Source organism: Nocardia fodinahabitans (genome assembly GCF_052983615.1).
In genome coordinates this window covers 4,284,192-4,399,534 of sequence record NZ_JBRJJC010000001.1, presented here as the reverse complement: position 1 = coordinate 4,399,534, position 115,343 = coordinate 4,284,192, and the positions used below count along the sequence as shown (strand labels likewise).

General features: G+C 69.9%; 77 protein-coding genes, 1 tRNA gene and 3 pseudogenes (1 of these 81 only partly in view). 31 read left to right on the top strand and 50 right to left on the bottom strand.

The window, feature by feature from the left end; translation table 11 throughout:
- From NV348_RS20420 to NV348_RS20390, 7 genes are all read right to left on the bottom strand, one after another.
- Positions 1-578: the 5' portion of a TetR/AcrR family transcriptional regulator gene (locus tag NV348_RS20420; protein ID WP_447148336.1), read on the bottom strand. 670 nt of this gene lie to the left of the window's left edge; the window shows 578 of its 1,248 coding nt (coding positions 1-578); its start codon is at positions 576-578; its stop codon lies beyond the left edge, outside the window.
- Between the two features lie 172 nt (positions 579-750).
- Positions 751-1,773, bottom strand: a complete 1,023-nt coding sequence (locus NV348_RS20415) for an alpha/beta hydrolase (RefSeq protein WP_447151104.1) — start codon at positions 1,771-1,773, stop codon at positions 751-753.
- Between the two features lie 173 nt (positions 1,774-1,946).
- Positions 1,947-18,668: a non-ribosomal peptide synthetase gene (locus NV348_RS20410; RefSeq protein ID WP_447148335.1), complete on the bottom strand. Its 16,722-nt coding sequence runs from the start codon at positions 18,666-18,668 to the stop codon at positions 1,947-1,949.
- A gap of 50 nt (positions 18,669-18,718) precedes the next feature.
- Positions 18,719-26,113, bottom strand: a complete 7,395-nt coding sequence (locus tag NV348_RS20405; protein ID WP_447148334.1) for a non-ribosomal peptide synthetase — start codon at positions 26,111-26,113, stop codon at positions 18,719-18,721.
- Between the two features lie 140 nt (positions 26,114-26,253).
- Complete coding sequence (locus NV348_RS20400; protein WP_447151103.1) at positions 26,254-32,274, bottom strand: non-ribosomal peptide synthetase; 6,021 nt, start codon at positions 32,272-32,274, stop codon at positions 26,254-26,256.
- 83 nt (positions 32,275-32,357) lie between these two features.
- Positions 32,358-39,716 (bottom strand): non-ribosomal peptide synthetase, encoded by a 7,359-nt coding sequence (locus NV348_RS20395; protein ID WP_447148333.1) that lies wholly within the window; start codon positions 39,714-39,716, stop codon positions 32,358-32,360.
- 258 nt (positions 39,717-39,974) lie between these two features.
- Positions 39,975-40,841: a M23 family metallopeptidase gene (locus NV348_RS20390; RefSeq protein ID WP_447148332.1), complete on the bottom strand. Its 867-nt coding sequence runs from the start codon at positions 40,839-40,841 to the stop codon at positions 39,975-39,977.
- Between the two features lie 266 nt (positions 40,842-41,107).
- Here NV348_RS20390 and NV348_RS20385 point away from each other — a divergent pair, with 266 nt between their 5' ends.
- Positions 41,108-42,139 (top strand): nitronate monooxygenase, encoded by a 1,032-nt coding sequence (locus NV348_RS20385; RefSeq protein ID WP_447148331.1) that lies wholly within the window; start codon positions 41,108-41,110, stop codon positions 42,137-42,139.
- An 85-nt stretch (positions 42,140-42,224) separates the two neighbouring features.
- On the top strand, positions 42,225-42,617 hold the full coding sequence (locus NV348_RS20380) for an SCO5389 family protein (RefSeq protein ID WP_447148330.1): 393 nt from the start codon (positions 42,225-42,227) through the stop codon (positions 42,615-42,617).
- A 294-nt stretch (positions 42,618-42,911) separates the two neighbouring features.
- Here the strand turns inward: NV348_RS20380 and NV348_RS20375 are convergent, their stop codons facing one another.
- The 3 genes from NV348_RS20375 to NV348_RS20365 all read right to left on the bottom strand — a co-directional run bounded on the left by NV348_RS20375 (position 42,912) and on the right by NV348_RS20365 (position 45,672).
- Positions 42,912-44,546, bottom strand: coding sequence for a long-chain fatty acid--CoA ligase (locus NV348_RS20375; RefSeq protein ID WP_447148329.1), 1,635 nt, complete (start codon positions 44,544-44,546; stop codon positions 42,912-42,914).
- 119 nt (positions 44,547-44,665) lie between these two features.
- The gene (locus tag NV348_RS20370; RefSeq protein ID WP_447148328.1) at positions 44,666-45,049 is read right to left on the bottom strand and encodes an ArsR/SmtB family transcription factor; all 384 of its coding nucleotides are present in this window, start codon (positions 45,047-45,049) and stop codon (positions 44,666-44,668) included.
- Between the two features lie 23 nt (positions 45,050-45,072).
- Positions 45,073-45,672, bottom strand: a complete 600-nt coding sequence (locus NV348_RS20365; protein ID WP_218720753.1) for a TetR/AcrR family transcriptional regulator — start codon at positions 45,670-45,672, stop codon at positions 45,073-45,075.
- Between the two features lie 72 nt (positions 45,673-45,744).
- On the opposite strand from NV348_RS20365, the gene NV348_RS20360 reads away from it, so the two are divergent.
- Both NV348_RS20360 and NV348_RS20355 read left to right on the top strand, forming a co-directional pair.
- Positions 45,745-46,884, top strand: coding sequence for an acyl-CoA dehydrogenase family protein (locus NV348_RS20360; protein WP_447148327.1), 1,140 nt, complete (start codon positions 45,745-45,747; stop codon positions 46,882-46,884).
- A gap of 99 nt (positions 46,885-46,983) precedes the next feature.
- Positions 46,984-47,772, top strand: a complete 789-nt coding sequence (locus NV348_RS20355) for a DUF1542 domain-containing protein (RefSeq protein WP_447148326.1) — start codon at positions 46,984-46,986, stop codon at positions 47,770-47,772.
- Here NV348_RS20355 and NV348_RS20350 read toward each other — a convergent pair.
- Together NV348_RS20350 and NV348_RS20345 are read right to left on the bottom strand one after the other, a co-directional pair.
- Positions 47,683-48,726 (bottom strand): hypothetical protein, encoded by a 1,044-nt coding sequence (locus tag NV348_RS20350; protein ID WP_447148325.1) that lies wholly within the window; start codon positions 48,724-48,726, stop codon positions 47,683-47,685. The two genes, NV348_RS20355 and NV348_RS20350, sit on opposite strands and share 90 nt — an antisense overlap.
- Before the next feature lie 59 nt (positions 48,727-48,785).
- On the bottom strand, positions 48,786-49,415 hold the full coding sequence (locus tag NV348_RS20345; protein ID WP_447148324.1) for a hypothetical protein: 630 nt from the start codon (positions 49,413-49,415) through the stop codon (positions 48,786-48,788).
- 358 nt (positions 49,416-49,773) lie between these two features.
- On the opposite strand from NV348_RS20345, the gene NV348_RS20340 reads away from it, so the two are divergent.
- Positions 49,774-49,849: transfer RNA gene (locus NV348_RS20340), tRNA-Arg, on the top strand.
- 373 nt (positions 49,850-50,222) lie between these two features.
- On the opposite strand, the gene NV348_RS20335 is transcribed toward NV348_RS20340, so the two are convergent.
- From NV348_RS20335 to NV348_RS20320, 4 genes are all read right to left on the bottom strand, one after another.
- Complete coding sequence (locus tag NV348_RS20335) at positions 50,223-51,128, bottom strand: alpha/beta fold hydrolase (protein WP_447148323.1); 906 nt, start codon at positions 51,126-51,128, stop codon at positions 50,223-50,225.
- 64 nt (positions 51,129-51,192) lie between these two features.
- Entirely contained in the window at positions 51,193-52,047 is an 855-nt protein-coding gene (locus NV348_RS20330; protein ID WP_447148322.1) for a PucR family transcriptional regulator, read from the bottom strand.
- Positions 52,048-52,183: 136 nt separating this feature from the next.
- A complete protein-coding gene (locus tag NV348_RS20325) occupies positions 52,184-53,854 on the bottom strand; it encodes an FAD-binding dehydrogenase (protein WP_447148321.1) in 1,671 nt (556 codons plus the stop codon).
- Complete coding sequence (locus NV348_RS20320) at positions 53,854-54,495, bottom strand: TetR/AcrR family transcriptional regulator (protein ID WP_447148320.1); 642 nt, start codon at positions 54,493-54,495, stop codon at positions 53,854-53,856. Before NV348_RS20320 ends, NV348_RS20325 begins: the two co-directional genes overlap by 1 nt.
- 187 nt (positions 54,496-54,682) lie before the next feature.
- Between NV348_RS20320 and NV348_RS20315 the strand changes: the two genes are divergently transcribed.
- The 3 genes from NV348_RS20315 to NV348_RS20305 all read left to right on the top strand — a co-directional run bounded on the left by NV348_RS20315 (position 54,683) and on the right by NV348_RS20305 (position 57,728).
- Positions 54,683-55,576: an MBL fold metallo-hydrolase gene (locus NV348_RS20315; protein ID WP_447148319.1), complete on the top strand. Its 894-nt coding sequence runs from the start codon at positions 54,683-54,685 to the stop codon at positions 55,574-55,576.
- 143 nt (positions 55,577-55,719) lie between these two features.
- The gene (locus NV348_RS20310) at positions 55,720-56,628 is read left to right on the top strand and encodes a bile acid:sodium symporter family protein (protein WP_447148318.1); all 909 of its coding nucleotides are present in this window, start codon (positions 55,720-55,722) and stop codon (positions 56,626-56,628) included.
- 59 nt (positions 56,629-56,687) lie between these two features.
- Positions 56,688-57,728, top strand: a complete 1,041-nt coding sequence (locus tag NV348_RS20305; protein WP_447148317.1) for an MBL fold metallo-hydrolase — start codon at positions 56,688-56,690, stop codon at positions 57,726-57,728.
- A gap of 136 nt (positions 57,729-57,864) precedes the next feature.
- On the opposite strand, the gene NV348_RS20300 is transcribed toward NV348_RS20305, so the two are convergent.
- Positions 57,865-58,086, bottom strand: a complete 222-nt coding sequence (locus NV348_RS20300; RefSeq protein WP_447148316.1) for a hypothetical protein — start codon at positions 58,084-58,086, stop codon at positions 57,865-57,867.
- A 50-nt stretch (positions 58,087-58,136) separates the two neighbouring features.
- Between NV348_RS20300 and NV348_RS20295 the strand changes: the two genes are divergently transcribed.
- Together NV348_RS20295 and NV348_RS20290 are read left to right on the top strand one after the other, a co-directional pair.
- Entirely contained in the window at positions 58,137-58,487 is a 351-nt protein-coding gene (locus tag NV348_RS20295) for a hypothetical protein (RefSeq protein WP_447148315.1), read from the top strand.
- Between the two features lie 27 nt (positions 58,488-58,514).
- A pseudogene (locus NV348_RS20290) lies at positions 58,515-59,195 on the top strand (alpha/beta fold hydrolase); the annotation flags it as partial.
- A gap of 406 nt (positions 59,196-59,601) precedes the next feature.
- Here the strand turns inward: NV348_RS20290 and NV348_RS20285 are convergent.
- Positions 59,602-60,264 carry a TetR/AcrR family transcriptional regulator gene (locus NV348_RS20285; protein WP_357915575.1) on the bottom strand — a complete coding sequence of 221 codons (663 nt, stop codon included), beginning with the start codon at positions 60,262-60,264 and terminating at the stop codon, positions 59,602-59,604.
- A gap of 113 nt (positions 60,265-60,377) precedes the next feature.
- Between NV348_RS20285 and NV348_RS20280 the strand changes: the two genes are divergently transcribed.
- The 3 genes from NV348_RS20280 to NV348_RS20270 all read left to right on the top strand — a co-directional run bounded on the left by NV348_RS20280 (position 60,378) and on the right by NV348_RS20270 (position 63,465).
- Positions 60,378-61,226 carry an SDR family oxidoreductase gene (locus tag NV348_RS20280; protein ID WP_447148314.1) on the top strand — a complete coding sequence of 283 codons (849 nt, stop codon included), beginning with the start codon at positions 60,378-60,380 and terminating at the stop codon, positions 61,224-61,226.
- Entirely contained in the window at positions 61,226-62,323 is a 1,098-nt protein-coding gene (locus NV348_RS20275; RefSeq protein WP_447148313.1) for an MBL fold metallo-hydrolase, read from the top strand. Before NV348_RS20280 ends, NV348_RS20275 begins: the two co-directional genes overlap by 1 nt.
- Before the next feature lie 101 nt (positions 62,324-62,424).
- The gene (locus tag NV348_RS20270) at positions 62,425-63,465 is read left to right on the top strand and encodes an alpha/beta hydrolase (RefSeq protein ID WP_447148312.1); all 1,041 of its coding nucleotides are present in this window, start codon (positions 62,425-62,427) and stop codon (positions 63,463-63,465) included.
- A gap of 428 nt (positions 63,466-63,893) precedes the next feature.
- Here NV348_RS20270 and NV348_RS20265 read toward each other — a convergent pair whose 3' ends face one another.
- From NV348_RS20265 to NV348_RS20255, 3 genes are all read right to left on the bottom strand, one after another.
- Positions 63,894-64,661, bottom strand: coding sequence for a hypothetical protein (locus NV348_RS20265; RefSeq protein WP_447148311.1), 768 nt, complete (start codon positions 64,659-64,661; stop codon positions 63,894-63,896).
- A 166-nt stretch (positions 64,662-64,827) separates the two neighbouring features.
- Positions 64,828-65,313 carry an acyl-CoA dehydrogenase family protein gene (locus tag NV348_RS20260; RefSeq protein ID WP_447148310.1) on the bottom strand — a complete coding sequence of 162 codons (486 nt, stop codon included), beginning with the start codon at positions 65,311-65,313 and terminating at the stop codon, positions 64,828-64,830.
- A 104-nt stretch (positions 65,314-65,417) separates the two neighbouring features.
- The gene (locus tag NV348_RS20255; RefSeq protein ID WP_447148309.1) at positions 65,418-66,614 is read right to left on the bottom strand and encodes an acyl-CoA dehydrogenase family protein; all 1,197 of its coding nucleotides are present in this window, start codon (positions 66,612-66,614) and stop codon (positions 65,418-65,420) included.
- A gap of 57 nt (positions 66,615-66,671) precedes the next feature.
- Here NV348_RS20255 and NV348_RS20250 point away from each other — a divergent pair, with 57 nt between their 5' ends.
- Positions 66,672-67,646, top strand: a complete 975-nt coding sequence (locus NV348_RS20250; RefSeq protein WP_447148308.1) for a hypothetical protein — start codon at positions 66,672-66,674, stop codon at positions 67,644-67,646.
- Between the two features lie 35 nt (positions 67,647-67,681).
- On the opposite strand, the pseudogene NV348_RS20245 reads toward NV348_RS20250, so the two are convergent.
- The 5 genes and pseudogenes from NV348_RS20245 to NV348_RS20225 form a co-directional block, all read right to left on the bottom strand.
- Positions 67,682-68,865, bottom strand: a pseudogene (locus NV348_RS20245) (acyl-CoA dehydrogenase family protein).
- Between the two features lie 84 nt (positions 68,866-68,949).
- A pseudogene (locus NV348_RS20240) lies at positions 68,950-69,966 on the bottom strand (acyl-CoA dehydrogenase family protein); the annotation flags it as partial.
- Positions 69,967-70,205: 239 nt separating this feature from the next.
- Positions 70,206-71,858, bottom strand: coding sequence for an AMP-binding protein (locus tag NV348_RS20235; RefSeq protein ID WP_447148307.1), 1,653 nt, complete (start codon positions 71,856-71,858; stop codon positions 70,206-70,208).
- On the bottom strand, positions 71,848-72,849 hold the full coding sequence (locus NV348_RS20230; protein WP_447148306.1) for an SDR family NAD(P)-dependent oxidoreductase: 1,002 nt from the start codon (positions 72,847-72,849) through the stop codon (positions 71,848-71,850). The genes NV348_RS20235 and NV348_RS20230 overlap by 11 nt, the downstream gene beginning before the upstream one ends.
- A 6-nt stretch (positions 72,850-72,855) precedes the next feature.
- On the bottom strand, positions 72,856-73,527 hold the full coding sequence (locus tag NV348_RS20225; protein WP_447148305.1) for a TetR/AcrR family transcriptional regulator: 672 nt from the start codon (positions 73,525-73,527) through the stop codon (positions 72,856-72,858).
- A 337-nt stretch (positions 73,528-73,864) separates the two neighbouring features.
- On the opposite strand from NV348_RS20225, the gene NV348_RS20220 reads away from it, so the two are divergent.
- Complete coding sequence (locus tag NV348_RS20220) at positions 73,865-75,190, top strand: cytochrome P450 (RefSeq protein ID WP_447148304.1); 1,326 nt, start codon at positions 73,865-73,867, stop codon at positions 75,188-75,190.
- An 8-nt stretch (positions 75,191-75,198) separates the two neighbouring features.
- Here the strand turns inward: NV348_RS20220 and NV348_RS20215 are convergent, their stop codons facing one another.
- From NV348_RS20215 to NV348_RS20200, 4 genes are all read right to left on the bottom strand, one after another.
- Entirely contained in the window at positions 75,199-75,792 is a 594-nt protein-coding gene (locus NV348_RS20215; protein ID WP_447148303.1) for a hypothetical protein, read from the bottom strand.
- A 111-nt stretch (positions 75,793-75,903) separates the two neighbouring features.
- A complete protein-coding gene (locus NV348_RS20210) occupies positions 75,904-76,350 on the bottom strand; it encodes an iron chaperone (RefSeq protein ID WP_447148302.1) in 447 nt (148 codons plus the stop codon).
- Positions 76,350-76,625 (bottom strand): hypothetical protein, encoded by a 276-nt coding sequence (locus NV348_RS20205; protein WP_447148301.1) that lies wholly within the window; start codon positions 76,623-76,625, stop codon positions 76,350-76,352. The genes NV348_RS20210 and NV348_RS20205 overlap by 1 nt, the downstream gene beginning before the upstream one ends.
- A 203-nt stretch (positions 76,626-76,828) precedes the next feature.
- Positions 76,829-77,269, bottom strand: coding sequence for a DUF6194 family protein (locus NV348_RS20200; RefSeq protein WP_447148300.1), 441 nt, complete (start codon positions 77,267-77,269; stop codon positions 76,829-76,831).
- A gap of 61 nt (positions 77,270-77,330) precedes the next feature.
- Between NV348_RS20200 and NV348_RS20195 the strand changes: the two genes are divergently transcribed.
- Complete coding sequence (locus tag NV348_RS20195) at positions 77,331-78,029, top strand: MerR family transcriptional regulator (RefSeq protein WP_447148299.1); 699 nt, start codon at positions 77,331-77,333, stop codon at positions 78,027-78,029.
- On the opposite strand, the gene NV348_RS20190 is transcribed toward NV348_RS20195, so the two are convergent.
- Positions 78,030-78,533, bottom strand: coding sequence for a pyridoxamine 5'-phosphate oxidase family protein (locus NV348_RS20190; protein ID WP_447151102.1), 504 nt, complete (start codon positions 78,531-78,533; stop codon positions 78,030-78,032).
- 157 nt (positions 78,534-78,690) lie between these two features.
- Between NV348_RS20190 and NV348_RS20185 the strand changes: the two genes are divergently transcribed.
- The gene (locus NV348_RS20185) at positions 78,691-79,809 is read left to right on the top strand and encodes a Fic family protein (RefSeq protein WP_447148298.1); all 1,119 of its coding nucleotides are present in this window, start codon (positions 78,691-78,693) and stop codon (positions 79,807-79,809) included.
- Between the two features lie 58 nt (positions 79,810-79,867).
- On the opposite strand, the gene NV348_RS20180 is transcribed toward NV348_RS20185, so the two are convergent.
- The 3 genes from NV348_RS20180 to NV348_RS20170 all read right to left on the bottom strand — a co-directional run bounded on the left by NV348_RS20180 (position 79,868) and on the right by NV348_RS20170 (position 83,195).
- Complete coding sequence (locus tag NV348_RS20180; protein ID WP_447148297.1) at positions 79,868-81,559, bottom strand: SulP family inorganic anion transporter; 1,692 nt, start codon at positions 81,557-81,559, stop codon at positions 79,868-79,870.
- A 16-nt stretch (positions 81,560-81,575) separates the two neighbouring features.
- Positions 81,576-82,235 carry a GAP family protein gene (locus tag NV348_RS20175; protein ID WP_447148296.1) on the bottom strand — a complete coding sequence of 220 codons (660 nt, stop codon included), beginning with the start codon at positions 82,233-82,235 and terminating at the stop codon, positions 81,576-81,578.
- 84 nt (positions 82,236-82,319) lie between these two features.
- Complete coding sequence (locus NV348_RS20170) at positions 82,320-83,195, bottom strand: NAD(P)-dependent oxidoreductase (RefSeq protein WP_447148295.1); 876 nt, start codon at positions 83,193-83,195, stop codon at positions 82,320-82,322.
- 272 nt (positions 83,196-83,467) lie between these two features.
- Here NV348_RS20170 and NV348_RS20165 point away from each other — a divergent pair, with 272 nt between their 5' ends.
- Together NV348_RS20165 and NV348_RS20160 are read left to right on the top strand one after the other, a co-directional pair.
- A complete protein-coding gene (locus tag NV348_RS20165) occupies positions 83,468-84,460 on the top strand; it encodes an adenylate/guanylate cyclase domain-containing protein (protein WP_447148294.1) in 993 nt (330 codons plus the stop codon).
- Positions 84,461-84,501: 41 nt separating this feature from the next.
- On the top strand, positions 84,502-85,272 hold the full coding sequence (locus tag NV348_RS20160; protein ID WP_447151101.1) for an RluA family pseudouridine synthase: 771 nt from the start codon (positions 84,502-84,504) through the stop codon (positions 85,270-85,272).
- A gap of 42 nt (positions 85,273-85,314) precedes the next feature.
- Here NV348_RS20160 and NV348_RS20155 read toward each other — a convergent pair whose 3' ends face one another.
- The 4 genes from NV348_RS20155 to NV348_RS20140 all read right to left on the bottom strand — a co-directional run bounded on the left by NV348_RS20155 (position 85,315) and on the right by NV348_RS20140 (position 88,207).
- Positions 85,315-86,493 carry an NAD(P)/FAD-dependent oxidoreductase gene (locus tag NV348_RS20155; RefSeq protein ID WP_447148293.1) on the bottom strand — a complete coding sequence of 393 codons (1,179 nt, stop codon included), beginning with the start codon at positions 86,491-86,493 and terminating at the stop codon, positions 85,315-85,317.
- An 80-nt stretch (positions 86,494-86,573) separates the two neighbouring features.
- A complete protein-coding gene (gene sigJ / locus NV348_RS20150) occupies positions 86,574-87,515 on the bottom strand; it encodes an RNA polymerase sigma factor SigJ (RefSeq protein ID WP_447148292.1) in 942 nt (313 codons plus the stop codon).
- A 77-nt stretch (positions 87,516-87,592) separates the two neighbouring features.
- Positions 87,593-88,072 (bottom strand): TIGR03086 family metal-binding protein, encoded by a 480-nt coding sequence (locus tag NV348_RS20145; RefSeq protein WP_447151100.1) that lies wholly within the window; start codon positions 88,070-88,072, stop codon positions 87,593-87,595.
- A gap of 12 nt (positions 88,073-88,084) precedes the next feature.
- On the bottom strand, positions 88,085-88,207 hold the full coding sequence (locus NV348_RS20140; RefSeq protein ID WP_447148291.1) for a hypothetical protein: 123 nt from the start codon (positions 88,205-88,207) through the stop codon (positions 88,085-88,087).
- A 61-nt stretch (positions 88,208-88,268) separates the two neighbouring features.
- On the opposite strand from NV348_RS20140, the gene NV348_RS20135 reads away from it, so the two are divergent.
- The 6 genes from NV348_RS20135 (at position 88,269) to NV348_RS20110 (ending at position 94,218) form a co-directional block, all read left to right on the top strand.
- Positions 88,269-88,712: a MarR family winged helix-turn-helix transcriptional regulator gene (locus NV348_RS20135; RefSeq protein ID WP_447148290.1), complete on the top strand. Its 444-nt coding sequence runs from the start codon at positions 88,269-88,271 to the stop codon at positions 88,710-88,712.
- 151 nt (positions 88,713-88,863) lie between these two features.
- Positions 88,864-89,643, top strand: coding sequence for a metallophosphoesterase (locus NV348_RS20130; protein WP_447148289.1), 780 nt, complete (start codon positions 88,864-88,866; stop codon positions 89,641-89,643).
- Positions 89,644-89,764: 121 nt separating this feature from the next.
- On the top strand, positions 89,765-91,882 hold the full coding sequence (locus NV348_RS20125; protein WP_447148288.1) for an ABC transporter ATP-binding protein: 2,118 nt from the start codon (positions 89,765-89,767) through the stop codon (positions 91,880-91,882).
- A complete protein-coding gene (locus NV348_RS20120) occupies positions 91,879-92,619 on the top strand; it encodes an energy-coupling factor transporter transmembrane component T family protein (protein ID WP_447148287.1) in 741 nt (246 codons plus the stop codon). The genes NV348_RS20125 and NV348_RS20120 overlap by 4 nt, the downstream gene beginning before the upstream one ends.
- 262 nt (positions 92,620-92,881) lie before the next feature.
- The gene (locus tag NV348_RS20115) at positions 92,882-93,520 is read left to right on the top strand and encodes a DUF8020 domain-containing protein (protein ID WP_447148286.1); all 639 of its coding nucleotides are present in this window, start codon (positions 92,882-92,884) and stop codon (positions 93,518-93,520) included.
- A gap of 50 nt (positions 93,521-93,570) precedes the next feature.
- Positions 93,571-94,218 (top strand): cysteine hydrolase family protein, encoded by a 648-nt coding sequence (locus tag NV348_RS20110; RefSeq protein ID WP_447148285.1) that lies wholly within the window; start codon positions 93,571-93,573, stop codon positions 94,216-94,218.
- A 123-nt stretch (positions 94,219-94,341) separates the two neighbouring features.
- Here the strand turns inward: NV348_RS20110 and NV348_RS20105 are convergent, their stop codons facing one another.
- The 5 genes from NV348_RS20105 to NV348_RS20085 all read right to left on the bottom strand — a co-directional run bounded on the left by NV348_RS20105 (position 94,342) and on the right by NV348_RS20085 (position 99,043).
- A complete protein-coding gene (locus NV348_RS20105; RefSeq protein ID WP_447148284.1) occupies positions 94,342-94,515 on the bottom strand; it encodes an antitoxin in 174 nt (57 codons plus the stop codon).
- A 71-nt stretch (positions 94,516-94,586) separates the two neighbouring features.
- A complete protein-coding gene (locus tag NV348_RS20100) occupies positions 94,587-96,854 on the bottom strand; it encodes an ATP-dependent DNA ligase (protein ID WP_447148283.1) in 2,268 nt (755 codons plus the stop codon).
- 51 nt (positions 96,855-96,905) lie between these two features.
- On the bottom strand, positions 96,906-97,151 hold the full coding sequence (locus tag NV348_RS20095) for an antitoxin (protein WP_447148282.1): 246 nt from the start codon (positions 97,149-97,151) through the stop codon (positions 96,906-96,908).
- Positions 97,152-97,181: 30 nt separating this feature from the next.
- Positions 97,182-98,315, bottom strand: a complete 1,134-nt coding sequence (locus NV348_RS20090; RefSeq protein ID WP_447148281.1) for an MBL fold metallo-hydrolase — start codon at positions 98,313-98,315, stop codon at positions 97,182-97,184.
- A complete protein-coding gene (locus tag NV348_RS20085; RefSeq protein ID WP_447148280.1) occupies positions 98,315-99,043 on the bottom strand; it encodes an enoyl-CoA hydratase in 729 nt (242 codons plus the stop codon). The genes NV348_RS20090 and NV348_RS20085 overlap by 1 nt, the downstream gene beginning before the upstream one ends.
- 90 nt (positions 99,044-99,133) lie before the next feature.
- On the opposite strand from NV348_RS20085, the gene NV348_RS20080 reads away from it, so the two are divergent.
- Positions 99,134-100,252 carry an NAD(P)-binding domain-containing protein gene (locus NV348_RS20080; protein ID WP_447148279.1) on the top strand — a complete coding sequence of 373 codons (1,119 nt, stop codon included), beginning with the start codon at positions 99,134-99,136 and terminating at the stop codon, positions 100,250-100,252.
- Here the strand turns inward: NV348_RS20080 and NV348_RS20075 are convergent.
- Together NV348_RS20075 and NV348_RS20070 are read right to left on the bottom strand one after the other, a co-directional pair.
- Positions 100,233-101,087 carry an aldo/keto reductase gene (locus tag NV348_RS20075; RefSeq protein WP_447148278.1) on the bottom strand — a complete coding sequence of 285 codons (855 nt, stop codon included), beginning with the start codon at positions 101,085-101,087 and terminating at the stop codon, positions 100,233-100,235. The two genes, NV348_RS20080 and NV348_RS20075, sit on opposite strands and share 20 nt — an antisense overlap.
- Positions 101,088-101,180: 93 nt before the next feature.
- On the bottom strand, positions 101,181-102,692 hold the full coding sequence (locus tag NV348_RS20070; protein WP_447148277.1) for a carboxyl transferase domain-containing protein: 1,512 nt from the start codon (positions 102,690-102,692) through the stop codon (positions 101,181-101,183).
- 42 nt (positions 102,693-102,734) lie between these two features.
- Here NV348_RS20070 and NV348_RS20065 point away from each other — a divergent pair, with 42 nt between their 5' ends.
- A complete protein-coding gene (locus NV348_RS20065) occupies positions 102,735-103,319 on the top strand; it encodes a DUF6000 family protein (RefSeq protein WP_447148276.1) in 585 nt (194 codons plus the stop codon).
- A 48-nt stretch (positions 103,320-103,367) separates the two neighbouring features.
- Here the strand turns inward: NV348_RS20065 and NV348_RS20060 are convergent, their stop codons facing one another.
- Genes NV348_RS20060 through NV348_RS20045 form a run of 4 tightly spaced genes read right to left on the bottom strand, consistent with a single transcriptional unit; the run spans position 103,368 to position 108,567 of the window.
- On the bottom strand, positions 103,368-103,970 hold the full coding sequence (locus tag NV348_RS20060; protein WP_019044951.1) for a GTP-binding protein: 603 nt from the start codon (positions 103,968-103,970) through the stop codon (positions 103,368-103,370).
- Entirely contained in the window at positions 103,951-104,325 is a 375-nt protein-coding gene (locus NV348_RS20055; RefSeq protein WP_019044950.1) for a DUF742 domain-containing protein, read from the bottom strand. Before NV348_RS20055 ends, NV348_RS20060 begins: the two co-directional genes overlap by 20 nt.
- 7 nt (positions 104,326-104,332) lie before the next feature.
- Positions 104,333-104,746, bottom strand: coding sequence for a roadblock/LC7 domain-containing protein (locus NV348_RS20050; RefSeq protein ID WP_011207200.1), 414 nt, complete (start codon positions 104,744-104,746; stop codon positions 104,333-104,335).
- Positions 104,743-108,567, bottom strand: coding sequence for a sensor histidine kinase (locus NV348_RS20045; protein ID WP_447148275.1), 3,825 nt, complete (start codon positions 108,565-108,567; stop codon positions 104,743-104,745). Before NV348_RS20045 ends, NV348_RS20050 begins: the two co-directional genes overlap by 4 nt.
- A gap of 319 nt (positions 108,568-108,886) precedes the next feature.
- On the opposite strand from NV348_RS20045, the gene NV348_RS20040 reads away from it, so the two are divergent.
- The 3 genes from NV348_RS20040 to NV348_RS20030 are packed head-to-tail and all read left to right on the top strand — an operon-like array spanning position 108,887 to position 113,054.
- The gene (locus tag NV348_RS20040) at positions 108,887-110,944 is read left to right on the top strand and encodes an AMP-binding protein (RefSeq protein WP_447148274.1); all 2,058 of its coding nucleotides are present in this window, start codon (positions 108,887-108,889) and stop codon (positions 110,942-110,944) included.
- A gap of 41 nt (positions 110,945-110,985) precedes the next feature.
- Positions 110,986-111,690 carry a response regulator transcription factor gene (locus NV348_RS20035; RefSeq protein ID WP_447148273.1) on the top strand — a complete coding sequence of 235 codons (705 nt, stop codon included), beginning with the start codon at positions 110,986-110,988 and terminating at the stop codon, positions 111,688-111,690.
- The gene (locus NV348_RS20030; RefSeq protein WP_447148272.1) at positions 111,687-113,054 is read left to right on the top strand and encodes a sensor histidine kinase; all 1,368 of its coding nucleotides are present in this window, start codon (positions 111,687-111,689) and stop codon (positions 113,052-113,054) included. Before NV348_RS20035 ends, NV348_RS20030 begins: the two co-directional genes overlap by 4 nt.
- 77 nt (positions 113,055-113,131) lie before the next feature.
- Here NV348_RS20030 and NV348_RS20025 read toward each other — a convergent pair whose 3' ends face one another.
- The gene (locus tag NV348_RS20025; RefSeq protein WP_447148271.1) at positions 113,132-113,788 is read right to left on the bottom strand and encodes a DUF8020 domain-containing protein; all 657 of its coding nucleotides are present in this window, start codon (positions 113,786-113,788) and stop codon (positions 113,132-113,134) included.
- 287 nt (positions 113,789-114,075) lie between these two features.
- Between NV348_RS20025 and NV348_RS20020 the strand changes: the two genes are divergently transcribed.
- On the top strand, positions 114,076-115,236 hold the full coding sequence (locus tag NV348_RS20020; RefSeq protein WP_447148270.1) for a YhgE/Pip domain-containing protein: 1,161 nt from the start codon (positions 114,076-114,078) through the stop codon (positions 115,234-115,236).
- Positions 115,237-115,343 lie beyond the last annotated feature (107 nt).

The window sequence follows — 115,343 nt, the reverse complement described above, 5'->3', positions numbered from 1 at the left end:
CGGGAGTGCGAGAGCGTGGTGCGGTGCGCGGCGATGCTGGCCAGCGAGCTCAACGCACCGACCGCCCGCAGGGTGACGTTGTCGGGGCTCTCCTCGGGATGCAGGTCGGCGATCGGCGCCGCGACCATGGCCTCGAGTTCGCGATAGAACGCGCGGATGCGCACGCGATCCTCGCGCTCGAGGTAGCGGCGTTCCCAGCGGTAGAGACCGGCCTCGCGCCGGAAGTCGATGTTCTGCTCGGCGACGGCCGTGAGCAGCGCGTCCAGCCGGGCCTGCGGGGGCAGCGACGGATCGTCGGCGGCCGCCGCGCAATCGCGCAACCCGCGGGCGCCCTCTTCCGCGGCGGCGACGAGCAGGGCGTATTTGTTGGCGAAGTGGCGGTACAGGGCGGGCCCGGAGATCCCGACCTCGGCGGCGATCTCGTCCACGCCGACCGGGTAGTAGCCGCGGGCGCTGAACGCGCGGGCGGCGGCCCGCATGATCTGGATCTTGCGGTCCTTGGGCCTGCGGCGCACGACCCGCGCCGGTGCGGTGGTCGGCTCGCAGGCGCGTTCGGCCTCACTGCGATCGGCGACCATGCACTCACTTTCCGTTCCGCGAACCGGGCTCCTGGCAATTGGCTGCGCGCCCACCGGGCGGCGCCGGACCAGTCAACCTAAGTTAACCACAATTCGCAAACGTCGAGAGGCAGACCGGGAAACGGAAACCGCCCCGGCGATACCGGGGCGGCCTCCATCGAACGCGTCGGCCTTACAGGCCGAGACCGCGGGCAAGCACCGGCCAGGACAGCTTCAGCTCGTCCTTCCAGTAGCCCCACGAGTGGGTGCCGTTGGGACGGAAGTTGAAGGTCGCCGGGATACCCAGCTCGTTCAGCCGGTTCGCCAGGTTGTGCGTGCAGTAGTTGGTGCCCGCCTCGATGACGCCGCCGATGACGATCTGGTTGGCGAGGCCGTAGGCGCCGGGCAGAGCGTACGGACCGTCGAGGGTCTCGTACGGGCCGGGCAGGCCGTTGCCGGTGGAGATGTAGAGATCCAGCCCGCGCAGCCCCTCGGCGTGGACATACGGGTCGTTCGCCACCCACTCCGCCGAGCCCTGCGGGCCCCACATGTTCATGGTGTCACCGCCGCCCCAGGTCTCGACCGTGAGCTTGACGAACTCCGAGCCGACCGGGTCGGAGGTCTGCGCGCAACCGGAGTAGGCCGCGGCCGCCTTGTACAGGCCGGGCTTGGCGATCGGCAGCGCGAGCACGGTGGTGCCCGAGGTGGACAGACCCGCGATGGCGTTCACCCCGTTGGTGCCCAGCGCGCCGTCGATCAGCGGGGGCAGCTCCTCGGTGAAGAAGGTCTTCCACTTGTTACGGCCGACCACCGGGTCGTCGGCGATCCAGTCGGTGTAGTAGCTCCAGGCGCCACCGATCGGCTGGATGACGTTGACATTCTTGTCGCCGAGGAACTCCAGCGCGTCGGTCTTGGCGACCCAGGACGCCGAGTCCTCGCCGCCACCGGCACCGTTGAGCAGGTACAGCGTCGGGCGCGGCACGGAGGCGTCGGCGGGGCGCTGGACATCGACGATGATGTTGGTGTCCATGGCCGCGGAGTACACGTGCAGCCGCAGGCTGCGCGAGTCCTTCACCTCGGCCTTGACGATCTTGGAGCCGTCCTCGGAAACGGGGTTGGCGAGCAGGCTCTTGGAATCGATGATCGGATCAGCCGAGGCCGGGCTCGCGCCGATGCCGGACAGCAGTCCGGCGGCCACTGCGGTCGCCGCGATCATCGCCGCGGCGCGGGAGCCACGACGCCGGGTGTGCCGACGAATCAATTTCGCACCTTCGCTTCGTTTCGAATGGGTTGCGCCACGCGGAGAACCCTACGGGTCAGCCAGGCGGTACAACAGTAGGAATCGTTACAACAGCGCGGTCACATCATGCCTCACCGGCATCACCGATGTCATCGCACCCCGGACTCCCGGTCGCGGGCATCCAGCAACTCCGCCAGGCGCGGGCCGATCTCGGCGAGCGCCTCCGGTGAGGTCATCTGATCATGCACCACCGCGACCGGCCGATCGCGGACCTCGCCCTCGACATACGGCGCCCAATTCCGCGACGCCGTCTCGTGTCCGAGCGCGCTGAAGTACTCCAGTCTGCCCCGGAACACCGCGGGCTGATGCTCGGCGATCAACTCGGCCGAGCGCACCGCGCTGCGGTAGATCCGGCGCAACCGCTCGGGGGTGAGCACGGCCATGTTGGCCGGGACGATCGCGTGCAGCGCGGCCAGCCCGTCCTCGCTGAGTTCGCGCACCCCCGTGGCGGGCAGCGCCGCGCTCAGGTCGACGCCGAGTTCGGCGAGCGCGTCCCGGACCGCGGTGTGGAAATCGGGGACATCGATATCGGGGTGCGAGTCCAGCATCACCAGCAGCGACACCTGCTCCCCCGCCGCCTGCAACTGGGTGGCGACGTCGTGGGCGAGCACACCGCCCAGCGACCAGCCCATCAGCCGGTACGGACCGTGCGGCTGCTGGGCCTTGATCTCGGTGACATAGCGCCGGGCCATCTCACTGAGCGTGCCGGGCAGGTAGCCCGCCTGGCTCAGCGCCGGCGACTGCAGGCCGAAGATCGGCCGCCGTGCCGGGATGTACTGGGTCAGGCCCGCGTAGCACCAGGCCAGGCCGTACATCGGATGGATGCAGAACAGCGGGCCACTCGCCTCGGTGCCGTGCGGCACCCGGTTGCGGATGGGCAGCAGCACGCCGAGCGCGTCGTCGGAATCGACGTCGTAGTCGCCCGCGTCGGACTGGGTGGCGTCGATGCGGGCGGCCAGCGCGGCGACGGTCGCGTCGGTGAAGAACCACTGCACCCGCACCTCGGCGCCGACCCTGGTGCGCAGCCTGCTGATCGCCTTGGTGGCGACCAGCGAGTTGCCGCCGAGCTCGAAGAAGTCGTCGTCGAGGCCGACCTTGCCCGCGCCGAGCACCTCCGCGTACACCTCGGCGACCGCGCGCTGTAGCGGCGTCGTCGGCGGACGGTAGGGCCGGGTGGTGAAGGCGGGCACCGGCAGCGCGTTGCGGTCGAGCTTGCCACTGGCGTTGAGCGGCAGGGACTTCAGGATCACCAGGGTCGACGGCACCATGTACGACGGCAGTGCGGCCCTGGCGTGGGCGAGCAGCGCCGCCTCGTCGAGTCCGTCGGCGCTCGCGCCACTCTCGATCGAGTACCCGGCCGCGGGCGGCGCGGTCTCGGTCGACGGCTGCTCGGCCGTGTCGACCGGGACGACATAGCCGACCAGCCGATCACCGGTCGGGCCGTGCACGAGCGCGACGGCGGCGTGCCTGACCGCGGAGTGCTCGAGCAGCACGGCCTCGACCTCGCCGAGCTCGATCCGCTGACCGCGCAGCTTCACCTGGAAGTCGCTGCGCCCCAGGTACTCCAGCTGCTGCTCCTCGGTCCAGCGGACCACGTCACCGGTGCGGTAGAGCCTGCCGCCACCGGTATGGGCGACGAACCGCTCGGCGGTCAGCGCCGCGGCGCCCAGGTAGCCGCGCGCCAGCTGCACGCCTTCCAGATACAGCTCGCCCGCGGTGCCGGGCGGCACCGGTCGCAGCTGCCGGTCCAGGACGTGCACCCGGGTGTTGGCGACCGGTGTGCCGATCGGAATGCTCACGGCGGCACCGGCTTCGGCCTGCGCCGCGGTGACCACAGTCGCCTCGGCGGGGCCGTACCAGTTGATCAGGTCGACGCCGGGCAGCGCCTGCGCGAAGCGCCGCGCGGTCGAGGCCGACAGCGCCTCACCGGCGGCGAAGACCCGGCGCAGCGCCGGGAAGCCGCCGGCGGCGCGGTCGGCCAGGAACGCGTCGAGCATCGACGGCACGAAATGCACGGTGGTGACGGCACGCTCGGCGAGCACGCCGGCCAGGTAGGCCGGATCGCGGTGCCCGTCCGGCGCCGCGATCACCACGGTCGCGCCGGTCTGCAACGGCCACAACAGTTCCCAGGTGGAGATGTCGAAGGTGACCGGGGTCTTGTGCAGGACCACGTCACCGGGACCGTGCGGGTAGGCGCGCTGCGCCCAGCGGAACTGGGCGACCAGCTGCCGGTGGGTGAGCATGACGCCCTTGGGCATACCGGTGGAACCGGAGGTGTGGATGACGTAGGCCAGATTGTCCGGCCGCGCCGCCACCGTGGGCACCGGCGCCGACGCGGCCGCCAGCGTGTCGACGGCGACGACGGAAACGTCGGCGGCGGTGGCGAATCCGGTGTCGGTGGTGGTGAGCACGCAGACGGGAGCGGCCGCGACCAGTACCCGTTCGGTGCGCTCGGCCGGATGGTCCGGATCGACCGGCACGTAGGCGGCGCCGGTGCGCAGCACCGCGTAGATCGCGGTCACCAGATCGATGCCGCGCCGCATGGCGACGGCGACCAGCGCGTCGGGGCCTGCGCCCCGCGCACCGAGCGCCGCGGCGAGCGCACGCGCCTTCGCGTCGAATTCGCGGTAGGTGAGCGAGGTTTCGCCGTCGACGAGGGCGATGGCGTCCGGCGTCCGCGCCACCTGCGCGTCGAACAGCGACAGCAGCGTCGTCTCGTCGAGCAGTTCCGGCGCGTCGGTGGCGTTGGCCGCCGACAGCACGGCGCGCTCCTCGGCGAGCAGCACGTCGATCTCGGCGATCCGGCTCTCCGGCGCGGCGGTGAACCGGGCCAACAGCATCGAGAGTCGTTGTGCCAGTGCGGTCGCGGTGGCCTCACCGAAGACGTCGCGCAGGTACTTCACCGACACCCGGAGCTGACTGTCGGCGACGACCTGCACGGTCAGCGGGTAATGGGTGCCGTTGGCGGCATCCATTCCGGTGACCGCGGCGGAGCCGGACGCGGCTTGCGCCAGACTCTCCCGGTCGACCGGGAACGACTCGAACACCACCAGCGTGTCGAACAGCGCGTCGATGCCCGCGATCTCCTGGATCTCGCCGAGGCCCAGGTAGTGGTGGTCGAGCAGGGCCGCCTGGTCGTCCTGGAGCCTGCGCAGCAGTTCGGCGACGGTGTCGCCGGGCCGCAGCCGCACCCGGACCGGGATGGCGTTGAGGAACAGGCCGACCATCCGTTCCACGCCGTCGAGCGTGGCGGGCCTGCCGGAGACGGTCGCGCCGAACACCACATCGTCGCGATCGACCAGGCATGCGATGAGCAGTCCCCACGCGGCCTGGACCACGGTGTTCACCGTGACCCCGAGCCCGGCGGCGAGCGTGCTCAGCGCGGCGGTGTCGGCAGGCGACAGCTCGAAGCCGGTTTCGCCGGTCCCGGTGGCGATCTCGCGGCCCTGGTCGACCGGAGCCAGCGGCGTCGGCTCGGCCAGTCCGGTGAGCGCGACCCGCCAGGCCTGGCGCGCGGTGTCGAGATCCTGCTCGGCCAGCCAGGCCAGGTAGTCGCGGTAGGGCGCGAGCTTCGGCAGGCGGCGGGAGCGCCCGCCGACCGCATAGGCGGTGAGCAGTTCCTGCAGCAGCAGCGGGGTCGACCAGCCGTCGATCAGGATGTGGTGACTGGTGACCAGCAGGTGCGCGCCCTCGGGCGTACGCACCAGGGTGAAGCGCAGCAGCGGCGCGACCGCCATGTCGAAGTGCGTGGTCAGGTCGGCCGCCCTGAGCCGCTGATAGGTGGCGGCGTCGGCGTCGATGACCTGCCACGGCACATCGATGTCGTCGAGCACCACCTGCAGCGGGGTGCCCGCGGCGTCGGTGGCGAAGGCGACGCGCAGGTTGTCGTGCCGGTCGAGCACGGCCTGGGCGGCCTGGTGCAGCCGCTCGTCGTCCACGGCCGGGTCGAGGTCGAGCACGAACTGGGTGATGTAGGGGTCGACCGAGTTCTCCGCGAGCAGCGCGTGGAACAGCATGCCCGATTGCAGCGGGGTCACCGGCCAGACATCGCTGAGCAGCGGGTACCGCCGCACCAGCCGGCCGAGTTCGGCCTGTCCGAGGCGCACCAGCGGGAAGTCCGACGGGGTGAATCCGCCCGCGCCGGGCCGCAAGCCGTGCTCGGCGAGGCCGCCGAGCGCGCGGATCCAGTGTTCGGCGAAGGTCTTGACCGCGTCGGCGGTGAGCACCGCGGTGGCGTAGTCGAAGCGGGCGACCATGCCGTCGTCGGTGGCGTCGACGGTCAGCACCAGCGCCAGATCGTCGGCGGCGACGTCGGTGTGCACCTTGGCCGGGCGCAGATCACGGAAGCGCACCGCGAACCGGCCACGGTCGAGCGAGCGCACGCTGTCGGCGGCGTCGTCCTCGAGATAGCGCAGCAGGCCGAAGCCCGCACCGTGCGCGGGCACCGTCCGGCGCAGTTCCTTGACCTGGGCCAGCGCGGTCCCGGCGGCGGGTCCGCCGACCAGCGCGTCGGCGATGTCGACACCGTCCAGCCGCAGGACGAGCGGGTAGTCGGTGGTGAAACCGCCCACCACGCTCTCGGCGTCGGGACGGCCGAGCACCCGCTGGTCGGCACGCAGCCGGACCACGCTGCCGATGACCCGCGCGACGGCGGTGTCGGCGGCGGTGTGCAGCGCGAGCGCGGCGGCGGTGAGCAGGACCTCGTCCACGGTCGCGCGGTAGGCGTCGGCCACGGCGGTGACGGCGGCGGTGCCCTCACCGGTGATGCTCAGCGAGACCCGGTTGCGCTGGCGCAGATCGGCGGTTTCGCCTGCCCTGGAACGGATCGCGCGATGCCAGTACTCGCGTTCGGCGCGGGCACGGGCCGAGGACGCGTATTCGGCGAGCCTGCGCACCAGGTCACCGAGCCCGGCGTCGGGGGCGGCGGGCGCCGCGTGGCGGCCGCGGCTCCACGCCGTGGTCAGCTGGTCGACGACCGCGCGCCAGGACACCTCGTCCAGGACGAGACTGTTGGCGACCACGACCAGCGTGGAACTGCGCTCGCCGTCGCCGGTGAGCACGAAGTGGATATTGCGGCCCTCGTCCGGGTCGAGCGCGGCGGCGGCCGCGGCGACGATGTCGTCGACCGGCAGTGAGGACTCACCGTCGGTGGCGTCGAGCCTGCGGAAGGCGTCGCCGGTGCGCTCGTCCTGCGACGGGATCACCAGCACCGGTTCGCTGCCGCTGCGGTCGAGCACCGCCCACAGCATCGGATGCTGGTTCATCACGGCGTGCACGACCTCGGCGACCGCGTCGTCGGAACAGTCGAGAGGCACGTCGAGCAGCACGGCCCGCGGTTCGACCGCGTTGTCGGAGGTCTCCATCAGCTGAGCCGCGGTGGCGGTCAGCGGCAGAGCGGCGGGCCGCGAGCCCGCGTCGAGAGTGACCTCGGCGCGCCCGGCGAGCGCACCGACGGTGCGCGCGTCGAACAGATCGCGCGGGCGCAGCCCCACCCCGGCCGCGGCGGCCCGCGAGACCACCTGGATGGCGGTGATGCTGTCGCCGCCGAGGGCGAAGAAGTCGTCGTCGAGGCCGACGCGGTCGTGCCCGAGGACCTCGCCGATCACCCGGGCCAGCGCCCGTTCGGCCGCGGTGCGCGGCGGGCGGTGCTCGCGCCGCACGGTGACCGGATCGGGCAGCGCGCGCCGATCCAGCTTGCCGACCGGCGTGAGCGGCAGTTCGTCGAGGACCACGATCGCGGCGGGCACCATGTAGTCGGGCAGCACCCGCCCGGCCAGCGCGGTGAGTTCGGCCGGGTCGAGCCGCTCCCCCGGTTCGGCCAGCACGTACGACACCAGCATGGTGGCGCCCGCGCCGTTGTCGCGGCCCAGGGTGGTGACCCAGGAGACGCCGGGCGCGGCGGCCAGCACCGCGTCGATCTCACCGAGTTCGATCCGCAGGCCGCGGATCTTCACCTGGAAGTCGTTGCGGCCCACGAACTCCAGCACGTCACCCCGGCGGCGCACGAGGTCGCCGGTGCGGTAGAGCCGGGCGCCCGGCTCCCCGTACGGATCAGCGACGAAACGCGCCGCGGTCAGACCTGTGCGCCGGTGGTACCCGCGGGCCAGCTGGATGCCGCCCAGGTACAGCTCACCGGTGACGCCCTCGGGCACCGGACGCAGCCGTCCATCGAGGACCAGCGCCGAGGTGCCCCGGATCGGACCGCCCATGTGCGCGTCGCCACCCGGGGTCAGCGGATCGCTGATGGCGGCCATGATCGTGGTCTCGGTGGGGCCGTAGCCGTTGTGGAACTTGCGCTGCGCCAGCGTGTTCCAGCGCGCGACCAGCTCGGCGGGCACGTGCTCGCCGCCGACGACCAGGTGCCGCAGCCCCGGCACAGCGGCCGGGTCGAGGGTGGCCAGGACGGTGGGCGTGAGGAAGGTGTGGGTCACGCCCTCGGTACGGATCAGCTCGGCGAGCTCGGTGCCGCCCACGGATCCGGGGGGCGCCACCACCAGCGTGCCCGCGCCACCGAGGGCGAGCAGCAGTTCGAGCATCGAGGCGTCGAACGACGGCGAGGCGAAAGCCAGTGCGCGGGAACCGGAGTCGAGCCGGTAACGCTCCTTCTGCTCGGCGCAGAAGTTGGCCAGGCCGGCGTGGGTGACGACGACGCCCTTGGGCAGACCTGTCGAGCCCGAGGTGTAGATCATGTACGCGCCGTTGCCGGTGCTCGGCTGGGCGCGCAGCTCGATCTCGCGCAGGGCCACCGAGGCGTAACCGGCGACCTCGGCGGTGAATTCGCGATCGTCGAGCGCGACCCAGCCCGCGTCACCGGGCAGGGTGGGCAGCCCGGTCAGTTCGGCGGCGAGGGTGACACCGAAGACCGCGCCGGAGTCGGCGGCCATGTGGGTGATCCGCTCGGCCGGGTAGCCGGGGTCGATCGGCACGATCATCGCGCCGGTGCGCGCGATGGCCCACACCGCCAGCACCGATTCGACCGAGCGCCGGATCGCCACGGCGACAGCGACTTCCGGCCCGGCACCGCGGGCGATGAGACCACGGGCGAGCTGGTTGGCCGCCGCGTCGAGGTCGGCGTAGGTGAAGCCGCGCCCGTCACCGCGCACGGCCACCCCCGACGGGTTGGCCAGCACGGCGGCGTCCATCAGCTGCGACAGCGTGCGTTCCGGTTCGGCGGGCGGACCGGCGAAGGTGGTCTGCGCGGTGAACTCGGCGGCGTCGAGCAGTTCGACATCACCGACCGCGACCTCGGGATCGGCGACCAGCTCGGCCAGCAGCCGGGCGAACCGGGCACCGAGGGCCTGAATGGTCGCCTCGTCGAACAGATCTGTGGCGTAGGTGAATTCGGCGTGCATACCGCCGTGATCCGGGAGCTCGCGGAGAGTGAGCAGCAGGTCGAACTTGGCCTCGGCGGTGCGGGCGTCGAGCGCGCCGACCGTGATGCCGGGCAACTCGAACGCGACCGGGGCGAGGTTCTCGAACGACAGCGCCACCTGGAACAGCGGGTGCCTGCCCGCCGACCGGACCGGCTGCACCGCCTCGACGACCCGCTCGAACGGGATGTCGGCGTGCGCGAAGGCCCGCAGGTCGGTGTCGCGGGTCTGCCGCAGCAGCGCCGTGAACGGCTCGGTCTCGGTGATCCGGCTGCGCAGCACCAGGGTGTTGACGAACATGCCGACGAGATCGTCGAGTTCGCGGGCGCCACGACCGGCGATCGGGGTGCCGATCGCGACGTCGTCGGTGCCGCTGGTGCGGGCGAGCAGCACCGCGAGGGCGGCCTGCACCACCATGAACACGGTGACGCTCTCGGCGCGTGCCAGCCCGGCCAGGCCGGCGTGCAGCGCCGCGTCGATCTCCACCGTGCTCAGCGCACCGGCGAAGGACTGCACCGGCGGGCGCGGCCGGTCGGCGGGCAGCGCGATCTCCTCGGGCAGCCCGGCCAGTTCCGCGGTCCAGTAGGTCAGCTGCGCGGCGGCGGTGGAGGCGGGATCCGCTTCGTCGCCGAGCGATTCCCGTTGCCACACCGCGTAATCCGCGTACTGCAACGGCAGCGGCGACCAAGCGGGCGCGGCGCCTTCGGTGCGCGCGGTGTAGGCCAGGACCAGGTCGCGAGTCAGCGGGCCCATGGAGAAGCCGTCGGCGGCGATGTGGTGGGCGACGAACACCAGCACGTGGTCGTCGGCGCCGAGACGCAGCAGCCGCAACCGCACCGGCGGCGCGGCGGTGACGTCGAAGCCCTCGGCCACCGTCCGGCGCACCTCGTCGACGAGGTCGTCGGCGGTGACCAGCATCGGCGTCAGATCGACGCGTACCGTGCCGGGCGCGAGCACCTCCTGGACCGGACCGTCGCCGCGCTCGGGGTAGCGCGTGCGCAGCACCTCGTGCCGGGCGAACAGGTCACCGACGGCGACGGCCAGCGCCGCGAGGTCGAGCGCGCCGGTGAGCCGGATGGCGGCGGGGATGTTGTAGACCGTGGCGTCGGGATCGAGCCGGTTGAGCAGCCACATTCGCTGCTGGGCCAGCGACAGCGGCAGCCGGTCCGGTCGCGGTCCGGCCACCAGCGGCAGCGCGGCGAGCTCGGCGGACCGGTGCACCCGCAGGGCGAGGTCGGTGACGGTCGGCGCCTCGAACAGCAGCCGGACCCCGACCGCGCGGTCCAGCGCGGCGCTGATCCGGGCGGCGGCCCTGGTGGCGAGCAGCGAGTTGCCGCCGAGGGCGAAGAAGTCGTCGTCGGCGCCGACCGCGTCGACCCCGAGGATCTCGGCGTAGACCCCGGCGACGAGCTGTTCGGTCGGCGTCGCGGGCGCGCGGAAGGCGGCGGCCTCGAACACCGGCGCGGGCAGCGCGGCCCGGTCCAGTTTGCCGTTGACGGTGCGCGGCAGCGTGTCGAGCACGACGAACGCCTCGGGCACCAGGTACGCGGGCAGCTTGTCGCGCAGCGCGGACTTCAGCTGCGCCACCTCGATATCCGTGCCGGCCACATAGGCGACCAGCCGATCGCCGAAGTGTGGATCGGTGCGGGCCAGCACCGCGGCCTGGGTGATCCCGGGCAGACCCAGCAGCACGGACTCGACTTCGCCGGGCTCGACCCGGAAGCCACGGATCTTCACCTGGAAGTCCGTGCGACCCAGGTAGTTCAGCGCGCCGGTGCGGTCGCGGGCGACGAGATCGCCGGTGCGGTACATCCGCGCGCCGGAATCGAACGGGTCGGCGACGAAACGTTCGGCGCTCAGCGCGGCCTTGCGCAGATAGCCGCGGGCCAGCTGCGCGCCCGCCAGATAGAGCTCACCCCGCACGCCCGGCGCGACGGGGCGCAGGCGCTCGTCGAGGACGTAGACCCGGGAGTTCCACTCGGGCGTGCCGATCGGAACACTCACGACATCGGCCGGGGTCACGCGATGATCGGTGATCGACACGGCCGCCTCGGTGGGCCCGTACAGATTGTCGAGCCGGGTGTCCGGCAGCGCGGTCAGCAGGCGCTGGGCGAGCGCGGCGGGCAGCGCCTCGCCGATGGCGAGAATGCGGGTCAGCGGCTGCGGGCGCGCTTCCCAGTACCCGGCCAGGGCGTCCAGCAGCGAGGGCACCGCCGTCAGCGTGGTGACCCCGGCGTCGGTGATGAGCGCGTCCAGGTACGCGGGATCGCGGTGGCCGTCGGGCGCGGCGATCACCAGCTTGCCGCCGCAGACCGCGGCGGACCAGAACTCCCACACCGACAGGTCGAAGGTGGCCGGCGTCTTCAGCAGGAAGACGTCATCGGCGTCGGTACCGAATTCGCCACGCAACCACTGCAACTGGTTGACCACGGCGGCATGCGGCACCGCGACGCCCTTGGGCCGGCCGGTGGAGCCGGAGGTGAAGATGACGTAGGCCGTGTTCTCCGGGCGCAATGGCGCGCGGCGGTCCGCGTCGGTGATCGGCGACGGATCGGCCGAGGCGATCACCGGATGATCGACCCGCACGACCGGCGCCGCGTCGGTCCGGAAACCGTTGCTGAGCACACAGATCGGGGCCGCGGTACCGAGGATGTAATCGGTGCGATCGGCCGGCTGGTCCGGATCGATCGGCACATAGGCGCCACCGGATCGGGTCACCGCGAACATGGCGACGACGAGATCGATCGAGCGCGGCAGCGCGAGCGCCACCAGCGACTCGGGCCCGACGCCCAGCGAGATCAGGTGCCGGGCCAGGCGATTGACCCTCGCCTCGAACTCGGCGTAGGTGAGCTCCAGCCTGCCCTCGGGCAGATCGGCGACCAGCGCGACGGTTTCGGGGCGGGCCAGCGCGGGCAGGTCGGCCAGCGTGCCGCCCGGGATCGCGAGATCCGCGGCGCCCGCGGTGATCTCGGCCGCGCGCTCGGCGGACGTACGCAGGTCGACATCACCGACGACGACCCCGGGCTCCCGCACCACCGCGTCGAGCAGCAGGGCGAGCCGGTCGGCGAAGGCCTGCACCGTCTGCGCGTCGAACAGATCGGTGGCATAGGTGAAGAAGCCCTCGATGCCGGTCGGCGTGCCGTCGGCGGCGTACCCGTCACCGACGATCAGGTGCAGATCGAACTGGGACACCGCCAGTTCCGCCGTCACCGGCGCGATCCGCAGGCCGGGCAGTTCCAGCGCGGCGCGGTCGACGTTCTGGAACGACAGGCCCACCTGGAACAGCGGATGCCGGGCGGTCGAGCGCGGCGGGTCGAGCACCTCGACGAGCCGCTCGAAGGGGATGTCGGCGGCGGCGAAGGCGGCCAGGTCGCGGGTGCGCTGCGCGGCGAGCAGTTCGGTGAACGACGCGCCACCGTCGTAGTGGGTGCGCAGCACGACGGTGTTGACGAACATGCCGATCAGGTCGTCGAGTTCGCGCTCGCCGCGACCGGCGAACGGGGTGCCGACCGCCACGTCGGCGGCGCTCGCCGTGCGGGCCAGCAGTACCGCGAAGGCGGTGTGCAGCACCATGAACACGGTGGCGCCGCTGTCCTGCGCGATCCGGGCGAGCCCGGCGTGGGTGTCGGCATCGATGCGCACCGGCACCCGGCTGCCCGCGAGCGAGGCGACGGCCGGACGCGGGCGGTCGGCGGGGAGTTCGATCAGGTCCGGCAGCTCCGACAGTTCGTCGCGCCAGAACGAGATCTGCGCGGCGGCAGCGGATTCCGCGTCGTTCTCGTCGCCGAGGCGATCCAGCTGCCACAGCGCGTAGTCGGCGTACTGCACCGGCAGCGCGGGCCAGCCGGGGGCGTGTCCCGCCGTGCGGGCCAGGTAGGCGGTGGTCACGTCGCGCACCAGCGGCGCCATCGAGGACGCGTCGGCGGCGATGTGGTGCACGACGACGGCGAGCACGTACTCGGTCGGCGCGTCGGGGCCGTCGCCGGTGATGTCGAGCAGCCGGACCCGCAGCGGGACCTCGGCCGTCACGTCGAAGGCGGTGGCGGCGAGCGCGCCGACCTGCTCGAGCAGCGCGGCCGGGTCGATGCGCCGCACGGCGACATCGAGGTCGACCTCCTCGACCGGGAGCACCTGCTGGATCGGGCCGTCGCCGGTGTCGGGGTAGATCGTGCGCAGCACTTCGTGCCGGGCCAGCACATCGCGCAGGGCGGTGCCGAGCGCGGCCACGTCCAGGCTGCCGGTCAGGCGCAGCGCGAACGGCAGGTTGTAGGCGGCGGTGCCGGCACCGGCGGCCGCGCCCTGGTCGAACCGGTTGAGGAACCACATGCGCCGCTGCGCGGGCGAGAGCGGCAGTTCGGCGGGCCGGGCGACGGTACCGAGGCCGCTGGTGGCGGCGGTGTCGGTGTCGGCGCCCAGCGTGGCGGCGAGACCGGCGACGGTCGGGGTCTCGAACAGGGCGCGCACGGCGATCCGGCCCCCGGTGGCCGCGCCGAGGCGGGCGACCAGCCGGGTGGCGATGAGCGAGTTGCCGCCGAGCGCGAAGAAGTCGTCGTCGGCGCCGATGTCGGCGCGGCCGAGCACTTCCCCGAACAGTTCGGCGACGAGCTTCTCCTGCGAGGTGCTCGGCGCACGGAACGCGCGCGCCGAGAAATGCGGAGCGGGCAGGGCTTTACGGTCGAGCTTGCCGCTGGTGTTGAGCGGGAGCGCGTCGAGGACGGTCACCGACGCGGGAACCATGTACGCGGGCAAGGTCTTCGACGCGACGGTCCGCAGCCGGTCCGGGTCGGCGGCCTGACCGGGCGCCGGCACGACATAGGCGACGAGCTGATCACCGAGCTCGGTGGGCGCCACCAGCGCCACCGCCTGGCTGACGGATTCGTGTGCGAGCAACGCGGTCTCGATCTCGCCGAGTTCGATGCGCTGGCCACGGAACTTCACCTGGAAGTCGATGCGGCCCAGGTAATCCAGCCGATGCGGCGCGGTCGCGGTGGGGCGGCGCCACACCACCAGGTCACCGGTGCGGTACATGCGCTTGCCCGCGTCGAACGGGCTGGCGACGAAGCGGTCGGCGGTCAGGCCGGGCCGGGCGACGTAGCCGCGCGCGAGCTGATCGCCCGCGAGATACAGCTCACCCGCGATCCCGGGCGGCACCGGTCGCAGGCGTGAATCCAGCACGTAGACACGGGTGTTCCACTGTGGCAGGCCGATCGGCACGGTCCGCTCGCCGGCGCGGGCGGGCCAGTAGGTCACCGAGACCGCGGCCTCGGTGGGACCGTAGAGGTTGTGCAGCCGGGCCGAGCTGACCGCGGCCATGGCGTCGACCGTCTCCGGCGGCAGCGCCTCACCGATCACGAACACCTCGCGCAGCGACGGCAGCGGGCCGGGTGCCGCGTCGCGTCCGGCGGGCCCGGAGGAGGTAGCGGAGCCGCCGTTGGACGCAGCCTGGGCGGCGAAGACGGTGAGCATCGACGGGACGAAGTCGGTGACGGTGACGCTGTGCCGGGCGATCAGATCGATCAGATAGGCCGGATCGCGGTGTCCGTCCGGGGTGGCGAGCACCAGCGTGGCGCCGACCCGCAGCGGCATGAAATAGCCCCACAGCGACACGTCGAAGGTGGTCGCGGTCTTCTGCAGGTAGACATCGCCCAGGACCAGTGGGTATTTCGCGAGCATCCACACCAGCTGGTTGTGGATGGCGGCGTGCGAGATCGCCACGCCCTTGGGCTTTCCGGTGGAACCGGAGGTGAAGATGACGTAGGCCGGGTGGTCGGCGCGCAGCGGTGCGCGCAGTTCGGCCGGGCGCACCGGATCGACCGGTACGCCCCGCGTATCGAGCTCGTCGAGCCGAAGCAGTTCGGTGCCCTCGGGCACCGGCATCGCCTCGGTGCTCAGCACGGCGGCCGGGCGCGCGGTGTCGAGGATGTAGGCGATGCGCTCGGCCGGATGATCCGGGTCCAGCGGCACATAGGCGCCGCCCGCGGTGAGGACCGCGTACATGGCCACGACGAGCTCGGGGGAACGCCGGATCGCCAGGCCGACAAGACCTTCCGGGCCTACCCCGGCCTGGATCAACAGCCGGGCGAGCGCGTTGACCCGCTCGTCGAACTGCCGGTAGGTCAGCTCGACGCCCTCGTAGACGATCGCGGTGGCGTCCGGATACGCCTGCACCGCACGGCGATACGCGTCGAGCATCAGCTCGGGTGCCACCGGGTGGCCGGTCCCGTTCCAGGCGGTCAGGGTCAGTTCGCGCTCGGCGGCGGTGAGCAGATCGATCTCGGCGATCGTCATCTCGGCGTCGGCGGCGACCACGCCGAGCAGGTGGGTGAAGCGCGCCGCCATGGTCTCGATCGAGTCGGCGTCGAACAGATCGGTGGCGTAGTTGAACGACGCGGCCATCGGCTCGGTCGGGTCGGTGCCCGGCACGATGGTCAGCTGAAGGTCGAAACGGGCTACCGCGCCGCCGAATTCGACCGGCGTCGCGTCCAGGCCGGGCAGCCGCAGGTTCGGCAGATCCAGGTTCTGGAAGAACAGGGCGACCTGGAACAGCGGGTGGTGTGCCTGCGAGCGGACCGGGTCGAGCAGTTCGACCAGTCGCTCGAACGGCAGGTCGGCCTGGGCGAAGGCGGCGATATCGGCGCGCTTGGTCTCGCGCAGCAGGTCGGCGAAGCTCACCCGCTCGTCGATGCGCGAGCGCAGCACCAGGGTGTTGACGAACATGCCGATCAGATCGTCGAGTTCGCGGGCGCCACGGCCGGCCACCGGGGTGCCGATGGCGATGTCGTCGGTGTGCGCGAGCTTGCTCAGCAGCACCGCGAACGCGGCGTGCACGACCATGAACTCCGAGGCGCCACAGCGCTGGGCCAGCGCGGCGACGGCGGTGTGCACCTCGGCCGGGATCTGGAAGCCGAATTCGGCGCCACGGCCGGTGAACACCGGCGGGCGCGGGCGATCGGTGGGCAGGTCGAGCCGGTCGGGCAGCCCGGCCAGGGTGTCGCGCCAGTAGCCGATCTGGGCGGCGGCGACCGAATCGGGATCGTCCTCGGCGCCGAGCAGTTCCCGGTGCCACAGCGTGTAGTCGGCGTACTGCACCGGCAGCGGCTGCCAGCTCGGCCGCGAGCGGTTGCGCCGCGCGAGGTAGGCCCCGAGCAGGTCGCGCAACAGGGGTGCGACCGACGCGCCGTCGGCGGTGATGTGGTGCAGCGCCACCGCGAGCACGTGATCCCGCGGGCCGAGTTCGGCCAGCGCCACCCGCAGCGGTACGCCCTGGGCGACATCGAAGCCGGTGGTGGCGAATTCGCCCAGCCACAGCGGCAATTCGTCCTCGGTGAGCACGTCGACGAGCACATCGGGCACTGCCTCGGCCATCGGCAGCACCACCTGGTGGCCGACACCGTCGACCGCCGGGTAGTAGGTGCGCAGCGACTCGTGCCGCTGCACCAGGTCGGTCAGCGCGGCGTGCAGTGCGCGGGGGTCGAACGGGCCCGCCAGCCGCAGCGCGAACGGAATGGTCTCGGCGAGTGAGGACGGATCGAACTGGTTGAGGAACCACATCCGTTGCTGGGCGGGCGAGAGCGGGATCAGGTCCGGCCGCTCCCGGCGCGTCGGAGCGACCGGGCCGTCCCCGCCCTGGAGCGGCTCGAGTAGCTCGGCCAGGCCGGCGACCGTCGGACGCTCGAAGACGTGACCGGCGGGCACCCGCGCCGACAGTTCGGCGCCGATCCGGGCCGCGGCCTGGGTGGCCAGCAGCGAGTTGCCGCCGAGGGCGAAGAAGTCGTCGTCGGCGCCGATCGGGTTCTCCGGGCGCAGCAGCTCGGTGAAGATGTGCGCGATCAGCTTCTCCACCGCGCCCGACGGCGCGCGGAACTCCTGCGCACGCAGGGTCGGCGCGGGCAGCGCGGCGCGGTCGAGCTTGCCGACCGGGGTCAGCGGGATGGTGTCGAGCACGGTCAGCGCGGTCGGCACCATGTGCGCGGGCAGCCCCGCCTTGGCGTGTGCGAGCAGCTCGTCCAGGTCGATCCGCGCGCCCGGCGCGGCGTGCACGTAGGCGGCCAGAATCGTGGTGCCGTTGTCGAGTTCGTGGCCGACGGTGACCGCGAAGTCGACGCTGTCGGGTTCGGTGAGCACGGAGTCGATCTCGCCGAGCTCGATCCGGAAGCCACGGACCTTCACCTGGAAGTCGTTGCGCCCCACGAATTCGACCGAGCCGTCGGCGCGCCTGCGCACGAGATCGCCGGTGCGGTACATGCGCCCGCCCGCCGGATCGAACGGATCGGTGACGAACCGCGCCGCGGTGAGCGCCGGTCGCCGGTGGTAAGCGCGGGCCAGCGCGTTGCCCGCGATGTAGAGCTCGCCGATGATGCCGTCGGGCACCCGCACCAGCCGCTCGTCGAGCACGTACTCGGTGACATTGCGGATCGGCGGACCGATGGTCACCGGCTGCCCCGGCACCATCGGCGCGCTGAAGTTGGTGCCCATGGTGGCCTCGGTCGGGCCGTAACCGTTGTACATCTCGCGCTCGCCGCCACCGGCGAGCGGCAGCACCCAGCGCCGCACCAGTTCCGGCGGGCACGCCTCGCCGCCCGCCACGATGACCCGGAAGTCGTCGAGGCCCTGCGGATCCACCGAGGCCAGGGCCGTCGGGGTGACGAACGCGTGGGTCACCCGTTCCCGGCGCAGCAACTGCGCCAGATCGTCACCGCCGTACACGGTCGGCGGAACAACGACCAGGGTCGCCGCACCGGTGAGCGCCATCAGCACCTCGAACACCGAGGCGTCGAACGACGGCGACGCGAGTTGCAGCACCCGCGAATCGGGGCCGAGCCGGTAGTGCTCGCGCTGGTACTCGTGGACGTTCGCCAGGCCGGTATGGGTCACCACCACGCCGCGCGGCAGCCCCGTGGAGCCGGAGGTGTAGACGACGTAGGCGGGGTGCTGCAGGCGTAGCGGACGGACCCGGTCGTCGCGGGTCACCGGGTCGCTGGACTGCTCCTCGGTGGCCCGGCGCACGGCGTCGTCGTCGAGGCACAGCCACTCGATGGTGTCGGGCAGCCGATCCATCGCGGCGCCGACCGCGACACCGAGGACCGCGCCCGCGTCGCCGAGCATGTGGGTGAGCCGGGCGGGCGGATAGTTCGGGTCGACGGGCAGGAACGCGGCACCGGTCTTGGTGACCGCCCACAGGGCCAGCACCGACTCGGGCGAGCGCGGGATTCCGATGGCGACGATGTCCTCGGGGCCGACACCCCGCGCGATCAGCAGCCGGGCCAGCCGGTTGGCGCGCTCGTCGAGTTCGGCATAGGTCAACCGCACCGGCGCGGACACACCGTCGGACCAGGACAGCGCGATGCCGCCCGGGTTCGACTCCACCGCGACCGACACCAGTTGCGGCAGCGACTTCCCGCGCTGCGCGGCACGGGCCGACACCCGAGACGTCCGGGTCACAACAGTCCCCTCCGTTCGACGGAGCCGACTAGCCGCTGCCCGGTCATGCACTATCCACCTATTCCATCCATCCCGACGGCCGCGCGTCGCTGATGCGGCTGTCCGGCGTTGCCGATCATCTCACTCAGCGCGACTATCGTCGCGCCGGCACCATCCCCCGGCGCCGCGACGGCCACCGCCGACTCGGTGAACACGTGGCTCACCTCGTCGGCGCCGTCGTCGGGCGCCATCACCAACGTCGCGCCGGCGATCCCGGCCGCGACGATCTCCAGCAGGCCGGCCACTGTGTCCGGCCGCCCCGCCGCCCTCGTGCGTGATTCGAAGGTGAGCCCGGTCCGCTGGGCCACCCGCTCGGCGGCACCGGCCAGCTCGTCGTAGGTCAGCGACCGGCCGCCGCCGACGAAGGCCACGTCGTCACCGCGCAGGGCGCGGGTGCGGTGGGCGTAGCCGATCGGGCGCGGCGATTCGGCGGCCAGCTCCGCGATCAGCGCGGGGTCGGCCAGGTCGTACCAGTCCAGGCCCTCCGGGGCGTCGACGATGTCGATGGTCAGGCCCAGCTTCACCTCGAGCCGATCGGTCACCAGCCCGTCGATGGCCGCCAGCGGCACCACCGCGGCACCGGCCTTGAGCACCGCCCAGGTCGCGATGGCCGCGTTCACCCCGCGATCGAGCCGCAGCGCCACCCCGGTGCCGGGACCGGCGCCACGCGCGATCAGTGAGCGCGCCAGCTGCGAAGAGCGCGCGTCGAATTCGTGGTAGGTCAGCTCGCTGCCGCCCAGGTCGAGCGCGGGCGCGTCCGGGTCCTCCTCGACGGCGGCGGCCAGTTCCTGCGCCAGCGCGGCACCGTTGGCCGACGGCACGGGGGCGTAGGCCGCGGCGGTGAGCTCGCGTTCGCGTTCCCTGGCATCACGCAGGTCGATGTCGCCGACGCGGACCTTCGGGTCGGCGGCCACCGCGGTGACGATCTCGGTGAGGCCGCGCGCGAATGTCGCGACGGTCTGCTCGTCGAAAAGGTCGGTGGCATAGGTGAACACGACACCGAGCTCGTCGGGCTCGCCGGTCGCGGTGTGCCGTGGTTCCACATTGACCTGCAGGTCGACCTTGGCCGAGCGAGCGGCCAGGTCCATCGCCTCGATGGTGAGCCCGGGCAGCCGCAGCACCGGCGCCTCGGTGTTGTGGAACGAGAGCACCACCTGGAACAGCGGGTTGTGCGAGACCGCGCCGCTGGGCGCGACCTCGTCGACGATCCGCTCGAACGGCAGGTCGGCATGGGCGAACGCGGCCAGGTCGACCTCGCGGGCCAGGGTGACCAGCTCGTCGAAGCCGCGCAGCGGCGAGACCTCGGTGCGCAGGGTCAGCGTGTTGACGAACATGCCGACCAGGTCGTCGAGCTCCGGTTCACCGCGCCCCGCGATCGGGGTGCCGATCGCGATGTCGGTGCTGCCGGAGATGCGCGCCAGCAGCACGGCCAGCGCCGCGTGCACGACCATGAACAGCGACGCGTTGTGCGCGCGGGCGATCTCGGCCAGCCTGGCGTGCACGTCGGCGGGCAGACAGGTGGTCACGTCGGCGCCGCGCAGCGAGGCGTGCGGCGGCCGCGGATGATCGTGCGGCAGGTCGACGGTGCCGGCCTGACCGGCCAGCGTGCGCCGCCAGAAGTCGAGTTGCCGTGCGGCGGTGGAGGTCTCGTCGGACTCCTCGCCCAGCACCGCGCGCTGCCACAGCGCGTAGTCGGCGTACTGCACGGGCAGCGGCGCCCAGCTGGGCGAACGACCCTCGACCCTGGCCCGGTAGGCGATCACCAGGTCGCGGGCCAGCGGCGCGAGCGAGGCGCCGTCGGCGATGATGTGCTGCACCACCACGGCGAGCACGTGCTCTTCCTCGGCCAGCGGATCGGTGTCCGGGACCGTGAAGAGCCCGGCCCGCAACGGGACTCGCTCGGCGACATCGAAACCGCCTGCGAGCAGCCACATCACGCGATCGCGCGGGTCGGCGCATTCCTCGATCGGCAGACCGGTCGGCAGCACCGCGCTGACCGGCAGGATCTCCTGGTAGGGCGCGCCGTTCGCGTCGGCGGGGAACCGGGTGCGCAGCGCCTCGTGCCGTTCCAGCAAATCGGCGACCGCGTAGCGCAGCGCCGAGGTGTCCAGCGCGCCACGCAGGCGCAGCACCAGCGGGATGTTGTAGGCCGGGGAATCCGGGTCGATCCGGTTGAGCAGCCACATCCGCTGCTGAGCGGGCGAGAGCGGGATGACGCCCCGATCCTGCGCCGGGACCAGCGGCGGCCGCGGCGCGGCCACCGCGCCAGGGCGCACCCGGGCGGCCAGCGCGGCCACGGTCGGCGCCTCGAACAGATCGCGGACCACCAGATCGGCGCCGAGCGCCTGATCGATGCGGGCGATGGCCCTGGTGGCCAGCAGCGAATTGCCGCCACGGTCGAAGAAGTCGTCGTCCAGGCCGACCTCGGGGACGCCGAGCAGCGTGGCGAACACCTCGGCGACGCTCAGTTCGATCGGCGTGGTCGGCGCGCGGAAGGCGGCGGCCGCGGTGAACTCGGGCGCGGGCAGCGCGGCCCGATCGAGCTTGCCGTTGGCGGTCAGCGGCAGCGCGGCCAGCACCACGACGGCGTCGGGAACCATGTAGCCGGTGAGGAATTCGGCGACCGCGGCACGCACCGCGACCGGGTCGAGCGCCGTGCCGTCGATCGGGACGACATAGCCGATCAGCCGGTCGCCCGCGTGCTCGTCGGCCCGCACGACGACGGTGGCCTGACCGACACCGGGCACCCCGAGCAGCGCGGCCTCGATCTCGCCCGGCTCGATCCGGAACCCACGCAGCTGCACCTGCTGATCGCCGCGGCCACCGTATTCCAGTGCGGGCGTACCGCGGAAGCCGATCCAGCGGCCGAGGTCACCGGACCGGTAGCGGCGCGCGCCGGGCGGGCCGAACGGGTCGGCGACGAACCGGGTCGCGGTGAGCCCCGGCTTGCCGAGGTAACCGCGCGAGACCTGACCACCGGCGATGTAGAGCTCACCGGCAACGCCGAACGGCACCGGCCCCAGCCGGTCGTCGAGCACGGCGACCGACAGGCCGGGCAGTGCCCGCCCGATCAGGCTGCTCGGCAGCTCGGCGGCGCCCGCGTCCATGGTCAGATGCGAGACGTGCACCGTGGTCTCGGTGATGCCGTACATGTTCACCAAGCGCGGTGCGCCGGGCCCGGTTCCGTAGCGGGCGTACCAGCGGGTGAGCTTGCGCGGGTCGAGCGCCTCGCCGCCGAAGACGACGTAACGCAGCGGCAGCGGCGCGGCACCGGCCGCCTGGGCCGCCCGGTCGGCCTCGTCGAGCTGCGCGAACGCGGTGGGGGTCTGGCTCAGCACGGTCACCTGCTCGCGGGCGAGCAGTTCCCGGAACTCGATCGGCGAGCGCGAGGTGAGGTGGTCGACCACGACCACCGACGCGCCGCCCGCGAGCGCGCACCACAGTTCCCAGATGGAGAAGTCGAAGGCGAAGGAGTGGAACACCGTCCACACGTCGTCGACGTCGAAGTCGAACAGCCGATGGGTGTTGGCGAACAGTTCCAGCACATTGCGGTGGCTGACGCCGACGCCCTTGGGCAGACCGGTGGAGCCGGAGGTGTAGATGACGTAGGCGAGGTGGTCGGGACGCAGCGGTGCGCGCCGTTCGGCCGGGCGCAGCGGCGCGGTCGAATAGCCGAGCTGTTCGTCCACCAGCACCACGGGCAGATCGGCCGGTACCAGCGCACGCTCGGCCGTAGTCGTCAGCAGCACAGTGGGTCTCGCGTCGGCGAGCACGTATTCCAGTCGCTGCGCGGGATAGCCGGAATCGATCGGCAGGTAGCCCGCGCCGGCGAGCAGTACCGCCAGCAGCGCGATGGGCAGCTCCTCGGTGCGCGGAACCGCCACGGCCACCAGGGTTTCCGGACCGGCGCCGTGGGCGATCAGCGCGCGGGCCAGCGCCGAGGCGCGGCCGAGCAGGTCGGCGAAGGTCAGCGAATACTGCCCCGCCCGCACCGCGATCGCGTCCGGTCGCTGCTGCGCCTGCATGCCGATCAGGTCGGCGAGGGTCACCTCGGGCACCGCGATGCCCGGCGAATCCCCTTCGCGCAGTACGAGTTCGCGCTCACCGGGGGCGAGCACATCGATATCGCCCACCGGCGCCGACGGATCGGCGACCACCGCGGCGAGCACCCGCGACCAGCGGTCGGCGAAATCGGCGACGGTGGCGCGGTCGAACAGATCGGTCGCGTAGACGAACGAGGCGGTCATGCCCTGCGGCGCGCCGTCGGCGCCGATCCGCTCGGCCAGTTCCACCTGGAGGTCGAACTTCGCCAGCGGCACCGTGAAGTCGGCGGCAGACACGGCGAGGCCGGGCAGCGCCAGATCGGAGCGGGCCAGGTTCTGGAAGGTCAGCATCACCTGGAACAGCGGGTGCCGCGCGGTCGAGCGCACCGGCTCCAGCAGTTCCACCAGGCGCTCGAACGGCACGTCGGCGTGGCCGAAGGCCGCCAGGTCGTCGGCCCTGACCTCGGTGAGCAGGGCGGCGAAACTCGCCGCCGGATCGACCTGGGTACGCAGCACCAGGGTGTTGACGAACATGCCGATCAGCTCGTCGAGCGCCTGCTCGCCGCGCCCGGCGACCGGGGTGCCGATGGCGATGTCGCGGGTGCCGGAGAGCCGGGCCAGCAGCAGCGCCAGCGCGGTGTGCACCACCATGAACAGGGTGGCGTTGTGGTCGCGCGCCAGCGCGGACAGCCCGGCGTGCACGGAGGCGGGCACCTGGACGGTCAGCGTGCCGCCCGCCCGGCTGGCGACGGCGGGGCGCGGCCGGTCGGTGGGCAGTTCCAGCTGCTCGGGCAGGCCGGCCAGGGTCCGGCGCCAGAACGCGACCTGCGCAGCCAGCAGCGACGACGGGTCGGTCTCGGCGCCGAGCAGTTCGCGCTGCCACAGCGTGTAGTCCACGTACTGCACCGGCAGCGGCGGCCAGTGCGGCGCGCCACCGCCGCGGCGCTCGGCGTAGGCGGTCAGCAGGTCCCTGGTCAGTGGCGCGAAGGAGAACCCGTCGGCGGCGATGTGGTGCACCACGCAGACCACGACGTGCTCGGTCACCGAATTCGATGGAGCCGCATCCGGGGAGCCTGCGTGGTCACGATTCGCTACCGCCGGTCGCGGCTCGGTCAGCGCGAGCACCCGCACCCGCACGGGCGGAGCCACGGTGACGTCGAAGCCGGTCAGCGCGGCCGCGGCGATGGCATCGCCCAGCTCGTCCTCCGTGATCTCGACGACCTCGAATTCCGGGGCCGCCGCCGGATCACCGGGGGCGAGCACCACCTGATGACCTTCACCGTCGAGCACCCCGGAGTCGGCGGCGAGGCCGTCCGAGACCGGGTACACGGTGCGCAGCACTTCGTGCCTGGTCACCAGGTCGGCGACGGCCGCGCGCAGGGCGGGCAGATCGAGCCGGCCGGACAGCCGCACCGCGACCGGGATGTTGTCGACCGCCGAGGCGGGATCGAAGCGGTTGAGGAACCACATCCGCTGCTGGGCGTAGGACAGCGGAATCTGCGCGGGACGCTGCTGCCTGGTCAGTGGCAGCGCGTGCGCCGAGACACGCTGCTGCTCGGCCTTGTTCGCCAGGGCGGCGACGGTCGGCGCCTCGAAGACGGCCTGTACCGGCACCCGCACGTCGAGCGCGGCACCGATCCGGGCGACGGCTTGGGCGGCGAGCAGCGAGTCACCGCCGAGTTCGAAGAAGTCGTCGTCGGCGCCGACGCGGCCGGAGCCGTCACGCAGCAACAGCGCGGCGAATACATCGGCGACCACCTGTTCGGCGGGCGTGGCCGGGGCGCGGAACCCGCGCGCGGTGAACACCGGCGTCGGCAGCGCGGCCCGGTCGAGCTTGCCGACCGAGGTCAGCGGCAGCGCGTCGAGCACCATGATGACGGCCGGAATCATGTACGCGGGCAGCGAGGTGGACAGGAACTCCGCCAGCGCCCCGGTGTCGACCGTGCGCCCCACGCGGGGCAGCACATACGACACCAGCGCGGTCGCGCCCGAGGGCATGGTCTTGCCGAGGGTGACCGCGTAGTCGAGGTCGGGGTGCGCGGTGAGCGCGTTGTCGATCTCGCCCAGCTCGATCCGGAAGCCACGCACCTTGACCTGGAAGTCGCTGCGGCCCAGGTATTCCAGCGTGCCGTCGGGCTCGAGCCTGCGCACCAGGTCACCGGTGCGGTAGAGCCTGCCCGCCCCGAACGGCGAGGCCACGAACCGCTCGGCCGTGAGCCCCGGCCTGCCCAGATACCCCTGGGCCAGGGCGGGACCGGACAGATACAGCTCGCCGACGACACCCGCGGGCACCGGCCGCAACCGGGCGTCGAGCACGTAGAGGCCCATCCCGGGCACCGCGTTGCCGATGGTGATCGGCGCGCGCGGGTGCAGCGGAGCCGTGCTGGTGGCGAGGATGGTCGCCTCGGTCGGGCCGTAACCGTTGTAGAAGGCGCGGCCGCCGGTCGCCCACCGGCCGACCAGTTCCGGACCGAACCGGTCACCGGCGACGACCACGGCCCGCAGGTCCGGCAGCCCGGCCGGGTCGACCGACTCCAGCGCGCCCGGCGTGATGAGCAGGTGCGTGATGCGTTCGCGCCGAAGCAGATCCGACAGTTCGAAGCCGCCGAAGATCCGCGGCGGGGAGATCACCAGGGTCGCGCCGGTCGAGAAGGCCAGCAGCAGCTCCAGCACCGACACGTCGAAGTTCGGCGAGCAAACATGCAGCACGCGCGAATCCGGTTCGACGCCGAAGTGTTCGCGCTCAGCCGTGACCAGCGCGCCGAGACCGGCATGGGTGACGACGACGCCCTTGGGCTTGCCGGTGGAACCAGAGGTGTAGATGACATAGGCCGGGTGGCGATCATCGATCTGCCGGACCCGGTCGGCGTAGCTGACCGCGTGCGCGGGGCGCGCGGCGATCCGCTCCGCGACCACCGGATCGTCGAGTTCGATCCAGTACAGGCCGGTGCCGAGCGCGGCCCGATGTGTCGCGGTGGTGAGGCCGAGCGTCGCGCCGGAATCGGCGACGATGTGCGCGATCCGGTCGCGCGGGTAGGCCGGGTCGACCGGAACGTAGGCGGCGCCCGCCTTGGCGATGGCCCAGACCGCGAGGACCGACTCGATGGAGCGCGCGATCGCGATCGCGACCACGTCGCCCGCGCCGACACCACGGTCGATGAGTTCACGTGCCAGCCGCGAGGATTCCGCGTCCAGCTCGGAATAGGTCAGCTGACGCTCGCCGCCCGGCATGCCGGTGGGGTTGTAGCGAACAGCTATCGACCCGGCCGCGGATTCGACCGCGGCCGTAAGCAGTTGACCGAACAGCGGTGCGCCGGTCGTTCGTCGGCGACCGGCACGGCCAGTGCGGCGGGGGGTTTCCACAGACCAATACACCTCTCGCGTCCGGCAGCCGAGTCGGACACAGCATAGTCACACCTATATCGCTGCCGCCGACCGTCGCCGAGGTGTGCGCCACGACACACCAACTCTCTGAAACAGAATCGTAATCTGCCCGGAGCCTGTTACGTGGAGCTATCGATGGACCGCCCAGAAATGGCGATGACCTGCGCCGTTACCGGGCCGACTGTGGTGACGGCCACCGGGCCGAGCATCTGTTGATGACTGGCGTCGACCGGATGATCGGTGATGACCCCACTGAAATAGGGGCGCCAGCGCGAGGCGCCACCCGGCGCCTTACCCGCGGTCCGCAGGGCCGTGAAGAAGGTGAGATCACCCACGAATCGATCCGGCATCAGTTGGGTAACCAGTTCGACAGTGCGCAGCGCACCCCGGTACATACCGACGAAGCGCGGCAGCGAGATCGGCGTCGATCCGGCCAGCGCGCCGTGCAGCGCGGCGAGGGCGTCGTCGCCGAGCGTGGCCAGCCGGTCGGCGGGAGGCAGCTGCTGATCAGGGATGCCGAGTTCGCGGAACGCCTCCCGCAATTCGGCGCCGAACTCGGCCAGGTCGGCGCCGGGCACGCTGTCCAGCAGGGTCAGCGAGGCCACCGTCTCCCCCGCCGCCTGCAACCGGGTGGCGACCGCCTGCGCGAGCACACCGCCCAGCGACCAGCCGAGCAGGTGGTACGGCCCGTACGGCTGGGCGGCCCTGATCTCGGCGAGGTAGTAGTCGATCAGCGCGTCCGCGGTGGCGGGCCGGAAGTCCGGGTCGAGCAGGGCGGGCGACTGGATGCCGATGATCGGGCGATCCTCGGGTAGGTGCGGGGCCAGACCCGCGTAGGCCCACGCCAGGCCGGAGACCGGGTGCAGGCAGAACAGCGGTTCCCGACCGCCGCCGCGACGCAGCGGCAACGTGGTCGCCAGTGCCGCGTCGAGGTCACCGCCGAGCCCGGCCGGACCGGCGGTGAGCCGGTCGGCGAGTCCGGCCACGGTCGGGTCGGCGAAGAAGGCGGCCACGGTCAGCTCGGTGCCGGTGCGCTCGCGCAGCCGGTGCACCACCCGGGTGGCCAGCAGCGAGTTGCCGCCGAGGGAGAAGAAGTCGTCGTCGAGGCCGGGCCGGGCGATGCCGAGTACCTCGGTGAACACCTCCGCCACCGCGATCGCGTTGTCGTCCACCGGTTCCCGGTAGCGGCGCGGTTCGAGCACCGGCGCCGGCAGCGCGGCCCGGTCGAGTTTGCCGTTCGCGTTCAGCGGCAGGCGATCGAGGACAACGAAAGCCGCGGGCACCATGTATGACGGAAGCACCTGCGCCACAGCGGCTTTGGCGGTCGCCGCGGTGAGCTCGACGTCCGGCGCGGGCACCACATAGGCGACGAGCCGATCCCCGAGCTGCGCGTCGGACTGTGCAAGCACGGCGGCCTGCGCGACCTGCGGTGCGGCCAGCAGCGCCGCCTCGATCTCGCCCAGCTCGATGCGGAAGCCACGGATCTTCACCTGGAAGTCGGTACGACCCCGGTACTCGAGTTCACCGTCGGCGGTCCAGGCCACCAGGTCACCGGTGCGGTACATCCTGGCGCCAGGCACCGAGCGGGACCGGATGTCCGCCGATCGGTGCTCGGAGCCGGAGTCCGCGCCGAAACCATCGGCGGCACCAGCGGTTCCGGCGAACGAGTCGGCATCGAAACTCTCGGCTGCCCGACCGGAAACGGCGAACGGGTCGGCGACGAATCGGTCGGCGGTCAGGTCGGGGCGGCCGAAGTAGCCGCGGGCCAGCTGCGCCCCCGCGAGGTAGAGCTCGCCCGAGACGCCCACCGGCACCGGGCGCAGGCGCGCGTCCAGGACGTAGACCCGGCTGTTCCATTCGGGCGCGCCGATCGGCACCGTCGTCCGGTCGGCCGTGGTCACGCGGTGATCGGTGATCGAGACGGCGGCCTCGGTCGGGCCGTACAGGTTGTGCAGCGCAGCGGAATTCGTGGACACGAAGCGTTGCGCGGTCGCGGCGGGCAGCGCCTCGCCGATGGCGAGCACCCGGCGCAGCGCGGGCGGGAGCGTGCCATCGGATTCGGTGAGCAGCGCGTCGAGCATGGACGGGACGACATGCAGCGTGGTCACCGATCGACCGGCGAGGACGCCAAGCAGGTACGCGGGGTCGCGGTGCCCGTCGGGCGCGGCTATCACCAGCGTGCCGCCGCACACCGCGGCCGACCAGAACTCCCACACCGACAGGTCGAAGGTGGCCGCGGTCTTGAGCAGCACCGAATCATCGCGGCCGAGCCCGAACGCGGCGGTCTTCCACAGCAGCTGGTTCACGATCGCGCCGTGCGAGACGGCGACGCCCTTCGGCCTGCCCGTCGAGCCGGACGTGAAGATCACGTAGGCCGTGTTCTCCGGTCGCAGGACCCCGCGACGCTCGTTCGCCGCGATCGGCTGATCCGGGAGCGTGGACAGGTCGAGCTCGTCGACGACGATCACCGGCGCGGCGCCGGATCCACCTCCAGCAGCGGAATGTTCGCCGCCCAGTATGTCGGCAGCGACAGCCGCATCGCCGCCCAGCGCGTTGGTAGTGACTGCAGCGAATCCCGCTGCCGCAGTAGTCAATACGCAGGCAGGGGCGGCGGTGTCGAGCACGTGCCCGATCCGGTCGGCGGGCTGCGACGGGTCGACCGGCACATAGGCGGCACCGGCTTCCGCCACCGCATACATGGCGACGACGAGCTCGACGGACCGCGGAATCGCCAGCGCGACGCGGTCTTCCACGCCGACACCCTGCGCGATCAGATGCCGCGCCAGCCGGTGGACACGCGCGGCGAAGTCACGGTAGGTCAGCGGCGCGCCGTCGGGATCGATCAGCGCGACGCCGTCGGGGTGCCCGGCGACCGTCTCGGCGAACAGCGAGGCGAGGGTGGCGGGCGGGCACGGATGCCCGGTCGCGTTCCAGCCGTGCAGGATTCGCTCGCGCTCGGCATCGGAGAGCAGGTCCAGCTCGTCGGCGGGCCGCTGCGGCGCGGCAGCCACCGCCGCGAGCACCCGGGCGAAGCGGTCCGCGTAGCCGGCGGCCGTCGCCTCGTCGAAAAGGTCGGTGGCGTAGGTGAAGACGCCGCTGATGCCCTGCGCGACGCCGTCGGCGTCGTAGGTGTCGGCGACGACCGCGTGCAGATCGAACTGCGACACCGCCAGATCCACGTCGACGCCCTCGACCGCCAGCTCACCCAGCTCGAGCCCGGTCCTGGTCAGGTTCTGGAAGGACAGACCCACCTGGAACAGCGGGTGCCGCGCGGTCGAGCGGGCCGGGTTGATCGCCTCGACGAGCCGCTCGAACGGCAGGTCGGCGTTGGCGAATACTTGCAGGTCGGTGTCGCGCTGGCGGGCGAGCAGGGCGGTGAACGGCTCCCCCGGGCGCAGCGTGGTGCGGAAGACCAGGGTGTTGACGAACATGCCGATGAGGTCGTCGAGCGCGGCCTCGCCGCGGCCCGCGATGGGCGTGCCGATCGCGAGGTCGTCGGTACCGGCCAGCCGGGCCAGGGTCACCGCGAGCGCGGTGTGCACCACCATGAACAGGGTCGCCCCCTGCTCGTGCGCCAGCGCCAGCAGCGCGCGGTGGGTCGCGGCGTCGATCTCGATCGGTACCCGGCCGCCCGCGAAGGACTGCACGACCGGACGCGGCCGGTCGGCGGGCAGGTCGAGCTGATCGGGCAGGCCGGCCAGCGCGTCGCGCCAGTAGGCCAGCTGGGCCGAGGCCAGCGACCGCGGGTCGTCCTCGCTGCCGAGCAGGGCACGCTGCCAGAGCGCGTAGTCCGCGTACTGCACGGCCAGCGGCGCCCAGTCCGGCGCGGCGCCCGCCGAGCGCGCCGCGTAGGCGAGCATGAGATCCCTGGTCAGCGGGGTCAGCGAGGAACCGTCACCGGCGATGTGGTGCACCACCACGGCCAGCACCGACTCGTCCGGGCCGAGTTCGAACAGCGCGACCCGCAACGGCACCTGGCTGCGCACATCGAAGCCGGACGAGCCGAGCGCGTGCATGGCCGCGCTCAGTTCGGCGGGCCCGATCCGCCGCACCTCGAGCTGCGGCGTTGCCGCCGACTCGGGCAGCACCTGCTGGATCGGGCCGTCGTCGGTCTCGGGGTAGATCGTGCGCAGCGTCTCGTGCCGGGCGACCAGATCGCCGACGGCCGCCCGCAGCGCGGCCACGTCGATCGCGCCGCCGAGCCGCACCGCCATCGGGATGTTGTAGGCGACCGACTCCGGGTCGAACTGGTTGAGGAACCACATCCGCTGCTGGGCCAGCGACAGCGGAATCCGGTCCGGCCGATCGGCGGCCACCAGCGCGGGACGCGCACCGGCGCCGGCGGATTCGGCGAGCCGCAGGGCCAGCGCCTCCACCGTCGGCGCCTCGAACAGCAGCCGGACCGGGAAGTCGGTGTCGAGCGCGGCGCCGAGCCGGGCGGCGACCTGGGTGGCCAGCAGCGAGTTGCCGCCGAGGGCGAAGAAGTCGTCGTCCAGACCGAGCTGGGTGTCCTCGCCGAGGTCGAGCACCTGGGCGAACGTCCCGGCGACGATCTGTTCCACCGGCGACGCGGGCGCCCGGAACGCGGCGTGCTCGAGCACCGGATCGGGCAGGGCCCGCCGGTCCAGCTTGCCGACCGGGGTCAGCGGGATGGTGTCGAGTTCCATCAGCACGGTCGGCACCATGTGCGCGGGCAGGCTGCGTTCGGCGAACGCCGTGAGCACGGCGGTGTCGATCGTCGCGCCGGGCGCCGCGTGCACGTAGGACACCAGAATCGTGGCGCCACTGTCGAGTTCGTGCCCGACGGTGGCGGCGAAGTCGAGGCTCTCGTGCGCGGAGAGCACCGCGTCGATCTCCCCGAGCTCGATCCGGAAGCCACGGATCTTCACCTGGAAATCGTTGCGGCCCACGTATTCCAGCGCGCCATCGGCGGTCCAGCGGACCAAGTCGCCGGTGCGGTAGAGCCGGGAACCGGCCGGGTCGAAGGGATTCGGGACGAAGCGCGAAGCGGTGAGGCCGGGCCGCGCGTGGTAGCCGCGGGTCAGCTGGGCCCCGGTGATGTAGAGCTCGCCGGTGACGCCGGGCGGGACCGGGCCGAGCCGGTCGTCGAGCACGTATTCGGCGACGCCGCGCAGCGGGCCACCGATGGTCAGCGGATCACCCGGCTTGAGCGGCACACTGATATTGACGACGATCGTGGTCTCGGTGGGCCCGTACACATTGTGGAACTGGCGCAGGGTGCCGTCGGCGAGCGGAATCGCCCAGCGCCGCAGCAGATCCGGCGGGACCGCCTCGCCGCCGACGGCGACCACCCGGAAGTCGTCGAGGCCCTCGGGATCGATCGAGGCCAGCGCGGCGGGGGTGATGAACGCGTGGCTCACCCGTTCCCGGCGCAGCAGCGCGGCCAGGTCGTCGCCGCCGTAGACGCTCGGGTCGACGATCACCATCGTCGCGCCCGCGCCCACCGCGAGCAGCAGCTCCAGCAGCGACGCGTCGAACGACGGCGAGGCGAAATGCAGAGTGCGCGAACCGATGTCGATGCCGTAGTGCAGACGTTGTTCCTCGCAGAACCCGGCCAGCCCGGCCTGGCTCACCGCGACGCCCTTGGGCAGACCGGTGGAACCGGAGGTGTAGATGATGTAGGCCAGGTCCTCGGCGCGGATCTGGCGCAGCCGGTCGGCATTGGTGACCGGGTCGCCGGAGACCTCCTCGAGGCGCGGGGCGATCCCCGCGTCGTCGATGGCCAGCCAGTCCACCCGGGTGGGCAGCCCGTCGGCGACCGCCGCGACGGTCAAGCCGAAGACCGCGCCGGAGTCGGACACCATGTGCGCCACCCGATCCGGCGGATAGTTCGGGTCCACCGGCACGAAGCCGGCGCCCGTCTTGGCCACCGCCCACACCGCGAGCACCGACTCGATCGAGCGCGGGATACCGATGGCCACCAGGTCACCGGCACCGATCCCCCGGTCGATCAGCAGCCGCGCGATCCGGCTGGAACGCTCGTCGATCTCGGCATAGCTCAGGCTGCCCAGCGTGCGCGCGGCATCGGCGAGCACCACCGCGACACCGTCGGGATTGGTCTCCACGGCGGTGGCAAGCAACTGCGGCAGCGCGGTCACCCTGGCGCGACGAGTGCGCACCGGGCGCGTCCGTACCGGTCGTGTCATCGCGATCCCACCTCACCCATCACCGGAACTCGTTGCCCCGTCACCACGGTCACGGCTCAGGCCACCGACGTACGCGGGTCCCCGAGCACCAGCACGACCTCGGCCGGGCCGGGGTTGCCCGGCGCGGCGTCGTCGGCGATCAGCGCCTGCAAGTCGTCGAGCCCGGCGGTGTCGACCGCCTCGAGACCGGCCCGATCGCCGAACAGATGGCTCACCCATTCTTCGGCCAGCGCCGCCGACAGATCCTCGCCGTCCGCCGGCGCCAGCACCATCGACGCGCCCGCGACACCGGCGGCGACCGGCTCGACGAGGACCGCGAAGCTGTCCGCCGCGCCGAGGCCGAAGGTGCGCGACTCGAAGGTCAGCGCGGCGTCGGTGCGCACCCGCGCACCCGCGGTGGCGAGTTCGTCGTAGCTGCGGACGCCGTCGGCGCCGACGAAGGCCGGATCACCGCCGCGCAGTGCCCTGGTGCGGTCGGCGTAGGTCACCGGGCGGGCCGACTGGGTCGACAGCTCGGTGCGGATCGCCGGATCGTCGAGGACCACCCACTCGAAATCGCCGTCCGGCGTCGCGCCCGCGGTGATGCCGATCTTGGCCGCCGGTTCGGCGGGCAGCGTGCCGACACCCGGCGCGGGCAGCACGGCGGCACCGGCCTTGAGCACGGCCCACACCGCGACCGCCCAGTCGACGCCACGCGGAAGATCAACGGCCACACCGGCACCCGGCCCGAAGCCGCGACCGATCAGCAGCCGCGCCAACCGCGAGGAGCGGGTGTCGAGCTGCTCGTAGGTGAGCGCGTCCTCGCCCCAGACCAGCGCCGGGCCGTCCGGGTCGTCCTCGGCCGCGGCGGTGAACGCCTGGGCCAGCGTGGTGCCGCCCGACGGCGCGGCCGGTGCCGGTGCCTGCGCGGCGCCCGCGAGCAGCCGGGCCCGCTCCTGCTCGTCGAGGATGTCGATATCGCCGACGCGGATCTGCGGATCAGCGGCCACCGCGGTCAGGATGCGGGCGAAGCGCTCACCGATGGTGCGCACCGTGGCCTCGTCGAACAGGTCGGTGGCGTAGTTGAACAGCGTGACCAGCTCGTCCGGCGCGCCCTCGGCGGTAAACCGGGGCTCGACGTCGACCTGCAGGTCGAACTTCGCCGCCACCGCGGTCTCCAGCGCGGTCACGCTGAGACCGGGCAGCTCGAGCGCGGCCGCTTCGTTGTTGCTGAAGGTCAGCGCCACCTGGAACAGCGGGTTGTGCGCGCTGCCCTTGCCCGGCGCGACCACCTCGACCACCCGCTCGAACGGCAGGTCGGCGTGAGCGAAGGCGCCCAGATCGGTCTCGCGGGCCAGATCCACCGCCTCGTCGAAGGACCCGGCCGGATCCAGCGCGGTGCGCAGGGTCAGCGTGTTGACGAACATGCCGACCAGCTCGTCGAGCGCCCGCTCACCACGCCCGGCCACGGCGGTGCCGATGGCGATGTCGGTGGTGCCCGACAGCCGGGCCAGCAGCACGGCCAGGGCCGCGTGCACGACCATGAACAGCGACGACTTGTGCTCGCGCGCGAGGTGGTTCAGCCGGGCGTGCACCTCGGCGGGCAACCGCAGCTCGGTGGTGGCGCCCTGCAGCGTCGGCGTCGCCGGTCGCGGACGGTCCTGCGGCAGCTCCAGCAGCGGGGGCACCCCGGCCAGCTGGGTCCGCCAGTAGTCCAGCTGCGCGGCGGCGACCGAGTCCGGCTCGTCGTCGGCGCCGACGACCGCGCGCTGCCAGAGCGCGAAGTCCGCGTACTGCACCGGCAGCGGCGTCCACGCCGGGGCCTGCTGTCCGGCGCGCGCGACATAGGCGGTCATCAGGTCGCGGGCCAGCGGGGCCAGCGACGCGCCGTCGGCGGAGATGTGGTGCACCACGAACACCAGCAGCCAGTCGGCCGCCGATCCGTCGGTGAGCAGCCGCGCCCGCACCGGGACTTCCCTGGTCACGTCGAATCCGGCCGCGGCCAGCGCGGCGGCGCGGGCCAGGACCTCGGTCGTGGTCTCCACCTCGAGTCCGGCGGGCAGCACCTCGGCGACCGGCAGGATCTCCTGGACCGGGGTGCCGTCCACCGGCGCGCCGCGACCGGCGGGCCCGGCGGAGGTAGCGGAGCGTGACCACGCAGGGCCCTCGGACGCGGCGCCAGTGAACACCGGGAACCGGGTGCGCAGCGATTCGTGCCGGGTGAGCACGTCGGTCACCGCGGCGTCGAGCGCGGCCACGTCGAGCGCGCCGGTCAGCCGGATGGCGAACGGGATGTTGTACGAGCCCGAGGCGGGGTCGAGCTGGTTGAGCACCCACATGCGCTGCTGGGCCAGCGACAGCGGGATACGGTCCGGCCGTGCGGTGGCCACCAGCGCGGGCCGGGCCGCCGCGCCACCGACCGCGCCGATGCGCGCGGCCAGAGCGGTGACGGTCGGCGCTTCGAACAGGTCGCGAATGGTGACCTCGCCGTCGAGCGCCTCGTTGATCCGGGCGATCGCGCGGGTGGCCAGCAGCGAGTTACCGCCGAGGGCGAAGTAGTCGTCGTCGGCACCGACCCGGGCCATCCCCAGCAGCTCGGCGTAGACGCCGGCCACGATCTCCTCGGTGGGGGTGGCCGGAGCGCGGAACTCGCCCGCCGTGAAGGTGGGCGCGGGCAGCGCCTTGCGGTCGAGCTTGCCGCTCGGGTTGAGCGGGAACGCGTCCAGCTCGACCAGGGCGGCCGGAATCATGTACGCGGGCAACGATTCACCGATCGCGGCGAGCAACGCCGCCTGCTCGATCCGCTCGCCCGGCTTGGGCACCACGTAGGCGACCAGTTGCTCTCCGGCGGGCGAATCGGCGACCACGGCCACGGTCTGGCTGACCGACGGCTGCGCCAGCAGCGCGGTCTCGATCTCGCCGAGCTCGATGCGCTGACCACGGAACTTCACCTGGAAGTCGGTGCGGCCCAGGTATTCCAGGACAGGGGTCTCGGCGGTGGGCGTGCGCCACACCACCAGGTCACCGGTGCGGTACATCCGCGCGCCGGGCGTGAACGGGTTGGCCACGAAGCGATCCGAGGTCAGGTCCGGCCGGGCGACGTACCCGCGCGCGAGCTGATCGCCCGCCAGGTACAGCTCGCCGACCACGCCGGACGGCACCGGCCGCAGCCGCGAGTCCAGCACGTACACCTGGGTATTCCACTGCGGCACGCCGATCGGCACCGACCCGCGATCGGTCTCGCCCGCCGGCCAGTAGGTCACCGACACCGCGGCCTCGGTCGGGCCGTAGAGGTTGTGCACCTGCGCGGGCGAGACCGCGCGCAGCGCCTCGACGGTCTCCGGCGGCAGCGCCTCACCGATGGCGAACACGTCGCGCAGGGTGGGGATGGCGCCGGGCGCGGTGTGCGCGGCGAAGACGGTGAGCATCGACGGCACGAAGTCGGTCATCGTGACGCCCTGCGCGGCAATGGTTTCGGCGATGTAGGCGGGATCGCGATGCCCGTCGTGGGTCGCGACGACCAGCTTCGCGCCGGTGCGCAGCGGCATGAAATAGCCCCACAGCGACACGTCGAAGGTGGTCGCGGTCTTCTGCAGGTAGACGTCACCGGGAGCCAGCGGGTACTCCGCGAGCATCCACGCGATCTGGTTGTCGATCGCCTGGTGCGAGACCGCCACGCCCTTCGGGCGGCCGGTGGAACCCGAGGTGAAGATGACATAGGCCGGGTGCTGCGGCAGCACCGGCCGGACCAGCTCGGCCGGGCTCAGCGGTTCGCCCGAGAAGCCTTCCAGCGCAACGGTATCCATCGTGATCACCGGCGTGGTCGCGGGCACCTCGACGGCGTCGGCGGTGGTGGTCAGCACGCACACCGGCTGCGCGGTGTCGAGGATGTGCGCGATCCGCTCGGCCGGATGATCCGGGTCCAGCGGCACGTACGCGCCACCCGCGGTGACGATCGCGTACATGCCGACGACCAGATCCAGCGACCGGCGCACCGCCAGCCCGACCAGCGACTCCGCACCGACGCCCTGCCGCACCAGCAGCCGGGCCAGCCGGTTCACCCGCTCGTCGAACTCGCGGTAGGTCAGCTCGGCGCCCTCATAGGACAGCGCGACCGCGTCGGGATGCGCGGCGACCGCGCTCCGATAGCCGTCGAGCAGCAGCGCGGGCGCCAGCTCGTGCCCGGTGTCGTTCCATCGCCGCAGGATTCGCTCGCGCTCGACCGGCTCGAGCAGCTCGATCGCACCGACCGGGCGGGCCGGGTCGGCCACGACCTCGGTCAGCAGACGCACCAGCCGGTCGGCGAACCCGGCGACGGTGGCCTCGTCGAACAGGTCGGTGGCGTAGGTGAACGCCGCCGACACCCCGTTCGCGACACCGTCGGTCTCCAGCGGGACGAGGGTGAGTTCGAGGTCGAACTTCGCGAACGGCACGGCCAGATCGACGCCGGCGACCGTGAGGCCCGGCAGGCGCAGCTCGGTGCCGGCGAGGTTCTGGAAGGTGAGCATCACCTGGAACAGCGGGTGCCTGGCCATCGACCTGGCCGGGTCGAGCAGCTCGACCAGCCGCTCGAACGGCACGTCGGCGTGGCCGAAAGCGGCCACGTCGGTGCCGCGGACGGTGCCGAGCAGTTCATCGAAGCTGCGCGCCGGGTCCACCTCGGTACGCAGCACCAGGGTGTTGACGAACATGCCGATCACGTCGTCGAGCACCGCTTCGCCACGACCGGCGACGGGCGTGCCGACGGCGATGTCGGTGGTGCCCGAGAGGCGCGCCAGCAGCACGGCCAGTGCGGTGTGCACGACCATGAACAGCGTCGAATTGTGTTCGCGGGACAGCCGATCCAGCGCGGCATGGGTGTCCGCGTCGATCCGGAAGTCGTAGCTCGCGCCGCGGTTGGTCATCGCCGCCGGGCGCGGCCGGTCGGCGGGCAGGTCCAATTGCTCCGGCAGCCCGGCCAATTCGTCACGCCAGAAGGAGATCTGCTGGGCCAGCAACGAATCCGGGTCGGACTCGGCGCCCAGCGTCGCCCGCTGCCACAGGGTGAAGTCGGCGTACTGCACCGGCAGCTGATGCCAGGCGGGCGCAGTGCCGCGCAACCGATCGGAGTAGGCGGCGATCAGGTCGCGAGTCAGCGGCGCCATCGAGAAGCCGTCGGCGGCGATGTGGTGCACCACGCACAGCAGCACGTGCTCCTGGGCACCGAGGCGGAACAGCCGCACCCGCACCGGCGGCGCGGCCGTGACGTCGAAACCGGCCACCGCCTGCTCGGCGATCAGGCCGGGCAGCTGTTCGGGCGTCGCGTCGGCCACGTCGACCTGCGGGACGGCGCGCGGATCGCCCACCGGCAGCACCAGCTGCACGGCGTCACCGTCGACCTCCGGGTAGATCGTGCGCAACACCTCGTGCCTGCCGACCAGGTCGGCGACGGCGGCGCGCATGGCGGCCACATCCAGCTCGCCGGACAGGCGCACCGGCAGCGGAATGTTGTTGGCGCCGCTGCCCGGATCGAAGCGGTTGAGGAACCACATCCGCTGCTGCGCGTACGACAGTGGGATCTGCTCGGGCCTGGTCTGCGCGGTCAGCGGGTTACCCGTGCCCGCGCCCACGTGCGACTCGATCCGTGCGGCCAGCGCCGACACCGTCGAGGCCTCGAACACCAGCTGCACCGGCACCCTGGCGTCGAGCGCGGTGCCGATCCGGGCCACGGCCTGGGCGGCCAGCAGCGAGTTGCCGCCGAGTTCGAAGAAGTCGTCGTCCGCACCGACCCGCGGGGTGTCGTCACCCGACAGCAGCAGCGCAGCGAACACCTGCGCGACGATCTCCTCGATCGGCGTGCTCGGCGCGCGGAACTCGCGGGCGGTGAAGGTGGGCTCCGGCAGGGCCTTTCGATCGAGCTTGCCGACCGGGGTCAGCGGGATCTCGTCGAGCAGCATGATCGCCGCGGGCACCATGTACGCGGGCAGCAGCCCCGACAGGTGGCCGGCCAGCTCGGCCGGGGTCACCGCGGCGCCCGCGCGGGGCAGCACGTAGGCGACCAGCGAGGTCACGCCGTTGGTCAGGGTGCGGCCCAGGGTCGCCGCGAAGTCGACGTCCGGGTGGGTGGTCAGCGCGTTGTCGATCTCGCCGAGCTCGATCCGCAGGCCGCGGATCTTGACCTGGAAGTCGGAGCGGCCGAGGTACTCGAACTCGCCGGAAGTGTTGCGGCGCACCAGGTCACCGGTGCGGTACAGGCGTCCACCGGGCGCGCTCGCGTCGGCGCCGAACGGGTTGGCGACGAAGCGCTCGGTGGTCAGCTCGGGGCGATCCAGGTAGCCCTGGGCCAGCGCGGGTCCGGCCAGGTACAGCTCACCGACGACGCCAGCGGGCACCGGGCGCAGACGCGCGTCCAGCACGAAGGCCGCGACGCCCGGGATCACCGAACCCAGCGTCACCGCCTCGCCCGCGGTCATCTCGCCGGTGGTCACCATGACGGTGGCTTCGGTGGGACCGTAGGCGTTGAACACCGAACGGCCCTGCGCCGCCCAGCGATCCACCAGTTCGGGGCCGAGCTTGTCACCGCCGGTGACGACCACGCGCACGCTGTCGACCTGCGTGGAGTCGACCGATTCGAGCGCGCCCGGGGTGATCAGCAGGTGCGAGACCTGTTCGCGGCGAACGAGATCGGCGAGTTCGTCGCCGCCGAACACCGTCGGCGGGACCACGACCAGGGTCGCGCCCGCGGTGAAGGTGAACAGCATCTCCATCAGGGAGAAGTCGAAGCTGGGCGAGCTCAGGTGGGTCACCCGCGAGCCCGCGTCGACCCGGTACTGGCTGCCCACCGCGGCCATCGTCGACAGCCCCGCCTGGGTCACCACCACGCCCTTGGGCAGACCGGTGGAGCCGGAGGTGTAGATGACGTAGGCCGGATGCCGCTCGTCGAGCGTGCGCACCCGGTCGCTGTAGGAGATGGCGTGCGCGGGCTGGGCCGCGATCCGCGCCGCGACGGCGGGGTCGTCGAGCTCGAGCCACTCGGTCGAGGAGCCGAGCGCGGGCCGGTGCGCGGCGGTGGTGACGCCGAGCACCGCGTGCGAGTCGGTGACGATGTGGGCGATGCGCTCGGCCGGGTAGGCCGGGTCGATCGGCACATAGGCGGCGCCGGACTTGGCCACGGCCCACACGCTGAGCACGGATTCGATCGAGCGGGTGATCGCGACGGCGACGATGTCGCCGGGACCGACGCCGCGGGCGATCAGCTCCCTGGCCAGCCGGGAGGATTCCTCGTCCAGCGCGCGGTAGGTGAGTTCGCGCTGGTCGGCCGGGTCACTGGTGGGGTTGAACCGGATGGCGGTGGTGTCGGCGGCCGATTCCACGGCTGCCGTCAGCAACTGACCGAATGTCGGACTGCTCGACCGGCGACGGCGGTTACCGCGGGCAGAACGACGGGCAGTTTCCATTCGGGTTCATTCACCTCTCATCGAGCATGGACGCGCGCGGACGGCCGCCCCGTGCAGATCGAGCCATCATATCGAGCGACCACGCACCGGCCGAACATCGTGCCGACAGCCCCCGATTGCGGGGCCCCCGGTTCCGCGGGCCCTGAGGAGTATCGGCTCGTCGACTAGGCGTGTTGCCGGATCACACAGCAAAGTGACGGGGCTCATACTGAACCACCGTCACTCGGCTTTCGCGGAGAAAGTCCGCATCTGGAACGCTCAGTGCGCGGAGGGGCCCCACTCCAGCGGCACACCCTTGGAAGCGAGGTAGGGAATCGGGTCCATCTTGCCGCCGCCCTGATCCCAGATCTCCAGGTGCAGGTGCGGTCCGGTGGACTGGCCGCGGTTGCCGACGGTCGCGATGACCTCGCCCGCGTTGACCCGCTGCCCCTGGGTCACCAGCATCTCGTTGACGTGGCCGTAGACGGCGGTGGTGCCGTCGTCCTGCAGCACCCGCACCCACAGGCCGAAGCCCGAGGCCGGGCCCGCCTCGATGACGGTGCCGCTGGACACGGAGTGGATCGGGGCGCCGATCGAGTCGGCGAAGTCCAGGCCGTAGTGCATGGCGCCCCAGCGGGCGCCGTAGCCGGAGCTGATCGGGCCCGCGACCGGGCGGGCGGCCTGCGGCGGCGCCACCTGGTGCTGGATGCCCTGGATGATGTCCTCGACCTGGGCCAGCGGGCCGGCGATCTCGGGCGGCAGGTTGCCGATGCCGAACGGCGCGGCGACGGGGGCCGCGATCGGCGCGGCGACGGCGTCCACCTGCGCGGGGGCCTCGGCGGGCGCGGCGATCTGCTTGGCGGCGACGAGGCTGACCTCGGCGGCTTCGCGAGCGGAATCGGGGACGACGGATTCCTCGACGTCGTCGTTGTGCGTCGGCAGCAGCGGGGCCGCGTAGGCGATGGCCGGGGCGATCGAGGCGGCGGTGCCGACGATGGCGCCCGCGGCGACCGCGGCACTGGCCGCGACCCGCACCCGATCGGTGCGCGAGGGTTCGGCGCGGTGCCGGCTCGGGCGCCCGGCGCCTCCGTCACCCAGCAGGGTCTTGACGGAGATGGATTCGGGGCCCATACGGTGCTGCGACAAAGTCTCGTCCTAGCGTCCGACAACAAGGAAACGAAACCGGCTTGCGACCGGCCCGGAATCCGCCTGGGCGGTTCCCGTTACCGAACTATGTGTAACGGTTCGGCATCCGTTGTGACGGGAACTCTACTCGGTCGTGACCATTCCGCAACCTTCTGGTCCGAAATCCCAGGTGGGAGGTCTGGCGCACAGTTACGATCCCGTTGCCGAGCCGGTCACACGTGTCGGCCCCGGCGCACCGCCCGGCGCCGACGGGACAGACTCGGGACATGGTGATCGAGAGCTTGCGTGTCCCCATCGTCGCCGCGCCCATGGCGGGCGGCCCGTCCACCCCGGAGTTGGTGGTCGCCGTCTCGAACGCGGGCGGGTTCGGCCAGCTGGCCGCCGGCTACCTCGAGCCGGCGGCGATGGCCGACCAGATCGCGGCGACCAGAGCCGCGACCACCGCTCCGTTCGGCATGAATCTGTTCGCCCCCGGCCCGGTCGCCGAGCCGGCGACCTACGCGGCCTACCTGGCCGAACTGGGCGGCGAGTTCCCGCTCGGCACGCCCAAGCACGACACCGACGGCTGGGCCGAGAAGATCGACCTGCTGGTGGCCGACCCGGTCGCGGTGGTGTCGACGACCTTCGGCTGTCCCACCGCCGTCGAGGTCGACCGGCTGCACGCGGTCGGCACCGAGGTCTGGGTGACGGTCACCTCCCCCACCGAGGCGGCGATCGCGCTCGACGCGGGCGCCGACGCGCTGATCGCGCAGGGCGCCGAGGCGGGCGGGCACCGCGCGAGCTTCCTCGACGATCCCGCCGACGATCCGGTCGACCCACTGGGCCTGCTGTCCCTGCTCCAGTTGCTCACCGCCGCCACCGACCGCCCGATCATCGCCGCGGGCGGCATCGCCACCGGCGCGGGCCTGGCCGCGGTGCTCGCCGGGGGCGCGGCGGCCGGGCAGCTCGGCACCGCGCTGCTGCGCTGTCCGGAGTCGGGCACCAACGCCGCGCACCGGGGCACGATCGGGTCGGCGGAACCGACGATGCTCACCCGCGCCTTCACCGGACGACGTGCGCGCGGAATCCGCAACCGTTTTCTTCGGGAGCACACCGCGACCGCACCCGCCGCGTACCCCGAAATTCACTACGCCACCGCCCCGTTGCGGGCCGAGGGCCGCGCCGCGGGCAACACCGACGATGTGAATCTGTGGGCGGGCCAAACACATTCGCTCACGACCGAGCTATCGGCGGGCGAACTGATCACCGACCTGGCCGCCGACGCGAAAAGCGCGCTACGGAAAGCACTTTCAGAATGAATCCAGTGTTGTTGACAACCGATTTCGTTTAGACTCGAAGGGGCATCGCATCCCGCCGACCACCACCAAGCAGGAGGAGAGCGCCATGTCCCTCGATGTTCCCGCAGCCTTGCTCGAGCGCGCCGAACAGGGCGATATCGACGACGCCGAATTCGTCGAATGCGTCCGCACGTCACTGCCTTACGCCTGGGAAGTGGTGAGCCGGGTAGCCGGTGACCTGCGGACAGGCGACGCGGAATTCGCCGACAACGTGGTGCCGCCGCCGGACGAGGTCGCCCGCGGCCAGCTGCTGCGCGCCCTGGCCTCCGACGCCATCCGCGGCGGACTGGAACGGCACTTCGGCGTGAAGCTCGCGTTCCAGAACTGCCATCGGGTCGCGGCCTTCCCGCTCTCGGCGGTCGGCGGCGAGACCTACAGCCGCTACATCAGCCCGCGCGCCCAGCTCCTCAACCAGAGCCCGGAACTCCGGAACTGTTGAGCACCAGCATTTCTATCGACAACTGAATATCGACAACTGCATCGCACAACAGAATCCGACAACAGAACAAACAACTGAACAACAACTGAATGAGAACGGCGGGCGTGGAAGAGATTCCACGCCCGCCGCCACGTCTACCAGCCGACACCGGTTTCGGCTCCCGCCGCCACGTCTACCAGCCGACCCCGGTTTCGGCCGCCTCGCCGCCGAGGGGTGAGACGTACCGCCGAAGGCGCAGTATCACCCCTCGGCGGCGAGGTCACGAGGCCGAAACCCTGCGGCGCCAGCCGCCAATCACACAGTCGTCACATCCAGCTCGCCCTCGGCGTACTGCGCGCGCAGCCGCTTCTTGTCGAACTTGCCGACGCTGGTCTTGGGCACCTCGGCGATGAAGGTCCAGCGCTCCGGCAGCTGCCACTTGGCGAACTTGTCGGCCAGGAAGTCACGCAGCTCGACGGCGTCGGCGGCCGCGCCCTCGGTCAGCACGATCGCGACCAGCGGGCGCTCGTCCCACTTCTCGTCCGGGACACCGATCACGGCGGCCTCGGCGACGGCCGGGTGGCCCATCACGGCGTTCTCCAGGTCCACCGAGGAGATCCACTCGCCACCGGACTTGATGACGTCCTTGGAGCGGTCGACCAGGGTGAGGTAGCCGTCGGGGCTGATCTTGCCGACGTCGCCGGTGCGCAGCCAGCCGTCGTCGAACTTGTCCGGGTCGATCTCCGCGCCGGTCGGCGAGTAGTAGGAGCCGGTGATCCACGCGCCGCGGACCTCGAGCTCGCCGAGCGACTCACCGTCGTTCGGGACGACCTTGCCGTCGTCGCCGACCAGCCGGGCCTCGACGTTGGCCGGGAAACGGCCCTGCGTGTAGCGGTAGGCCCAGGCCTCCTCGCCCTCGACACCGGCGGGCGCGTGCGCGACGCTGCCCAGCGGGGAGGTCTCGGTCATGCCCCACGCGTGCAGGATGCGCACGCCGTGCTTCTCCTCGAACGCGCGCATCATGGCGGGCGGCACCGCGGAACCACCGACGACGGCGGTGCGCAGGTGCGAGATGTCCTGCGGCTGCGCGGCCAGGCCGGCCAGCACGCCGCCCCAGATGGTCGGCACGGCGGCGGCGAAGGTCGGCTTCTCGGCCGCCATCATCTCCAGCAGCGGGCCCGGCTGCAGGAAGCGGTCCGGCATCAGGATGTTCGCGCCCGACATCAGCGCCGCGTACGGCAGGCCCCACGCGTTGGCGTGGAACAGCGGCACGATCGCGAGCACGTAGTCCCCGCCGTGGAAACCCATGCCGTTGGGCGAGTTGACCTGCATGGCGTGCAGCCAGTTGGAGCGGTGCGAGTAGACGACGCCCTTCGGGTCGCCGGTGGTGCCGGAGGTGTAGCACATGGCGGCGGCGGAACGCTCGTCCACGACCGGGAAGTCGAACTCGGCGGACTGGCTGTCGAGCAGCTCGCGGTAGGAGTGCACCTGCACGCCCTCGGGCGCGGTCAGCGCGGCGGCGTCACCGTTGACGACGATCACATGCTTGACGGTCTTCAGGTTCGGTAGGTACTGCGCGAACAGCGGCAGCAGCGTGCCGTCGACGAGCACGACCTTGTCCTCGGCGTGGTTGGCGACGAACACCAGCTGCTCCGGGAACAGGCGGATGTTGAGCGCGTGCAGCACCGAGCCCATCGCGGGCACCGCGATGTAGGCGACCATGTGCTCGTTGTTGTTCCACATGAAGGTGCCGACGCGGTCGCCCTCTTCGATGCCGAGCCCGCGCAGCGCGTTGGCCAGCCGTGCGGCGTCGGCGCCGAGCTCACGGTAGGTCATCGTGCGCACGCCGTCGCCGGTCCAGGTGGACACGGTCGAATTGCCCTGGAAGGTGGCGGCATAGTTGAGCAGTTTGGCCAGCGACAGCTGGTCGTCCTGCATGGTGCTCAGCATCGAAAACTCCTTCGGTCTCGCCGCGGCATGAGCCACGTCACAAGCGGATGCTACCGAAGGGAGCGCGGGCGGCAACCGTTTCCCGGCGTAACTTTTCCTGGTGAACGGTGTGTTCAGTGTCAGCCCTCTTGCGTCCGGTGCGGTGGCTGCCCATCGGGCCCGCGATGGTGGGCGGGCACGCCGGGCCCCGCGTGCTCGGCGTTGTGCACCGCGTCGACCACCAGGCTGCGGACGTGATCGTTCTCCAGGCTGTAGTAGATCGTGGTGCCGTCGCGGCGGGTGCGCACCAGCCGCGCCATCCGCAATTTGGCCAGATGCTGTGACACCGACGGTCCCGGCTTGCCGACCTCGGTCGCCAGTTCGTTCACCGACAATTCACGGTCGGCCAGCGCCCACAGCACCTGGACCCGGGTCGGATCGGCGAGCATCCGGAAGACCTCGACGACCAGTCCCACCTGTTCCTCGGCCAGCGGCGCGCGGACCGGTCCGCCGTCTGCGTTCATGCGCAGATGATAGGCCCGGGAGGTCAGCGCAGGGCGAGGTCGGCCAGCGCGGTCCAGTCGGCCAGCACCTGCTTGCGGCGGACCCGGTCGCGCCCGACCATCTCGTCGAGAGTGGCGCCACGGACCAGGTTGATGGTGAGCCAGAAGGTGCTCTCCAGCCGCTCGCGGGTGATCGCGGGGTCGATCAGCCCGGCGCAGCGGTCGAGCAGCTCGACGGTCAGCTCGTGCTGCACGCGCAGCATCTCCCGGCGTAGCGGCGGATCGTTGGCGATGCCGACGTAGAGCTCGACGGCGGCGCGGCCGAGCTGCCCCGCGAACGTCGCGGTGACCAGCTCGACGAGCACCGCGCCCGCCGCGCTGTCGCCCGGCAGGGCTTTCGCTTTGCGCTGCATGGCTTCCCGCTGCCGTTCGGTGAGGTGACCGATGGTCTGGGCGAACAGCTCGCTCCTGGTGTGGAACTGGTGCAGCTGCGCACCCCGGGTGACCCCGGCCCTGGCGGTGATGTCGGCGATCGATGCGCCCGCGTAGCCGACCTCGGCCAGGCTCTCGATCGCGGCATCGAGCAGTAGTGTCCGCGTTCGCAGACTCTTCTCCTGATGCTTGTTCGGTGGCAGCTCGGGCATCGACCCAGTATAGAGTTCAGAAATTCCGTGCTGCCTTGCACGCAATTCAGTGCTGGACGTACTGTGTCGAGCATGGCTGTTGACCGGATGCTGCCCACCGACGAAGCGCGCGAGCTGATCGAGCTGACCCGCGACATCGCCGACAAGGTGCTCGAGCCGCGCGTCGTCGAGAGTGAGAAGACCGGCGTCTTCCCCGACGGCGTCTTCCCCGCGCTCGGCGCGGCCGGGCTGCTGAGCCTGCCGTACCCGGAAGAATTCGGCGGCGGCGCCCAGCCCTACGAGGTCTACCTGCAGGTGCTCGAGGAACTGGCGAGCCGCTGGGCCGCCGTGGCGGTCGCGGTGAGCGTGCACGGCCTGTCCTGCCATCCGCTGTTCACCTACGGCACCGACGAGCAGAAGCAGCAGTGGCTCGCGGGCATGCTCTCCGGCGAAACCATCGGCGCCTACAGCCTGTCCGAGGCGCACGCCGGTTCCGACGCCGCCGCCCTGCGCTGCCGCGCCACCCCGGTCGACGGCGGCTACCGGCTCACCGGCACCAAGGCGTGGATCACCAACGGCGGCCGCGCCGACTTCTACACCCTGTTCGCCCGCACCGGCGAGGGCTCGCGCGGCATCGCCTGCTTCCTGGTCCCCGCCGACACCGCCGGTCTGAGCTTCGGCAAGCCCGAGGAGAAGATGGGCCTGCGCGGCATCCCCACCACCACCGCCGCCTACGACGACGCTTTCCTGCCCGCCGAACGCCGCATCGGCGACGAGGGCCAGGGCCTGTCGATCGCCTTCAGCGCCCTCGACGCGGGCCGCCTCGGCATCGCCGCCGTGGCCACCGGCGTCGCCCAGCGCGCGCTCGACGAGGCCGTCGCCTACGCCAAGGAGCGGGAGGCGTTCGGCCGCAAGATCATCGACCACCAGGGCCTCGGCTTCGTACTCGCCGACATGGCGGCCGCCGTCGACACCGCCCGCGCCACCTACCTCGACGCGGCACGGCGCCGCGATGCCGGCCTGCCGTACTCGCGACAGGCCAGCGTCGCCAAGCTGGTCGCCACCGACGCCGCGATGAAGGTGACCACCGACGCGGTCCAGGTCTTCGGCGGCTACGGCTACACCCAGGACTTCCCGGTGGAGCGCTACATGCGCGAGGCCAAGGTCATGCAGATCTTCGAGGGCACCAATCAGATCCAGCGCCTGGTGATCGCCCGCCATCTCGCCGGGTGAGCTACCCCGCAACGCGCTGATCAAGCAGCCTCATCCCGTTCGGGCAACCAGTCAGTAAACTGGACGGCATCTCGAGACCTCGGGCGAAAGAGGTGCGCGATGCTGTGGTGGTTGATCGTGATCGTCGTCGTGTGCGTGGTGGCTCTGCTGTACCTGCGCGCCGAGCAGAACAAGCGGAACGCGCGCGAACTCGACGAAGCGCAGGCCGATGCCAGGGTGACGATCGAACGGCTCGGCGGCCAGGTGTACCAGCTGTCGCCGCGCAACGAAGCGGCCCGGCAGGCGCTGGCCGACGCGTCCGAACGCTACAACGCCGCGGGCGGGCAGATGGACAGGGCGAACTCGCCCGCCCAGGCCCGCCTGGCCAAGCAGACGGCGGTGGAAGGGCTCTATTACATCCGGGCTGCGCGCACCGCGATGAATATGGACCCGGGCCCGCCGGTACCCGCCCTCGATGGTCAGGACATCGCGGGACAGGTCGACCAGCCACGGATCGTCGAGCACAACGGTCGCCGCATCGCCGCCTCCCCCACTCCTTCCCAGGGCACGCCGAACTACTACCCCGGCGGGCGCGTGGCCGGACGCCCGGTCCCCGCGGGGTGGTATTCGGAGCCGTGGTGGAAGCCCGCGCTGATGGCCGGCGCCTGGGGCGCCGGTTCGGCACTGCTGTTCACGACATTGTTCGCCGGGATGTCCGGAGTCGGCTACGACGCCCAGGCCTTCGAGGAAGGCACCGGCGAAGCGGCACTCGACCAGGGCGATGCCGGCCAGGATCCGGGATACGACCCGGGTCAGGATTCAGATGGCTGGGGCGGCTCCGATGGTGTCGACGGTGGTGGATACGACAGCGGCGGGTTCGACGGCGGCGGTGGGTTCGACGCGTTCTGAACCAGCCGGTGGGCCGGGACCGGCCCTGGCGCCGCCGAGATAGCCGGGGCCGGGGTGGGCACGGGGGATCTCCCGATGACCGATCATGGTGTGGCCGTTACCGTCGCGGCTCACGTAATACCGGTGCCGACTGTCGGCACGACCGTCCTTGATGACCGCCGGTCCGACCCGGGCGCCGACCACGACTTCGACCGGATCACCTCGATCCGACCCGCGCGGGGGCACACCGCTCACCTGCGGGCCGACCTCCGCCAATGTCTCTCGGAGCCCGGCCTGGCCTAGGTCGGTCGCGGCGAAGTCGGTGGCGGCGAAGTCGACCGGGCCGAAGAGGACCCGGCGGCAATGTAGCTGGAACGCCGCGCCCACACGAGCAAGCGTCCACGCTTCGACCGAGCCGCCGCCGAACATCTCCCCCGTCCCGACGACCGCAGATTCGGCCCCGATGGCCGACTCGGCCGGATCAACTCCACCCGTCGACTCGGCCGGTCCACCCGAGCCCGCCGAATCAGCAGGACGACTCTCAGCCGGCATCTCACCAGGATCGACCCCGGACGACGGCCCCGTGGGATCGGACCAGGGCATCGGCTGATCCGGTTGGGCCTGGTGCGGTAGCGCGAAACCGAATGTCTCGAGCAGGGACAGGATCGGCCCGATCGGGGATGGGCCCGCCGGGAGCATCATGTCCAGCGCATGACCGGCGTCAGCCCACGGGCGGCCGACTACTTGTGACGGAACCGCCTCTGCTGCTGAGTATTCCGGGGTGGGTGGCGCGGGATCCGGAGCGATGGCCAGGATCGCGTCGACGATCGGCGGCGACAGGTTCGGGCCGAACCCGGTGAACGGGATGGCGTGGGCGGTCGGAGTGTCGTCAGCGGCAGCCACGCCGGCTACCGACAGGGCGGCGAACACCATGCCGGCCAGCAGCACACCGCGAACGAATCCGACTGCGCGCATCACACACTCCTTCCTGTCTCGTCAATGCGGGTTCTCTCCGGTAAGTGGCAGGTCGCTCGTCAGCTAGGAGTCCGGCACTCGGACAACTCCCCCGCGTCCCGCCGAACCTGCTTGGACGCGGGGAGTCGCTGGGCGACGACCCGGATCCGCGGATTCTCGTTCTCGATCTGCTGCGCCGAGGCGGCGAGCAGATCCCTGGCGACGCCGCGCAGCCGGTCGGTATCGGCGAGATCGACGCCACCCATTTCGCCCGCCCGCACCCGGTCCGCCTGCCCGAGCCGATCGAAGAGCCCGACCAATTCGCCCTGCGCGGACCGCCATTCGTCGGGGAACAGGTCCGGGATCGGCAACCGGTTCGCGGTGTCGCGCGCACCGTCGGCCGCGGCGGCACGGCCACCGAGGATCATCGCGGCAGCGTCGCGATACTGCACCGGGGTGAGCGTCCCGGCCTCGCGGTCGGCGGCCTTCAAGTCGGCCCGATACCGGGTCTGCAAGGCGCAGACGGACCGATAGAACGCGAGCATGGTCGATTGCGTCGCCGCGCTCGCGCCCTCGATCTCCTCGGCGCGCGCCGCAGCCGCCCGATCCGCCTGTGACAACGGCGTATCCGCATCGACCAGCCCACCATCGACCGCACACCCGGCCAGCCCGAGACACACCGCCGCGGCCAGCACGAGCGCCCTCACCACCTGCGCACGCCGAGCAACGCGATCGACACAGACAACCCCGGCGGCACGGCGCGACTCAGCGCGCCGTGCCGCCGTAAGCGGGACCCCACAACCATGACCACGTACTCCTCGAGAGAAGGCAGAAAGTCAGTGCGTGCACGAATGCCCGAACAGCCGGGCGGAAGCCACCGGGAACGCTAGAACACCGAAACCCCACCTCAGGGGCCCACACCTGTTTCAGATCAGCGTGTCGCCGCGACCAGATTCCATGACATCCGCATGGACTGGAGGAGCCCCTCCCCGGCTTTGCTACCCCACCGGCCTCGCACGCTATACTCGGCACGGTCGAACCGGGCCTCAACCCGACCCGGCCAACCCCGCCTTCGTAGCTCAGGGGATAGAGCACCGCTCTCCTAAAGCGGGTGTCGCAGGTTCGAATCCTGCCGAGGGCACCAACCTGCGACGTTGTTTCCGCAGGTCAACAGCTTATGCTCCGTAATGCCGAGGAAGTCTCATAGCGAAAGCCCAGGTCGTTCGCGTTCACGCTTGTGGAGTGGTAGGGCACAGCGAACATGGGAACGCCGCTGTCACTCGACCCTCACCGCGATCGCCGGGAGCCCCGGACGCGTTCGTGATTGTCACAGCCAGTGGCGCCATCTGAAAACGCCCCAGAGCCCGACACCCAGCCCGACCATGATCGCGAGCGCGAACGGATACTTCGCATCCAGTGCAGTTCCGGGATGTAGACGAAATTGAAATTCGCCGTACGGATGGCGTTCGCCGCCCGGACACTCGCGCAGAGCAGCGCCAGACTTCTACCGGCGCAAATCAGCTGTTGCGCTCCACGAACGCTCGGATCGTCCGGGCGAGCTGTTCAGGCTGTTCGACATTGGGCGAGTGGCCGGCATCTTCGATCACCTCGACCTCGGCGCCGGCTGCCGCGTAGCGTGCGAGGGTGGTAGCGCAGTCATACATTTGGTCCGATCGCCCATGTACTGCCAAGGCGGGCAGCCCGATGTCGCGCAATTGGACGTCGAGCGGGCGATTCGCCAACCGTTTCTTGCGTTCGACGAGGACCGTATGGGCCGCGGCTGCTGCCATCGCCCGATGGTCTTCGAACATTCGGTTCGCATCGAGCCCCTCGTCGACGACGAACCCGGGAGCGAACGCGATGCGACCGAAATACTCGGTCGCCGCTGGCCACGCCAGCCTGTGCAGCACACCGCCGAGCAATGGCAGCGTGAGCAGTGCTTGCCCCACCGGAAAATTCGCATAGCTGTAATCGGGTGCCTGCCCGACCAGCACGACTCGAGATACCCGGCTGCTCTGCTCGGCCACCGACATCACGACATCGCAGCCGAACGAGTGCCCGAGCGCTGTCACGCCGGTGACGTCGAGCTTATCCAGGACCGCCGCCACGACGGAGCCCTGAGCCGGTCCGTCCGGAGCTCGGTCGCCGCCGGTGCAGCCGTAACCCACGAGGTCGACGCGGATGACCCGATAGCGATCGGTCAGTAGTGGGGTGAGCTTGTCGTACCAATGCATCGACGCGTCGAAGCCGTGGACGAGAAGCAGCGGCCTGCCGTGCGCGGAGCCGTCTTCGCGGAGGTGGATCGTGTTGGTGCCGACGTCGAGCATCGCGCCTATCTGTTCACGTCGACGGGATCGTGACGGCGTCGACGCGCGGGTTTTCGCGTGCGGCGGGCCGCCCGCGGCCGGCAGGGTCGGAGTCATCTCTCCGCCCGTTTCTGCTGTTCGTTCGCGATCGCAACGCTGCGGTTCTGGACAGGTCGTCGGCTCATGAGTGTTCTACGGCTGGGCGCGCCCGCTGCTCCTCCAGCTCAGAGATTTGCCATTCCGACGCAATCCACGCTGCCGCCAGCTTTCGCGAATCTGCCGGTTCTCCGGGATTCAGCCCGGTGATCTCGGCGATGCGCCGCAACCGATAGCTGACGCTGTTGGGATGCAGCGTCAACGACTCGGCGATACGTTTGCGATCGGTTCCGAACAGTAGATACGCCCGCAGCGTCTCCATAAGATGTCGGTGACCGCGAAGCGGCGCCAGTATCGACGCGAGTCGGCTTCGCGCTGGGCTAGGACGGGTGAGCTGGTAGTCGAGTGCGAGATCGTCGAGTGTGTAGGCGCCGGGAAGCGCCCGTAAATGCGCGACAAGTCGGCACAGCTCGTGGATCATTCGCTGTGCGTCACGGAGATCGCCACGTGCCACATCATGCAACTCGACGAGGGCAATCGATTGGCCGAGGTGATCGCACAGCCCGTGCGCGATGTCGGTGTACCGTGCGCGGTTCGTCGCGTGCCCCGGTGCCGGTAGCAGGACCAGGCCCCCGTCGGAATCGAACACGTGCAGCGCCCCTTGCCCGAGCGGGTCGTTGTCCAAGTAGCACACCAAACGCGCCGACCATTGCGCCGCTTCGACTCGCTGACTCCGGCGGGTGTCGCTGACGGCGGCCACGGCCACGAGATCGTATCTGGGATGGACGACCAGTTCGGCCCGGCTCGCCAACTCATCGAGCGGATCGCCGTACATAAGCGCATGGGCGAGTTCACGCCGAGGATCCGGTCTGCGGCGGCTGGATGGCTGTGCTGATGTCATCGTGTCGCGACCATGGACGTCTTCGAGGTAGTTCAGCATCAGGTGTGACATGGTGATGGCATCGTCGCGATCTTGTTGTCGGACCCGTCGACGTGCACATGCGCAGCCCCTGCGGCGGTGCGCACAAGCGCGCCGATTCCGTGTCGCATTCGTGGGTCGAGTTTCGCCGGATTCATCACGATCGCTTGGCGAGTGCGAGGCCGGCGGCTCGACCGGAGAAGATGCACCCGCCCAGAAACGTCCCCTCCAGGGCGTTGTAGCCGTGGACGCCACCGCCGCCGAAGCCCGCGACCTCGCCCGCGGCGTACAGCCCCGAAAACGGGGTGCCATCTGGTCGCATGACCTGGCTGTCCAGATTGGTTTCCAAGCCGCCCAGCGTCTTTCGGGTCAAGATGTTCAAGCGGACCGCGATCAGCGGGCCATGGGCGGGATCGAGGATGCGGTGCGGTGCGGCGACACGGGTGATCCGATCCCCACGTGAGCGGCGCGCATTCTGAACCGCCATCAGCTGAATGTCTTTGCCGAACGGGTTGTCGAGTTCGCGGTCGCGCGCCACGATCTGTGCCTCGATGTCGTCGACATTCAGCTGTGGCCCGCGGCTGATCTTGTTCATCCCGGCGACGAGTTCGGCCAGGTTCGGCGCGACGACGAAGTCCTCGCCGTGCTGTTTGAACTTTTCGACGGGCCCCGGTGCGCCCTTGGCCAGCCGACTGGCGAGCACCGCGCGTATATCCTTGCCGGTGATGTCGGGATTCTGCTCCGACCCCGACAGCGCGAACTCTTTCTCGATGATGGTCTGGGTGAGGATGAACCAGGAGTAGTCGTAGCCGGTGGCCAGGATCTGCTTCATCGTGGCGAGGCTGTCGAAGCCGGGGAAGTGCGGTGCGGGCATCCGCTGCCCTTGCGCGTCGAACCACAATGAGGACGGGCCGGGAATGATCCGAATTGCGTGGTCGGGCCAGATCGGGTCCCAGTTGTGGATGCCCTCGGTGTAGGCCCACAACCGATCACGGTTGACGAGGTTCGCCCCGGCCTGCTCGCTGATGGCGAGCATCCGGCCATCGACATGCGCGGGCACGCCGGAGATCAGATGCCGTGGAGCGGGACCGAGTCGGTCCGTCGGCCAGTTCTCGCGGATCAGGGCGTGGTTGTGTCCGATTCCGCCGGAGGTGACGATCACCGCCGCCGCCCGGTGCTCGAATTCGCCGATCGTGGTGCGCGACGACGCGATTCCGCGGTCGAGGTCGGTATCCTCGAGCACGCTGCCGCGGACGCCGGTACAGATTCCGTCCTCGATGAGTAGCTCGTCGACGCGGTGGCGAAACGCGAACCGCACCAACCCGGCGGTCTCGGCGCGCTCGACAGGTTCGGCGAAGACTCGCACCACCTCGGGGCCGGTGCCCCAGGTGAGGTGAAACCGTGGCACCGAATTGCCATGGCCCGCAGCCGAACCCGACCCACGTTCGGCCCAGCCGACGAACGGCAAGACACGCAGGCCGAGATCGCGCAGATACTGCCGCTTTTCGGTGGCGGCGAACCGGACGTAGGCCTGCGCCCATCGACGTGGCCACCGGTCCTCGCTGTCGAGGCGGTCGAATGCCGCCGATCCCAGCCAGTCCTGCAGCGCCAGATCATACGAGTCCTTGATACCCATACGCTTCTGCTCGGGACTGTCAACGAAGAACAGGCCACCCAGTGACCAAAACGCCTGCCCACCGAGGTTCTTACGATTCTCCTGGTCGATCACCAGCACTCGCCGCCCGGCTTTGGCCAGCTCGTGAGTGGCGACCAGACCGGCCAACCCTGCCCCGACCACAACGACATCGGGTTCGAAGGTAGCGCTCATCAGGACAGGTCCTCTCTGGGCGGCACAACGCGGGTGGTGAAGTGCGCCACGACAGCTGTGAACAACATGGCCCGCCGGGCGCAGGCAGCCTCGGCATCGTCTTCGATCAGGCACTGGACCTGTGTTCCGTCGTGCACTGCGACCAGAGCCGGTCCCAGTGCCGCGCGGTCGGTGATCTCGAGCCCGAGTTGGGCCAACAGGCGGTCCAGCAGCGGCATCAGTGTGTCGAGAATGGCGGCTTCGCGTGCGGCTATCACGCGCTTGAGCGAGGGATTGCGCAGTGCGTGCGCGGTGAACTCGGAGCTGACCCGGTACCACCGGTCGTCGATGGGCACCATCGCCAACACGTATTCGACGACGTCGTCGAGTGAGCCCAGCCGCGGCTGCTCACCCGGGGAGAGCAGCGCACCGACGTCGCCCAGCATCTGCGTCGAACGTTGCTCCCACATCGCCAGGAACAGTTCCTCCATCGACGAGAAGTTCGAATAGAAGGCTCCTCGCGTGAATCCTGCACGCTCGCACACATGCTCGACGCTGCTGTTTCCGAAACCGCGCTCCGCGAATACCTCCAGCGCTGCGTCGAGGAGTCGCTGACGGGTCACACCACGTCGGCGCTTCACCGGATTCGTCGCATCAGCCATGGGGAGAGCCTAGCGGAATTTAGATACACTTTCGTACTCAGTACGATAATGTATCGAACTGAGACGCAGGTCTCACCGATGTCGACGACAGGAGCAGCGCGGTGGCACCAGGTCGAAAGACGCGAGGAGCCCGCTCACTACTGATCCCACCCCTACCCACCGACGCACGGCAGGGATAGCAGACACGATGCTGGATCAATTTCCGCAGCTCGCCGCGACCACGCACGCGAGCACGCTGCAGTGCGCGTTCCTCGGCACGTCCAGCGTGGTGCTGCGCGATCACCGCACCACGGTGCTCACCGACGGATTCATCAGCAGACCACGCTTCGGCCGGGTGGCACTCGGCGGCGCACTGCACCCGGATCGGCCCGCCATCACGGCCACCCTCGCCGACCTCGGCCTGACCGAAGCGTCGTCGGTAGTGGTGACCCATTCCCACTACGACCATGCGCTCGACGCACCGGCCGTCGCCACCACACTCGACGCTGACCTGATCGGCTCGCACTCCACCCGCGAGATCGCGCGAGGATATGACTTCGACCTGCGCCGCTACCGGCTGGCCAGACCTGAAAAACCCCGTAGCTACGGCGATTTCACCATCTCCGTCCGAGAGAGCGAACACAGTCCCGGTGACCGGTGCCCGGGGGAGATATCCGGGCCGCTCACCCCGCCCGCGCGGGCCCGCCAGTTCCGCACGGGCGAAACCTATTCGGTGCATTTCGCGCACCCGGCCGGAAACGTGATCGTGCACGGCAGCGCGGGCTACCGCCCGGATTGCCTCGCGGGGCTGCAGGCGGACGTGATCTTCCTCGGTGTCGGCGCACTGGGTCGCCAGGATGCCGCGTTTCGTCGCCGTTACTGGGACGAAACCGTCGTCGCCGTCGGTGCCCGCCGCGTGGTACCGGTGCACTGGGACCGATTCTGGCGGCCGCTGACCGAACCGATGCGACCGATGCCGCGCCTGTTCGACAACTTCCGATCCACCGTCCGTTTCTTGCGCGATCGCGCCGAGAAAGATGGCGTCGAGATCGCCATGGCACCGGCGACGACGTGGTGCGATCCGTTTGCGCCACTGCGGTGATCTTTTCCCTCTCAGTGCGTACAACCGTGCACTGCATCCACCGACGAAAGATCTAGGTGAAGTCCCGTGGTATTCCATGCAACGGTAAGCAGACAGATGGCTGAGCGCGAAGCTACGCCGCTGCGCCGAAGTGGGTGCGGTCGATGAACTCATCCGGCTTGATCACCGTCGGACTACCGATCGCTCTCGCGATCATCATGTTCGGTTTGGGTCTGACGCTGACCATCGGCGACTTTCGCCGAATTGGGCGTGAGCCCAAGGCGGTACTGGTCGCCCTGGTGCTGCAGATATTCGTCCTACCCGCCATCGCGTTCGGACTGGTCACGATCTTCGGCCTCGACCCGCTGCTCGCGGTCGGAGTGATGTTGCTGGCCGCCTCACCCGGCGGCACGACCGCCAACCTGTTCAGCCACCTGTTCCGGGGAGACGTCGCACTCAATATCACCCTCACCGCTATCAACTCGATCTTGGCGGTGGTGACCATCCCGATCATCACCAACTTCGCGATCGCGTACTTCGGCGTGGCCGGCGACGTCGGCCTGCAGTTCGGAAAAGTGCTGCAGGTCATCGCGATAGTTCTGATACCGGTCGCTGTGGGCATGATCGTGCGGAGGTTCACCTCGACATTCGCCGCACGCGCCGACCGCCCGGTGCGGATCTTCTCGATTGTGGTGCTTGCGTTCGTTTCGATCGGCGCCTTGGCGTCCGAGCGAGACAATGTGGCCGAATACGCGCGCCAGGTCGGACTGGTCACCGGCCTGTTCTGCCTGTCGAGCCTCGCGCTCGGCTATGCGGGAGCCCGCATGCTGAAGCTCGGCCGGCCACAAGCGATCGCCACCTCGATGGAGGTCGGCGTCCATAACACAACGGTGGCGCTGACAATCGCGATCAGCGTGCTCGGCAGTACGGAAGTAGCGATACCCAGTGCTGTGTACTCGATCCTGATGTACGCCTTAGCCACCGCGTTCGGCTATGCGGTCACCCGCGGCGGCTCCGAAGTATTCCCGGTCGACCCGACGACCACCGACCCGATTTCGGCAGAAAGCAGATGATGAACACGAGCAGTGCGCTGACGCGGCGAACAGTGCTGGGCGGTCTCGTAGGGACCGGCATGGCAGCCGCGTTCGGGAGCCTTCACCAAGCATCCGCGAACCCGCTGCCCACGTTGGATCAACGAACGATCGACGTCAGGCGGCGGTTCTTCGGGACGAGCAACGTCGACTCCGGCACCGGCGCCGTTCGAGCCGACCGTGTTGTGATCAGTTGGCTCGGCTGCACCACCTATGCGATGGCGATGTGCGGCGCGGTGTTTTTGCTCGACGCGTGGATTCCACGCGGCACGGTCTCGGGTTATGTCCCGACCGATCCCGGCGAAGTCGCAGCCCTACGCCCCGACGCGATCTTCATCGGTCACGGTCATTTCGACCACGCGGCCGACGCCGGACGCATCGCCGAGGCTTCGGGTGCTGCGATATTCGGCAGCACCGAACATTGTGCGGCGGTTCGACAATCGGTACCCACCTCGACGGTGCGCTACGTCGAACTGGGTGATGGCACGACCGCGGTTGGTGATCGCCGAGACTTCGAGGTGGGTGATGTCTCGGTCACCGCGATCCGACATCTGCACTCCACGCCTACCGCGCCCGAGGGAGGCCAAGAAGGTTCGGTCCCGTTCTTCCCCACACCCGACACGAGCGACATCGTCGCGCATCCACCCCAACCAGACGATGCGATCGACTTGGCGCGTCATCTGTTCGACGCCGAAGGTGGGAGCATCCTCTACCAGTTCCGTACACCCGGTTTCGCTGTCCTCTGGCACGACACCGCAGGGCCGTTGGGCGAACGAGCTCCGCAGGTCTTGGCCCAGCTGCACGAATTGCCGCCCACGGATGTGCATCTGGGGGCGATCCAGGGTTTCGGCCAATTCACCAACGGCCTGCGTGATCCACGGGAGTACATAGAAGCGGTCGATGCACGGGTGTTCGTACCGGGACATCACGACAACTTCGTGCCCGGCGTCAGCGCACGAGGAGAGACCTACGAGGCGCCGTTGCGCGTCGAGCTCGCGCGTCTGGCCTCCCCGCCCGAGCTTCGCTTCATGTCGGATCCGAGCGACTATCTCAACCCAGGACTGCTGACCTTCTCAGTTTAGGGCGTGTCTCACGTCGATGGCTGTAGAGGTCGGGTTCGCCGATTCGGGTGCCCACCTGCACAATATCGCCTTCTACAACTTAGGGATCCGGATGCTCGAACGAGTACACATCCGCAAATTCATGCCCTCGATTCGGTCACTTCGCCGAAGGATTCGGCACCACCGTGCGCGCCGGACAGTTGCTGAAAGCCAGGTAATCACCCAGCCCGGACGGCGCGCCCGCCTGGAACAGAACGACGCGCAGCAAGACCTCCTGCTCGACCGCCACCACGCATTCGCCCACCACCCAACGACGGAGCCTGCCGATATCGATCTCCCTGCACACACCCGTCGGCGCAGCCTGCGCCAGGACAAGCACGCCCCAAGCACACTCGAACCAAGGCGACGGCGTTCGCGGCGTTCGCCGCCTTGCTGTGCGGAGTTCAGACACCACCGGCGAACGCCGCCCTGGAAGACTTCTACAACGCGCCCGCCGAACTGACCGCCACGGCCCCGGGAGATGCGCTTCACACCGAACCACTGCCTTTGGCTTTGTCGGTTCCCGGCACCGATGCGCCGTTTCCGGGTCACGCGACACGGATCCTGTACCGCAGCAACGACACCCCCGGCAACCCGATCGCAGTCAGCGGCTTCTACCTCGATCCCACCACCGCCTGGACCGGGCCAGGAGAGCGGCCGCTGATCACCCTGGCTGTGGGCACCCAGGGCCAAGGCGAGGCGTGCGCGCCCTCGAACACAGCCGGACCGATCCTGGGCTAGACCCCACCGCTCGGGCTCACCGCCGGCTGCGACATGCCCACAATCGAGCTGCTCGCCGCCCGCGGCTTCGCGGTCGTGGTCACCGACTACCACGGCCTCGGCACCCCCGGCGTGCACGACTGGCTCAACCGCGAAGCCTCCGCACACGCGGTTCTCGATGCCGCGCGCGCCGCCAAGAATCTGCCCCTCACCACGATCACTCCCACCGCGCCCATCGCGATCTGGGGATACTCCCAAGGCGGTGGCGCCGCAGCCGCGGCCGCCGAATTACAACCGGAATACGCCCCCGAACTGGACGTACGCGGTACCTACGCCGGCGCGCCGGTCGGAAACCCGCTGCAGCTGATCAGCGCCGTGGACGCGACCATCGACAAGGGATACACCGCCTGGGCACTCGACGGCCTCGCCGCAGACTATCCGCAGGCCGGACCCGAGATCCAGGGCATCCTGAGCCCGGCCGGGCAGACCTGGCTGCAAGAATCAGTAACCCAGTGCTACACCGAAATCATCGCCCGTAACGGCCTGCTCGACTCGCGCGCCTGGACACGCACCGGCGAGACGATATCGTCAGCCATCACCGGCAATCCGGTCCTGCGTGAGCTGCTCGCTCAACAAAACATCGGCGCTCTCACCCCGAGCGCGCCTGTACTGATGGTGTCCAACGCCGCCGACGATATCGTGCCGCACCAGTCTGTGGAGCAGCTCGCTACCGACTGGGTGTGCCAATGGCGTCGCCGTCCACCTCGACAAGGCCACCGAGGTACCGGCGATCCTGCCCGGAACCGGCGCCATCCACGTCCTGGCCTACCCTGTGGCCGCCGCCCGCGCTCTGGACTGGATGACCGAACGACTCGCGGACATCCCCCAGACGAGCACCTGCGACCGCTGAGCGGGGCAATCCCGAACCGACAGGACGCGTCATCGCACCCCATTACAGTGGCCCGGCATCCGCCTCGGCGACGAAGTAGCCACCGGTGTCCCTCGGAAGGGCACATCAAAGTACCGGCTTCCCACTCGGACACCACGGCAGACCCGCCCGGCCGGGCTCGATCGTCCGATCTCGCCGAAGTCGATAACGCCGTCGTGCCGCGACGATATGGCGGTTCGCGGGCAGCTATGAGGACGAGGCGGTGGTGTTCCAGTGCGCGCGGGCGGCGGCGAACAGGTCCACACACGCCGTCACCAGGTCGGCGGGGTCGTCATGGCAACCGTCCATCAACCAGTCGACCAGCAGGTGGTTGACACCGCCGACCAGTGCGGTCGCGGTCAACCGCTGGCCTCGCGTCAGCGGGCGAGGGCTCTCTTTCGCCCAGACGGCCATCACGGTGTCGACGAAATCGCGCAGAACCCGATGGCGACGCTGTTCCATGTCCGGGGACACCCCGACGACCTCGATGAGCACGACCCGCGCGCGCCGCGGGTCGCGGGTCAGGTAGCCGATGAAGGCTACGAGTCCGGCAGCGGTGAGGGCGTCGAGATCGGAATCGGCCTGCTCGAGCGCGGTGACGGTCTCCGCGCGCATCGCCTCGGCCAGGTTGTCGTAGAGGGCGGCCAGGCAGAACTCCTGATTGGAGAACGACTCGTAGAAGTACCGCTCGGTGACGCCGGCGCCGCGGCAGATCTGCTTGATCGACGCGGCCGCGTAGCCGGTCGTGCCGTACTGCTCCAAAGCGGACTCGAGGATGGCCGCGCGGCGCTGCCGTACTCGCTCCTCCGGTGCGACACCGGAGTACTTGCGACCGGAGGGTGTTGGGCCGGAGGGTCCCGGGCGGGTCATTTGAGCCTTTCCTTCCTGCCGACGGAGTGCAATACTAGCCGAACAATTTCTGACAATCGCGATTGCCCAACATTGACCGCTGTGTCGAACCGATGCAAGGAAGGCATCAGGCTATGAGGGAAACAACGCTGGCCGGGCGCATCGTGGCCGTCACCGGCGGCGCGCAGGGCATCGGGCGCGAGATCGCCCGCCAGCTCGCCGAGGCCGGTGCCTGGGTAGTGATCGGCGACCGCGACATCCAGGCCGCCGAGGCCACCGCCCAAGCGCTGCCGGGACAGGTGCACGCGTTCGGTCTCGACGTGACCGACACCGGGTCCTTCCGCCGGTTCCTCGCTGAAGTCACCGCGTTGTGGGGTCCACTCGACGTATTGGTCAACAACGCCGGTGTCATGTGGGTCGGGCGTTTCGACAACGAACCCGAGACCGCGACCGAGCGCATGCTCGCGGTGAATCTGCACGGCGTGATCCGAGGCGTGCGCTTGGTCGCACCGCCCATGCGCGAGCGCGGCCGCGGTCACATCGTCACCATCGCCTCGGCCGCCTCCAAACTGGCCCCGCCCGGAGAATCCACCTACGCCGCGACCAAACACGCTGTCCTGGGCTACCTCACCGGCGTGCGCGAGGAACTGCGCGGCAGCGGCGTCGAGATCTCGGTGATCATGCCTGGCGTTGTCGACACCGAACTTGCGATCGGCACCGACAGCGGCGCGACCTCGCTGTTGCAGCCAGGTGACGTCGCTGCCGCCGTTGTCGAGGTCTTGCGCCGTCCCCGTTTCGAGGTCTTTCTCCCGGCCCCGATCGGTCTGCTGGTCCGCATCGCCGCTGTGCTGCCGCAGTCGATCCGAGATCTGGTATTGCGCCACACAGTGCCCAACCAAGCCAAGGCAACACGGGATTCCAACACCCGCGCAGGCTACGAACGCCGCGCCCTGACCGAGACCACCGACCCGAAGGAATCCTGATGACCGCCATCGAATCCGCCGCCGTTCGCCCGATCCCGGAGTTCTCCGGCGTCCACGACATCTGGCCCCGAGGCCGCCGGCTCGACGCCGTTCGCGAAGCGGCACTGAGTTACCGGGAACGGTTTCTGCGCCAGGGGCAGGTGCGAGCGGTCAAGAGTTTCGACATCGCCGCGGCGCCGTATCCGGCGCAGTACGCGTTCCAGAACTACTCGGTCAACCTCAACCCCTTCATCTCGATCATCAACCGCATGTTCGTGATTCAGTTCGAGGGCTTCGACGGCGAACTCAAGACCCTGGTGTGGGAACCGACTGTGGCCGCCGGGTCCGCGGAAGCCCCGTTCTACGGCCAGTTGCAGCGCTTCAGCCGCCGTGTCGGCCTGGAATCGCTGTTCGTCAAGTACTACAACGACCCCGATCAGGTGCTGCCGCGCCTGGGGTTGACCAACGACGATGTGGACTACATCAGCTTCGATCACCTCCACGTCCAGGATCCGCGCATGATCGTGGGCAGCAGCGAGCCCATCGACGGCGAGGCTGAACCGCGCAAGCCCTTGTTCCCCAACGCCAAGCTGCTCGTGCACCGCCGGGAACTGGGGACCTTCGAGTCCATGCACCCCATGCAGTGGGCCTGGTATGTCGACGGGGGGATGAACGGGGTTCCCGCCGACCGGCTCGAAGTCTTCGACGGTGATGTCGAACTCGGGGTCGGGGTCAGCCTGCTGTGGACACCCGGCCACACCGACGGCAACCATTCCCTGGTCGTCAATACCCCCGACGGGGTGTGGGTGTCCTCGGAGAACGGGATGGCCGCCGACAGCTGGCAACCCGAACTGTCGAAGATCCCCGGCGTGCGCCGCACCGCGCAGTTCTACGGCCGCGAGGTCGTGCTCAACGCCAACACCCTCGAAGACTCCCTCGACCAGTACGACTCCATGGTGAAGGAGAAGACCCTCGCCAGCCCGTCACCACGCAACCCACAGTGGCGCCAGATCATCCCGTCCTCCGAATGCGTGAACTGGAAACGACAGTGGCCGGTCGTGCCGACCTTCAGCCACGGCGGCCTGGACTACGGCACCATCACCGTCCCCACCCGGTAAGCAGGCTCGAACCCCTGCCGAGCACCGGCGACCGGCCGCCCGCACCCGCACACCGCCGGTGCGGGCGGACCTCCTTCTGCACCCTGATCTCGAGGAACCCCATGAACACACCCGACCCGGTCGCCGCCTCCGCCAGGCCGAGCGGAAACAGCACAGCGCACCCGGCAAGCGGTCGCTGCGATGATCCTGTGACCACGGCGGCGCGCTCCTTTGCCGCGTGGCTGACCATCTGGGCGTCGCGAATCTTCGTTCGACCCACCCTGTGGCTCCTGCCGCTGCATACGCCGCTCGGTGTGCTCGGCTACCGCTTCACGCAGGTCGTGGCCTGTCGGATGTGGTTCGCTCCGATGCTCCCATCCATGAAAGTCGATGCCCCAGGACCCCGGGGACGGACCATCGGAGAATGGGTCGGCGGGCAGGCAGAGCCCGGCGCCCGGGTGATCTATTACATCCACGGCAGCGGATACATCAGTTGCAGCCCCTGGACCCACCGCGGCCTGGTGTCGGAACTATCACGCCGATTGCGCCGACCCGCCTACGCCGTCCGCTATCGGCGAGCACCGAAATACCGCTTTCCCGCCGCCCACGACGACATCCTCAATGGCTACCTGTGGCTGATCGACCAAGGGCACACAGCCAGCGACATCATCGTGATGGGCGATTCGGCCGGCGGCCACCTCGCCCTGGGCCTGTGTGGCCAACTCCGCGAACTCGGGGTCGACCAACCTGCGGCGTTGATCGGATTCTCCAGCGTCGTCGACCCGACCTGGCAGCTCGCAACGGCACACAACACACACGTGTGGGACCAGTTCATCTCCGCCAACACCGGCCGACGGATCACCCAAACCTATTTCGTGGACACCGACTTCAGCGATCCGCGCCTGGATGTCCTCGCAACGGTCGGACCCGACCTGCCGCCGATGCTGTTACAGGCCGGCGGCAGCGAGGTTCTCGCCTCGGACTCCCAACACTTTGCCGCGGCACTGCGCGCGACAGGCGGGCGATGCGAACTCGAACTGTGGCCCGGGATGTTCCATGTATTCCAGATGGGTTACCCACGGCTGTCGGAGGCACGAAGCGCGCTCGACAGCGTCGAACGATTCGTCGAGAACATCGATGCGAACAACGCCCCGACCGCCTGACCGTCCACCTCAGATCCGCTCCAAAGTCGAGGCGTACACGGCTGCGTGCATTCAGTAGCTTCGGCAGGCGCGTCTACCGCGCCTGACCTGGTGTTTATGCTCACCCATCTGGACTCGAACCAGAAACCTGCCGCCAGGTGGTCCATCTACAGCCCCAAGTCGGCTTCGATAATCAACTGACCGCGCGAAAATCGCAGGTCGTCCGCGTTCCCATCTTGGATGTGCCCCGCCGAGGGCACAAAAATTTGCATATCTCACCGGGCTGTCACTCGTCCTCGGCGTTGCCGGGCTGCAGATCGCTTCGAAGCACGTGGCAGTTGTGGATGTAGGGCAGTACTTCTGGCTGCGACAAGCGAACGCGCGCCCGCTAGCGTGCTCGTAGTTCGTGAACGCCGGCATTCACACCATTTCTCACGACCATCGTCACGTTATTGTCCCGGGTGTGATCGTGTGAGACCCATTCCTACCCGGTCTAACATCTGGCCGAGCAAATGGAGAGTTCGGGCTGGTGTCGGCACTACGCGGGATGTGCCCGTCCAGTGGGCGGCGGTGAGTGAATCGACGGTCGCAAGGGTCTGCTCGTCGTTCCCGGCGGCCAGGACCAGAATGAAACGCACGTAGTCTCCGATGTCGGTGCCCCGTGGGTGCTGCTCGATGAAGCCCTGGAGTCGGGGGGTCAGGGCGGGCAGCGTGCGGGCAGTAGGAAAAACCACGGCGAGGCCCGCGAGTGCCAGCCGGACTGCCGGACATTCGGATGCCCACCGGGCGAGCAGGTCCGGTGTGCAGGACCGGACCGCCTCGCGGGCTCGGTCCTCGCTCCCGGGATCTGCATACCGGTGCGTGTCGGGCCAGCAGTCGGCCAGGTGGCGGTCCGCGACAGTGGCGATGCTGAACAGCAGACCGACCGCCCGGAAACGCTGGTGCGGTGGCACCCGGTCATCGGCGGCCAGGGCCGCCAGCAGCGGGACGCCGTCGGCGGTACCAGGCTGGCAGGTGTCCTGATGGAGGATCTCGTTGTAGAAGTCTCCGAGGAAGAACTTGTCGTCCGTCCAGAACGGGTCGACCGAGGACTGGAACAACATCGCGGCCTGCGGCGGTCGCGGGTCTGGCAAACGGTCGGCGATGACTTCCCGGAAGACCCGCCGGATCGGCGGCTCATCCGGCAGGTCGTTCCGATCGGAGGTGCGCATGCTCATAGCCATCGCAGCCTACTGCCGTGTACATCAGCCGATCCTGGACGCCGGTAAGGTTCCCCCCGCTATCCCGGACTGGCAACGTGAGAACCCCGTACAGGAATCGCCGGGTCCGGGAATTCGATGACCTGACCCATGAGATCGGTCCAGCGATTGGGAAAGTCGTCGCCTACGGCTGGCCCATCATCTTCTGCGACCCCAGCGCTTGGGCCAAGGCGCGAAGTTGTTCTGTGGCCCCGCCGTACAGGAACTCGGCGCGCTTGGCCGCCACGAAGTACCGGTGTACCGGGTAATCGAGGAAGATGCCGATGCTGGCATGGATATGAACCATGGTGTGGGCGACCCGATGTCCGGCCTCGGCCGCCCAGAACTTGGCGGTCGCGACCTCGGCGTCGGCCGGCAGACCCTCGGATTCCCGCCAGGCCGCCTGCCACAGGGTCAGGCGCACTCCCTCGACATCGAGGTAGGCATCGGCCAACCGCTGCCGGACCGCCTGGAAAGCACCGATCGGTTTGTCGAATTGCTTCCGGGTCAGGGCATATTCGCCGGTGAGCTCCAGACCGCGTTCTACGACTCCCAGCTGGTAGGCGCAGGTTGCGATGGTCGCGCGGCGATGCGCCCACGCCACGGTGCAGCCTCCCGGCGCGCCGATCATGTGATTCGCACCGACCACCGCGTCGAGTTCCAGCAGCGCGGCATCAGAGCCATCGACCACATGCTGTCCGGTGATCCGCAGGCCCGCGGTGTCGCGGTCGAGGATCAGTAGCGCCGGGCCGTCCGCGGTAACCGCTTCGACCAGGAAGGCGTCCGCGAACGCGCCGGCGGGAACTGCGCTGTGCGAGCCACGGATCCGCCACCCGTCGTCGGTGCGTTCCGCCCGGGCCAGGGTCGACCACAGTTCGTGGTCGATCCCGGTCCCGTCCGGTGTGTTCTCGGCGGACCAATCGGTGAGTACGGTGCGGGCCAGCCCGGAGAGGTCGTGTTGCCGAACACCTTGGTTGCCGAGGCATCCGCGGGGTGCAGGACGCCGGAATCGGCGCCCCAGGCGATGCGCCAGTTGCGCAGCTTCAGGTACTCGATGTGGGCGTGCACGCGAGCGAGATGAAGTCGTGCCCATTCGCTGTCGATGACGCGGGTGCCGTCGGCGCGCATCGCAGTCTCAGCCCATTCCCACACCTGGCGCAACGATTCCTGCAGTGGCGCGGCAGAAGTCAGCGCCACCCGCTCGTGGTTGAGCTGATTGGTGATCAACGGCCAACCGGCCCCCAGTTCGCCGACGACATTGCCGGCGGGCACCCGCACATCCTTGAAGGATGTCGCACTGGTACCTGGACCAGCCATGGTGTGAATCTTGCTCCAGGAGAAGCCCTTCGCCGTGGTCGGCACGATCAGGATGGACAGGCCGCGATGCCTGATCGCCTCCGGATCGGTGCGGGCAGCGAGCCAGATGTAGTCGGCGTATTCGATCAGGCTGGTCCAGGCCTTCTCGCCGTTGATCACGAACTCGTCCCTGTCGCGCACCGCCCGCGTGCGCAGCGACGCCAGGTCGGTTCCCGCCTCGGATTCGGAATACCCGATGGAGAAGTGCAATTCGCCCTTGGCGATGCGGGGAAGGAAGAACGCTTTCTGCTCGGCGGTGCCGAAACGCATGATGGTCGGGCCGACCGTAGTCACGGTGAGGAACGGGAAGGGCACACCCGCGGCAGCCGCTTCGTCGTTGAAGATCAGCTGATCGATGGCGGGGCGGTTCTGGCCACCGAATTCCTCCGGCCAGCCCAGGGTCAGCCAGCCGTCGTGGCCGAGGGTGCGAACGACTTGCTTGTACGCTTCGGGGTCGCCGTACTCACCGCCAGGGCCGGCCAGGGCTTCGCGGATTTCCGCCGTCATCAGATCGGCGAAGTAGGAGCGCAGCTGCTTGCGCAGCTGCTGCTGCGCGTCGGTGAAGTCGATGTGCATCGTGGTCCTAGGTCTCGGAAGCCTGATCTCTTACGAAAATAGAACACGTTTCACCGCATGGTGAAGGTTGCTGAGCAGCAGGAACCTGCCGTGCCGGTTGGCAGCAAAGTGCCACCATTTGACGCAAGCGCGGTCCGCGGACGGCCAGGTTTGACACCTCGCCCAACACTGGTAAGTCTGGTTTCTGTAAGCATCAGAATCATGGGGGAACAGAGATTGCATCCAGACGGTCTGTTGCACAGGGAGATAAGTGCACAATCAGACAGTCGAGGAGCGCTCGACGTCGGCTGGCTACTGGCGGAATCTCGCCGATTGCTCGATCATGCGATAGCCGAGCATCACACCATCCGTGGCGACTCCGGGGAAGTCGTCCGGCTCCGGCCCGGAGAGGGATGGGAAACCAATCTCCAACAACTTTTGCAACGTGTTCGCCGCGAAGTGCTGCTGACGGTCGGGAGTCCGTTGCGCATTCAGCCGCACTATCGGCCGGGTGGACAGCTCGTCGCCGAACTGCTCGCGGCCGGGAAAGACGTGCGCCTGCTCTACACCCAGCACTACGCCGAGACTCGCGACTACGACTCGTTGCGGCAGCTCCCCGAATTGCATGACCTGATCAGGGTTTCCGATGCGGACTTCCACAACATGGTTATCGTCGACCGGCGGGTGGCCGCAGTATGGGGCGGAACCGGCGAGCAACGACCCTACGGCTTCGTCATCAGCGATCCGAATCTGCTCCGGGTGCTACATCAACTCGCTACGGCGCTCTGGGAGTCGGCTCCGGAGCTGACGACCTACCTTGCCGGGCAGCGAGCGGACTTCGATCAGATAGCGCTGGCCGTACTACGTGCACTCGATCTCGGGCTGAAGGACGAGCTGGCCGCGCGGCGACTCGGCGTCTCGTTACGCACCTATCGTCGCCACGTCGCCGATCTCATGGTCCGCCTCGGAGTCACCACCAGATTCCAGGTCGGCGCTCGCGCGGCGGAGCTCGGCCTCCTCGAGACGTCGGCGAAGCAGTCGCCACCGGAGTAACCAGACGGCGTGCGCCGATGGGGTGGCGATGACGATCAGCGAGGCACCCGCGGCAGCCCGAGACCGTTGGCTGCGATCAGCTCGCGCTGGATCTCGTTCACACCGCCGCCGAAGGTGAGGACGAGGTTGCGCTTCGCCTGCACGTTCAGCCACGCGGCCAGAGCCGCGGTCGCCGGTTCGGTCAGGTCACCGTGCCTGGCGAGCAGTTCGTCCATCTGCTCGTACAGCTGCTGTATACGTTCAGATCCGAACACCGTGGTCGCCGAGGCGTCGGCGACCACGGCCTGCCCACCGGACTCGGCCGTGGCCACCTGCCAATTGAGCAGTTCGTTGATTCGCTCGGTCGCGCGGGCCTCGACGAGTGCGGTGTGGACGTCGGGCGCGTTGAGCAAGCCTTGCGCCTGGGCCCAGCCATAGACCTGGTCGTACAGTCCGCCGATCCGCCCGGCCGGACCCAGCATGACCCGCTCGTGGTTGAGCTGGGTGACGATCAGCTGCCAGCCCCGGTTCTCCTCGCCGACAAGCATATTCGCCGGCACTCGAACATCGGAGTAGTAGGTGGCGTCAACGTGATGGGCACCGTCGGCGGTGATGATCGGGGTCCAGCTGAAACCGGGATCCCGGGTGTCGACGATGAGGATCGAGATGCCCCGGTGCTTGGGGGCGTCCGGGTCGGTGCGAACCGCCAGCCAGATGTAGTCCGCGGCATGGCCGCCGGTGGTGAAAGTCTTCTGGCCGTTGACGATGAAGTGATTGCCGTCGCGCACGGCGGTGGTGCGCAGCGACGCGAGATCGGTGCCGTTATCGGGTTCCGAATAGCCGATCGCGAAATGCAGCTCACCGGCCAGGATCTTCGGCAGGAAGAAGTTCTTCTGCTCGTCGGTTCCGAAGGCATGCAGGGTGGGCCCGACGGTCTGCAACGTCACCGAGGGCAGCTGCACGTCCGCCCGGTGCGCCTCGTTCACGAAGATGTGCTGCTCGATCGGGCCGAATCCGCGGCCGCCGTACTCGGTGGGCCACCCGACGCCCAACCGGCCGTCGCGGCCCATCCGACGGACCACGTCGCGGTACACCGGCCCGTGCCGATCGATGGTCGTAATCGCGCGCTCGTCGTTGGTCAGCAGGTCCTCGAAGTAGGCCGCAGCTCGTTCTGGAGGGCATTCTGTGCCGGTGTGAGGGCGATGAACTCGCCTTCGCCGGTGGGCTCTGCGGCGGCGATCTCCAGTGGTTCGACGCCAAGGGTCTCCCGCAGGTGCTGCCGGCCACCCAGGAACCGGGTCATGTCCTTGATCGTCGAATAGTGCCGGTGCAGCGGGTAGGTGATGTCCGCGCCGATGCCGCCGTGCAGGTGATGACACGTTCGCACCGCCGACTGTGCCTCTGTCGCGAGCCAGTATCCGGCCAGCGCCGAGCTCTGCGACGCATCCCGTCCTTCGGACAGGTCCCACACGGCCGCGACGGTCGCCAGATGCAGGGTCCGTGCCGCGATGTAGACGTCGGCGATCTGCTGCGACACCGCCTGAAAGCTCGCCAGTGGCTTGCCGAACTGGTGCCGGGTCCGGACGTGTTCGGTGGTCAAGGCCAGCGCTCCTGCCAGCGCACCGTCGCCGAGCACGGTCGCGCCCACAAGCGCGAATGACCTGAGCGAGGCCACCGCCGACCCACTGAAATCCGCCCCGAGCACCGCTGAGTCCGGTAGGTGAACGCCGGAGAGGTTCATGGTGAACTCGGGCTGCCCGGTCGCACTCGAGGTGGGAGTCGAGGTGACGCCGGATGCTGCCGGGTCGACGAGGAATACCGCGTCACCGTCCGCAGTCCGGGCCGGCACCAGGATTCGCTGCGCCTGCGCCGCGTACGGGACCGCGATCTTGCGTCCGTTCAGCTCCCAGCCCGCCGAGGCGCGCACCGCCACACAGCCCGGCGTGCCGGTGAGCGCGTCCCCGAGCTCGCTGGGCGCGCCGGTGATCAGGCTTGTTCCCGCAGCGACCGCCGGCAACAACTCGGCCTGCTGCTCCGCCGTTCCGTGCGCACACAGCGGAAGTACGCCCAGCACCAGAGTCGCAAGTGCCGGCAACCGGGCACCACTGGCCGCGACCTCGTGCAAGACGGCCGCGACCTCGGCGACACCTAGTCCGTCGCCACCCAGTTCAGCCGGCACCGCCAGCGACAGCAGACCCGCCTTCGCCAGACCGGCCCAAGCCTGCGTGTCGTAGTCTGGGCTCGAATCCGATTCGGCCTGTGCCGGAACGACCGTCTTGCCGAGTACCTGCGCGGTGAGATCCGCGATCTCTCGCAGAACTTCGTTGGGTGTGAAATCCACGGCCGACTCCCCTGATTCCGGACAACTGTCGAGCTCTGTTCTATCCCGATGGGAGTAGGCACATTCGACGATCTGGCAGCAAGCTGCCACGGTTTCGGGAGCTCTGATGAAGTTGTCTCTCCCGGCCGATCCGGGTGGCAGTTAGCTGTCGGCTCACCGCGATGGTGACGGTCCAGCAGCGGCCGGCGAATATCGAATCGGCGACCTCGCTGTTCAGCCGCAGGTGCGCACGCAACCCTTCAGGACCCGGCCGGGGCCTGCAATTTTGCCCGCAGGACCTTGCCGCTGGCGTTTCGCGGGATCTCGTCGAGCACGACGAACCGCTTGGGCACCTTGTAGCGCTCGAGCCCATCGCGCACGAACTGTTTGAGCGCGTCCGCACCCGGCGCGACCGCATCGGGTCCGAGCACGATGAAGGCGTTGAGGACTTGCCCGAATTCGGGATCCGGAACGCCGATCACGACCGCGTCGGTGATGTCGGAGTGGGTGGCGAGGCGGTCTTCGACCTCGCCGGGGAAGATGTTCTCTCCGCCGGAGACGATCATGTCGTCGGCACGGCCGTCGATGAACAACCTGCGCTGCGCATCGAAATGGCCCATGTCGCCGGTGCAGACATGCCCGTCGACGACCTCCTTGGCCGAGACTTTCGCCGCGGGGTCCGGGGTGTATCCGGTGTATTCCAGACCGCTGCGCACGAAGATCTCACCGATCTCCCCCGGCGCGGCTTCGGTGCGGTCACCGCGCAGGACGCGGACCGACACCCCGAGCGCGGCCCGGCCGATGGTGTCGGGCGCGGCGACGAGGTCGGCGGGAGTGGCGATCGTGACCAGGCCCGCCTCGGTCGAGCCGTACCCGTTGACCAGGATCGGCCCGAAGGCGTCGATCAGGTTCGCGATGGTGGCCGGTGAGATCGGTGCGGCACCGGTGACCATGATCCGCAATGCCGAACGCGCCGAGGCAGTTTCAGCGAGTTCCGGCACGGCGAGCAACCGTTGCAGCATGACCGGCACCGCCATCACCACGGTGACTCGATGACGGGTGATGTCGTCGAGCGCGGTAGCGGCGTCGAAGCGACGGCGGCAGATCGCGGTTGCGCCCAGGGCCAGCGGACCGAGCAGCGACAACAGTCCGAAGCCGTGGAACATCGGCGGCGCGACCAGCACCCGGTCGGTGGACCGCAGCCGCAGGATCGCCATCGCGGTCAGCGTGAGCGCCACGATCGCGGTCGGCTTCACCGCCCGCGGCACGCCCTTGGCCAGCCCGGTGGTGCCCGAGGTCAACAGGGTCATCTTGACCGCGTGGCGAACGCGCGGCGGGCGCGGGTGACTGCGGGAAGCCAGATCGTCCAGCGTCGGCAGTCCGGCGTCGTCGGCGTGCGGTTCGCGCCACGCCAGCACCCGCAGGCCCTGGTATTCGGCCTTCGCGACGGTGGCGTCGTACTCGTCGTCGTAGATCAGCACGTCGGGGTTGTGCCGGGCCAGGACGGCCTGCAGCTGCGGGGCTGGCAGCTCGGTGTTGATGAAGATCAGCTCCGCACCCAGTTGCGCACCCGCGGCCATCGCTTCGGCGAACCCGCGATGGTTGCGGCAGAGGATGCCCACCGATGCCGGCGGGGTCGCGCTCGCGGCGTACAGCGCCGCGGCGATCGCTTCGGCGCGCTGCTGCAACTGCCGATAGGTCAGCTGTCCGGAGTCGTCGATGATCGCGATCTTGTCCGGGTGACGAATCGCGCTGGCCGCCAGCAACATCGCCGGGGTGGGCCCGAACCGGTAGAGGCCGCGCGCCAAGGCCGCGGCTCTGCGCGGGCCTACCGGGGCGAGCATGCCCGAAGCAACGACCGCCGGTAGCGCCGAACCCCATTGGCGCAGACCCTGGGTCAGCTCACCGGGCATTCGTGCTCACCTGTTCCTGATCGCCACCGGCGGAATCGGTGACATTCGACATGCCCGGCTCGCCCTGGGTCGGCGGCCGCAGCCGCGACAGCGAGGCCTCGGTGTCACCGAGGTTGCGGAAGATCCGTTCCATCAGCACTTCCAGCGGCAGCCGGAACACGGTGGCGATCACCGCGGAGGGAAAACCGTAGAGCGGGGTCATCGTGCGCGGCTTCTTCACGACGGCCTTGGCCAGCACCTTCGCCGCGTCCTGCGGGGTCTGACCGGGCAGCACGCGCATCCAGCGGCTCGGCGCGCTCATCCGGGTATGCAGCAGACCGCCGTAGAAGGTGGTCAGGGTGACCCCGTCAGCGCGGGCTTCGGCGCCGACCGCACGCATCCACCAGTCGAAGGCCAGTTTCGACGACAGGTAGAAGCCCCATTTGGGGGCGTTGGGGAACATGATCCCGACGGTGGAGACGTTCACGATGTGGCCGCTGCCGCGGGCCCGCATGCCCGGCAGCAGGGCCAGCGTGAGCCGCATCGGCCCGAGGTAGTTGGCGCCGGACGTCGCGGTGATGTCCTTGGGCCGGTCATAGGACAGGTGAATCGAACGGCGCAGCGACTTGCCCGCGTTGTGGATGAGCACGTCGACCTCGCCCAGGTCGTAGCGCACCGATGCGGCGAATTCCGCGATCGACTGTTCGTCGGTGAGATCGAGGCGGTACGGATAGGCCTCGCCGCCGGCGGCGTTGATATCTTCGGCCACCTCGAGCAGCCGATCCATCGACCGGGCCGCGATGACCACGCGAGCACCCGCGGCGGCGAACCACCTGGCGGTTGCCGCACCGACACCGAACGACGCCCCGGTGATCACGACCACCTTGCCCTCGACCTCGCGACGCAGGGCGGCTCGGCTGCGCAACCCGCGGGGACCGATGACCCATGCGACAGCTCGCGCGAGCGGCGTCTCGACGATCCGCGAGGGACCGGTGGGCAGCACTTCAGACATGGGTGATCACTCCGTCGACTTCGACACGGTGGACAGGGGGCCGAGGAAGGCCACGGCTTGGGGATCGGAGAGCGCGGCGTCGATGGCCCGCTGAGTCAGCTCGATGCTCGGGTCGGTGCGCAGCGCGGCCAGCACCGTGCCGAACATACTGCCGACGACGAGGTCTTTGACCTGGTCGCGGCTGATATCGCGGGTGCGCGTCCAATGCAGCACCAGCCCCTCGATGAACGACACGAACCCGCTGATCGCGGCACGCAACACCGGCGAGGAGTCCGACCCGGTGACCTCCACGACCAGGGCATCGGTCAGGCGGATCTGGTGGCGGTCACGAATCCGGCGCACTTCAGCGTCGGCCACGTCGGCGAACAGCGCTTCGAAGGCTCGCGGCTGTTGCTCGGCCTCGTCGAGCAGCCGGTCGATGCCGCGCGTCAGCCGGTCCAGCGCGGGGCCGCGCATCGCCAGCAGGTCACCCCAGAACTCCTCGGCGGCCTGTTCGAGAACGGCGAGGTAGAAGCCCCGCTTGCCGCCGAAGTGGTAGCTGATCGAACCGGCGGCGACGCCGAGCGAGCGCGCCAGGTCCACGATCGAGACCTCCTCGTAGCGGTCACTACTGAACGCGGCCTTGCCCGCCGCCAGCAGCGCCGCGCGCGACGCTTCGCCACGCCGATTGACGCCCATCCACCCTCCAGTTTATGAATCAGATTCAGTAACTGTGAGAGTAGGCGGACATGAGCAGCACGGTCAAGGATTTTCTGAACCATATTCAAACTTTGCCGCCATGATGCGCACGCCGGATTTCAGGCTGACGCACCCAGGTTCCGGGGGCTCGTCGACGAGAGGTTCCTGAGCCGGGCGAAGCAAACGGTGCGCGGGATTACCCAGCGTGGAAGACTGCTGAACATGCGACGTTCGGCATCGGTGGCGCTGAAAAGGGTTGGGACCGAGCGGGTTCGATCCGGCAATTCGGGCGTCGATACGTCGCGTTGCGAGTTCATTGCGATGGATCGAGGGATTGATGAACGTAGGGTATGCGGTCAGATGGGCGGCTGAGCACGGGTTGCCGCGGCTGGGGTTGATGGCCCTGCACCGCAAGGGCGACACGTTCGCGCAGTTGCTCAGCGGCGACGAAGGTCGCAACGATCCGTACACGCTGATCGATCAGCTGCGCGGCGACGGCGGCGTGCAGACCGTCAAGACCGGGTACGCCGTCTTCGAGCACGGGCTGTGCAAGGAGATCCTGCGCGACCGGCGTTTCGGTGTGCGGACCCCGATCGATCCGATGCTGCCGGGACCGATTCGACGCTACGTCGAGTCGATCGAGTTGCCGCCCAACCCGATCGAAGCGCCGTCGATGTTCATGATGGACCCGCCCGAGCACAGCCGGCTGCGCAAGCCGGTCGCCTCGGCGTTCACGCCGCGCGCCGTCGCCCGGCTGGGCGACCGGGTGCGTGAGGTCACCACCGAACTGCTCGACGCGCTGGCGGCGAAGGACTCGGCCGAGCTGATCAGCGAATTCGCCGCGCAGGTTCCGGTGGCCGTCATCGGCGAGATGCTCGGGTTCCCGGACTCCGACCGCGAGATGTTCCTCGCCTGGGGCGAGGTGGTCACACCGCTGCTCGACGTCGGCATCTCCTGGGAGACCCACCAGCGCGCGATGACCGCGACGGCGGCGATGAAGACCTACCTCGCCGACCACATCGAGAAGGTGCGCCGCGACCCCGGCGACGACATCTTCAGCACCCTGGTGACCTCGGGCGAGCTGAACACCACCGAGCTGATGGCCAGCGCGAATGTGCTGATGGGTGCGGGCTTCGAGACCACGATGAACCTGCTCGGCAACGCCATCCCGCTGCTGCTGGCCCATCCCGATCAGCTCGAACTGCTGCGCGCCGAACCGCAGCACTGGCCCAACGCGATCGAGGAGATCCTGCGATTCGAGCCGCCGGTGCAGCTGACCGCGCGCCGCGTGCTGGAACCGGTGGAGCTGGCGGGCGCGCCCCTGCAGCCGGGCAAGTCGGTGATCATGTCGCTGGCGGGCGCCAACCGCGACCCCGCGAAGTTCGACGATCCGCATCGCTTCGACGTCACCCGCGCCAACGCCAAGGAGCACCTCGCGTTCGGCAGCGGCGTGCACGCCTGCATCGGCGCGAGCCTGGCCAGGCTGGAGGGCATCAACGCGCTGCCCGCCCTGTTCGAACGCTTCCCGGACCTGCGGCTGGACGGCGAACCGCGCCGTCGCGGTCTGTCGACTCTGCACGGTTTCGATCGCATGCCCGCCCTGCTCGGAGCGTCGGCGGCGGTGCCCGCCGCGTCCGCCGGTGACGGCGCGTCCGAGAGCTGACGGCGCCGTCAGAACTTGCCGGTGTGGTGCCCGATTCGATGACCGAGTCGGGCACCCAGCTCGGCGACGAACTCCTCGGTGAGCGGCGGCCAGCCCCAGAAGTCGAAAGCGAGGGCGCCGAGGGCGAATTCGTCGGCCCACTCCCACGCGGTGACCTGACTCGCGGTTCCGCAGGAAACACAGGTCGCCGCGCCGGCGCCGGTCTCGCGCCAGGCGTCGATCGCGTCGGCGAACGGCTGCCAGACCGTCTTGTCCGCCTCCCACCGCTGCGGGTAGTCGCTGATCACGGTGGTGGCCCCACAGTGCGGGCAGTCGGTGGCCGACGGTTCGATGGCGCCCTGCCCGGGGAAGTGGGCGTACCTGCCGACGATGACGGCGACCGGACCCGGCATCCAGTCCGCGCCCCACTCCTGGGTGATCCGCGACCATTCGGGGCCCGGCCGATAGCCTTCGTCGACCTGGAGGCTGTACATCGTGTCCCGCGTTGTCTCGCGCAGCAGCCAGCCGCGCGACACCATCCAGTCGACCGTCTGCTCGGCCAGTGCCGCCGCGTCGTCCGCGGCGACCTCGACGTCGACGATGCGTTCGAAATAGTCACCCACACCGGCATCGTGCCATCGGGCGCCGACAAAAACCCAGCTACCGCAGGCTGATTCAGCTGCTACCGGCGCGAGCCGTGAGTACTCCGACTTCCCTCGCCGACCACGAGTCGCTCAGCTCACGGCCTTCGTGATCAGGGCCGCGATGCGGGTTTCGTCGGCGGCGGTGAGCGCGGTGAGGCCGAAGGCGGTGGGCCACATGGTGCCGTCGTCGATGGTGGCGGTGTCGCTGAAGCCCAGGGTCGCGTAGCGGGTCTTGAACTTGGCGGCGGCCTGGAAGAAGCAGACGACCTTGCCGTCCTTGGCCCAGGCGGGCTGGCCGTACCAGGTCCTGGGGGTGAGTTCGGGGGCGTTGGCCATGACGATCTCGTGGATGCGGGTCGCCATGGAGCGGTCGGGTTCGGCCATCTCGGCGATCTTGGCGAGCAGATCCGCTTCGCCGTCGGCCTTCGACGTCTTGCCCCGTTTGGCCGCGGTCTTCAGCTCCTGCGCGTGCTCCTTCATCGCGGCGCGTTCCTCGGCGGAGAACGCGGCGGCGCTTCGAGACTTCGAGGTGGCCATCAGCGACGCCGCCTTGCCGTCACGAACAGTGCGACACCGGCCGAGAGCGCGAGGACGATCGCGACCGTCAGCAGGATGAGTGGTGCCGTCGTGGCGCCGTCGGCGCCGGGCGCGCCGCTGCGGTGGATCAGCAGAGCGGCGATCAGCGGGCCGATCAGCGCCAGGCCCGAGGCGGTCAGCAGGAGCCCGCCGGTCGTCAGTTCGACCGGGCCGAGGGACCACTTGGTTCCTCTCAGCCGAGAGCCGGTGCGTAGCAAGCGATCGTCGACAGTCATGCCATCCCCTTTCGGGAACCCACCCGGAAACGCATCTGAACTGACCACTGAACGGTACCGCGCCGAGACGCCGAACCCGGTGAGGTGAGACTCGATCAGACGTGCCACCTCGTTCGCATCGACGCCTCAGCCGCAGCTGACTGCGCTGAAGCGTCCATCCGGTCTATGTTGACACCGATTCTCGGTGACGAACAGCATCGTTCTCAGCGTGTCCGCCGCTCGACACGGATTCGTGCCCGTTCGTGGGCGGTGCGCAGGAGATCCCGGACGACGGTGTCGGTGCGCTCGCCGGGGTTCACGACCGCGAGCCAGTCGGCCGCGGCGTAGACCGGGTGGGCGATCACGGTGTCGTCGGCGCTCGCGTCCACCTCGTGTTCGGTCCACGCGGTGAACGCCTCCCGGCCCGCGGAGATATTGAGGCGGAAGGTATCCGGTCGATCGAGGCGCGAGTTCCGGTCGTCCGGGTAGTCCTTGGTCACGATGGTGGCGAAGGGCTGGGTGGTGGTCGGCACGACGCCGTCGGGGGCGTAGTAGAAGAAGGAGTCGCCCCAGCTGATCTCGGGCCATTCGCCGCCGGGGCCCGGCGCGAGGTGCAGGACGCCGCCGAGGCCGGTCACGTACTCGATGATCTCGTCTATCGTCATGGTTCGAGCGTCTCATTGAAGTGTTTGTGTGGACTTTTCCGCCGATGACGAGGAGTTTCGGGTGACAAACCTCAATTCGCCGGTAGGCCGCACAATCGACGTGGCCCGGCGCGCGGGGTACTCGGTCCAGCAGATCCGCAATCTCGAACGCGACGGTGTGCTGCCGCCCGCCGACCGGTCACCGGGCGGACACCGGAGCTATCGCGAGGTTCATGTGCGGTCGGCGCTCGCCTACCGAGCGCTCGCGGCGGGGGCCGGCCCGGTCGAGGCCAAACGGATCGTCCGGACCGTGCACGCCGGGGATCGGGCGCGGGCGCTGGCGCTGCTCGACGCCGCACACGCCGCGCTGCACACCGAACGCGTCGAGTTGGCGCTGGCCAGGCAGGCCGCCGAAGCCATCGCGGCCGAGCCGATCACGGAGGTGCGCGGTTCCGACGCGATGAGTATCGCCGAGCTCGCCACGGCCCTCGGATTGCGAACCTCGACGTTGCGGCATTGGGACGCAGAGGGTTTGGTGGTGCCCGATCGCACGTCGGCGGCCCGGCACTACTCCCCCGCGCAGGTTCGCGACGCGCGGATCGTCCACCAGTTGCGGCGGGTGGGCTACCGGATCGCGCAGGTGCGCGCGGTCATGCCGGAGTTCCGGCGGCACTCGGGGCAGGTGCGAGAAGCGCTGGCCGCGAGGGATTCCACGATCACCTCGCGGTCGCTCGCGCTCCTCGACGGTGCGGCGGCGCTGCGCGAGCTGCTCGCCGGGTGATCAGAGCGCTTCCGCGGTGCTGCCGGACAGCGGCATCGCGGGCAACCCCAGCTTGCGGTGGTCCCAGGACCGCACGCGCGTCGGCTCGACCCGCACGACGACGCGGTTGTTCATCATGGCCTCGACGAACGGCCTGACCTCGGGGCTGTACGGGCCGACGTAGCGCTCGTAGATGTCGATGCCCGCCTTCCAGTACTCCTCGTCCTCGGTGTCCTCGATCAGGTGCGCCGTGCCCTCGATCGAGACCCCGCGCAGCTGGTCGTAGGTGTCGCCCGCCTCGGCCATGCACGTGATCGTGGGATCGCGCCGCAGGTTGACCGCCTTCTGCGACTTCGACTTGGTCTCGAAGTAGATGACGCCGTCGATGTGCCCGAACCACATCGCCGTCAGATGCGGCTTCCCGTCGGCATTCAGCGTGGCCAGCGTGAGCACCCGGCTCCGGTCGAGAAACGCCGCGATCTCCTCCGCGCTCATCTGCACCACGGCCCGCTGCTTGATCCCCACCACATCCACCTTTCCGGCCACAACCATTCCCGCCGACCATACCGAGCCACTCGTTCCCCCGAACCCGAACCGCGAACACGGCACCAGAACTCACGATACGGCGATACCCATCTTATTCACCGCAGACTATGCGGCGAATAGGAGATACAATCGCCGCATGGCACCTAGCCCGCGAAGGTACATCTGGGAGGATCCCCAGTGGCCGGGCCTGCGGTTCGACGCCGCGGCCCTGGCCAAACCTGTCGCGGATATCGCCCACGCGCAGGGCAAACTCCTCGGCAGGCTCGCCGATACCCCGAACGAGTTGAGGGACCAGGCCGGACTGGCAGCGCTCACCGCAGATGTGGTGAAGACCAGCGAGATCGAGGGCGAATTGCTCGATGTGGCTTCGGTGCGGTCGTCGATCGCGCGGCGTCTCGGGGTGGACATCGGGGCGACGGTTCCCGCCGACCGACGAGTCGACGGGGTTGTCGACATGATTCTCGACGCGACCGTCCACCACGACCGGACGGTGACCGCCGAGCGGCTGTTCGGATGGCACGCGGGCTTGTTCCCGACCGGTTATTCGGGCATCAGCCGCGTGCGGATCGGTGGCTGGCGCACCGATGAGACCGGGCCGATGGAAGTGATCTCCGGCCCGTACGGTCGACAGCGAGTCCATTTCGAGGCGCCGCCGGCGTCCCGGCTCGACAGCGAGATGCGCCGGTTCATCGACTGGTTCGACGAGGACTCGCCGGAGCCGACGCTCGTCAAAGCCGGTCTTGCGCACCTGTGGTTCGTCACCATCCATCCCTTCGACGACGGAAACGGTCGCATCGCCCGGGCTCTCGGAGATGTGTTGCTCGCCCGTGCCGACGGGAGCACCCGGCGCTTCTACAGTGTCTCCGCGCAGATCCAGCGAGATCGCAAGTCGTACTACGACATTCTCGAACGGACGCAGCAGGGCTCGCTCGACGTGACCGACTGGCTGCGATGGTTCCTCGAGACGATGGGGCGCGCGATCGCCTCGGCCGACGAGAACGTCGACACCGTGCTGCAGAAGGCACGGTTCTGGCGACGCTGGGACCAGACTGCCCTCAATGCCCGCCAGATCACCGTGCTCAATCGGCTCCTCGACGGATTCGACGGGAAACTGACGACCCGCAAATGGGCTGTTCTCACCAAGTCCTCCCAGGACACCGCGCTGCGGGATATCAACGAGCTGATCGAGATCGGCGCGCTTCGGCGGTCGGAATCGGGCGGACGCAGCACGTCTTATGAACTCGTCCACCAATGATGCGTCAGTTGCCCCCGGAGGGCGGCGAGGACCGGTGAACTGGCGGCACGGTCGGGTGCTACCGCACCGGTGGGTGTTCGGGGAGGTCGGCGGCCGCGGCGGCGACGGTCGGGTAGATCCCGATCGGGGTGTCGCCCGCCTCGGCCGAGCCGAGGGCTTCGCCGAACTGGGCCACCGAGCGGGCGATGCGGAAGTCGATGCGCCGGTGGGCCAGGGCATTACGGAGATCGAGCAGCATTTCGGCGGCGGTGACGTCGAGGGCGGGTGAGGTCTCGGCGTCGAGCACCACCAGGCGGGTGGCGTCGGTGCACAGGCTCTCGATCCGCGAGCGCACATAGTCGGCGTTGGCGAAGAACAGGCCGGACTCGACGCGCACCACCAGCAGGTCGGGACGCGGGGTCAGGTCGGGGTGGCGGACCGTATCCACCCAGAGGGTGCCGTGTTTCGCGAGCGCGGCCACGTGCGGCTGGGAGGTGCGGTAGACCAGCAGCAGCACCGAGACGCCGATGCCGATGAGCAGGCCGGGCAGGGTGTCGAACAGCAGTACGCCGAACATGGCGGCGATGGCGGCGATGAAGTCCGCGCGCGCGGCCCGGCCGTAGATGCTGCCGAGCAGCTGGGTCCACACCCGGTAGAGACGGCGCAGGGCGGCGATGTCGACGAGCTCGATCACCGCCGCGATGACCACCGCCGCCAGCGTCGCCTCGGGCAGCTTCTCGAACAATCCGGTCAGGAACAGCAGGGTGAGCACCGTCAGCGCGGCGACGATCAGTCCGCTGGCCTGGGTTTTCGCGCCGGCGCCGCCGTTGACGGCGGTCTTGGAGAGACTGCCGTTGACGACCATGCCCGAGGCGAGGCCGGACCCGAGATCGGCCGCGCCGAGGCCGAGCAGTTCCCGGTTCGCGTCGATCGGGTAGCCCGCTTTGGCCGCATAGGTTTTCGCCGCGCCGAGCCCCTCGGCGAAACCGATCAGCAGCACGCCGACGGCGGGGCCGAGCAGGTCGAGGTAGTCGTCGAAGCCGACCCCGGACGGCAGTCCGATCGACGGCAGACCCGCGTCGATGTGCCCGACGATGTCGACGCCCTTGTCGTCGAGCCCGAACAGCTGCACCGCGAGGATGCCGAGCAGCACGGCCAGCAGCGAGCCGGGCACGAGCGGCAGCCAGCGCCGCAGGCCGAGGACGACCGCCAGGCTCAGCAGCCCGATCAGCAGTGTGCGCCACTGGGTGTCACCGAGATCGGTGAGCACGCCCCAGGCCTGCTCGAAGAAGTTGCCGTCGTGCTTGTCGATGCCGAACAGCTTGGGCACCTGGCCGATGATGATCGTCAGGGCCAGACCGACGATGAAGCCTTTGAGCACCGGCTCGGAGATGAACGCGGCGATGAATCCCAACCGGAGCAGCCCGGCCAGCAGACCGGCGATGCCGGTGGCGATGGCCAGCGCCGTCGACAGCGCGAGATAGTGACCGGCATCGGCGCCCGCCAGCGGGGTGATGATCGCGGCCGACAGCGCCGCCGTCGCCGACATCGGGCCGACGACGAGATGCCGCGAACTCCCGGCCAGGGCATACAGAACCAGCGCGGGGACCGCCGCATAGAGGCCGACGACCGGCGGCACCCCGGCGATCGAGGCGTAGGCGAGCGCTTCGGGCACCAGCACCGCCCAGACGGTGAGCCCGGCGATGAGGTCGGGCCGCAGCCACGCGCGCCGATAGCCGTGCAGCGATTCGAAGACCGGCGGTGTTCGCACGGCGAGCCCCCCTACCTCATAGTCCGCCGATGCCCTTGCCGACCACGACCGCACCCATCACCAGCAGCACGATCGCCATCACGGCGTGGTTGTTGGCCTGCAACCACTGCCGGGCACTGTCGAGGGTGGGACCCAGTGTGTCGGCGGCCAGCGCGTAGCCGAGCACCACCGCGAGCACGGTGGTCGAGGCGAGCAGGGTGAACACCACGATCGCGACGATGTCGCCGCCGGCGCTCAGCCCCGCCGAACCGATGACGACGCCCGCGGACAGGCACAGCAGCAGGTTCTTCGGATTCACCCCCGACAGCAGCGCGCCGAGCCCAGCCGCCTTGACCACGGTGAGCGTGTCGATCGCCTGCATCCAGGCGGGCACCGCGGTGTCCGACCGCGCATGCCACTGTTCGGCCGCGAGGACCAGAAGCAGTACGCCCAGCACGATTTTGAGCCAGGACGCGACCGCCGACGGTTCCTTGTCGCCCGAATCACCCAGCGCCCCGGCGAGCAGCGTCACCACGACGGTCACGATCAGGATCCCGCCGACCCAGCCCGCCGCGAACCCCTTCGCCGCTCCGCCCGCGTTCTTGGACAGGATCATGAGAATGGCCGCGACGATGGGGATCGGCGAGATCGCCACACCCACGGCCAGCGGAAGCAGATCACCGATGACTGAGCCCATGCGGTCACGCTAGGTCGGGCCGGTAGCAGGACGCGTCACACATTGTGGGTGAGATCGGCGGCCGTGGACAGCGTGCCGCGCTGATCAGCCGGCGAGCAGTTCGTACAGGGCGGTGATGCTCTGGTCGCCGCGGCCCTCGGCGACGGCGCGGCGCAGCAGCTCGTGCATGGTCGAATGCCAGGACAGGTCGACGCCGGTCTCGGCGGCCAGCTGCGGGTCGTCGACGACGACGGTGTGGAACACCTCGATGCTCGAGCCGAGGCGGGTGTAGTCCTTGTCGTCGATCTCCCCGGCCAGGATCGGCAGCAGCGACTCGATCATCCGCAGCCACTTCCCCGAGTACGGCACCATCGTGCGCGCGGGCAGTCCGCGCGAGGCCAGCACCGCGGCGCCCTCGACGAAGCCGAGCAGCGCGGGCAGCAGGGTGGCGCCGACCGCGTATTCGTAGAGCGCGGCGAGATCCGGTTCGGCACCGAGGAAGTCGAGCTCGCCACCGAGCACGCGCAGGGTCTCGGCGTGGGTGTCGAAGACCTCGCGGTCGCCGCCGAAGTACAGCAGTGTGTCGCGCAGGCCGACCGCCGCGGGCACGTTCTTGATCGCGCCGCCGAGGAAGCGGGCGCCCGCGCCGTGCGCCCGCTGCGCGAATTCCCGTGCCTGGGCGGGTGTTCCGCTGTTGAGCGTGATGACGTCGCGGCCCGCGATCGACGCGGGGGCCGCCGCCAAGCTCGCGCGGGTGGCGGCGAAGGTCGTCAGGCAGGCGATGACGACCGAACCCGCCTCGACCGCGTCGGTGATGTCGCGGTGGGCCGTCGCGCCCGCGGCGACCAGGGCTGTCGTGCGGTCCGGGCTGCGGTTCCACACGTGTGTCGGGTAGCCGGCGGCGAGGAAGGCCTGGGCGAGCGCGGCGCCCATCGAGCCGGTGCCGAGCACGGTCACCGGTGGTTTGTCCGCTGCGGTCATCTGCGACTCCGATCCACTGCGCGGCGATCGGGTGACCGTCGCGGTGACCCGAGTGTCGGCGCGGGCCGCGCGGGCCGGCAAGTACGCACTTTTGCCGTCAGTTGCTCACTTTCAGGTAATCCTCCAGGTCAGCGTCGTGGTGGTGGAAGCGCTGTGCCGGGCGTCACCGTCGGCCGGCACGAGCCAGGTTCGACTTCGCCGGTACTTGTGAAGATCTCCAAGGTCGCGTCGGGCCGACCTGCGGTTCGAGCGCGCGTCGTAGAGTTTCGCTCATGTCGGATGCCGAATTGATCGAGCTGGTGCAGCGCAATGTGGAGGAGGCACTGCTCGGCGGACCGCGCCGCTACACGCGCACGCAGGTCGCCGAGCAGTCCGGCGTGCCGGAGGCGGAGTCGCGGCGGTTGTGGACGGCGCTGGGCTTCCCCGCCACCGACGACGACCAGGTCGACTACACCCAGATCGACATCACCTCGGTCACCAACTTCCGCAGTATGAGCGTGGTCGCCGCCGCCGATATCCGGCAGCAGGCCGCCGCCGCGCGCACCATCGGCCAGGGCATGGCGCGGCTGGCCGAATGGCAGGCCGACCTGGTGCTGGCCGAGATCAAGGCCCGCGCCGCGGCCGCCGATCCGGCGTTGCCGCTCGACGAACGAGTCAGGGCGGCAACCGAATCCACCATGTCGGGCATCGAGCAGTTGCAGTCCTATGTGTGGCGCAGGCATCTCGCGGCCGCGGTCGCCCGGTCGGTGGACGCCACCACCGGCGAGGACTCGACGCGGACGCTGGCCGTCGGGTTCGCCGACATGGTCGGCTTCACCCGGCTCACCCGGCACCTGCACCCCGACGAATTGTCCACGCTGCTGGAGGCTTTCGAGTCGACCACCACCTCCGCGATCACCGACAACGGCGGCTGGGTGATCAAGAACGTCGGCGACGAGGTGATGTTCGCCGCCGAGACCGCCGAGGCCGCGGCCCGGATCTCGCTGGCCATCCAGGAATCGACGATGCTCGTGGGCGGCACGCCGGAGCTGCGGGTCGCCTTCGCCTACGGCGAGGTGTTGCAGCGCTTCGGCGACCTCTACGGCTCGGTGGTCAATATCGCCGCTCGGCTCACCGGTGTCGCCAGGCCGGGCAACATCCTGATCGACGACGCCGCCGCCGAAGCCCTGGCGGGCAGTCGCGAGTTCGCGATCCGGCATCTGCGCAGCGTGCGGGTGCGCGGCTTCAACCGGCTGCGCCCGCACCGGCTGCGCCCGGCCTCCTGACCGCCGGGCCGCACACCATTCTCTAGGGTGTCGACGTGGAGATGGACTGGCAGAGCGTGCGCGAGCAGTACACCGTGTTCGCCGACGACGCCGTGCTCGCAGTGAACAAGCCCGCCGGGATCTCGGTGACCGGGGAGCGCCACGACACCGACCTGGTCGAGCTGGCACAGGCGGCGGGCATCCAGCTGTACCCGGTGCACCGGATCGACAAGGTCACCTCCGGGCTGGTCCTGCTGGCCATCGATCTGGCCGCGCACGGCCAGCTCACCAGGCAGTTCACCAAGCAGACCGCACGCAAGGCGTACCTGGCGATCGTGTCGGGCTCCGACCTGCCCGAACGCGGCGAGATCGATCTGCCGCTCAGCGTCGGGCGCAAGAACCGGGTGCGGATCGCCGCGCCGCGCGAGGCTATTCGCCGCGACGGCGACCGCTGGTCGGTCGACGACGCCGATCTGCTGCCCGCGAAGAACTATCCCTCGCTGACCCGGTTCGCCACCGTCGCCCGCCACGGCGAGCACACCCTGCTCGCCGTCGTGCCGGTCACCGGCCGGCGCCACCAGATCCGGGTGCAACTGGCCTGGATCGGCCACCCGATCCTGGGCGACCCACTCTTCGACCGCACCGCCACCTTCCCCCGCACTCACCTGCACTCCTGGCGATTGGGCCTCGACGCCGACTGGCTCACTCCACCGGTCCTCGACCTGCAAGCAACCCCGGGTCCCGACTTCTGGACACCGATGGCGGCTGACCCGGACGCGGCGGACCAGTTGCTGCGCACCGCGTCCGAGCGGCTGGCCGAACTCACCAGCTGAGACCGGCAGAAGATCCGGCCGGGTGGCCGACTTCCCCGGCCCTCACGAAGCGACGAGCTGGTCCGCTCCGGCTGCGGTCTTGACGATCCGCCGACGACGGCTCGGCATCCCCAGGGTCGGATGGCCGACGCTCCAGGCGGCACCCGAGCAGATGAATTCCTTGATGCGGGCGCCGAGCCGACCGGTCAGCACGGTGGACGTCGGCTGATCGTCGAAGGTCACCTTCTGGAGGATGCCGTCGCGGCGGCCGAGGCTGATGCACTGCGTGGCGTAGCCGATCTGCTCGTCGGGGACCGGCCGGCCGGTCAGGCGGGCGGCGATGGCGTCGCCGGCCCGCCAGGCCATCGGACTGCCGGTCGCGCAGGCCATCCGCAGCGGGACGCCGCCGGGTCCGGCCGCGAGGGCGGCGTCGCCCACGGCGTACACGTCGGGGTGCGAGACCGAGCGCATGGTGGCGTCGACGACGATCCGGCCGGTGTCCGACACCGTCAGGGTGGTGGCCGCGGCGATGGGGTGCACCGCGAAACCCGCGGTCCACACGGTCAGCGCGGCCGGGATCTCCGTGGTGCCCGCGACGACGGCGGTCGCGGTGACCCGGGTGACGCCGGCGTGGTCGTGCACCGTGATGCCGAGCCGGTCGATCACCGTGCGCAGATGCTGCTGCGCCTGCTCGCTCAACCACTCGCCGACACCGCCGCGGGCGGCGATCGACACGGCGAGATCCGGGCGGGCCTCGGCGATCTCGGTCGCGGCTTCGATACCGGTCAGGCCACCACCGACGACCACCACCGACGCACCCGCCGACAGTTCGGCCAGCCGGGCCCGCAGTCGCAGCGCGGCCTGCTTACCGGCGAGGCTGTGGGCGTGCTCGGCGACGCCGGGGACGCCCTGATCGGCGCCGGTGCTGCCCAGGGCGTAGACGAGGGTGTCGTAGGCGATGGTCGCGCCGTCGGCGAGGGTGACCTGCTTGCGCTCGACGTCGACAGCGGTGACCCGGTCGATCACGACCCGCACGCCGGTGCCCGCGTACACCGCACGCAGCGGGCGCTTGCGCAGCTCCTGGCCGGTCGCGAGCTGGTGCATCCGCACCCGTTCGACGAAATCGGGGTCGGCGTTGACGACGGTGATCGCGACATCGTCGCGATGCAGCCGCTTCGCCAGACGTCCGGCGGCGATGGCTCCGGCGTACCCGGCTCCGAGGACGACAATGCGGTGCTTCATGGCTGGCTCCTATCGGGATGGACTCCCCTCCTGAACCGGACAGGCGCGCGAACCCTGACACCCTTCTGATGTGATCTGGGTCACCACACGAAATCGAGGGGGGTGTGTGGCCCCTCGGCCGTCCACTGCCGGGTGACCCGAGCCAGCTTCTCCGGGTTGACCTGGACCTGGACACCGGCGATGCCATCGGGGGTGACGTCGAGGCCGAGGACGGCGATGACCTCGTCGCCGACCGTCGCCAGCACACCGGGGCCACCGTTGACCACGCAGGCGTAGAACACCGGAGCGCCGCCGACGTAGGCGCGCTTGGCTCGCGTCGGGCGGAACACATGACTGAGGTAGCGCGCGATGCCGACGGCGCCGAGGACCGGGGACTTGCGGGCCGGAATCCGGCCGCCGCCGTCGGCGATACCCACCGCGTCGTCGACGAGCAGCCGGACCAGCGGGTCGGTGTCCCCACTGAGGACCGCCGCCAGGAACTCCTCGACGATCCGCTCCGCCGCGGCCGCGTCGACCGTGACGCGGGAGCGCCCGCCGACATGCTGCTTGGCCCGCCGATAGATCTGCTGACAGTTCGATTCGCTGAGATCGAGCATCTCGGCGATCTCACGATGCTGATAGCCGAACGCCTCGCGCAATACGTACACCACGCGCTCGTTCGGCGAGAGCCGCTCCATCACCACGAGCATCGCGAGCGAGACGGATTCGCGCTGCTCGACCGTGTCGGCCGGGCCGAGCATGCGGTCACCGGCCAGGACCGGCTCCGGCAGCCACTGTCCCACATAGGTTTCCCGCCGGGCCCTGGCCGAGGTGAGCTGGTTGAGGCAGATATTGGTGAGCACCTTGGTCAGCCACGCCACCGGCGTCTCGATCCGGTCCCGGTCGGCCGCGTGCCAGCGCAGATAGGTGTCCTGCACCGCATCCTCCGCGTCACCGGCCGAGCCGAGCAGCCGGTAGGCGATCGCCTCCAGGCGGCCACGGGAGGCCTCGAACACATCGGCCTGGTCGGTACTGAGCGTCATCTCCCCATGGTCGGCCATCCGGGTCGTGCACTGCCACCCGGCCGTCGGCCGCCGGTGTCGACGTCAGGCACCTCGAGTCAGCCCGGACGGTGGGACGGCCGCCAGTCCGGCGAGCGGCCGAGGACGCGCAGGATGCGATCGAGTGACGCCGCGTCGTCCGCTCCTTCGAGTGCGGGAGCGAAGGCCGCGCCCGGGCGCTCCCGCGACTTCCCGGTGGGAACGGCCAGCGCGACGCGCAGCGCGGCCGGGGCCAGGTCCGGGTCGAGATCGACCGTGCGGCCGACGGATCGGGCGACGTCCCACGCGTGCACGACGCTGTCGACGAGGTGGAAGCCGAGAGCGGTCACGGCCGGGAACCGGCCGGGCGGAATCTCCGGCAGCGCGAGAGTGCGGGTGAGCGCGCCGGGTTCGGCGAAGGCGGCGACGACCGCGTCGGCCGAGCGCAGGACGTCGCCGACCGGGTCGGCCGCGTGCCGGACTTCCCACACCGCCGGATCGTCCGCGCCGCGCGCCGCAGCCGCGAAGCGCCGATTCTGGGTGGCCATGTGTTCGAGCAGGGCGCGCAGATCCTATCCCGTGCAGGGTGTTTCGACAGCGAGCGGGGCATCGACGACCGCCGCGACCACGTCGACACTCAACTGGACGGCCCGTCGGTGCCGGGCGAGCAGCCGATCCTCCGGAATTGTAAGCATAGATAGATCGTATGCATCCGCTTATGATCTGCCAAGGCGATCTCCCCGGTAGATTTCGACCATGCCGAAAGCGACCCGCCCCGACCTCGCGGCCATGCTCGTGCCGCTCGGCCGCGCGCTGACGGAGGCGGAACGGCCCGTCCTCGACCAGCACGGGCTCACCATGTGGGCCTACGTCGTACTGCTCGGACTCGGCGAACAGCCCATTTACACCCAGGCCGCGCTCGCCAAGGCGGTCCGCGCGGACAAGACCAGGATCATCCCGGTCCTCGACGACCTCCAGCGCCGCGGCCTGATCCGGCGCGAACCCGATCCGGCCGACCGGCGCGTCAACCTGGTCCAGCTCACCCCCGCCGGGGCGAGCCTGCGCGACCGCGCCCAGCGCGACATCCAGGCGCAGGAACAGCGACTGCTCGCCGACCTGCCCGCCGACGATCGGCAGACCTTTCTGCGGGTACTGCAAACGCTGTCCGAACGCAGCGGAACGCCGATCTCCGATGCGTGATCGATGACACAGACCGCCGATGAGGTTACCGGCCGTGGCACGCCTCATGAAGACGGATAAGACCAGGTCATCTAGCCTTGAGAGGTGCCGAAGACTCATACCGGCACACTCTGACGCAACGGAGCGATCCCAGAGAAGAAAGCGACTGCCGATGATCCTGGCGGCTCAGCTCAGCGATACCCACATCGACCTCACCCCGCGCAACACCGAGCGCGTGGAACGAGTGATGGCCTACCTGGCCGACCTCCCCCGCAGGCCCGACGTCATCCTGGTGACCGGCGACATCACCGACTCCGGCAAGCCGGAGCAGTACGCCGAAGCCCGCCTGGCCCTGCAGGCCGATATCCCCGTCTATCTGCTGCCGGGCAACCACGACGACCGCGTCGCCTTCCGCACCGATCTGCTGGGCGAACCGCCCTCGACCGCTCCGATCAACAGCGTCCACCGCGTCGGACCGCTCACCGTGATCATGCTCGACTCCAGCGTCCCCGGCGAAGCGGGCGGTCTGCTGGCCGACGAGACCGTCGACTGGCTGCGCGAGACCCTGGCCGCCGCCCCGGCCGACGGCCCCATCCTGGTGGCCCTGCATCATCCGCCGAAACCCGTCGCCAGCCCGGTCGTCGACGTGATCGCGCTGGCCCAGCCGGACCGCCTCGCCGCCGTCGTCGCCGGTGATCCGCGCATCATCGGTGTCCTCACCGGCCACGCGCACTCCCCCATCGCGACCACTTTCGCCGGAAAACCCATGGTGACCTGCCCGAGCACCGCCTCCGTACTGGGCGGCGCATGGGAAGTGACGCTGCCGCACAAGGTGATGGACTACGCGCCCGATCCGGCGATCGCGCTGCACGTCATCGACGAAAGCAACACCCTCACAACCCATTTCCGCACGGTCGCGATGGATGGCTGGCTGGCCGAGCCGCCGGCCTGAGTCCCGGCGCCCGCCGCGCACCGCTCGCGGCGGGCACTCACCCCGGTCCTCCACGGTTTCCGCACACAACCGCTACACGAGGTCACAGACCGGCCACATACACCCCTGGCAGACTGGACACGTGAGAGACACGCCCGCGGATCTCCCCCGCGGACCCCTGCGCCCCATCGAACTGGCCACCGGTGCCGTCATGGCCGGCCTGACCGTCGGCCTGATCACCGTGGGTTCCCTGGTTCCCATGGCCGCGGCCCTGCAACTGGTCGCGGCGGTTCCGCTGGGTTTGCTCGCCCACCGCTATCGCCTGCGCGCGCTGGTCACCGCCAGCGTCGCCGCGGGACTGGTCACCTTCGTCGCCGCGGGCATCATGCCCGCGCTCGGCGTATTCGGGGCCGCCACGCTCGCGGGCATCATCGGCATCGTGAAGCGGCGCGGTGGCGGGCTGCCCGCGGTACTGGCGCTCGCGGCGGTCGCCGGCGTGGGCTGGGGCCTGTTCTCGGTGGGCAGCCTGCTGCTGTTCTCGCGCACCAGACAGCTGTTCTTCGACGCCATCCGCAGCACCGCCGAGGGCATCCAGAACCTGGCTGCCCGGCAGGCGGCGCTGGAGCCGCTCGGCCGCGCCGCCGCCGAGCTCACCGACACGGTGCTGCGCCATTGGTGGCTCTATCTGGGCGGGTCGGTCTTCCTCGGGGTCCTGATGAGCGCGATCGTGTCGTGGTTCGTGCTCGGCTCGGTTCTGGACCGGCTGGCCTGGCTGCCCGGCAGCGACCGCCTCGACGCACCCGACGACGACCGGCCGGTCGGCCCGCTCCCGGTCACCCTGCACGGCGCGGGCTACCGCTACCCCGGCGCCGCCGCCGACGCGCTGTCCGGCATCGATCTGACCATCCACGCGGCCGAGTTCGTCGCCGTCGTCGGTCACAACGGCTCGGGCAAATCGACGCTCACCCGCGTCCTCGCGGGCAGGCCGCCGACGGCGGGCGCGGTGAGCAGGCCGGGCTCGGCCGGATTGGGCGAACTGGGCGGCACCGCGCTGGTGCTGCAACGACCGGAGAGCCAGACCCTCGGCGTCTCGGTGGCCGACGATGTCGTGTGGGGCCTGTCGGCCGAGCTGGCCGCCGAGGTCGACGTCGACGCGCTGCTGACCGAGGTCGGCCTGGCGGGCATGGGCAGGCGCGAGACCGCGACACTCTCGGGTGGCCAGCAGCAGCGCCTCGCCGTCGCCGCCGCCCTGGCCCGCCGCCCCGCCCTGCTCATCGCCGACGAGGCGACCTCGATGATCGACCCCGACGGCCGCCGCGACCTGGTCGCGCTGCTGGCCGAGCTGCCGCGCAGGCACGGCACCGCCGTCGTCCTGGTGACCCACCACGAGGCCGACGCGAGCGCCGCCGACCGGGTGATCCACCTGGCGAACGGCCGCATGGTCGACCACCTCGCCCGCTGGCCGCAGCCCGCCCGCGACCAGCGCCGCGGCCCGATGGGCGCGACCATCCTCGAACTGACCGACGTGCGCCACACCTACAACCGCGGCACGCCGTGGGAGGCGCCCGCGCTGCACGGCGTCGACCTGTCGGTACGGCAGGGCGAGGCGCTGCTGATCGTCGGCGGCAACGGGTCCGGCAAGTCGACGCTGGCCTGGATCATCGCCGGCCTCATCGCGCCGAGCTCGGGCCGCTGCGAGCTGCGCGGCGATCCGGTCGACAAGCAGATCGGCCGGGTCGCCCTGGCTTTTCAGCATTCCCGCCTGCAATTGCAGAAGCAGACCGTCGGTGCCGAGATCGCCGACTGGGGCGGCCGGGCGACCGGCTCCGGCGCGGTCGGCCGGGCGCTGGACGCGGTGGGCCTGGATCGCCGTCTCGCCGCCCGCTCGGTCGAGGAACTCAGCGGCGGGCAGGCCAAGCGGGTGGTGCTCGCGGCGATGGTGGCCAGTCATCCCCAGGTGGTGGTGCTGGACGAGCCGCTGGCCGGCCTCGACCCGCAGGGCCGCGCCGAAATCGTGGAACTGCTCGCCCGGCTGCGCGACGCGGGGCAGACGCTGATCGTCATCTCCCACGATGTGGCCGATGTGAGCGCGGTGTGCGACCGGACCGTGCATCTGGACGCGGGTGTCGTCGTCGAGACCGCGGGCGCCCGGCGACCGGTCGGCGCGCAGCCGGCGCCGCTGCTGCCCGGGCGCCCGGAAACCGTATGGCGACTGGACAATCCACCGCACAACGAACCGGGAAGCGGGGTCGTCCGATGAGTACCGTGCTGTTGCGCGAAGTCCCCGTCGACAGTGTCGTGCACCGATTGTGGGCGGGCACCAAGATGATCGCCGCTTTCCTGATCAGTCTGCTGCTGATGTTCCTGCCGACCTGGCCGGTACTCGGCATGATCATCGCCTTCCTGGTGGCGATCTGGCTGGTGGCCCGGTTGCCACTGGGCGCGCTGCCCCGATTGCCCTGGTGGTTCTGGGGATTGGTGGTGCTCGGCGGACTGATCAACGCGCCGATCGGGACGAAGGCGGTGCTCGGATACGCGCAGGTCTTCGTGTTCGGCATGGTGCTGGTGGCCGCGTCGTTCCTGATCGCGTACACCACCCCGATGGGCGAGGTGGCGCCCGCGCTGGCGAAACTCGGTGCGCCACTGCGCAAGCTGCGCATGCCGGTGGACGAGTGGGCCGTGGTCGTCGCGCTGACGCTGCGGGGCCTGCCACTGCTGCTCGACGAGATCCGGGTACTGCGCGCGGCGCGCAAGCTGCGCCCGAAGGAGAATCTGCTGCACCGCGCCGCCGATGCCAACCCGCTCATCGACATCCTCACCGCGTGCATGGCGGTGTCCACTCGCCGGGCGGGCGAACTCGGTGAGGCGATCACCGCGCGCGGCGGCACCGGCATGCTCACCGCCCACCCCAGCGCACCGACCCGCCGCGACGCGATCGCCCTCGTCATCGTCGTCGCGGTGTGCGCGGGCGCGATCGCCCTGACCATCGTCCTCTGAACACGGCCGGACACGCTCCGCCGCGTGGGACTGATACATCGTCCGGTAGTGGCCGAGTACGGTTCGCGATAGCGAATATCTATGAAAGGTTTTAGGTTTAAAATCCGAATTCACTGTCCAGCCACCCTCGAGCGGACTATCGTTCATCTCGACATCGAGCTGGACCGCTTTACGCGCCGTCTCTAGCTTTCTCGGGGGAGGCCATGATCTCGGCGCATTTCGTTTGGGCACGTCACCTGATGAACCAGATGGGAACGTTCACATGATCATCCGTAAGATCGCCGCCGCGGCCATTCCGGTCCTCGCGGTAGCGCTCGTCGGCACCGGTGTGGCAGGGGCGGATCCGGTTACCCCGGACGTCGAGTACCGCACCGACCTGGTGGGCAACAAGGTCATCACCACCCTCACCCACGGCACCTTCGCCATCGACGGCGGCGCTGTCCACGTCCGTGACGAAGCGGGCGCGACCCTGGTCTCGCTGCCGCTCTCGGTCCGTGACGGCAGCATGGAATACCCGCTGCCGCACACGGTGCGCGAGGACAACCGGGTACTCGAGCTGACCGCGGTCAAGGACGTCGCGGCGGCCAGGCCCAACCTGACGCCGGTCGCCTCGCCCGCGGAAAACTATGCGGCACAGGCGAACTTCGCGTCCACCTTCGGCCTGGCGACCGCCATCGGCAGTTTCGTCGGCATGGCCATCGGCGCGGTCATCGGCCTCGTGGTCGGTGCGGCGGCGGGTGGCATCGGCGCGATTCCCGGCTTCATCACCGGCGCCACCATCGGCGGCATCATCGGCACCCTCGTCGTCGGCGGACCCACGCTGGCCATCGCGGGCTTCGATCTGATCAACACGCTGATGGCTCCGCCGGGCACCACCCAGTGGGCCCAGCAGACCAAATAGTCTGCGCAACAGCCCTATTGCCCGTCGCATCGACGCCTACACTGGCGTCGGTGCGACAAGGCAACGGACTCGACATTCCCGATACCCTCGGCGATCTGTGCGCGCCCGACCGGATGGCGCTGATCGTCTACGACATGCAGGTCGGCGTGCTCGGCCAGCTGCCCGACGGCCAGGAGGTCGTCGAACGGGTGGTGCGCGTGGTCGAAGCCGCCCGCGACGCGGGCTATCCGGTGATCTTCCTGCGGCACTTCTTCCCGCCGCGCCGCCTCTCCGGCGTGTACGCGATGCGCCTGCTGATGGGCTGGCAGCACGCGGAATCCATCGATGACGTGCATTTCATCCTCCAGCGCGACACCCCCGGCTTCGAATTGGTGCCGGAGCTGGTGCCCCGCGAGGACGAGCTGGTCCTGGACAAGATGACGATGTCGGCCTTCGAGGGCACCCCGCTGGCCACACTCCTGCGCGACCTGAAGATCGGCGCCTACGCCATCGCCGGCGTCGCGCTCGAGATCGGAATCGTCCCCACCGTCGCGCATTCCACCGACCTCGGCTTCGTCCCGGTGGTCATCGGCGACGCCTGCGGCGGCCGCGACAAGGAAGCGATGGCACGCGCCTACGACGAGTTCACCTTCCAGGGCAACGCCCTGGTCACCGACGTAGCAACCATCACCGACCTGATGAACAACACCCCCAGCTAACCCACGGCACACGGTTTCGGCCGCCCCGCGTCCGAGGGGCGATACGTACCGCCGAAGACGCGGTATCACCCCTCGGACGCGAGGTCACGAGGCCGAAACCCCGCCGCGCCAGCCGCCGAAAGCTCACTCCCGAATGGCGTTCTTGGCCGCTTCCTGGGCGGAATCGACCTGACCGGAGAACTTGCCGCCGGTCTTCTCGTCGACCACGTCACCGGCCTTCTCGATGACCCCGTCGACCTTGTCCGCATGCTGGGCAGCCAGATCCATCGCCTTGCCCGCCAGGTTCTTGAAATCCACCGTGCACTCCTCGCTGATTCGAACCGGTCCAACGCGATCACCCTAGCAACACCACAGCTTTCACGGCAGAGTCAGCTGGATGAACTCGTCACCCCGTCCCAGACCGGATGCCACAGCCTGCCGGTGTCGGTCCAGGACTGGAATCGGACGGTGCCGGTGAGCTCGGGGGTGACCCATTCCGCGTCGTGGCATTCCTCGGCGGTCATCTCGTTGACGAACGGCGAGCTCGCCCGGTGCAGGCGCCGCAGTTCACCCGCGATCCGGCGGGACTGCTCGGCGCCGAAGCCGGTCCCGACCCGGCCGATGTACACCAGTCCGTTCTCGTGCGGGATCCCGAGCAGCAGCGACTTGAACTCGCGCTTGTCGCTGCGCCGCCACCCGCCGACGACGACTTCCCTACTGCGCCAGTTGCGTTGCTTGAGCCAGGTCTGGGTGCGCTTACCCGGCTGATACGTGGAGTCGACCCGCTTGGCGACGACCCCTTCCTGCCCGTGCTCCCGGCTGGCCCGCATCGCCTCGGCCCCCGACCCGTCCAGCAGCGCGGCGACATTCATCGACGGCGCCAGCTTGCCCAGGGCCTCGAGCACCGCGCGCCGGTCGCTGTACTTCTTGCGCAGCAGCGAGGTGCCATCGAGGTAGAGCACGTCGAAGGCGACGAACACCGCCAGCGCCGAATCGGCTTGCAGCGCGGAGATATCCGAGAGGCCCTTCGCGTCGAGCACCACCGCCTCGCCATCGAGCACCACCCGGTGCCCGGCCAGTTCGCCGCCCAGCGCGGCCAGCCGGGGATACTGGGCGGTGACGGTGTTGCCGGCGCGGCTGCGGACGGTGACCGCGCCGTCGTCGATCTCCACGATCACCCGGAAGCCGTCCCACTTGGTCTCGAAGGCCCAGTCCCCCGCGCTCAGCGCGTCCACCTCGCCTGCGGTGGCGAGCATCGGCGACAGTCCGCGCGGAAAGTTGCCGGTGCGCCTGTCCCCCAATGGTTCTCGCGGGCTCTGGTCCCGCATGCGGTGCATCAGCCACTGGTCGCCGTTGGTGCGGATGAAGGCGTAGCGGCCGTGCAGGCGTTCGCCGTCGAGTTCCACGATCACTTCGTCGTCGCGCCATTTCTCGGCGCGGTAGGTGCCCGAGTCCCAGATCGTCATCTCGCCCGCGCCGTACTCGCCCTTGGGGATGGTGCCGTGGAAGTGCAGGTACTCGAGCGGATGGTCCTCGGTGCGCACGGCGAGCCGGTTGTGTTTCGGTTCGGTCGGCGGGCCCTTGGGCACCGCCCAGGACGCGAGCACACCGTCGCGTTCGAGCCGGACGTCGAAGTGCAGGCGGCGCGCGTGGTGTTCCTGGACGACGAAGCGATCGCCAGGGCCCGGCTCCGGCGACGCGGCGGGCACCGGCTCGGGCGTGCGCTCGGGGTCGCGCATGCTGCGGTACTTGGTGAGCGCGTCGGGCCTGCTCGGCAGCGGTGGGTCGAGGTCGGCCAGCTCGTCGCCCCCACGCTGCCAGCGCACGAGGACTTCGTCGAAGTGCAGCTGGCGCAGGGACCGCGTGTCCTCGATCTCGGCCCAGCTCCGCGGCGCGGCGGCATTGGGCTCGGCACGGCCGCGCAGCGAGTAGGGGGCGATGGTGGTCTTGGCCGCGTTGTTCTGGCTCCAGTCCAGGAAGACCTTGCCCGCGCGGGCCGACTTCGCCATCGTCGCGGTGACCAGCTCCGGGTGCAGCTGTTCGAGATTGGCGGCGACCTGCTTGGCGACGGTGGACGCGCCCCGCGAACTCACCGCCCGATCCAGCGGCACGTAGACGTGGATTCCCTTGCTGCCGCTGGTCACCGGGAAAGCTCGCATCCCGATATCGGCGACCATGTCGCGCACCGCGAGCGCGACCCTAGCGCATTCGGCCAGCCCCGCACCAGGACCGGGATCGAGGTCGAACACGATCCTGGTCGCCGGGCCGCGCTGGTCACCGTCGAAACGCCATTGCGGCACATGGACTTCCAAGGCCGCCTGCTGGCCCAGCCAGGCCAGCCCCGCCTCGGAGTCGATCAGCGGGTAGGTCACCTTCCGGCTGGAATGCTCGATCGCCCGGCGCTGGATCCAGGCGGGTGCGTGCTCCGGCAGATTCTTCTCGAAGAAGTCGGGGTGATCCACCCCGTTGGGCCACCGTTTCCTGGTGACCGGCCGCCCCACGATATGGGGCAGCATCGCCTGGGCGATCGCCGAATAGTAGGCGATCACCTCGCCTTTGGTCGTCCCGGTCGCCGGATACAGCACCTTGTCGAGGTTGCTGAGCTCAACCTCGATCGCCGGCTCACCCGGCGGACCCCGGAACTCCCGGCGGACCATCGACGCGGTTCGGCGGCGGGGACCGATGACATCCGGCCCCCGCGCACCGAATCAGGCCTGCGGTCCCGGATCGGTCGGGGCGGCGCCGCCTCCGGTGCTGCCGGGGCCGGACTGCGGCGGCACGACCTTCTTCGCCGCGTCCTTGCCCTTCTCGATCTTGTCGCTGTACTTGCCGCCGGTCTTGTCGTCGATGAAGGTGCCGGCCTTGTCGACCGCATCGTTGATCTTGTCGGCGTTCTGCGCAGCCGCTTCCTTGCCCTTACCGAGCAAGCCCTTCAAGGTATCCACGAGACTCATCTGCCGATGTTCCTTTCCCGTAAGAAGGTGTCACTCCACATCCTCCCACCACGAAACCCGCGGTGGGAGGTCATTCGGAACCACCCGCTGGCCCGGCTTGGGCACCACCGTGGAGGTACCCGCTTCGGCCGCCGCGGACACCAGCCGCTGCACCGGCTCGGACCATCCGTGGAAGGCGAGGTTGAAGGTGGCCCAGTGGATCGGGACCAGCAGCCCGTAGCCGGGGTCGCCGAGGCACAGGTCGGCATGCGCGCGGACCGCTTCCTCGGGGTTCATGTGCACGTCGGTCCAGCGCTCGTCGTAGGCACCGATCGGCAGCAGCGTCAGATCGAACGGGCCGAGGACGGCGCCCGCCTGGGCGAAGGCCTTCGTGTAGCCGGTGTCGCCGCCGAAATAGACCCGCTTGCTGGGTCCGGCCAGCGCCCAGGACGCCCACAGCGTGGTGTTGCGGACCAGCCCGCGGCCGGAGAAGTGCCTGGCCTCGGCGCAGGTGATGGTGAGGCCGCGGTCGTTCTCGTCGCGGCCGAGGGAGACCGAGCCACCCCAGTCGAGTTCGATGATCCGGTACTCGGGCACACCCCAGTGCCGCAGGTGCGCGCCGATGCCGGTGGGCACGACGAACGGCGCGAGCTGCTCGCGGACCAGGGCGTCGACGGTGGCCTTGTCCAGGTGGTCGTAGTGATCGTGGGAGATGACCACCGCGTCGACGGCGGGCAGCTCCGACAGCTCACCGGGGACCGGGTGCAGGCGGGCCGGGCCGATCACCGGCGACGGCGAGACCCGCTCGCTCCACACCGGGTCGGCGAGCACGCGATAGCCGTCGAGTTCGATCAGCGCGCTCGCGTGCCCGTACCAGGTCACCGCCAGCGGGGCGGCCTCGGCGGGCAGGGCGGGCGTCTCCAGCGGCACCGGCCGCGACGGCCTGCCGACCCGGCCCTTGGTCAGCCCGGACCACAGCAGCGACGGCGCCGCACCGGCGGCCATCAGGCTGCTCGGCTCGGTGTTGTGGAACCGGCCGTCACGATACGACGACTTGCCCAGTGCGGTCGGTTCGATGTCCGCGGGGCCCGCGCCGAGGGCGGTGGGCAGTCCCCACACCGCACGCGCTACCCAGGCGAGCCCGAGCGTGCTCGCCACCGACCCCGCAACGCGTGCGAGCCGCATCAGCGGCCCACGAACTTCGCCGGGCGCTTCTCCTGCCGAGCCAATCGGCCCTCCTTCGCGTCGTTGCTGGTCCAGGCGGCTTCCAGGGCGGCCCGCTGCACAGCGCTGGCCGGATCGCGGGTGCCGTCGTCGTTGAGCATCAGCTTCATCGCCTGCAGCGACAGCGGCGCGAGCGCGGCGATGGACTTCGCCCAGTCCTGCGCGTCGGCGAGGGTGCCGAGCTTGTTGGCGAAGCCGAACGTGTAGGCGTCGGCGGCCGAGACCGGGTCGGCCGCGAGCAGAATGGTGCGGGCCGGACCGCCGCCGATCAGCGAGACCAGTCGCGAGACCGTCCAGCGGTCGACCGAGATACCCAGCTTGGCGGCGGGCACCGCGATGAACGCGTCCGGCTCGATCACCCGCAGGTCCGAGGCGATCGCCAGCTGTACGCCCGCGCCGAGCGCGCCGCCGTTGATCGCCGAGATCACCGGCACCGGGAGCGATTCGATGGTGTGCAGCATGTCGAGCAGGCCGCCGAGGAACGACTCGGAGTAGACACCCGACAGGTCGGCGCCCGCGCTGAAGATCGGGCCGCGGCCGGTCAGCACGATCACCCGCGCGCCTTGCGCCACCGCGTCGAGCATCGCGTCGCGCAGCAGGCCGACCAACTCCTCGCTGAGCGCGTTGCGCCGTTCCTCGCGCTGCATTTCGATGGTGATCACGTCACCATCGCGGGTCACGCCGAGCATGCGTCCTCCCCAGAAGTACCGACATCGTGGTTGCCATAACTGTGCCACAGGCAGCCGTCGGCGCCCGGTAAGGCGATAGCATCGGCGGCTGTGGCGACCGACTTCGACATCCTGGTGATCGGTGCCGGCCAGTCCGGTCTCTCCGCCGGTTACCACCTGCGCCGCCTCGGGTTGGTCCCCGAACGCGATTTCCTCATCGTCGACCACGCGCCGGGCCCGGGCGGCGCCTGGCAGTTCCGCTGGCCTTCTCTCACCCTGACCACCGTCAACCGGGTGCACGACCTGCCGGGGATGTCCTTCGCCGAGACGCTGCCGCCCGGCTCGGCGACGGCACCGGCGGCCAGCGCGGTGCCGCACTACTACGAGCTCTACGAGAAGCGCTTCGACCTGCGGGTTCGCCGCCAGGTGACGGTGAACGTGGTCTGCGACCGGACCGCCGACGGGCAGTCCTGCGCCGGCCGCGGCGAGGTGCTGCAGGTCGAGACCGAGGGCGCGGGGACGCTGCGCACGCGCGGGCTGATCAACGGCACCGGCACCTGGGAGCACCCGTTCATCCCGGTCTATCCGGGCGCGGCCACCTTCACCGGACGTCAGCTGCACACCCGCGACTACCGCACCGCCGCCGAGTTCGCCGGCAAACACGTGGTCATCGTCGGGGGCGGCATCTCCGCGGTGCAATTGCTCGACGAGATCTCCCAGGTGACGTCCACCACATGGGTCACCCGCAGCGAGCCGGTGTTCCGCTCGCTGCCGTTCCGCGAGGACGACGGGCGCGCGGCCGTCGCCATCGTCGAGGACCGGGTGCGCCGCGGGTTGCCGCCGGGATCGGTCGTCTCGGTGACCGGCCTGCCGCTCGATGAGCGCCTGCGAGCCGCACGCGACCGTGGTGTGCTGGTCCGGCAGCCCATGTTCGAGCGGATCGAGCCGAGCGGGGTGCGCTGGGCCGACGGGCGGTTCCAGGAGGCCGACGTCATCCTGTGGGCGACCGGTTTCCGCAGCGCGCTCGACCACCTGGCGCCGCTGCGGCTGCGCGGCCCCGGCGGCGGCATCACGATGACCGGCAGGCTCGCGACCCAGGTGGCGGTCGACCCGCGCGTCCACCTGATCGGCTACGGCCCCTCCGCCAGCACCATCGGCGCCAACCGGGCGGGCCGGGCCGCGGCCGCCGAACTGACCGACTACCTGGGGATCACGCCAGCCCGGCGCTGAACGTGCCCGGATCGGGGCCGATCCGGGTGCCCGCGTCCAGCCGGTTGATCGCCTCCATCGCCTGCGCGTCCAGTTCGAAGGAGAACACGTCGAAGTTCTCGGCGATGCGCGACGGGGTGACCGACTTCGGGATGACGATAGTGCCCAGCTGCAGGTGCCAGCGGATGATCACCTGCGCCGGCGTGCGGTCGAGCTCCTTGGCGAGGGTGACCACGGTCGGGTTGTCCAGCAGCGTGCCCTGACCCAGCGGGCTCCACGCCTCGGTGGCGATCGCGTGATTGGCGTGGTACTGGCGCAGTTCCCGCTGCGCGAGGGTGGGATGCAATTCGATCTGGTTGACCGCCGGGGTCTCGCCGGTCTCGGCGATCACGGTCTCCAGGTCGATCACCCGGAAGTTGGAGACGCCGATCGAGCCGATCCGGCCCTGCGCCTTGAGCGCCTGGAAGGCGCGGAAGGTGTCGACGTAGCGACCGGCCGACGGCACCGGCCAGTGGATCAGGTACAGGTCGAGATAGTCCAGACCGAGGCGCCGCATGCTGGCGTCGAAGGCGCGCAGCGTGCTGTCGTAGCCCTGTTCGGCGTTCCACAGCTTGGTGGTCACGTAGATCTCGTCGCGGGGGATGCCCGAGGCGCGGATGGCGCGGCCGACGCCCTCCTCGTTGCCGTAGATCGCGGCCGTGTCGATGCTGCGATAGCCGACTTTCAGTGCCTCGGCCACCACCGGGGTGACGTCGTCCTCCGGCACCTGGAACACACCGAAGCCGAGCTGCGGAATGACATTGCCGTCATTGAGCACGATGGTGGGAACAGGGCTGCTAGCGCTACGGAAGGTCACCCTTCCGACGGTAGAAGTGGTTCGCCGTACCGTCAACGACGCGCCCTCGCGTGTTTCCCCCGGTTCCGGAAGGGGTAGGAACCGGGGCGGCGGTCAGGGAACGCCCCCGGGGAGACCGATTCGCCGGTATCGCGCCTGCCGTTGGGCGCGCAGTTCCGCCGTCGGCCTGGCGCGCAGCGCGGCCAGCTCCTCGGTGACCGCGAGCACCATGCGCCGGGCGAACGCGACCGGTTCGTCGGCGGCGTCGGGGTGTTCGTCGACGATGCGGTCCACGACGCCGTCGGCGTGCAGGTCGAGCGCTCGGATCCCCTGTGCCGCAGCCAGTTCCGCCGCGTGCGAGGTATCACGGAAGACGATGGCACTCGCCCCTTCCGGCGGCAGCGGGGCCAGCCAGCCGTGGCCCGCGGCCAGCACCCGGTCGGCCGGGAGCAGAGCCAGCGCGCCGCCGCCGGTGCCCTGGCCGAGCAGGATCGAGACGGTCGGGGTGTCGAGGGTGACGAGATCGGCCAGGCAGCGGGCGATTTCGGGGGCGAGCCCGCGTTCCTCGGCCTCCTTCGACAGCGCGGCGCCGACGGTGTCGATCACCAGGACCAGCGGCAGGCGCAGCTCACGGGCCAGCGCCATCGCCCGGCGCGCCTCGCGCAGGGCCGCCGGGCCCATCGTGTGCTCGCCCTGCTGACCGGAGCGATCGTGGCCGAAGACGACACAGGGCTGTCCGCCGAACCGGGCCAGTGCCAGCACCACGGTGCGATCGGATTCGCCCTGGCCGGTGCCACTGAGCGGAACCCGTTGTGTCACATGGCGGAGCAGGTCACGGATGCCGGGACGGCCAGGGCGCCGGGTACTCAGTACCGAATCCCAGGCGCTGGACGCGGAATCTGCGGCTGTGGCCGGACTGCGCACCGGCGCGGCCCATCCGGGCTCGGCCGTCACGGGAAGCACGACGCCGCTCGCGACGCTCAAGGCCCGGTGGGCAATCCGGCGGAAGACCTCGACGGTCACCACACCGTCGATCACGCCGTTGCGGTACAGGTTCTCGGCCGTCTGCACGCCCGGCGGGAAAGGCTTGCCGTACAAGGCTTCGTACACGCGGGGACCGAGGAATCCGATCAGCGCGCCGGGCGCGGCGAAAGTGATGTGGCCCAGCGACCCCCACGACGCGAACACCCCACCCATCGTGGGATCCCGCAGATACACCAGATACGGATGCCCCGCCGCCTTGTGCACCGCGACCGCCCCCGCGATCTTCACCATCTGCACGAAAGCGACTGTGCCCTCCTGCATCCTGGTCCCGCCGGAGGTAGGCGAAGCGATCAGCGGCAATCCCAGCTCGGTCGCCCGCTCCACCGCCGACACGATCCGCTCGGCCGCCGCCACCCCCACCGACCCGGCCAAAAACGCGAATTCACACGCGATCACGGCCACCCGCCGCCCGCGCAACAACCCCTCCCCCGTCACCACCGACTCATCGGTCCCCGCCCGGCGCTGCGCCTCGACCAGCTCCTGCCGATACCCCGGCGACACCGCGGGCTCGACCGGCACCCGATCCCAGCTCACGAACGAATCCGCATCGAGCAACCGCCCGATCAGCTCTCCCGCCGACATCCGCACAGCCTGAGCCTAGCGGGACCGAGGAGAATACCTCCCATGAGTTTCCGCATGCCGACGACTCCCGCCGACCAGGCATTGGTGCAGCGGTGGGTCGTCACCGACAGCTTTCCGGGGCGCTACCGGAAGCTCCTCGGTATGCACCCGGTGCACGAGATGCCGAACCGGGACGAGTTCGAAGTCGGCCTCGCGCGTGACGCACAGCAGATCACCGACGCCGAACTGCACACGCTGCTGGAACTGGACTGGCGGCCGCGACTTACCGCGGCCTGGCTTATCGCCCTGGACCGGCGGACCCGGTTTCGGGAGCAACTGGCCGAGCTGCTGCTCGCCGACGAAGTCGTTCACGCGGGCTGGGGATACTGTTTCGCGCTCGCGCGCTTCGGTGCGGCCGTCGACGCCGAGGTCCTCGTCGAATACCTGGACCAGGACCTGTGCGGGGCGCGCCGCATCAGCCGGACGCCGGCGGTGCACGCGCTACTCACGCTCGACCGTCGCCTGGGTACCGAGTACGCGGCGCGGTTCGTCGGGGCTTTCGGTTATGAGCGACTACCGAGTGCTGCCGAGCAGCTGATCGATCCGCTGTGCGGGCTGGCGGATCGGATCAGAGCAGCAGAACACTGAGAGACGAAGCGGGGCTGCCGCCTTCATCGCGGCAGCCCCGTGTCCGGCTCAGTAGCCCTGCATGACCTTGCGCAGGGCGTACTCGGTCAAGGAGACCAGGGCCTGCTTGGCGGGTTCCCGGCGGCGGGCGTCGATCGACATGATCGGCACGTCGGCGGGGACGGCCAGGGCCTGGCGGATGTCCTCGAGCGGGTACTTCGGTGCGTCGTCGAACTCGTTGAGCGCCACCAGGAAAGGTAGACCGCGAGCCTCGAAGTAGTCGACAGCGGCGAAGCTGTCTTCCAGCCTGCGGGTGTCGACCAGCACCACGGCGCCGATGGCGCCGCGGATGAGGTCGTCCCACATGAACCAGAACCGGTACTGGCCGGGCGTGCCGAACAGATACAGGACCAAGTCGTCGGCGAGGCTGATCCGGCCGAAGTCCATCGCCACCGTGGTGGTCGACTTCATCGGAATGCCGGTCAGGTTGTCGATTCCGGTGCTGGCGTTGGTGACCAACGCCTCGGTGCGCAGCGGAACGATCTCCGACACCGCACCGACCAACGTGGTCTTACCGACACCGAAGCCACCGGCGACAACGATCTTCGCCGAAGTCGGCTTGCTCGTGCGGGTGTCGACCTGCGCCGTCGAATCAAATACGCCGGAGTCCACTGAGAACCCTTTCGATCAGCTCGCGACGTTCATCGTCGCTGGAATCGTCTTTCAAAGTCGCCGAGACCCGGACATGACCGGCCTCGATGAGGTCGGCCACGAGTACCCGCGCTACACCGATCGGGATACCCAATTGGGCAGCTATCTCGGCAACGGACGGCGATTGCCTGCACAACTCCACGATGGACGTTTCGAGGTTGTTCAGTTCGAACTGCCGCTCCATGGCGACCGGATGCGATGCAACGAGAGCCTCCAACGCCAGCTCGACCGCCGGCCTGGTGCGGCCGGCAGTCAAGGAGTACGGGCGGACGAGGCTGGGCTCGGCGCTCCCCATGCGGTGATCGTCTATGTCCATCCCACCATCAGGAACCCATCGTGACGCGTGGCGTGGCCTGGACGGTCTGGCCCACACGCTCGACCAACAGAGCCATTTCGTAGCCCACCTGACCGATATCACACGAGGTGTTGGTCAGGACCGCGAGATACGAGCCGTCGCCGACTGCCATGAGCAGTAGGTAACCGTGCTCCATCTCGACGACGGACTGCAGTACCGTACCGCCTTCGAACAGATTGGACACGCCGACGGAAAGGCTTGCCAGTCCGGCGGTGACGGCGGAGAGCTGCTCCGCACGGTCCACCGGCAGCTGGGCGCTCGCGGCCATCAGCAGGCCGTCAGCCGAGACCAGGACGGCATGGGCTACGCCAGGAACCTCGTTGGCGAAGTTCGAAACCAGCCAATCCAGCTGACGGTTCGTACCACCTAGATCGGGGTTCATCGGTCTCCTTTATCTCCGGTTAGGTTCATTGCCTTCATTGCGCGGCCATCCCGGACGCCCTGCTGGTGACGACTCAAGCTGGACCTGATCGTTTCGGGATCACGGTGCGGGGTGGTGTCGGCCTTACCGGTCACACCGCCAGGCACGAGCCTGCCGCCCGGGTTGCGCTGAGGCAAGCCAGCAGCGGTACGGACCTCGGGCTGAGCCTCGCTGGCCCGGCGTGCGGCCTGCCATCCTTCGTCACCCGGTGATTCGAAGGCGGCGGCCACCTGGGACCGGTCGGAATTCTCATCCGTGAGCCACGCCGACATCATCTCCGCGAAGATCGGCGTTCCGCCCATGACGGAATCACCTTCCGGTGCCGGCTGCAACCTGGTCTGGAAGAACGACGCAGCCTTGGCCGGATTCGACCGGAAACTGTGCCGACCCGGATCGCGCCCTGCCGACGCAGCGTTCTCCGGTCCCGCAGGATCCCGATCCCGTTGCGGCAGAGCCACTCCTGGCCCAGCGTTCGCCTGCGGTACCACAGTAGCGCCGGGATCGCGCTGAGGCAGCGCATTCGGCGCAGCCGGACGCTGCGGCAGGCCGTTGGGCGCCTCTCGCTGGGGCAGACCGGCCGCGGGAGCCCGCTGCGGGAGCCCGTTCTCGCCGGAATCCCGCTGCGGCGCAGGGGCGCCCGCCGGACCACGCTGGGGCAGGCCGTTGGCCGGACGCGGCTGCTGACCGGCCGGGTCACGCTGCGGGAGACCGCCCGGCTGTGCGCCGCGCTGCGGCAGGCCGGTGGACGGGTCACGCTGCGGCAGGCCGCCGGTCTGTTCCCGCTGGGGCAGGCCGTTGGACGGATCGCGCTGCGGCAGACCACCGGTCTGGTCCCGCTGCGGGAGACCAGTGGACGGGTCACGCTGCGGCAGACCACCGGTCTGCTCACGCTGGGGCAGGCCGTTGGACGGATCGCGCTGCGGCAGACCACCGGTCTGGTCCCGCTGCGGGAGACCAGTGGACGGGTCACGCTGCGGCAGACCACCGGTCTGCTCGCGGTGCGGCAGACGCGGAGCCGGATCACGCTGCGGGAGTCCGCCGGTCTGGTCCCGCTGGGGCAGGCCGTTGGCGGGACGCTGCGGCAGACCGGCCGACGGATCACGCGACACCGGACCGGAATCACGCTGCGGCGCACCGTTGCCCGCGGGGTCGCGTTGCGGCAGCCCGGTCGACGGGTCACGCTGCGGCAGACCACCGGTCTGCTCCCGCTGCGGGAGACCGCTGGACGGATCACGCTGGGGTAGGCCGCCGGTCTGGTCCCGCTGGGGCAGGCCGTTGGCGGGACGCTGCGGCAGACCGGCCGATGGATCACGCGGCGGCGCGCCGTTGGCGCCCGGCGAACGCTGCGGTAGACCACCCGCGGTGGTGTCGCGCTTGGGCGGCGCGGTGTCCCGCGGCGGCTGGGCCTGATCGCGGCCCGGCGCGCCGTTGGCACCCGGCGAACGCTGCGGCAGGCCACCGGCCAGCGACTGCGGCGCACCGGCGGGCTTGGGATCGCCCGGCTGGCCCGGCGCGGACGGCGCGCCCTGCGGACGCTGCGGTCCACCCGGTCCACCGGCCGCGAGGTTGCGCTTGGGCAGGTTGGCCGCGGCCAGCTTGCCGCGCTGCGGCACATTGCCCTGGCCGGGCGCGGCCGGACGCAGGGTCGGCGAGGACTGCTCGGCGGCGTCCTGCTGCAGCCCCTGGGCCATGGAGTTACCGGGCTGACGCTGTGGCAGCCCACCCTGACCGGCCGGGATCGGCCCGCTGCTGACTCCAGGATCGACGGTGACCATCACGTTGCCACCCGGGGTACGGGTGATCGCGCGGGTCTGCATCGTGCTCGGCTGGTTCTGCGGGTTCGGGCGCTGCTGCTGCGGCGCCGGCTGCTGTTGCGGCTGCTGCGGCACCACCACCGGGCCACCGGCGCCGGCGACGATCAGGCCGACCGGCACATGCACGGTGACGGTGACGCCCGGATCGCGCGCGGTGTCGAAGGTCGGACGCAGGCGCACGGTCAGACCGTGCCGCTCGGCGAGCCGGCCGACCACGAACAGACCCATGTGGCGGGCGGTGTCGGGGCCGGGCTCGGCGGTCTGCTCGAGCCTGCGGTTGATCTCCGACATCTCCTGCGGCGGCATACCGATGCCGCGGTCGGCGACCTCGACCAGCAGACCCTGGTCGTGGGCCTGGGCGAAAGTGAACTTGACGTCGGTCTCCGGCGGGGAGGCCCGCAGCGCGTTGTCGAGCAGCTCGGCGAACAGGTGCGCCATATCGGAGGCGGCCGGTTCGACCAGCGAGCCACGCGGAGTGGCGCCGAGCTTGACCCGCTCGTAGTCCTCGACCTCGGAGATCGCGGCACGCAGCACGTCGGCGATCTCGACCGGGGCCGACTTGGTCCGGCGCTGCTTGGTGCCGGCGAGGATGAGCAGGTTGTCACCGTTACGGCGCATGCGCGCCGCGAGGTGGTCGAGCCGGAAGAGGTTCTCGAGCAGGCGCGGGTCCTTCTCGTCGTACTCCATCGCCTCGATGAGGGTCAGCTGATGGTCGACGAGCGACTTGGAGCGCCGGGCCAGGGTCTCGAACATGTCGTTGACCTGCGAACGCATCTGCGCCTGATCACTGGCCAGGCGCAGCGCCTGACCGTGGATGTCGTCGACGGCGCGGGCCAGCTGGCCGATTTCCTCGTCCGAGCGCACTGGCATCGGTTCGAGCGGCACGTCCTCGGGGGCGGCGCCGTTACGGAGCTGGGCGACCTCGTGCGGCAGATCGGACTCGGCGACGCGCAGCGCGGCCAGGCGCAGGCGGTGCAGCGGCACGATCATCGAGCGGGCGACGAACACGGCGAGCAAGAGCGCGGCGAGGATCGTCGCGATGACGACGCCGGTGTAGGTCCACGCGCCGGTCGCCGCGGCGCCGGCCAGCTCGTCCATCGCGGACTCGATCGCCTTGGTGGCCTCGTTGACCACGCCCTCATAGCCGACGAGGCTGGTGTACAGCGAAGTACGCAGGTCGCTGACGGGCAGCTTGCCCGCCTGCACTTCGGGACCGCTGATCAGGTTCTTGCGGTTGTCGGCCTGCGCCTTCAGGTCGGCGATGACCCGGTCACCGGCCGGGAAGCGGTTGGCGAGGACTTCGAGCAGGTGGTTCTCGGTGCTGACGCCGGTGAGGAAGTTCTGCGAGCCGGTCGGCAGACCGCGCAGGATCTCGGAGAGGCCGGCGAGCTCGTCGACGAGGAGCGAGCGGGTGTTGAGCGAGTCGACCAGGCGCAGCTTCGCCGTGTCCATGACCGGGTCGCTCACCTGCGCGACGGTCGTCTCGACGATGTCGACGCTTTCCTTACGCATCTGCTCGACCGAGGCCAGCGCGGGCTCGGCCGAGGTCGTCATCGCCTTGCCCTGCCCGCGCACCGTCTTGGCCTGCGCGATCATCCGCTCGAGCGCGGCGTGCGCCTTCGGCAGATCGGTCAACCTGCCGAGCGAGCCCTCAGCCGCCGCGATGGCGGCGTCGAGTTCGGTGAGGTCCTTGTCGGTGACCATCGTGACCCCGGGGCCCGCGGGCACCAACTGGCTACCCGCCACCTTCGCGGTGCTCGCACTCAGCGAAGTGACCGAAGGAATCGTGTCGATCTGCTCATTGATGCTCGACAGCCGGTTGGCCTCCGAGAACTCCGAGGTAATTCTCGACACGCCGAGCCCGACCGCGACCGCGAGCGGCACGGCCAGCACGGCCGTAACCTTCCAACGCAGGTCCCAGTTGCCGAGCGCCCAGCGCTTGCTGCCGGACCTAGCGGCGTCACGCATCTCCCACTCACTTTCCAAACTGGCCTCGAACCTTGCGCCATCAGCGAGCCTCCACAGGCACGATGGTGGCTCGCCAGAGTTGACTGGCCGAGAACTGCGGCTGGCCGAGAAATTGCGTCTACGACTGCCCGAATAAGTGACAACAGATTCTAACGGATCAATAACTTCTTGGCTGACTCCCGGTAGAGGTCCGCGCGATGACCTGCCCGTTCCAGGCAAAACCAAAGGTCGCGGCACCCCCTCGGGTGTCGCGTGAAGTCTGCCACAATCATCAGGATCTATCGAGCGGGCATCGAAGCGAGGCTAGGGAGTCACGGGCTTGGACGTGGAACACGAGTACCGACCGGTCTATCAGACCAGTCTGGTCGACCCAGCCGACTTCTGGTCCGCCGCAGCTCAGGCCATCGAGTGGGACGTGGCGCCGCAGCAGATCGTCGACGCCGCCGACAAGCGCGCGGCCCGCTGGTTCCCCGACGCCCGGCTCAACACCTGCGTCAACGCGCTGGACCGGCACGTGCGGGCGGGCACCGTCGCCGAGGGCGGGCACGCCGATCAGGCCGCCCTCATATATGTCTCCGCTATGACGGACACCACCACCGTCTACACCTACGCCGAGCTGCTCGACGAGGTCGCCCGATTCGCCGGAGCCATGCGTGATCTCGGCGTCGTCGCCGGTGACCGGGTGGTGATCTACCTGCCGATGATCCCCGAGGCCGTGATCGCGATGCTGGCCTGCGCCCGCATCGGCGCGGTGCACTCGGTGGTGTTCGGCGGGTTCGCCGCGCCCGAGCTGGCCGCCCGCATCGACGACGCCGAACCGGTCCTGGTGGTCACCGCCTCGGGCGGGATGGAACCCCACCGCCGCATCGAGTACCCGCCGATCGTGCTGCAGGCCCTCGACCTGGCGCAGACGGCGTCGGTGCGCACGGTGATCGTCAAGCAACGACCCGAGTTCCCGACCATCGAGTTCCCGGCGGCGCTGCCCGCCACCGATGTACTGCCGTCCTCGGAGCAGACCGTCGCGGCCCGCTGGGTCGACTGGGCGGCCACCGTCGCCGACGTGACACCGGCCGAGCCGGTCTCGGTCGCCGCGACCGATCCGCTCTACATCCTCTACACCTCCGGAACCACCGGGAAGCCCAAGGGCGTGGTCCGCGACAACGGCGGGCACGCGGTCGCGCTGGCCTGGTCGATGCGCAATATCTACGACGTCGGCCCAGGTCAGGTGTTCTGGGCGGCCTCCGATGTGGGCTGGGTCGTCGGCCACTCCTACATCGTCTACGCGCCGCTGCTGGTCGGCGCGACGACCGTGCTCTACGAGGGCAAACCGGTCGGCACCCCCGACGCGGGCGTCTTCTGGCGGATCATCGACGAGCACGACGTGCGGGTGCTGTTCACCGCGCCGACCGCGTTGCGCGCGATCCGGCGCGCCGATCCCGAGGCCGCCGCCGCCCACCGCCACGACCTGTCCCGGCTGCGCGCGCTGTTCTGCGCGGGTGAGCGGCTGGACCCGGCCACCTTCGAATGGGCCTCGGACACACTGCTGGCCGACCATCCCGACACCCCCGTGGTCGATCACTGGTGGCAGACCGAGACCGGCTGGCCGATCAGCGCCGACCCGCTCGGCCTGCAGGAACTTCCGGTCAAGCCCGGTTCGTCGTGTGTGCCGGTGCCCGGCTACCGGCTGCGGGTGCTCGACGCGAACGGCAATCCGGTGCCGACCGGCGTCGAGGGCAACATCGTCATCGGGCTGCCGCTGCCGCCCGGCGCGCTGACCGGCCTGTGGCGCGACCGCGACCGGTTCATCCGCTCCTACCTGTCGGCCTTCCCCGGCCACTACCTGACCGGCGATTCCGGCTACTTCGACGAGGACGGCTACCTCTACGTCCTCGGCCGCAGCGACGACGTGATCAACATGGCCGGGCACCGCCTCTCGGCGGGCAGCATCGAGGCCGCCATCGCCGGGCACGAGGCGATCGCCGAATGCGCCGTGATCGGTGTCCCCGACGAGCTCAAGGGCGCGCTGCCGCTGGCGTATGTGGTGCTCAAGCAGGGCGTCGAGGTCGATCCGGAGCAGCTGCGCATCGAGCTCGCCGAGCGGGTCCGCGCGCAGATCGGCGCCATCGCGACCCTGCACAGCGCGATCATCGTCTCGGGCCTGCCCAAGACCCGGTCGGGCAAGATCCTGCGCAAGACGATCCGCCAGCTCACCGCCGGGGAAAACGTGGAGACCCCGGCCACCATCGAGGACCCGGCCGTGCTCACCGCGCTGGCCGACCGCATTCTGGCCAATCCCCCGCTGGGCAATCCGCCCCCGCCCGCGCAGGACACGCCGACCCCCGACCTCGACGGCGACCCGGTGGCCCCGACGGCCTGACCATCGGCGCCGGTGCTGCCCGCCGCCCCTAGGATTGCGGCGTGACCGATCGTGCTGCCGCCACTGTCCTGGTCGTCGACGACGACGAGGACGTCCTCGCCTCGGTCGAACGCGGCCTGCGGTTGTCCGGGTTCCAGGTGCTGGTCGCGCGCGACGGGGCCGCCGCCCTGCGCGCCGTCTCCGAGCACGCGCCGGACGCGGTGGTACTCGACATGAACATGCCGGTGCTCGACGGCGCGGGCGTGGTGACGGCCTTGCGCGCGATGGGCAACGACGTACCGATCTGCGTGCTCAGCGCCCGCGCCTCGGTCGACGACCGGATCGCGGGCCTGGAGTCGGGCGCCGACGACTACCTGGTGAAACCGTTCGAGCTGGCCGAGCTGGTGGCCCGGATCCGGGCCCTGCTGCGCCGCCGCACCGATACCCCGGAGCCGGTCGCGCCCGGCGCGATCACCGTCGGCCCGCTGCAGATCGACGTCGCCGGATACCGCGCGCTGCTGCACGGCAAGGAAATCGAGCTCACCAAACGGGAATTCGAATTGTTGTCGACGCTGGCCAGGAATGCGGGTGTGGTGTTGACGCGAGAACGGCTGCTGGAATTGGTGTGGGGTTACGATTTCATAGCCGATACGAATGTCGTCGATGTGTTCGTCGGATACTTGCGACGCAAGCTCGAAATAGATGACACGCCAAGGATTTTGCACACGATTCGCGGCGTAGGGTTCGTGCTCCGGGAACCGAAATGATCGAGGCCCCGCCGAAACACCGTCGGAGACAATCGTTTTCGCTCCGAACTCGGGTCGCGGGCGCGGCCGCGGCGGGGGCCGTCATCATCGTCTCGATCGCCGCATTCGTGGGTTTCCAGGCGATCGAACGCAACAATGTGACCCAGACCGACCAGCAGCTCGAGATCGCCTCGCGGATCGTGCTGATCGAGCCGGTGCTGGCCACCGGCTTCGTCAACCTGACCGGCCTGCAGACCACCATGGCACTCACCGTGCGCGACAACGGCCAGGTCACCGCGTCCAGCTCGACTCAGCTGCCCGATCTGGCGCCGGGCTCGCAGACCGTCGAGGTCAACGACCAGCCGTACCGGGTGCTCACCACCACCGAGAACCAGCCCGCTGGTCGCACCGTCTCCCTCGCCATCCCGACCACCGAGGCCGCCAAGGCCACCGCCGACCAGCAGCGCTGGGTGCTCGCGGGCGCCGCGATCGCGGTGGCGGCGGCCGCGGCGCTGGGCTGGCTGCTCGCCGGGCGTGCCGTCGGGCCGATCGTCAAGCTGACCAGGCAGGTCTCCGCGCGCAGCTCCTTCGGCGACCCGGACAACGCCGCCCAGCCGGTCGACGGTTCCGGCGTCGACGAGGCGGTCAAGCTGGCCGACGCGGTGAACACCATGCTGGCCCGCGTCGACGAGGCGCAGGCCGAGACCGCCGCCGCGCTGGAGACCGCCCGCGATTTCGCCGCCGTCTCCGCGCACGAGCTGCGCACCCCGCTGACCGCGATCCGCACCGACCTCGAGGTCCTGCGCACCCTCGACCTCACCGACCAACAGCGCCGCGAGATCCTCGACGACCTCGCCCGCAACGAGACCAGGATCGAGACCACGCTCACCGCGCTGGAACGCCTGGCCCGCGGCGACCTCACCGCCGAGGCCGACCACATCCCCACCGATGTGGCCGACCTGTGCGATCAGGCCGCCCACGACGCCATGCGCCACAACCCCGGTCTGGCGGTCCGGATCGACACCGACGCCGAACTCGTCACCCGCGGCCTGCCGGCCGGTCTGCGCCTCGCGATCGACAACGCGCTGACCAACTCGGTCAAGCACGGTGGCGCCACCTACGCCGTCGTCTCGGCGCATCGCGCGTCCGGCGATCGCATCGTCATCGCCGTCGACGACAACGGCACCGGCGTGCCGCTCGCCGAGCGCGACGCCGTCTTCGCCCGCTTCGCCCGCGGGACCAATGCCAGCAAGGGCGGCTCCGGCCTCGGCCTGGCGCTGGTGGCCCAGCAGGCCCAGTTGCACGGCGGGCGCGCCTATTTCGAGGACAGCCCGCTCGGTGGCGCCCGGCTGGTCATCGAGCTGCCGATCCGGGACACGCCCTAGACACGCGAAAGCCCCGCCGTCGCGACGATGCGCGACAACGGGGCTACTGCGAAGCTATCGCTGCGCCGCCCGAGGGATCAGGGCAGCACCTGCGGCACCGACTCCGGGATCACCAGGCCGATGACGGCACCGATCACGGCACCGGTCAGCGCGGTGGAGATCACCGACGGGATGGCGCAGAAGACGTAGCCGATGATGAACGCGGCCAGCGCGGGGACGCACATGATCGCCGCGGCCAGCGCGCCGATGGTGGCGCCCGCGGCCGCACCGTTCTGGACCGGGTCGTGGTTGCCGGCCTCGGGGTTGGTGGCGATGTCCTTCAGCTCGGTGCTGGTGTCGGTGGACAGCTGCGGCGCCATCGACACGCTCTTGCCGTCCGCGGAGACCACCGAGGCGATCGCGATGGCATTGCCGTCGACGGTGTTGAGCTTCAGCGGGACCTCGCCGACGGTGACACCGGCGGCCGAGACCACGGTGACGGCGTCGGGGGTGATCACGAAGCGGCCGTTGTCGACGCTCGCGGAGATGGTGCGCAGGTCCGGCGAGACGGTGGTGCGGAAGTCGACGCCGTCGGCGGCACCGGCGCTGGCCAGGCCGGTGGCGATCTGCGCCTGACGCTCGGTGTCGACGTCAGCGGCCGCGACACCCGCGGTGACCAGCGAGGTGGCGACGGCCAGCGGCAGCGCGGCGACGAATGCGCGACGGCTCGCCCGGGTGATGGTGCGGTGGAACATGTTCGATGTCTCCCTCCCGATGCCCCCGGCGAATCCCCGAACCCCCCGGACGAATCGATGAAATCTCGATCTCGATTGACTCGAGATTTGTATCGTTCCGAGCGAAACAATGGAAGGAACTGTGACGCAGGACATACAGCGGCGCGGTTTGGCGTCTCGCTGAGCGGGAATCGCCCGCGCGAGAGCAGGTTCCGGCACACCGGCAGCTATCACCGCCGGGCCATCCTCACCGAACTCTCAGACATCTCCCACGACCCGGCGCGAACTCCCTCGATACCGTCGGCGGCGTGATCGGAAAACGCACCAGGATGGTCTGTCTCGTCGCCGCTGTCGCACTGGCGGGTGGTGGTATCGCCGCGTGCGCCGGGACCTCCGACGCGCCGACGGGGTTCGCGCTCGTCAACGCCGACACCGGGCCGACCGGGGAGCGCGTCGCCAAGGCCGTCCAGGACGCGGGCGGCTACGAGTGGACGGTCGCGAAGCCCGGCGAGGTCGACGCCGCCGACTATGCCGCGGTGATCACCCTGCCCGCCGATCTCACCGCGTCGATGGCGACGCTGGCCACGCCGGAACCCAAGCGCGCCAAGGTCACCGTCAGCGCCGACGACGACGCGGACGAGAACGTCGTGAACGGCGCCGTGGCCGCGGTGACCCACCGGATCGGCGCCTCCGGGGTCGACGCCGCGCTCGCCGCGGTCTCGCAGGCCCGCAATCAGATGACCTCGGTGCAGTTCACCGCCCAGCTGCTGAACGCGGGCGTCAACGCGGCCGCCGACGGCGCCGCCCAATTCAGCGGCGGCGCCACCGAGATGCTCGGCTTCCTCGACTTCGCGAAACAGGGTGCGGGAGAACTCACCTCGGCCATCGAGCTGCTCAATCAGACGGTCGACGGCGCGACCGAGCAGGCGAGCCAGCTCGCCGATGCGCTCGGCGCGACCGGCGTCACCATCGCCGGGGTGGAGCGCAGCGCCACCGCGCTGAGCACCGGCCTGGACCAGATCCTGCCGCTGCTGCGCGCCCTGCCGTTCGCCACCGACCCCCAGCTGGCCGACATCATCACCAAACTCGAAGCCCTGCGCGGCATCTCGAGTCAGGCGGGCGCCCAGCTGACCGGCCTTGCCGATCTGACCGGCGCCGCCGTCGACCCGAACACCGACCTCGGCACCCTGTTGCGCACCGTCGTCACCCGCCTCGACAGCGCCCGCACCCAGCTCACCCAGGGCGCCGAACTCGCCAAGGGCCTGCCCGCCCTCGCCGAACAGGGCGGCACCCAGATCACCTCCGCGATCGAACAGATGACCACCGGCGTCGGCGCCCTCCAGAACATCGTCGGCAACCTGAACACCCAGACCGGCAAGGCCATCGAAGCCCTCCCCACCCGCAGCGCCACCCAGAACTCCGCTCTCGCCCTGGCCCTCACCGACCCGGTCGAGGTCGTCCGGGAGTAGCGCCGGACATCGCGCCCCCATCGTCGACATCGGCGAAATCCCGATGGCCGACCTCACCCGCTGACGGCGGTCTATCGAGACGACTGTGGCCGGGTTCCGATGGAACC

What these genes read in the sequence shown, in the direction of transcription:
- NV348_RS20255 (WP_447148309.1), bottom strand. Translation starts at nt 66,614, where the DNA reads ATGCACATCGACTTCACCGACGCGCAGCAGCAGCTGCGCAAGCAGCTG.
- NV348_RS20025 (WP_447148271.1), bottom strand. Translation starts at nt 113,788, where the DNA reads ATGTTCCACCGCACCATCACCCGGGCGAGCCGTCGCGCATTCGTCGCC.
- NV348_RS20370 (WP_447148328.1), bottom strand. Translation starts at nt 45,049, where the DNA reads ATGAACGCAGACGGCGGACCGGTCCGCGCGCCGCTGGCCGAGGAACAG.
- NV348_RS20065 (WP_447148276.1), top strand. Translation starts at nt 102,735, where the DNA reads ATGAGTTTCCGCATGCCGACGACTCCCGCCGACCAGGCATTGGTGCAG.
- NV348_RS20070 (WP_447148277.1), bottom strand. Translation starts at nt 102,692, where the DNA reads ATGTCGGCGGGAGAGCTGATCGGGCGGTTGCTCGATGCGGATTCGTTC.
- NV348_RS20200 (WP_447148300.1), bottom strand. Translation starts at nt 77,269, where the DNA reads ATGACGATAGACGAGATCATCGAGTACGTGACCGGCCTCGGCGGCGTC.
- NV348_RS20270 (WP_447148312.1), top strand. Translation starts at nt 62,425, where the DNA reads ATGAACACACCCGACCCGGTCGCCGCCTCCGCCAGGCCGAGCGGAAAC.
- NV348_RS20175 (WP_447148296.1), bottom strand. Translation starts at nt 82,235, where the DNA reads ATGGGCTCAGTCATCGGTGATCTGCTTCCGCTGGCCGTGGGTGTGGCG.
- NV348_RS20140 (WP_447148291.1), bottom strand. Translation starts at nt 88,207, where the DNA reads ATGCTTACAATTCCGGAGGATCGGCTGCTCGCCCGGCACCGACGGGCC.
- NV348_RS20385 (WP_447148331.1), top strand. Translation starts at nt 41,108, where the DNA reads ATGGTGATCGAGAGCTTGCGTGTCCCCATCGTCGCCGCGCCCATGGCG.
- NV348_RS20280 (WP_447148314.1), top strand. Translation starts at nt 60,378, where the DNA reads ATGAGGGAAACAACGCTGGCCGGGCGCATCGTGGCCGTCACCGGCGGC.
- NV348_RS20045 (WP_447148275.1), bottom strand. Translation starts at nt 108,567, where the DNA reads ATGCGTGACGCCGCTAGGTCCGGCAGCAAGCGCTGGGCGCTCGGCAAC.
- NV348_RS20185 (WP_447148298.1), top strand. Translation starts at nt 78,691, where the DNA reads ATGGCACCTAGCCCGCGAAGGTACATCTGGGAGGATCCCCAGTGGCCG.
- NV348_RS20160 (WP_447151101.1), top strand. Translation starts at nt 84,502, where the DNA reads ATGGACTGGCAGAGCGTGCGCGAGCAGTACACCGTGTTCGCCGACGAC.
- NV348_RS20230 (WP_447148306.1), bottom strand. Translation starts at nt 72,849, where the DNA reads ATGTCTGAAGTGCTGCCCACCGGTCCCTCGCGGATCGTCGAGACGCCG.
- NV348_RS20085 (WP_447148280.1), bottom strand. Translation starts at nt 99,043, where the DNA reads ATGCTCGGCGTGACCCGCGATGGTGACGTGATCACCATCGAAATGCAG.
- NV348_RS20330 (WP_447148322.1), bottom strand. Translation starts at nt 52,047, where the DNA reads ATGCTGAACTACCTCGAAGACGTCCATGGTCGCGACACGATGACATCA.
- NV348_RS20335 (WP_447148323.1), bottom strand. Translation starts at nt 51,128, where the DNA reads ATGACTCCGACCCTGCCGGCCGCGGGCGGCCCGCCGCACGCGAAAACC.
- NV348_RS20350 (WP_447148325.1), bottom strand. Translation starts at nt 48,726, where the DNA reads ATGCGCGCAGTCGGATTCGTTCGCGGTGTGCTGCTGGCCGGCATGGTG.
- NV348_RS20275 (WP_447148313.1), top strand. Translation starts at nt 61,226, where the DNA reads ATGACCGCCATCGAATCCGCCGCCGTTCGCCCGATCCCGGAGTTCTCC.
- NV348_RS20055 (WP_019044950.1), bottom strand. Translation starts at nt 104,325, where the DNA reads ATGGACATAGACGATCACCGCATGGGGAGCGCCGAGCCCAGCCTCGTC.
- NV348_RS20220 (WP_447148304.1), top strand. Translation starts at nt 73,865, where the DNA reads ATGAACGTAGGGTATGCGGTCAGATGGGCGGCTGAGCACGGGTTGCCG.
- NV348_RS20260 (WP_447148310.1), bottom strand. Translation starts at nt 65,313, where the DNA reads ATGATCGGCGCGCCGGGAGGCTGCACCGTGGCGTGGGCGCATCGCCGC.
- NV348_RS20285 (WP_357915575.1), bottom strand. Translation starts at nt 60,264, where the DNA reads ATGACCCGCCCGGGACCCTCCGGCCCAACACCCTCCGGTCGCAAGTAC.
- NV348_RS20205 (WP_447148301.1), bottom strand. Translation starts at nt 76,625, where the DNA reads ATGACTGTCGACGATCGCTTGCTACGCACCGGCTCTCGGCTGAGAGGA.
- NV348_RS20360 (WP_447148327.1), top strand. Translation starts at nt 45,745, where the DNA reads ATGGCTGTTGACCGGATGCTGCCCACCGACGAAGCGCGCGAGCTGATC.
- NV348_RS20090 (WP_447148281.1), bottom strand. Translation starts at nt 98,315, where the DNA reads ATGCGGCTCGCACGCGTTGCGGGGTCGGTGGCGAGCACGCTCGGGCTC.
- NV348_RS20305 (WP_447148317.1), top strand. Translation starts at nt 56,688, where the DNA reads ATGGCAGCCGCGTTCGGGAGCCTTCACCAAGCATCCGCGAACCCGCTG.
- NV348_RS20155 (WP_447148293.1), bottom strand. Translation starts at nt 86,493, where the DNA reads ATGAAGCACCGCATTGTCGTCCTCGGAGCCGGGTACGCCGGAGCCATC.
- NV348_RS20355 (WP_447148326.1), top strand. Translation starts at nt 46,984, where the DNA reads ATGCTGTGGTGGTTGATCGTGATCGTCGTCGTGTGCGTGGTGGCTCTG.
- NV348_RS20135 (WP_447148290.1), top strand. Translation starts at nt 88,269, where the DNA reads ATGCCGAAAGCGACCCGCCCCGACCTCGCGGCCATGCTCGTGCCGCTC.
- NV348_RS20030 (WP_447148272.1), top strand. Translation starts at nt 111,687, where the DNA reads ATGATCGAGGCCCCGCCGAAACACCGTCGGAGACAATCGTTTTCGCTC.
- NV348_RS20250 (WP_447148308.1), top strand. Translation starts at nt 66,672, where the DNA reads ATGGTGAAGGTTGCTGAGCAGCAGGAACCTGCCGTGCCGGTTGGCAGC.
- NV348_RS20320 (WP_447148320.1), bottom strand. Translation starts at nt 54,495, where the DNA reads ATGGCTGATGCGACGAATCCGGTGAAGCGCCGACGTGGTGTGACCCGT.
- NV348_RS20415 (WP_447151104.1), bottom strand. Translation starts at nt 1,773, where the DNA reads ATGATCGCGGCGACCGCAGTGGCCGCCGGACTGCTGTCCGGCATCGGC.
- NV348_RS20310 (WP_447148318.1), top strand. Translation starts at nt 55,720, where the DNA reads ATGAACTCATCCGGCTTGATCACCGTCGGACTACCGATCGCTCTCGCG.
- NV348_RS20235 (WP_447148307.1), bottom strand. Translation starts at nt 71,858, where the DNA reads ATGCCCGGTGAGCTGACCCAGGGTCTGCGCCAATGGGGTTCGGCGCTA.
- NV348_RS20130 (WP_447148289.1), top strand. Translation starts at nt 88,864, where the DNA reads ATGATCCTGGCGGCTCAGCTCAGCGATACCCACATCGACCTCACCCCG.
- NV348_RS20325 (WP_447148321.1), bottom strand. Translation starts at nt 53,854, where the DNA reads ATGAGCGCTACCTTCGAACCCGATGTCGTTGTGGTCGGGGCAGGGTTG.
- NV348_RS20165 (WP_447148294.1), top strand. Translation starts at nt 83,468, where the DNA reads ATGTCGGATGCCGAATTGATCGAGCTGGTGCAGCGCAATGTGGAGGAG.
- sigJ (WP_447148292.1), bottom strand. Translation starts at nt 87,515, where the DNA reads ATGACGCTCAGTACCGACCAGGCCGATGTGTTCGAGGCCTCCCGTGGC.
- NV348_RS20315 (WP_447148319.1), top strand. Translation starts at nt 54,683, where the DNA reads ATGCTGGATCAATTTCCGCAGCTCGCCGCGACCACGCACGCGAGCACG.
- NV348_RS20380 (WP_447148330.1), top strand. Translation starts at nt 42,225, where the DNA reads ATGTCCCTCGATGTTCCCGCAGCCTTGCTCGAGCGCGCCGAACAGGGC.
- NV348_RS20225 (WP_447148305.1), bottom strand. Translation starts at nt 73,527, where the DNA reads ATGGGCGTCAATCGGCGTGGCGAAGCGTCGCGCGCGGCGCTGCTGGCG.
- NV348_RS20115 (WP_447148286.1), top strand. Translation starts at nt 92,882, where the DNA reads ATGATCATCCGTAAGATCGCCGCCGCGGCCATTCCGGTCCTCGCGGTA.
- NV348_RS20095 (WP_447148282.1), bottom strand. Translation starts at nt 97,151, where the DNA reads ATGAGTCTCGTGGATACCTTGAAGGGCTTGCTCGGTAAGGGCAAGGAA.
- NV348_RS20395 (WP_447148333.1), bottom strand. Translation starts at nt 39,716, where the DNA reads ATGGAAACTGCCCGTCGTTCTGCCCGCGGTAACCGCCGTCGCCGGTCG.
- NV348_RS20365 (WP_218720753.1), bottom strand. Translation starts at nt 45,672, where the DNA reads ATGCCCGAGCTGCCACCGAACAAGCATCAGGAGAAGAGTCTGCGAACG.
- NV348_RS20100 (WP_447148283.1), bottom strand. Translation starts at nt 96,854, where the DNA reads ATGGTCCGCCGGGAGTTCCGGGGTCCGCCGGGTGAGCCGGCGATCGAG.
- NV348_RS20265 (WP_447148311.1), bottom strand. Translation starts at nt 64,661, where the DNA reads ATGAGCATGCGCACCTCCGATCGGAACGACCTGCCGGATGAGCCGCCG.
- NV348_RS20375 (WP_447148329.1), bottom strand. Translation starts at nt 44,546, where the DNA reads ATGCTGAGCACCATGCAGGACGACCAGCTGTCGCTGGCCAAACTGCTC.
- NV348_RS20210 (WP_447148302.1), bottom strand. Translation starts at nt 76,350, where the DNA reads ATGGCCACCTCGAAGTCTCGAAGCGCCGCCGCGTTCTCCGCCGAGGAA.
- NV348_RS20050 (WP_011207200.1), bottom strand. Translation starts at nt 104,746, where the DNA reads ATGAACCCCGATCTAGGTGGTACGAACCGTCAGCTGGATTGGCTGGTT.
- NV348_RS20170 (WP_447148295.1), bottom strand. Translation starts at nt 83,195, where the DNA reads ATGACCGCAGCGGACAAACCACCGGTGACCGTGCTCGGCACCGGCTCG.
- NV348_RS20120 (WP_447148287.1), top strand. Translation starts at nt 91,879, where the DNA reads ATGAGTACCGTGCTGTTGCGCGAAGTCCCCGTCGACAGTGTCGTGCAC.